The organism is Streptomyces sp. ADI96-02 (assembly GCF_003846185.1).
Lineage (GTDB): Bacteria > Actinomycetota > Actinomycetes > Streptomycetales > Streptomycetaceae > Streptomyces.
The window spans coordinates 3601314-3710789 of record NZ_ML123034.1 but is presented as its reverse complement, the minus strand read 5'-3'; the positions used below and the strand labels follow the sequence as shown (position 1 = coordinate 3710789).

The following is a 109476-nucleotide window of genomic DNA, read 5'->3' as shown; positions in this document are numbered from 1 at the left end:
AAGGCGACCACCCTGATCCTGGTCACCAACACCGTCTCCGCCCGGCAGTGGAAGCACGAGCTGGTGAAGCGGACCTCGCTGACCGAGGACGAGATCGGCGAGTACAGCGGGACGAAGAAGGAGATCCGGCCCGTCACCATCGCCACCTACCAGGTGCTCACGACACGGCGGAAGGGCGTCTACCCGCACCTGGAGCTGTTCGACTCGCGCGACTGGGGCCTGGTCGTCTACGACGAGGTCCACCTGCTGCCCGCGCCCGTCTTCAAGTTCACCGCCGACCTCCAGGCCCGCCGCCGGCTCGGGCTCACCGCCACGCTGGTACGCGAGGACGGCCGCGAGTCGGACGTCTTCTCGCTGATCGGGCCCAAGCGCTTCGACGCCCCGTGGAAGGAGATCGAGGCGCAGGGCTACATCGCGCCCGCCGACTGCGTGGAGGTGCGGGTCAACCTCACCGACGCCGAGCGGCTGGCCTACGCGACCGCCGAGGCGGAGGAGAAGTACCGGTTCTGCGCCACCACCGCGACGAAGCGGAAGGTGACGGAGGCGCTGGTGCGCAAGCACCAGGGCGAGCAGACCCTGGTCATCGGGCAGTACATCGACCAGCTCGACGAGCTCGGCGAGCACCTGGACGCCCCCGTGATCAAGGGCGAGACCAGCAACGCCCAGCGCGAGAAGCTGTTCGACGCGTTCCGTCGGGGCGAGATCAGCGTGCTCGTGGTCTCGAAGGTCGCGAACTTCTCCATCGACCTGCCCGAGGCCACCGTCGCCATCCAGGTCTCCGGGACCTTCGGGTCGCGGCAGGAGGAGGCCCAGCGGCTGGGCCGGGTGCTGCGGCCGAAGGCCGACGGGCACGAGGCGCGGTTCTACTCGGTGGTCGCCCGCGACACGATCGACCAGGACTTCGCGGCGCACCGCCAGCGGTTCCTGGCCGAGCAGGGATACGCGTACCGGATCGTCGACGCGGACGAACTGCTGGCCGGCAGCTGAGGGAGACGGGCCGACGGCCGGGGGGGGCGGGCCGGCAGCCGAGGGGCGCGGAAGGGGCGGGTGCGGACGGCGGCCGGACGCTCAGCGCGTGCGGCGGGCGACGACCGGCTCTCCCGCGTACTCCCCCATGACGACGACCCCGAAGGCGGTCGTCACGAAGACCTTCACGGCGCGCAGCGCGTCTCCGACGCGGTGGGGTCGGTGGTGACCGGTGACCGCGGTCGCGCCGTGCGCGGGGCCGGTCCTGCGTGGGTTCGCGGTGGCTGTGCTCATGTCTCCATGGTGCTCCGGTCACCCGAACGGACGCATCGGCCCGCGGAGGTAACCCGGGGGCGGGCCGCGTAGGCCTCCGGTGTCATGCCGGAGCCCGGCCGCGTGGGCCTCCGGTGTCAGCCAGGAGTCCGGCGTACCCCTCGGGTCCCTCCTACCGGAGAGGTGTCCCGTCGCCGCAGGCCGTCGGCGTATCCCCTTCGACCGGGCCGCCGGGCTGTGGCTAGAATCGCCGGTCTGCCCGCCTCCCGCACCGTGGTACCGGTCCGGAGGCGTCCGGCGGATCACGGCGGCGACGGCGATCGGGCGCTCCGGTCCCCGGGCGTCCTCGCGTACCGGCAGCCGGGGGAGCGCCGCCGACCGGACGGAAACCGGCCGACACCCACGCGATCATCCCGAGCGGACCGCGCCGGCCTCCTGCCGCCGGAGCACGCGGTCCGCCGCCCTGCGTTGAAGAGCCGGAGGCGACACCGTGCCCGCGCACGTAGCAGAGAGCGATTCCACCACCGACCCCCTGGCGCACGAACGCGCCCATCTCGCCGCGTCGCGCGCCGCCCTGCGCGCGATGCGGGAGGACGTACAGGCCCTCGACATCCGCGATGTCACCGCGAACTGGGTCAACGCCGCCGTGCTCCAGTCCCAGATCGACGACCGCGTCAAGGCGCTCGCCGACCTCTCGCACACCCCGCTGTTCTTCGGCCGCCTCGACTACCTGCACCGGGTCGGCGGCGATCTGGCCGAGGGCGCGGAGGGCGAGCGCTTCTACATCGGGCGGCGCCACGTGCACGACGCGGCCGGCGACCCGATGGTCATCGACTGGCGCGCACCGGTCTCCCAGCCGTACTACCAGGCGTCCCGGACCGACCCGAGGGACGTCGCTCTGCGCCGCCGCTTCGGTTACACCTCCGGCGAACTGACCGCCTACGAGGACGAGCACCTGACCGATCCGGCCGAGACGGCCCGCACCAGCCGGCTTCTCCAGACGGAGATCGAACGGCCGCGCGTCGGCCCGATGCGCGACATCGTCGCCACCATCCAGCCCGAGCAGGACGAGATCGTGCGCGGCGGGCTCGGCGGCACGGTCTGCGTGCAGGGCGGGCCCGGCACCGGCAAGACGGCGGTGGGCCTGCACCGCGTCGCCTTCCTCCTTTACGCGCACCGCGAGCGGCTGGCCCGCACCGGCACGCTCGTCATCGGGCCGAACCGTTCCTTCCTCCACTACATCGAGCAGGTTCTGCCCGCTCTCGGCGAGTTGGAGGTCAAGCAGGCCACCGTCGACGACCTGGTGACGGCCGATCTGGAGATCCGGGGCACGGACGGGCCCGCCGCGGCCGTGGTCAAGGGCGACGCCCGGATGGCCGAGGTGCTGCGCCGGGCGCTCCGCTCGCATGTGACGCCGCCGACCGAGCCCGTCGTCGTGGTGCGCGGCTCGCGCCGCTGGCGGGTGCCGGCGTACGAGATCGCGGAGATGGTCGAGGAGCTGCTGGCCCGCGACATGCGGTACGGGGCGGCGCATGAGGCGCTGCCGCAGCGGATCGCGCACGCCGTCCTCGTACGGATGGAGGAGGCGGGCGAGGCTCCGGACGACCGGGTGCAGAACGCGGTGGCCCGCGACCGGGCGGTGAAGGCGGCGGTGAAGGCGGTCTGGCCCGCCGTCGATCCGGCGAAGCTGGTGCTGCGGCTCCTGTCCGAACCGGAGTTCCTGGCCGAGCACGCCGGGGAACTGCTCACCGAGGATGAGCGGAAGGACGTCCTGTGGGACAGGCCGGCCCGGAGCGTGAGGTCGGCGAGGTGGTCGGCGGCGGACGCGGTGCTGATCGACGAGGCCCGCGATCTGGTCGCCCGGACGCACTCGCTCGGCCATGTGGTGCTCGACGAGGCGCAGGATCTGTCCCCGATGCAGTATCGGGCGGTGGGGCGGCGCTGCTCCACCGGTTCGGCGACCGTCCTCGGCGACCTCGCGCAGGGGACGACGCCGTGGTCGACGGAGAGCTGGGCCGAGGCCCTGCGCCACCTGGGCAAGGCGGACGCGGTGGTCGAAGAGCTGACGGCCGGTTTCCGCGTGCCGCGCGAGGTCATCGCGTACGCCTCGCGGCTACTGCCGGAGATCTCGCCGGGGCTGGCCGCCGTGGAGTCGGTCCGCGAGTCGCCCGGGTCGCTGGCCGTACGGGAGGTCGCGGGCGGGGCCGGAGCCCTGGACGCGGCCGTGGTGGCGGCCTGCGAGGAGTCGCTGCTGCGCGAGGGGTCGATCGGGTTGATCGCGGCCGACGCCCGGATTCCGGAGCTGGCGGAGGCGCTGACGGCGGCGGGCCGCGCGTACCTCTCCCCGGGCGAGGAGACCACCGCCGCGTCCCGGCTGACGCTGGTGCCCGCGTCGCTGGCCAAGGGCCTGGAGTACGACTACGTGGTGCTCGACGAGCCCGCGGCCGTGGTGGCGGGCGAGCCGGACGAGCGGACGGGGCTGCGCCGGCTGTACGTGGCGCTGACGCGTGCGGTGTCCGGGCTCGTCGTGCTGCACGCCGCCCCGCTGCCGAAGGCTCTGGGGTAGGGCGCGGGCTCCGAGGTGGGGCGCGGGCTCCGAGGTGGGGCGCGGGCTCCGAGGTGGGGCGCGGGGCGCCTCGCGAGGACCCCGGCCCCGCCCCTCCGGCGGCCGGGGTCAGGCGTCCAGGGCCTCGCGCCACTCCCGTACCGCCGCCGCGTCGACCGGGGCCGACCAGCCGGCCGGGCGGGCCGCGCCGCCGATGTGGAAGGCGTCGATGCCCGCCTCCCGCAGCCGCGGCAGATGGTGCAGGTGCAGGCCGCCGCCCACCAGCATCTGGGCCTCGTAGCCCGGTTCACGGCTGCGGGCGGCCTCGGCGAGGAGGGTGGGGATGCCGTCGTCGACACCGGCCGCCGAGCCCGCCGTGAGGTAGGTGTCGAGGCCGGGCAGGTCCGCGAGCCGTCTGCGCAGCGCCTCGCGGTCGGCGGCCCGGTCGATCGCGCGGTGGAACGTCCAGCGGCAGCCGTCCAGCTCCGCGACCAGCCGCTCGACGGCGGCGAGATCGGGGTGGGCGTCCCCGTCGAGGAAGCCGAGCACGAACTCGTCCGCGCCCTCCGCCCGCATCGCGCGGGCCTGGCCGGCGAGCACGTCGAGGTCGCCGGCGTCGAAACCGTCCGCCATCCTGAGCATGACGCGCAGCGGGATGTCCACGGCCGCCCGGATCGCCGCGAAGGTCTCCCGGGACGGCGTCAGGCCGTCCGCGGCCATGTCGGTGACCAGTTCGAGGCGGTCTGCGCCACCCGCCCGGGCAGCGACCGCGTCCTCCGCGTCGAGGGCGATCACCTCCAGGACTGCACGGTTGCTCATGGGTCCCCATTCCTCCAGAACGCGGCTATAGGTCTAGTCCAATGGCCAGCCTACGGGCCGGCCGGCGGGCGGCGCAGCACCCCCGCCCGATCCCATGATCGCGGCGACCCGCACCCGGGCCGCCGGCCCGATGGCGCCGGCCACCCGCGCGCCGGCCCCGGGACCGCCCGCGCCGACCGGGGAAGGCACTTGTGTTCGATAGGGGTGGGGGGTATACATGAAGAGAGAACGGGATACCCCCTAGGGGTATGATGGGGTATCCTGTCAGAGCTCCAGCTTCCCGGGAGGCCCCCGTGCCCGCGCAATCAGCCACCGCCCGCGCCGACGCCGGGACCGGTACCGGCGCACCCGCCGCCGGGGCTCCGGCCTCCGGCACGTCGGCGGTCGAGCTCGCGATCGGCGGGATGACCTGCGCCTCGTGCGCGGCCCGCGTCGAGAAGAAGCTCAACCGGATGGACGGCGTCGAGGCGACCGTCAACTACGCCACCGAGAAGGCCAAGGTCACCTACCGGGGCGAGGACGTCTCCGTCCAGGACCTGATCGCCACCGTCGAGGCCACCGGGTACACCGCCGAGGAGCCGCCCTCCCCCGAGGCGCGGCCCGACGCGGACGACGCGGACGACACGTCCGGCGGGAGCGCCCGGGACGCCCGGGACGCCGACGAGCTGACGCCGCTGCGGCAGCGGCTGGTCACGGCCGTCGTGCTGGCGGTGCCGGTCATCGCGATGGCGATGATCCCGGCGCTCCAGTTCGACAACTGGCAGTGGCTGAGCCTGACGCTGGCCGCGCCCGTCGTGACCTACGCGGCCTGGCCCTTCCACCGCGCCGCGTGGACCAACGCCCGGCACGGCGCGGCGACGATGGACACCCTGATCTCGCTCGGCACCTCGGCGGCGTTCCTGTGGTCGCTGTGGGCGCTGTTCTTCGGCACGGCCGGTATGACCGGCATGACGCACGCGTTCGAGCTGACGATCGCGCGCACCGACGGCGCGGGGAACATCTACCTGGAGGCCGCGGCCGGGGTGACGGCGTTCATCCTGGCCGGCCGCTACTTCGAGGCGCGCTCGAAGCGGAAGGCCGGAGCGGCGCTGAGGGCGCTGCTGGAGCTGGGCGCGAAGGAGGTCACCGTCCTGCGCGGCGGCGTCGGGACGACGGTCCCCACAGCCGAGTTGCGGGTCGGGGACCGGTTCCTGGTGCGGCCCGGGGAGAAGATCGCGACCGACGGTACGGTCGTCGAGGGCTCCTCCGCCGTGGACACCTCGCTGCTCACCGGCGAGTCCGTGCCCACCGAGGTCGCCGTCGGCGACACCGTCACCGGGGCCACGCTGAACGCTGGCGGCCGGCTCGTCGTCGAGGCCACCCGGATCGGGTCCGACACCCAGCTCGCCCGTATGGCCCGCATGGTCGAGGACGCCCAGAACGGCAAGGCGTCCGCCCAGCGCCTCGCGGACCGCGTCTCCGCCGTCTTCGTGCCCGTCGTGATCGCCCTGGCCGTCGCCACCCTGGCCTTCTGGCTCGGCACCGGGGCGGGCGCGACCGCCGCGTTCACCGCGGCCGTCGCCGTCCTCATCATCGCCTGCCCCTGCGCCCTCGGCCTCGCCACCCCGACCGCCCTCATGGTCGGTACCGGGCGCGGCGCGCAGCTCGGCGTCCTCATCAAGGGCCCCGAGGTCCTGGAGACCACCCGCCGCGTCGACACCGTCGTCCTCGACAAGACCGGCACCGTGACCACCGGCCGTATGACCCTGCACGCGGTGCACACCGCCGGGTCCGCAACCGAGGCGGAGGTGCTGCGCCTCGCGGGCGCGCTGGAGAACGCCTCCGAGCACCCCGTCGCGCGGGCCGTCGCCTCCGCCGCCGAGGCCGCCGGGCCGCTGCCGGTCCCCGAGGACTTCGCGAACGTGCCCGGCCTCGGCGTCCAGGGCGTCGTCGAGGGGCACGCGGTCCTGGTCGGGCGCGAACGGCTGCTGGCCCAGGGGGAGATCCGCCTCCCCGCCCGCCTCTCCGAGGCGAGGGACACCGCCGAGGCCGCAGGGCGCACCGCGATCGCCGTCGCCTGGGACGGCGAGGCGCGAGCGGTGCTGGAGGTCGCGGACGCGGTCAAGGACACCAGCGCCGAAGCCGTCCGCCGCCTGCGCGCCCTCGGCCTGACCCCGATCCTCCTCACCGGGGACAACCAGGCCGTCGCACGGACCGTCGCCGCCGAGGTCGACATCGACGAGATCCACGCGGAGGTCATGCCGCAGGACAAGGTCGACGTCGTCAAACGCCTCCAGGCCGAGGGCCGCTCGGTCGCCATGGTCGGGGACGGGGTCAACGACGCCGCCGCCCTCGCCCAGGCCGATCTCGGACTGGCCATGGGCACCGGTACGGACGCGGCGATCGAGGCGAGCGACCTCACGCTCGTCCGCGGCGACCTGAACGCCGCCCCCGACGCCATCCGCCTCGCCCGCCGCACCCTCTCCACGATCCGGGGCAACCTCTTCTGGGCCTTCGCCTACAACGTCGCCGCCCTCCCGCTGGCCGCCGCCGGACTCCTCAACCCGATGATCGCCGGAGCGGCCATGGCCTTCTCCTCCGTCTTCGTGGTCGGCAACTCGCTGCGGCTGCGCGGCTTCAAGGCCGGGTGAGCCGGACGGGCGTCGCCGGAGGGCGACGCCCGGGGCGGCGGTCGCGGGGTGGTCTCACGGCTCCCGGGGCCGCCGCTCAGGCGCGGACGAACCGCAGCGGGGTTCCCGGCACGGCCTGCGCCGCCGCCGCGAGCGCCGCCTGCGGCACGACGGCGACGACCGGGTATCCGCCGGTCGTCGGATGGTCGTTGAGGAAGACCACGGGCCGCCCGTCCGGCGGCACCTGGACCGCTCCCAGCACCATGCCCTCGCTGGGCAGTTCGCCGGTGCGGGCCCGCTCCAGCGACGGCCCCTCGGTGCGCAGGCCGATGCGGTTGCTGTGCTCGGAGACCTGGTAGCCGGCGGTGAGCAGCGTCCGCAGGGCGGCCTCGGTGAACCACGTGTGGCGGGGTCCGAGGTGGACCGGGAGCACCAGTTCGGCCGGGGCGGCGGGCCACGGCACGGTGTCGGGCGACGGGGGGCCGTCGCGGTGCGCCGGCGCGCCGAGCGGGAGCGTGTCGCCGTCGCGCAGCGGCGCGGGGCCGAGGCCCGAGAGGAGGTCGGCCGAGCGGCTGCCGAGCACCGGTCGGGGCTCCAGGCCGCCCCCGAACGCCAGGTAGCCGCGCAGGCCGCTGAGCGCCGGGCCCGCCTCCAGGACCGCGCCCGCCGGCACCCGGACCGGCAGGCCCCAGGCCGCCGGGCGGCCGTCGACCGTGACCCGGCAGACGGCCCCGCCGACGACGGCCACCACGGGCCGGGTGGCCCGGACCGCGCAGCCGGTGAGCGTGGTCTCCAGGACGGCGGCGTCCGGCCCGTTGCCCGCCAGCCGGTTGGCCAGCCGGGCGGCGGGCGCGTCCAGTGCCCCGGCCCGGCCGACCCCGAGATGCGCCCAGCCGGGGCGGCCCGCGTCCTGCACGGTGGTCAGCGCCCCGGCCCGGACGACGTGCAGGAGGGCGGGGGGCGGGGGCGTCATGCGCGCTCCCCGGCCGCCGCCGAAGAGCCGTGCGCGCCGTGCGCGCCGCCCGCGCCGCCCGCGACCGGTACGAACCGGACCTCGGCACCCGGCGTCAGCAGGGCGGCCGGCTCCCGGCCCGGGTTCCACAGGGCCGCCGGATCGACCGCCCGGCCGATGAGCCGCCAGCCGCCGGGCGACGGGCGCGGATAGACCCCGGTGTACGGCCCGGCCAGCGCCAGCGACCCGGCCGGGACCTTCGTACGCGGGGTCGTGCGCCGGGGCACGTGCAGGTGCGCGGGCAGCCCGGTGAGGTAGCCGAACCCGGGCGTGAACCCGCAGAAGGCCACCCGGAACGCCGTACCGGAGTGCAGCGCCGCCACCTCCTCGGCGCGGACTCCCCAGAGCGCGGCGACCTCGTCGAGGTCGGGTCCGTCGTACACGACGGCGATCTCCACCGCGTCGCCCGTCCCGCGCCGCAGCGGCGGCACCCGCCAGGAGGCCAGGTCGCGGGCGAGCCCGTCGCGGTCCCCGGCCTCGACGCCGTCGAGGAGGACCGTGCGGGCCCCGGGCACGATCTCGGTCACGGCGGGCAGCCGGCCGTCCTCGCGGCGGCGGAGGAGTTCGGCGTGGAACGCCTCGGCGTCCTCGCCTCCGGCCAGCTCGACCAGGAGCGCCCGGGGCCCGGCGGGCAGCACCCGTACGCCGTCCGCTTCCGGTGGCCGCCGGGCCGGAGCGGGGCCGCTCACGCGAACGCCCTCACGGTGACGCCCGCTTCCTCCAGCGCGCCCCGCACCCGGCGGGCCAGCGCCGCCGCGCCCGGTGTGTCGCCGTGGACGCAGAGCGAACGCGCCGCCACCGCGATCCGGCCGCCGTCGGCCCCGGTCACCGCACCCTCGACGGCCAGCCCGACGCTGCGGCGGACGACCTCGTCGGCGTCGTGCACGACCGCGCCCGGCTCGCCGCGCGGGACGAGCGTGCCCTGCGGGGTGTACGCGCGGTCGGCGAACGCCTCCTGGACGGCGGGCAGTCCGGCCTCGGCCGCGCGGGCGAGCAGCCGGGAGCCGGGGAGTCCGAGGACGGGCAGGCCACCGCCCGCGAGCCGGACGCCCTCGACGACGGCGGCGGCCTGGTCGTCGTCCCGGACGGCCCGGTTGTAGAGGGCGCCGTGCGGCTTGACGTACGAGACGGCGGAGCCGGCGGCCTCGGCGAACACCCGCAGGGCGCCGATCTGGTAGGCGATCTCGGCGGTCAGCTCGGCCGGCGGCACGTCCATCGAGCGGCGGCCGAATCCGGCGAGGTCGCGGTAGGAGACCTGGGCCCCGATCCGTACGCCGTTCGCCGCCGCCGCGTCGCAGACCCGCCGCATCACGGAAGGGTCGCCCGCGTGGAAGCCGCAGGCCACGTTGGCGCTGGTGACGCAGGCGAGCAGCGCCTCGTCGTCGGTCAGGGTCCAGCGTCCGAAGCCCTCGCCGAGGTCCGCGTTGAGATCGATCATCACGGGCGCGACGCTAGTGACTGTTCGGCGGGGGGACAAGGCCCGGTGGGTCCGGGGCCGGGCCCGTCAGCCGCTCGGCCCCGGCCGGACGGCCCGTAGAGTCGTCGTATGACGGACAGCCCGCACACCGGACCGCGCGAGGGCGACCCTCCGGCGGACGGCCCCGCCGGACCGCGTGCCGACGAGCGCGGGGCGGACCTGCGCGAGCGCTGGCGGGACACGCTCCTCGCCGCCCGCGCCGGGGCGGACGGCCCCGATCCGCTGCCGTACGCCGACCGCCTCCTCGCCCGGTGGGCCGAGCCGCAGCGCCGCTACCACACCACCGCCCATCTGGCGGCCGTACTGGACCGCGTCGACACGCTGGCCGCCCACGCCGCCGACGTGCACGCGGTGCGCCTCGCCGCCTGGTTCCACGACGCGGTGTACCGGCCCGACCGCTCGGAGAACGAGGAGCGCAGCGCGGCCCTCGCCGAGCGCGCGCTGGCCGAGGCGGGAGTGCCGGACGCGGTGACCGCCGAGACCGCCCGGCTGGTCCGGCTCACCGTCACGCACGAACCGGCCGAGGGCGACCGCAACGGCGAGGTGCTGTGCGACGCCGACCTCGCGGTCCTGGCGGGCAGCCCGCAGGAGTACGCGGCGTACGCGGCGCAGGTGCGCGAGGAGTACGGGTTCGTCCCTGACGACGCGTTCCGCGAGGGCCGGGCGGCGGTGCTGCGGCAACTCCTGGCGCTGCCCCGGCTCTTCCGCACCCCGCACGGGGCGGCCGAGTGGGAGCGGCCGGCCCGGCACAACCTCACGACGGAACTCGCGCTGCTGACATCGTGAGCGGCGGCGGGAGGAGGGCGGGGTGAGGAGCGGCTGAGCGGCGGCTGGAGGGACGGGTGAGGAGCGGGCTGAGCGGCGGCGGGAGACGGGGGCGGGAATGTCACGCTCGTGACCGCTGTTGGGTGCTGTCATGCCCGACTCCGCCTCACGCCGCGCCCCCATGCCCCTCGCCGTCTACATCCTCGGCCTCTCCGTCTTCGCCCTCGGCACCAGCGAGTTCATGCTGTCCGGCCTGCTGCCGCCCATCGCCGACGACATGGACGTCTCGATCCCGCAGGCCGGACTCCTCATATCCGCCTTCGCCATCGGCATGGTGGTCGGCGCGCCGCTGCTCGCGGTGGCCACGCTCCGGCTGCCGCGCCGCACCACGCTGATCGCCCTCATCTCCGTCTTCGGCCTCGGTCAGATCGCGGGCGCGCTGGCCCCGACGTATGAAGTGCTCTTCGCGTCCCGCGTGGTGAGCGCGCTCGCCTGCGCCGGTTTCTGGGCGGTCGGTGCGGCGGTCGCCATCGCGATGGCGCCGGTGGACTCGCGGGCGCGGGCGATGGCCGTGATGATCGGCGGGCTGTCGATCGCGAACGTGCTGGGCGTACCGCTGGGGGCGTTCCTGGGCGAGCACCTGGGGTGGCGCTCGGCGTTCTGGGCGGTGGGCGCGGCCTCGGCGGTGGCGCTGGTCGGCGTCCTCACCCGCATCCCGCACCTTCCGCTGCCGGAACGGAAGCCCGAGCTGCGGCGGGAACTGGCGATCTACCGGGACCGCCAGGTCTGGCTGTCCGTCGTGGTCACGGCGCTCGCCGCGGGCGGCGTGTTCTGCGCGTTCAGCTACCTGGCGCCGCTGCTGACGGACGTGGCGGGGCTGGACGCGGGCTGGGTGCCGTGGATCCTCGGCCTGTTCGGGATCGGCGCGCTGATCGGTACGACGATCGGCGGCCGGGTCGCGGATGCCCATCTCTTCGGGGTGCTGCTGTGCGGCATCGCCGCCTCGACGGTGTTCCTGACGGCCCTGGCGCTGCTCGCCTCCAGCCGGGCCGCCGTCGTCGTGCTCGCCTTCCTGCTCGGCCTCTCGGCGTTCTTCACCGCGCCGGCGCTCAACGCCCGGATGTTCAACGTGGCGGGGGCGGCCCCGACGCTGGCCGGCGCCACCACGACGGCGGCGTTCAACCTGGGGAACACCAGCGGCCCGTGGCTCGGCGGCACGGTGATCGACGCGGGCCTCGGCTTCGCGGCGACCGCGTGGGCGGGCGCGGCGATGACGGTCCTGGCGCTGGCGGCCGTCGCGGTGTCGCTGCGCCTCCAGCGCGGCGGGCCCGCGCCCTCCCGGCTGATCGCGCGGGGCGCGGCTACGGCACAGGCCGCCCCTTCGGCCGCCGGAGCCCGGCGGCCGTGAGGCGCCGCACCAGTTCCTTGGAGCCGATCTCCCGCGCCCCGGCCCGCACCGCGTCCGCGTAGCGGGCCTGCGGGATGTCGTAGTGGTCGCGTTCGAAGGCGCGCGGCGGGCAGCCGATGGCGGCGGCGAAGGCGTGCAGCTCCTCGAACGACACGTCGCTGACCAGGTGCGACCAGAGCCGGCCGTGTCCCGGCCAGGTGGGCGGGTCGATGTAGAGGGTCACCGGCCGAGGACCTGGCCGAGCGCGCCCACCGGCGCGACGGCTACGGCCGCCTTGGCGCACACCCAGCGCGGGTCCGGCCCCAGCTCGGGTTCGACGTCCAGCGCGTGCGGCTCGTCGCCGCCGCACGCGGGGCACAGCGGCCAGCGCCCGTACCGCTCCAGCAGGGCGTCCTGCACGTCCTGGGCGATCAGCCCGGTGACGAACTCCGCTCCCTCGGGCCACTGCTCCACCCACCAGCGCCGGTGCGTCACCGCGTCCTCGACGAGCGAGACGATGTCGGCCTGGGCCACGTCGCCCGCGACGAGATCGGCCATGACCAGCGCGCGGGCGGTGTGCAGTGACCGCTCCAGGGTGTTCGGCTCCATTGCCCCATTGTGCGCCCGCGCGCCCGGCCGCCGGAAAAAAGGGCGGGGGGCGGACCGGAGGGGAGGGGTTGACGGACCTCCGGGTTGAAAATAGGTTTCAGATGTGACCCATGACGTGAAGGAAAGTTTCAGCGACGCATCGCCGCCCGCCCCCGCGGCCCTCGCGGCCAAGGTCCGGACGCTCGCTCCCTCCATGACCCGCTCCATGCAACTGGTCGCCGAAGCCGTCGCGGGCGACCCGGCGGGATGCGCCGCCCTCACCGTCACAGGTCTCGCCGAGCTGACCGGCACCAGCGAGGCGACCGTCGTCCGCACCGCGCGGCTCCTCGGCTACCCGGGCTACCGCGACCTGCGGCTCGCGCTCGCCGGGCTCGCCGCGCACCAGGAGTCCGGGCGGGCCCCCGCCGTCACCGCCGACATCGCGGTGGACGACCCGATCGCCGACGTGGTCGCCAAGCTCGCGCACGACGAGCGGCAGACGCTCGCGGACACCGCGGCCGGGCTGGACACCGTCCAGCTGGGCGGCGCGGTCGCCGCCGCGTCGACCGCCCGCCGCATCGACATCTACGGCGTCGGGGCCTCCTCGCTCGTCGGCCAGGACCTGGCGCAGAAGCTCCTGCGGATCGGCCTCATCGCCCACGCCCACACGGATCCGCACCTCGCGGTGACCAACGCCGTGCAGTTGCGCGCCGGTGACGTGGCGATCGCCATCACGCACTCCGGCTCCACCGGCGACGTCATCGAACCGCTCCGGGTGGCGTTCGACCGCGGGGCGACGACCGTCGCGATCACCGGACGGCCCGACGGGCCCGTATCGCAGTACGCGGACCACGTCCTCACCACCTCCACCGCCCGCGAGAGCGAGCTGCGCCCCGCCGCCATGTCGAGCCGGACGAGCCAACTCCTCGTCGTGGACTGCCTGTTCATAGGCATCGCCCAGCGCACGTACGAGACGGCCGCCCCCGCCCTCGCCGCCTCCTACGAGGCCCTGGCCCACCGCCACAGCTCACGGCCCCGCTGACCGGCCGCCCGTGCGGTCCCCACGGCACACGATCGAGACGAAAGCAGAGCCGCTCCCATGCCCTCCACCACCGACGCGAACGCCGACGCCTCCTCCGGGAGCTACGGCGAACTCCGCGCCCAGCTCGCCTCCCTCACCACCGAGGCGTTCCGCCCCGAGCTGGCCGAGATCGACCGGCTGCCCACACCGGAGATCGCGCGGATCATGAACGGCGAGGACGCCACCGTGCCCGCCGCCGTCGCCGAACGCCTGCCGGAGATCGCCGCCGCGATCGACGCCGCCGCCGAGCGGATGGCCCGCGGCGGCCGGCTGGTCTACGCGGGCGCGGGCACCGCCGGCCGCCTCGGCGTGCTGGACGCCAGCGAGTGCCCGCCCACGTTCAACACCGACCCGGCCGAGGTCGTCGGCCTCATCGCGGGCGGCCCCTCCGCGATGGTGCGGGCGGTCGAGGGCGCCGAGGACAGCAAGGACCTGGCCGCCGCCGACCTCGACGCGCTGGAGCTGACGGCCGACGACACGGTGGTCGGGATCTCCGCCTCGGGCCGCACGCCGTACGCGATCGGCGCGGTCGAGCACGCCCGCGCGCGGGGCGCCCTGACCATCGGCCTCTCCTGCAACGCCGGCTCGGCGCTCGCCGCCGCCGCCGAACACGGCCTGGAGGTCGTCGTCGGACCCGAGCTGCTCACCGGCTCGACCCGGCTCAAGGCCGGCACGGCGCAGAAGCTCGTCCTCAACATGATCTCGACGATCACCATGATCCGGCTCGGCAAGACCTACGGGAACCTCATGGTCGACGTCCGCGCCTCCAACGAGAAGCTCCGGGCCCGCTCCCGGCACATCGTCGCGCTGGCCACCGGCGCGTCCGAGGCCGAGATCGAGGCCGCGCTCGCCGCCACCGACGGCGAGGTCAAGAACGCGATCCTGGTGATCCTCGGCCCGGTCGACGGCCCCACCGCCGCCGTCCGCCTCGCCGAGGCGGACGGCCACCTCCGCGCCGCCCTCGCGGCCGTGCGCACCACCTGATCATCCGTACACGTCACCCGCCCCGGTACGCACCACCTGACCCGCAGGCACCACCCGCCCTGTACGCACCACCCGACCCGTACGCATCGCCCGACCCGTACGCACCGCCCGACCCCACCCCGGGAGCACCACACCCCCCGCACAGCAAGGCACCGAGCACCATGGCCACAGAAGACAAGAACCGCGCCACCGCCGCCGCGATCCTGCCGCTCGTCGGCGGCCCCGCGAACGTCGGCTCCATCGCCCACTGCATGACCCGGCTCCGCCTCGGTCTGCACGACCGGACCCTCGTCGACGACGAGGCGCTGAAGGCCCTGCCCGCCGTCCTGGGCGTCGTCGAGGACGACACGTACCAGATCGTGCTCGGACCGGGCGCGGTCGCCCGGGTCACCCCGGAGTTCGAGCATCTGGTCGAGGAGGGCCGGGCCGCCGCGCCGCCGGCCGCCCCCGCGCCCGGTGCGGCGTCCGACGGCGCTCCGGCCTCGGCCGAGGAGCTGGCGGCCGAGGGCGCGGCGATCAGGGCGCGGCGGAAGGCGAGGAACGCCACCCCGTTCAAGCTCCTGCTGCGCAGGATCGCCGACATCTTCGTACCGCTGATCCCGGCCCTGATCGGCTGCGGCATCATCGCCGGACTGAACGGGCTGCTGGTGAACCTGGGGTGGCTGCCCGCCGTGACGCCCGCCCTGGCGGCGATGGCGTCCGGGTTCATGGCGCTGATCGCGGTCTTCGTGGGGTACAACACGGCGAAGGAGTTCGGCGGCACCCCGATCCTCGGCGGTGCGGTCGCGGCGATCATCGTCTTCCCGGGCGTCGCGGACGTCGACGCCTTCGGCCAGACCCTCTCGCCCGGCCGGGGCGGCGTGCTCGGCGCGCTGGGGGCCGCGGTCCTCGCGGTGTACGTGGAGAAGTGGTGCCGCCGGTGGGTGCCGGAGGCGCTGGACGTCCTGGTCACCCCGACCCTGACCGTGCTGATCGCGGGCCTGGTGACCCTCTTCGGCCTGATGTACGCGGCCGGCGAGGTCTCCTCCGCGATCGGCACGTTCGCCGACTGGCTGCTGTCCAACGGCGGCGCGGGCGCGGGCTTCGTGCTCGGCGGGCTGTTCCTGCCCCTCGTCATGCTCGGCCTGCACCAGGCGCTGATCCCGATCCACACCACGCTGATCGAACAGCAGGGCTACACGGTCCTCCTGCCGATCCTCGCCATGGCGGGCGCGGGCCAGGTCGGCGCCGCGGCGGCCGTCTACGTCCGGCTCCCGCGCAACGGGTCGATCCGGCGCACCATCAGATCCGCGCTCCCCGCCGGCCTGCTGGGCGTCGGCGAACCCCTGATCTACGGCGTCTCGCTCCCGCTGGGCCGCCCGTTCGTCACGGCCTGCGTCGGCGGCGCGTTCGGCGCCGGGTTCGTCGGTCTGTTCAACCAGCTCGGCGACACCGTCGGCTCGACCGCCATCGGCCCGTCCGGCTGGGCCCTGTTCCCGCTCCTGGACGGCAACCGCGGCCTGGGCGCGACGGTCGCGATCTACGGAGGCGGCCTGCTCGTCGGGTACGTCGCCGGCTTCCTCGCCACGTACTTCTTCGGGTTCGGCAAGGACCTGCTGGCCGAGTTCAACGTGTCCCGGGAAGCGGACCGGCCGACGGTCGCCGCCACCGGCGGGCGGCCGTCGCCGGAGGCTGCTGGACCGGGCGGCGACGACGGCCCCAACGCCGGGCCGGACCCCTCGGCGAAAGCGCCCGCGGGCGTCTGACCGACCCGGCGCGACGAGCGGGCGGCGGGGCCGCGGCGGAGGCGCAGCCGCCTCCGCGGGCCCGTCCCGGCAGTGATTCCGCCCACGGCATGAAATCCGGCCCGCCGGTCATACTGGCCCAGAACACGTGACGCGACGGCACCGGAGGGCGGGGACATGACGAACGACAAGTGGTCCGCTGCGCTGCACCGGCTCTGGCAGACAGCCACCCGGGCGGAGGACGTCGGCGCGCTGGCGGACGACGTCTACGCCCCGCTGCTGGCCACCGAAGGGGTCCACCGGGTCGTCGGCACACGCTGGGACGAGAACCGCGTCCTGCGCTACATGCGCGCCCTGAGCGCCGGGGGCGACGCCCCGGTGATCGTCGCGACCGCCCGGCCGGTGCCGGCGGCGGTCGTCCGCGAGCCGACCGGCGAACCCGTCGTGACGCGGTGCGCCGTGGCCGACCTCGACGACGCCGCGTGGCCGGAGGCGGAGTTCCTGCGGCGGTCGCCCGGCGCGTCCGTCGTGGCCTGCACGTTCCGCCTGGACCAGGGCGGCTGGGCGTCGCTGAGCCTCGCCGTCGACGCTACGGCCGACGCCCACTCCGTCGCGGACCGCCTCGGGCAGACCGTCGACGTCATCGTGGCCTGCCACACCGGCATCCTGGAGCGTGGCCGCGAGGCGCGCCGCCGGGCGGACGACGCGCTGCTCGCGGAGGCTTCCCTCCAGATGGACTCCTCCCTGGACGTGGAGGAGACGCTGCTGCGCGTCGCGCGGATCGCCGTCCCGGCCGTCGCCGACGGCTGCCTCGTCCATCTGCTGCGGGCGGACGGCCCGGAGTGCGTCGCCGCCACACACGTGGCGGTCCAGCAGCAGCGGGCGCTGGAGGAGGCCGGGCGCAGCGACCCCTGGCTGGCCGCCCTCCTCGCCGGGCGGGGCGAAGGGGCGGAGGCGGACGCGCTGATACTGAGCGGCGCCGAACTGGACGACTCCCCGTTCGCCGCCCCCGGACGCCACCCGGTCGTCACCGTCAACACTCTGCGGGCCCGGGGCCGGGTCGTCGGCAGCATCACCTTCGTCTACCAGCGGCCCGAGGTCAGGCTGCCGGACAGCGCCTTCCTCAGCAGCCTCGCCAACCGGGCCGCCCTCGCCATCGACAACGCCCTGCTCTACGAGCTGCGCCGCAACGCCGTCCTCTCGCTCCAGGAGCACCTGCTGCCCTCGCAGTTGCCGGTCTCCGAGCAGTGGGACATGTCCGCCAGCTACGAGGTCGGCGACCCCATGCTCGACGTGGGAGGCGACTTCTACGACGCGGTGCCGCAGCCCGACGGCAGCATTGCGCTGCTGATCGGCGACGTCTGCGGGCGCGGGGCCGAGGCCGCCGCCCTCACCGGCCTCGCCCGGCACACCCTGCGCACGCTGCTGGAGCAGGGCACCGACGCGGGAACGGCGCTGAGCCGGCTCAACCGGGCGCTGCGCCAGGAGAAGGCGAGCCGCTTCCTCACCGCCGTCGTCACGACCCTCACGCCCCAGCCCGACGGGACCGTGCTGGCCCGCACGTGCAGCGCCGGCCATCCGCCGCCCCTGGTGCTGCGGCGCGACGGGCGGGTCTCCTCCATCACCTCCGGCGGACTCCTCCTCGGCGTCCTGGACGAGGTCGCCTACGCGGTCCAGGAGGACCGGCTCGGCGCGGGGGACACCCTGGTGCTGTTCACCGACGGGCTGACGGAGTCCCGGGAGGAGGGCGGAACGTTCTTCGAGAGCGTCCTGCCCGACCGGCTCGCCGCGCTGCACGGCGCGGACGCCGCCGTGATCGCCGACGGCCTGGCCCACCAGGCGAAGGAGTTCCGCGCCAGCGGCCAGGACGACATAGCTCTGCTGGTGGCCCGGTGGAACGGCGTCACCTCGCCGGCCGCCGGCCTGCTCTCCCGTGGTCTCCTCTTCGAACAGGCGGCGGCACGATGACCGATGGACTGATCCTCGTGGTCGAGGACTCCGAGGAGGACACCGAAGCCATCCAGCGGGCGCTGGCGCGCTCCCACCCGTCCCTGGAGGTGGAGTTCGCCCCGCGCAGCGAGGACGTGCTGCCCCGCCTCCTGGACCGGGGCGCCCGCCCGCCGGACCTGGTCCTCCTCGATCTCAACATGCCGGGCCTGAACGGTCTGGCCCTCCTGTCGAAGCTGCGCGGGCTGCCGGAGTGCGCGTCGGTGACCGTCGTGGTCTTCACCTCGTCGACCGCCTCCGCCGAGGTCGACGCCTGCTACGCGGCGGGCGCGGACAGCTACATATACAAGCCGGTCAACTTCGAGCTGTTCCGGACGGTGCTCCAGGGCGCGGTCGACTTCTGGATGGCGCAGAAGCCCGCCGGGACGCCGCGCCGGACACCCGAGCCGCAGAGCTGAGCCCCGGGCGGTCACCACGACCGCCGGGCCGGGGCCCGTACCGCTCAGGCACCGTCTTCCAGCGCCGTCGCCGACGACGGCGACGGCCTCGGCCCCGACGGACGCGGCCCCGGCCCGTCCAGGGTGAACCACACCGCCGTGCCCGGTCCGCCGCCCGCCCCGTCGCCGGGTGCGGCGGCCGGGCTCTCCAGCCAGAGCCGGCCGCCGTGCCGCTCGACGATCCGCTTGACCACGGCGAGGCCCACGCCCGAACCGCCGCCGCGCTCGTCGCGCCGGTGCAGCCGCCGGAACAGCTGGAGGACGTCCTCGTGCTGCTCGGGCGGGATGCCGATGCCGTTGTCCCGTACGACGACCGCCGTCCGCGCCGGGCCCTGCTCGCCGGGTGGGGACGACCTCCGCCGCCGCCACGACGACCCGCCGCTCCCCCGGCCCGTCCGCCGCGTACTTGGCCGCGTTGACGAGCAGGTTCTCCAGCACCTCGCGCAGCCGTTCGCGGTCCGCCGGGAGCGTGGGCAGGGCGGCCGGGCGCACCAGGGTGACGTTCTGTTCGGCCAGCCGGCCCCCGGCGACGACCAGCGCGTCGTCCAGTACGTCGTCGAGCGCGAGGGGTCGCCGGTCGAGGCCCACCTGGCCGAGCCGGGAGAAGTGCAGGAGCGAGTCGAGCAGCCCGTCCATCCGCTCCGCCAGCCGCCGGACCGTGGTCAGCCGGCGCAGCGACGTCTCGTCCAGCGCGCCGCCCGCGTCCTCGACGATGAACGCCGCCGCGTTGGAGATGCCCCGCAGCGGCTCCTTCAGGTCGTGGGCCGCCGCGTGCGCGAAGGAGTCCAGGTCCTCGTTGGTCCGCGCCAGTTCGGCGTTGCGGGCCTCCAGCGCCACCACCTGACGGCTCAGCAGCCCCGACAGCTCGCGCCACAGCTCACCCGCGACGGCCCGCTGCGCCGTGCTCCACGGCTTGCTCCGGCCCCGTACGGTCGCCCGGTAGACGGCCGCCGAGCCGCGCGGGGTCAGCCGTTCGCCGCCCGGTCCCGTGTGCACCGGGCGGGCCGGGTCGGCGGCCCAGTCCCGGGGCGCGGGCAGTTCGCGCCGCCACCAGGCCAGCAGATCGCCCTGCCGGTTGAACGGGATCAGGAGCAGACCCGCGGGCAGTCCGCGCACCGCCTCGTCGGCGAACTCCAGCCCCAGCTCCTCCGGCACCCGGTCGCTGCTCCACACCTCGCCCACCGGGCCGCGATCCCCCAGCCGTTCCAGCAGGGCCCGCAGGTCCGCGGGCATCGGCGCGCCCGCCGTCAGCGTCTCGGAGCCGCGTACGAGGACGGCCCCGTCGGCGTCGAGCAGTTCGGCCACGCCCGCGTCGGCGTCCATCAGGGCGTCCGGCGCCTCGGAGGACAGCCGGGCCAGCAGGGTGGCGAGCGCCCGGCGGCCCGCGGACAGCTCGTCGGCCGCCTCGCGCTCGGCGACGGCCGCCAGTTGCAGGGACAGCGCGATCCCGAAGAACTCGCAGGCCGCCCGGACCTCGGGGCTCAGCCGCCTCGGCTCGTCGCCGTGGCAGGCGATCAGGCCCCACAGCCCGCCCTCCTGGAGGAGCGAGACGGACATGGAGGAGGCCACGCCGATGTTGCGCAGGTACTCCAGGTGGTAGCCGGAGACCGTCCGCAGGACGGAGCCGGACAGGTCCAGCGGTTCGCCCGTGGCCTCCCGCCGCTCGGGCAGCAGCCCCACCGTGCGGTCGGCCACGTCGCCGATGACCCGGATCCAGTTGCGGGCGTAGAGCCTGCGGGCCTGCGGCGGGATGTCGCTGGCGGGGAACCAGAGGCCGAGCCACGGCTCGCGGCCCTCGGCGCGCGCCTCCCCGATCACCTGGCCGGGGCCGTCGGGCCCGTCGAAGCGGTAGGCCACCACCCGGTCGTAGCCGGTGAGGGCCTGGATCTCGACGACGGCGGCGGCACAGCACTCGGTGACGTCGGCCGCGCCCTGGAGGCGCTGGAGCGCGCGGCGGACCCGGGGGTAGAAGTTCTGGAAGACGAACGGGCCCTGTCCGGTGCGGGGTTCGAACTCCAGCACCAGCAGGTCGCCGACCCGGTGGACCGTCACGTCGAACGCCTGCGAGCGGCCCTCGCCCGCCGGGGAGCCGTCGCCCGTCAGGGAGAGGTGCAGCACCCCGGAGGCGGGGCCGTTCGCCGCGCTCTCCGCGACCGCCTCGGTGCTCTCGCGGGCGAGCGCCCACTGGTCGGCCCCGATCAGTTCGGTGACCGGCCGCCCCACCAGGTCCTCGGCCGGCCGTCCGAGCACGTCGCGGGCGTTCCGGCTGACGGTGTCCACGACGGAGTCGTGCAGCCGGGCGGCGATCAGGGCCCCGTACGACTGGACGCCGCCGAGCAGGTGGATCGGCTCCCGCACGCACTGGGACAGGTCGAACTCCTCGCTGACGGAGGCTTCGGCCGCCACCGCCCGCGGCGACAGCCATTCCCGTACGTCCTCGGACACCGGCGTCCCTCCGTCCCGCGGTCGCCCGCCTCGTCGGGGCCTTCCTACCACCCGGGAAGGCGGCTACCGCGTGTCGCCCCCGACGTGGCGCAGGACCGCGCGCGGCATGGTCCGGGTGATCTCGTCGCCGAGGCGTTCGAACTCGCGGCGCAGGAACGGGTCGGCGAGCCGGGCGAGCCCCTTGAAGCGGATGTGGGCGTGGTACGTGATCCGGGTGGCGTCGCCCTCGGCCCGGAACGTGAGGTCGTCGGTGGACGTCGCCGTCCTGTTGGCGCCGACGAAGACCAGCCGGTCGGGCTCCTCGACCTTCAGCCGGTAGGTCAGTTCGGTGCGCCGCCCCCGGAACTCGGACACGTTGTGCCAGGTCGCGCCGACGGTGACCGGTGCCGAGGCCGGGGCGTCGGTGCGGGCGCACTCCCGGGTGCCGGGGTCCCACTCGGTCGCCCGGGAGAAGTCGCGGAGGTACGCGACGACCCGGTCCAGCGGGCACGCGACCGTGAACGAGCGCCTGACGTCAACCATGAGTACTCCCCATCCGCACCGAGAAGCGCCCCTACGGGCACATAACGCGACGAACCACACCTGCCCACAGCGGCGTCGACCACACCCGGGCGGAGAAGCAGAACAAAGGCATCCGGCGTGTGTGAAGAAAAAATAAGCGGGAACGCGGATTTCCGGAGGTTGATAACCATGGTTCCCCTGCTTCTCGTCCTTCTTCTCGCCCTGGTCCTCTTCGGCGCGGGATTCGCGCTGAAGGCTCTCTGGTGGATCGCCGTGATCGTGCTGGTGCTGTGGCTCGTGGGCTTCTTCGTCCGCCCCGCCGGAACCGGCGGCCGACGCGGCCGGTGGTACCGCTGGTAGACGGCCCGCGTGTAGGTCCACGACCCCCGGGCACACGACACCCCGACGGCGGGCGGCCCGGGTGAGGACAAGGCGGTCCGCCGCCGACAGAAAAAGATCAAAAAAAGATCAGAAAAAGACAGAGAAACACCGCACACGACAGCATCGACATCAATCCGCATCAGTAGTACATCACCACATCAGCGGAACACCACCAACAGAACATCGCCAACACACAACAGCGCGAGAACACAGCGAACGGGCCGTCGTGAAAGGAGCCACCATGAGCGACTCCCTGTGGGGCTATCAGCCGTCGAGCGGTCACGCGGCGGGCACCGATCTGACCGGCTACGCGGTCGAGGCGACCGACGGCGGCATCGGAAAGGTCGCCAAGCACTCCGACGAGGCCGGCTCGGCCTACCTGCTCGTCGACACCGGCGTCTGGATCTTCGGAAAGGACGTCCTGCTGCCCGCGGGCACGGTCTCCCACATCGACACGGAGAACCACAAGGTGTCGGTGGACCTCACCAAGGAACAGGTCAAGGACTCTCCGGAGTTCGACCGGCACCAGCAGGCGGGCGACCCGGCGTACCACGAGCAACTGTCCGCGTACTACCTGGCCTTCCGCGTCATGTGATCCGCGGACGCCCCCGAGCGGCGGCGGGCCCGGCCCTGAGGAAGGGCCGGCCCCGTCGCCTCACGCGTGCGCCCGGCCCTCGGACCACCGGCCCTCAGACCACCAGGTCCGACCAGAACGGCACCCCGCGCACCGGCTCACCGCCCGCCGCACCGGCGTCCCAGCCGACGAACTCCCGCTCCACGTAGTCCGCCAGGTCCCGCCCGTAGTGGATGACGTCCGCCCCGTACACCGAGAGCACCGGGCTCCCGTGGACGCCGTGCCCGGACGGCAGGTAGCGGTGCGAGTAGAGCGGGACCAGGCGCGGTACGGAGGCGAGCCGGTCCCGCGCCTCCTCGACGGCGCGCCCCGGCTCCGCCGGGCGCTCCCCCCAGCGGTCCCCCGGCCACCAGCCCTCCTCCACCGAGAACAGCAGCCCCTCCACCGGCCACGCCAGCCGCTCCCGGATCGCGGCCGGATCACCATCGCGCCAGTCGACCCACGGGTTCCGCGCCGAGGCGCTCCCGTCCGCCGACGGCACCCGGTCCACCGGGAGTCCGGCCGCCAGGAAGGCCCGGTGGTCCTCGGCGAACGCGATGCCGTACTCCGCCTCGATCCGGTCGAACTCCGCGCCGCTCAGCCCCGGCTCCAGCACACACACGCCGAGTTCCGCCAGACGGCGCGCGGCCCGCGCTCCCGCCTGCTGTCCCGCTCCACCGGTCATCCGGGCAGCCTACGGGCTGTCCCGTGACACACGCCCCGGACGCCTCCACCGGGGGAGGCGGCTTCGGCGGGGCGGCGCGCCCTTCACCGGGGGAGCTGGCCCTCCCGGTTGATCTCGGTGACCCGGGCCCGCAGCACCACGCCCGGCGTGGCCGCCCGCAGCGCCTCGGGCGGGCACTCCCACTCCGGGCCGCCGCCGGGCGGACGCAGCCGCACCAGCGGCCCGGACCGTCCCACCACCCGGCCGACCCGCCCGTCCCGGCCGTCCACCGCGAACGACCCCGGCTCGGGCGTACCCGGCTCGACTCCCTCACCTGTCATGACCGCTCTCCTTCTCCGCCAGGGCCCCGCACAGCCGCAGCGCGGTGTCGAGGTTGCAGCGGCCCAGGTCCACCAGGGGCGCCGGTTCGTTCCCCGCGCACGACACGGGATCGACCCGCAGCGAGGGCAGCTTCACACCGACCCCGGCCAGCCCTTCCCTGAGCCGTGCCACCACGTCCTCCGCCGTCCGCACCCTGTCCGCCGCCGCCCTGCGCCGCTCCGTCGCATCCATGCTGCACACCTTCCGCTCCGAGTGAGGGCAATGCCTACCCAGCGTGTCCAACGCGCAGCTCGCCCGTAAGAGGCGCGGTTCGGCAACCGCGCGATGACCAGGAGGAGTTACCTTTCCCGGTCCGAAAGAACTCGGTCCCACTTCGTCACGGAGAGCACTTTTGGGTGCAGAGTTACGCCATCGGGAGAACAGGGGGAGGAAGAGAGGGAAGAGGGCCGTGCGCCTCTCGACCGTGCGCGGCGCGACCCCGGAGCCGTCGTCGAGCGCCGCCGGGAGATGACGGGACCGCCCTCACGGGACAGCCCTTAGGCTGTAGCCGATCGTCGCGGCACTGTCCTGCACACTGTTCCCCACCACCCCGTGCCGCCGCCCCCGCCGACGAGGAGCGCCCGCCTTGCCCGAGCAGTCCCCCGTGTCCCGGCCCACCCTGGAAGCCGTCGCGGCCCGTGCCGGGGTGTCCCGGGCGACCGCGTCGCGGGTCGTCAACGGGGGCGAGGGCGTGCGCAAGCCACTGGTGGACAAGGTGCTCCAGGCGGTCGAGGAGCTGGGCTACGTCCCGAACCACGCCGCCAGGACCCTGGTCACCCGGCGCACCGGAGCGGTGGCCGTCGTCATCGCGGAGCCGGAGATACGCATCTTCTCCGACCCGTTCTTCTCCCAGCAGATCCGGGGCATCAGCAAGGAGCTGACCGCGCACGACACCCAGCTCGTCCTGCTGCTGGTGGAGGGCCCCGGCGACTTCGACCGGATCGCGCGGTACCTGTCGGGCGGACACGTGGACGGGGCGCTCGCCTTCTCGCTGCACACCCACGACCCGCTGCCCACGATCACCCGGCAGGCCGGCATCCCGGCCGTCTACGGCGGCCGGCCCAGCTGGACGGCCGCCCCCGGGGACCAGGCCGTGCCGTACGTGGACGCCGACAACCGGGGCGGGGCGCGGTTGGCCGTGCGGTATCTGCGGGACCTCGGCCGGGAGCGGATCGCGCACATCTGCGGGCCGCCCGACCAGACGTCCGCGGTGGACCGGTTCGACGGCTACCGGGACGTGCTGCTGGACGTGGACCCGACGCTGATCGCCGACGGCTCGTTCACCGTGGAGAGCGGGGCGCGGGCGATGGCCGAGCTGCTGGAGCGGCGGCCCGACCTGGACGCCGTCTTCGCCGCCAACGATCTGATGGCCTCGGGCGCGCTGCGGGTGCTGCGGGAGCGCGGGATCGCCGTGCCCGACCGGGTCGCGCTGGTCGGCTTCGACGACATGGACTCGGTGGCCGAGGAGACGGACCCGCCGCTGACCACGGTCAACCAGGACATCGAGGGCCAGGGCCGGCTGATGGCCCGGCTGCTGCTGCGCGGGCTGGACCGGGACCGTACGGGGGCCGAGGCCCCGCAGTCGGTCATCACCCCGACCACGCTGGTGCGACGGGCCTCCGCCTGAGGAACCGAAGCCCCGCCGCACCACCCACGACCGCACGGACCGCCCACCGTACGGACGACTCACCGCACAGACCGCGCACCGCACGGGCCGCCCACCGTACGGACGACTCACCGCACAGACCGCGCACCGCACGGGCCGCCCACCGTACGGACGGCTCACCGTACGAACCACGCGCCGCACGGACCGCCCGCCGTACGCACGACTCTCCGCACGGACCACTACTCGCCGTACGGGATCCTCAGCACCGCCGCGTCGGTGCCGGTCTGCACCTGGGAGGCGCCGTTGCCGAGCGCGTTCCAGATCTCCAGGCGGACCGTGCCGTTCCGCAGGTCGCCCAGGCTTCCGGCGGCCTCCCGGACGCCCACCGCCTGCGTGTACTCCTCCCACCCGGCGACCGGGTCGGTCGCGAAGTAGCGGAAGGTCTCGGTGCGGTCGAAGGAGCCGTCGCCGGTCAGGTCGTAGCCGACCCTGACCTGCGGCGCGAGCCCGACCGTCCGGCCCGCGTCCACCCGGAGGCGGAACGCCGTGGCCGCCCCCGGCGCGACCTTCCCGTCGACCTTCCTGATCTCGTAGACGGTCGGCCGGTACGGCGTGCCGTCCCGGTTGACGCCGTCGGCCGAGGCCAGCGTGTCGGTGCCCGCCGGGCCGTTCGTGGCCGTGGTGAGGACGCCGCCGGACGCGAGGCGGAAGGTGTTGCCGGTGGACGGACCCGGCTCCCCCGGATCGGGTCCGCCGCCCGCCCCGGTGCCGGTGGCCGTCGAACGGGCCGGAACGCTCAGCGTTTTACCGTCAGAGAAGGTCACCGTGCGGGCGGTCGAACCGTAGTTGTGGGCGGCGTACGTGCGGGTGCCGTTCTTCGCGAAGACGGCCGAGGTCGGCAGGTCGCCGCTGACCGTCGTGTCGGGCGCACCGAGCGAGTCCAGCGTGGCGAGCCAGTGGTAGGTGTGCGCCCGGGACTCGCCCTGCTCCGGGGTGTAGCCCGTGTTGCCCGCGTCCCACTTGGCCTTCGCCGCCGCCGGGTCGGCCAGCGACTCGAACTCCCACAGCAGGTCGCGCCACTCCTGCGCCGGTCCGCCGTTCTCGCGCTCCATCTCGGCGATGTTCCGCCTGATGGCCGCCTTCTCGCGGGCCAGGTGCAGTGAACCGCCGGTCACCGGGAGGACGTTGATGCCGTGGATCTCCTCCGGGTTCGCGGTCCACCAGGTGGAGTACGCGCCGCCGCTGCCCCAGACCATGCCGACCGTGTCGTGGCCGAAGGAGGCCGGGAAGACCTGCTGGTCCGCGTCGAACCAGTACTGCGTGATGGCCTCGGACTCCGTGGTCAGCAGATAGCTGCCGAGGTCGCGCAGCGAGGTGTCGCCGGTGGCCGAGCCCCATAGGACCAGGGCGGCGCTCAGGTTGACGGACTCCGACGAGGACTCCTGGTTGTTGCCCGCCGCGAAGCCCTGGTGGCCGGAGGCCCAGCTGTGGCCCGCGTACACGTCGAAGCCGCGCAGGAACGGGTAGGCCGCGTCGGTGCGGCTGGGGTTGGCCGTGTCGCGGACCAGGTGCCCGACCATCGCGCCCCAGGCGGAGTCCGCCGCCCAGGCCGGGTCGTACTGGGCGATGACCGCCGCCGCGTAGACGTAGTAGCCGTAGTGGAAGTGGTGGTCGTTGAGTTCGGTGTCGCTGCCGTACGAGGCCGGGTGGCCGGTGAGGGTCTTCCAGTCCTTGTCGTAGCTGAACCCGGACGCGCCGCCCGCCGTGAACCACTCCTGGAGCCGGCCCTTCATCAGGCCGAGGAGCTTGTCGCGCGTGGCGGTCCGGCCGATCTGATCGGCGACGGGCACCAGTTGGGCCAGGCGGCCGAGCGCCTTGCCGGTCCAGTAGGTGTCGCTCGCCCCGGAGAACGGGTCGGCGGCCCCGGCGACCTCGTCGAGATAGCCGGTCAGCCGCGCCCGGTCCACGCCTCCGGAGGCCGGGAGCGCGGGCAGGACGCCGTTGTTTTTCTGGCTGGTGGTGAAGGAGGCGGACTCGCGCACCTTCATGGTGCCGCGCGGCGAGACGTACGTGTACGGGGTCAGCGGGTCGGTGGTGTTGCGCCACTGGTGGCGGTAGAGGGCCTGGAGCGTTCCGCGCTCGGAGCCCTCCTTTGCCTCCGTGGTCAGGGTGTAGACGGCCCGTACGGTTCCGCCGGTCGTCTGCCACGCCACCCGGGAGCCGGTGACGAAGCTGAAGGCGTACTTCCGGTAGGTCGCGAGCGCGTCCGTGGAGGGCAGCACGGCGAGCGAGAAGTAGTCCTTGGAGCCGAGCCCGGCGGTGATCGTGGAGCCGGAGACGTTCCAGTCGCCGCCGGTCGGGGCGAAGAGGGCGTAGTGGTGGCCGGCGACGGTGATGCCGAGGACGTTGCCGTCGTCCGCGAAGACGGTGGGCGCGGACGCGGTCGTGACGCGGGCGTCGCCGCCGGAGCCCTTGGCGTACACGAACGGCATGCCGTGGCCGATGGTGGCCCGGAAGGTGCGGGAGCCGTCCGCCCAGTACGGGGTGACCGTCCAGTCGGACCAGGCGTCGGCCTTGGTGTCCGGTGAGTCGAGGCCGCTGAGACCGACGGTGAGGTCGGCCCGGTGGGCGTACTCGTACTGCCGGCCGTCGCCGGTGATCACGGGCGCGGTCGGGTAGCCGACCTCCAGGCCGGACGCCTTCGCCCGGTAGGTGAGCGGGTGGCCGTACATGGGGGTGGAGTACGGGTTGTCGCCGTAGCGCTGGTAGGCGAGCGAGGACCACCAGTCGTTGGTCGGGACCGGCTTGTCCCGGGCGGCGGCGGTGAGCTTGGGGGTGACCGGCGCGCCGGTGTCGGTGGTGGGGCCGGAGGCGCCGGCGGGCCGGGTGTCGGTGTAACTGCCGGACCCGGCGGGGATGGTGGCGGCGGCTGCGGGAGCGGCGGCGGGGCCCAGGCCCGCGGCGGCCACGGCGATGGCCAGGAGTGCCGCCGCGGCGGGTCGGGAGAGGGAGGCTCGCAAGAGGGAGGTTCGCACGGGCAGCACCTCGATCATGGGGGGCGTAGAGCGCGTCGAGAGCGCTCTCACGTGCCAAGGAACGTAAAACTCCTGAAACGTGAGTGTCAAGGGAGCGCGCACGGAGGGCAGTTGGGCTTCACCGAAGGAGTTGTGCGTTCGAGTCTTGACGGGGAAGAGGTAGTGCGGGACGCTCCGGACGCGGGTTTTTGAGAGCGCTCTCATCCCGCGCGCCCGGTTCCCGAAACCAAGGGAGGCTTCCCATGCCCATCGCCCGAGCCGCCAGGCGAGCCACCGTCCGCCTCGGCGCGGTCGCCGTCGCGGGGGCGCTCCTCGCCGCCTGTGGAACCGGCTCCTCGTCCGACTCCTCCGGCTCCTCCGACGGCGCCGGCGGCGAGGTCACGCTGACCGTCGACCTCTTCGGCTCGTTCGGCTACCAGGAGGCCGGGCTGTACGAGGAGTACGAGAAGCTCAACCCCGGGGTGACGATCAAGCAGAGCGACACCGAGGACGAGGCCGACTACTGGAAGTCGCTCCAGACCAGGCTGGCGGGCGGCGGCGGGCTGGCGGACGTGCAGGGCGTGGAGGTGGGCCGGATCGCCTCGGTCACACAGCAGCAGTCCGACAAGTTCCAGGACCTGAAGGAGTTCGGAGCCGACCGGCTCAAGGGCGAGTTCGCCGAGGCCAAGTGGTCGGCGGCGACGACCGAGGACGGCAGGATCCTCGGCCTCGGCACGGACGTCGGGCCCGAGGCGATGTGCTACCGCACGGACCTCTTCGAGCGGGCCGGGCTGCCCACCGACCGCGAGGAGCTGGCCCGGAAGTGGTCCACCTGGGACGGCTACCTGGAGCTGGGCAGGCAGTACAAGGAGAAGGCCCCCGCCGGAAGCGCCTGGCTGGACAGCGTCGCCGGCCTCTACGGGATCATGATCGGGCAGGAGGAGGAGCGGTACTACGACGCCTCCGGCGAGCTGATCTACGAGAAGAACCCGGCGGTCCGGGCAGCCTGGGACGCCTCCGTGGAGGCGGCCGAGGCCGGGCTCAGCGCCAAGCTCGACCAGTGGTCGCCGCAGTGGAACCAGGCGTTCTCCGCCGGTTCGTTCGCCACCATCCCGTGCCCCGCCTGGATGCTCGGTTACGTCAAGGGCCAGGCGGGCGACGCGGGCAAGGGCAAGTGGGACATCGCCGAGCTGCCCGGCGGAGCCGGCAACTGGGGCGGCTCGTACCTCGCGATCCCGCGTGCGGCGCAGCACAAGAAGGAGGCGTACGACCTGATCCGGTGGCTCACCGCCCCGGAGCAGCAGGCCGCGCTCTTCCAGAAGCAGGGCAACTTCCCGTCCTCGACGGGGGCCATCGAGAAGGTGGCCGACGCCAGGGACCCGTACTTCTCGAACGCCCCGATCGGCCGGATCTTCGGCGACGCGGCGAAGGAGTCCCCCGTGCAGGTGCTGGGCGTGCACGACCAGAACGTCATGGTGCAGCTGACGAACGCGCTGAGCGAGGTCGAGCGCAAGGGAACCTCGTCGCGGAAGGCGTGGGAGACGGCGAAGAAAGGCGTGGCGAACGTGATCGGCTGACGTACCCGCCCGTACCCGCCCGTACCCGCCCGCTCCCCGAGCCCGAAGGACAGCAGCGTGCCCCTCACCGCCACCGCGAAGGCCGCGCCCCGCGCGTCCGGAGCCGGTCCCGACGACGGCCGGACGGCCGCCCTCCGGCGCGCCTGGCGCACGGCGTCCCCGTACGCCTACATCGCCCCGTTCTTCACCCTGTTCCTCGCCTTCGGCCTCTTCCCGCTCCTCTACACGGCGTTCGTCTCGCTCTACCGGGTCGAGCTCCAGACGAGCGGCGAGATGGAGTGGCGGGGCCTCGCCAACTACACGGCGATCCTCGGCGACGCGTACTTCTGGACGTCGCTGCGCAACACGTTCACCATCGGCGTGCTGTCCACCGTCCCGCAGCTCGCGATGGCACTGGGCCTGGCGCACCTGCTCAACTACAAGCTGCGCGGGCGCACGTTCATCCGGACGGCGATCCTGCTGCCGTACGCCACCTCCGTCGCCGCCGCCACGCTCGTCTTCGCCCAGCTCTTCGGACGCGACTTCGGGCTGATCAACTACGTGCTGGGGCTGGTCGGTCTCGGTCCGGTGGACTGGCAGACCGGCACGGTCGCCTCGCAGATCGCCGTCTCCACCATCGTCGTCTGGCGCTGGACCGGCTACAACGCGCTCATCTACCTGGCGGGCATGCAGTCCATCCCGAGCGAGCTGTACGAGGCGGCGGAGATGGACGGGGCCTCGCGCCTGCGGCAGTTCACGCACGTCACGCTGCCGGGCCTGCGCCCCACGATCGTCTTCACCGTCATCGTGTCGACGATCGGCGCGACCCAGCTCTTCGGCGAACCGCTGCTCTTCGAGGGGTCGGTCTCCGGCGGTATCTCGCACCAGTACCAGACGCTCGGCCTGTACCTGTACGAACAGGGCTGGGGCTTCTTCCACCTGGGCCGGGCCGCCGCCATCGCCTGGGTGATGTTCGTCCTGATCGTGGTGCTCGTCGGGGCCAACGCCCTGATCGCGCGCCGCCGCGCACGCAAGGAGGCCGGCCGATGACCGCGCTCGCCGCACCGCCGACCGCGCCCGGAGCCGGTCCGGCCCGTCGGGAACCGCCCGGCGGGCGCGGCCCGCGCCGCGTCCGGCGCGGGGCGGGGCGCACGATGCACGGCGGCCTGCTCTCCTACCTGGTCCTGGGCCTCGCGCTGCTGGTCTCGGCGTTCCCGTTCTACTGGACGATCGTCGCGGCCAGCCGGTCCAACGCGGACCTGGCGAAGGTGCCGCCGACACTGCTGCCCGGTCCGAACCTGATCAGGAACTTCGAGGCGGTGCTCGAAGAGGCCGAGATCGGCAGGGCGCTGCTCAACTCGTTCATCGTGTCCGGATCCATCACGTTGGGCACGGTGCTGTGCTGCACGCTGGCCGGGTTCGCGTTCGCCAAGCTGAGGTTCCGGGGCCGGGGCGCGCTGCTGACGCTGACCGTCGGCACGATGATGATCCCGCCGCAGCTCGGCGTGATCCCGCTGTTCATGCTGATCGCCGAACTCCAGTGGGTGAACCAGCTCCAGGCGGTGATCCTGCCCGGACTGGTCTCCGCGTTCGGCGTGTTCTTCATGCGCCAGTACCTGGTGCAGTCGCTGCCCGACGAACTGATCGAGGCCGCCCGCGTGGACGGCGCGTCCACCGCCCGCGTCTTCTGGTCGATCGTGATCCCGATCGCCCGGCCCGGCATGGCGGTCCTCGGCATGCTCACCTTCATGACGGCGTGGAACGACTTCTTCTGGCCGGTCATCGCGCTCTCCTCGCAGGAGCCGACCGTGCAGGTCGCGCTGCGCCAGCTCGGCGGCGGATACGTCCACGACCAGTCGGTGATCATGGCCGGAACGCTGCTCGGCACGCTCCCGGTGCTGCTGGTCTTCGGCCTGCTGGGCCGACAGATCGTCGGCGGCATCATGCAGGGCGCCGTCAAGGGCTGACCCGCTCACCCGTCCGCTCGCCCACCCACTTCCTGGAGTGACAGTCCCATGACTGCTGTCGACGCCCGACCGGAGACCTCCGCGGGCCCCCGCCCCGAGTCCGCGCCGGGACTGCGGTTCCCCACCGGCTTCCGCTGGGGGACGGCCACCGCCGCCTATCAGATCGAGGGAGCGCACGCCGAGGACGGCCGAACGCCGTCCATCTGGGACACCTTCAGCCGGACAGCCGGCAAGGTCCGCAACGGCGACACCGGCGACATCGCCGCCGACCATCTGCACCGGATGCCGGACGACGTGGCGCTGATGAAGGACCTCGGCGTCACCGACTACCGCTTCTCCATCTCCTGGCCCCGGGTCCAGCCGACCGGCCGCGGCCCGGCCGCGGAGCGCGGACTCGACTTCTACCGGCGGCTGGTGGACGAACTGCTGGACGCCGGGATCCGGCCGGTCGCCACGCTCTACCACTGGGACCTGCCGCAGGAGCTGGAGGACGCGGGCGGCTGGCCCGAACGGGACACGGCCCACCGGTTCGCCGAGTACGCCGGGCTGGCGGCCGACGCGCTGGGCGACCGGGTGGCGACCTGGACGACGCTCAACGAGCCCTGGTGCGCGGCGTTCCTCGGCTACGGCAACGGGGTCCACGCCCCCGGCCGCACCAGCGACCTCGCGGCCCTGCGCGCCGCCCACCACCTCAACCTGGCGCACGGCGCGGGCGCCGCCGTCCTGCGCGGCCGACTGCCCTCCTCCGCCGAGATCTCCCTGACCCTGAACCTCCACGCGCTGCGCCCGCTCGCGGACACCGAGGCGGACCGGGACGCGGTGCGCCGGATCGACGCGGTGGCCAACCGGATCTTCCTCGACCCGGTCTTCCACGGCCGGCTGCCCGCGGACCTGGTGGCGGACACGGCGGCGGTCACGGACTGGGCGTTCGTCCGGGACGGCGACCTGGAGGTGACGTCCGCCCCGATCGACTCGCTGGGCGTCAACTACTACGCGCCCAGCGTCGTCTCGGCGGGCGCGTCCCCGTCCCCGTCCCCCTGGGCGGGAGCCGAGCGGCACGTGGCGTTCACTCCGGCGGACGGCCCGCGCACCGCGATGGACTGGCCGGTGGACGCGAACGGCCTCCACGAACTGCTGACCCGACTCCGCGACGAACTGCCCTCCCTGCCACTGCTGGTGACGGAGAACGGGGCGGCGTACGACGACTACGCCGACCCGTCGGGCCAGGTCCACGACCCCGAGCGGGTGGCGTACCTGGACGCGCACCTGACCGCCGTGCACCGGGCGATCGCGGACGGGGCGGACGTGCGCGGGTACTTCGTGTGGTCGCTACTGGACAACTTCGAGTGGTCCTACGGCTACAGCAAGCGGTTCGGCATCGTGCACGTCGACTTCGCGACCCAGCGCCGCACGCGAAAGGACAGCGCCCGCTGGTACGCGTCCGTCATCGCCCGCGGCGGCCTGGAACACCCGTGACCCGCCGCCCGGTACGGGGCGGGGCGGTGCGCCCGGCGGCCCCGGCGAGGCGACCGGAGCGCCGCCGGGCGGGAGTTCACGGTCCGTCACCCTGGTCTGATTGCTACGCCCCGCGTACTACGCAGCGCGTATCATCGCGGAAACCGGCCGGAGAAGGAGCATCAGATGACCCTGCGAACCCACGACGCCCAGACCCTCGTCCTGTGCGCGCTCGCCGACGGGCCGCTGCACGGTTACGCGATCAACGCCGCCGTCGAGGAGCTGGCGGGCCGGCGGCTCGGGCCCGGGAGTCTGTACGGGGCCGTGGCGCGGCTGAAGGCCAAGGGGCTCGTGGAGCCGGTGGAGGCCGCAGGGCGGCAGCGGCCGGTCCGGCTCACCGAGGAGGGCCGGGCGGCGCTCGCGCGGGAGGCGGAGTCGATGGTCCGTGTGACCGGACACCTCTTCGAGGCCGCCACCCCCGACGAGGTCGCCTACCTCGACCGGGTGGCCGCGACCGACGTGGCGCACGCCTACAAGCGCGTCATGCTCGACGCCCTCGGCGCGCGCCCCGGCGAGCGCGCCCTCGACCTCGGCTGCGGGCCCGGTACGGATCTCGGCCTGCTGGCCGACGCCGTCACCCCGGCCGGTTCGGTCATCGGGCTCGACGTCAGCCCCGACATGGCCGAGCGGGCGCGCCGCCGCACCGCCGACCGCCCGGCGGTCGCCGTGCTGACCGGCGACGTCCACGCGCTGCCCCTGGCGGACGGCAGCGTCGACCGCGCCTGGACCGACCGCGTCCTCCAGCACGCCGTCGATCCGGCGCGGGCGCTCGCGGAGGCCCGTCGCGTCCTGCGGCCCGGGGGCCGGCTCGTGATGGCCGAGCCCGACTGGGACTCGCTGGCCGTCGACCACCCGGACCTGGAGACGTCCCGCGCCTACACACGGCACATCACGGACCGGATCGTGCGCAACGGCGTACTGGGGCGCCAACTGCCCCGACTCGCCGAGGAGTCGGGCTTCGACGTGCCCGCGGTCACGCCCATGGCCTCCGTCTTCCGCGACGCCCGCGCGGCCGACCGGGTCCTCGGATTCCAGCGCAACACCGAACGGGCCGTCGCCGCGGGCTATCTGAGCGCCGACGCGGCGCGGCCGTGGCTGGACCACCTGGCGTCCGGCCCGTTCCTCGCGACGCTGACGCTGTACGTCGTCGTGGCCGAGGTACCGGGCGGACGCACGGCGGACGGCGACGCGGGGCGGTCGAACGCCGAGAGCGGCGCTCAGTCCGCGCGGGCGTCGTAGAGCGGCCCCCAGTCGATGTGGCCGCCCTCCGTGCCGGGCGCCACGACCTCGAAGGTCCGGTCCAGGAAGCGCAGCAGCGGGGTGCGCTCGACCAGGACCAGGGCGTAGTTCCCGACGGCGCCCAGGCGCAGCAGCGTCCGGTTGTAGGGGGCGGGCCGGATGCGGATGTCCCCGCCGCCGGCCGGCGCCTCCGTTCCGAAGCGGAGCATGTCGCGCTCCAGGTCCCAGACCACCGCCTCCTCGGGCAGCTGGAAGGCGAACCGGACGGCGAAGGGATCGTGCGAGCGGTAGCTCACCTCGGTGGCGAGCGGGAAGCGCAGGTCGTCGACGAGCTGGTGGGTGGTGGTCCTCCACGTGAGCTCTCGGCAAGGGGGCAGCGAGACGGAACCGGGGTGGGGCACGGACGATCCTCGGTAGGGCGTCCTCCTGGATGTGGACGCGTCGCCTCTCCCATCACCCCGTTCCCGGCCCTCACACCTGGCTCACGTGCGAAGGGGGTGAGGCATATGTCGGCTTGCGGAGGAGATCGTCAATCGGTCACCTATGTTTCACCTATCCGAGTGAAACAAGGCGCGCCATGCGGACCGTAGGGTTCCGGATGGCGCGTGCGGGTCGGGGCGGGTCGTGTGACCACCGTCACCTCCTTCTTTCGCTCCCCGTGTCGACCGGATGACCGGTGGCGGGCGTATGCCCGGTGAAGCGAGAGATCCGGGAGCCGTTGTTGACCGTCGAGGAGTACGAAGAGTTCTACGCCCAGAGCGCCGCGCGCCTCACCGGGCAGTTGTACGTGATGCTCGGCGACCTGCACGAGGCGCAGGACGTCGTGCAGGAGGCGTTCGTCAAGGCGTGGAACCGTCGGCGGCAACTGGACCGCGACGGGCAGCCGGAGGCGTGGATCCGCACGGTCGCGTGGCGGCTGGCGGTGAGCCGGTGGCGCGTACGGCGGCGGGCGGCGGACGCGTGGACGCGCAGCGGCGCGCCGCCGGACGCCGACGGGCCCGGCCCGGAGCGGGTGGCGCTGGTCGAGGCACTGCGCGGGCTGCCGGCCCAGCAGCGCCGCACGCTGACCCTCCACTACCTCTGCGACCTGAGCGTCGATCAGATCGCCCGGGAGACCGGCCTGTCCACCAGCACCGTCAAGACGCACCTGGTCCGGGGACGGGCCGCACTGTCCGGCCGCCTCCAGGACCCGCGCGCCGAGGAGGGAACCGATGACTGAGCCCCACGACCCGCTGCGCTCCCTGTTCCAGCAGGCCGCCGCGTCCGGACAGGCCCGTGCCGCCACCGCGCCGATGGCACGCATCGCCGAACGCGGACAGCGGGCCCGCCGACGCCGCCTCGCCGTGCTCGCCGCTACCGCGTGCGCCGTCCTGACCTGCGGCAGCGTGGCCGCCGCGGCACTCATGGCGGGCAACCCGCAGCCCCCCGTACCGGCCACGAGCCCGTCGCCCAGCCCCTCCCCGACCACGCCCCCGCCACCCGGCGCGACCCAGCCGCCCACGCCACCGGGCCCCACGCCGACCACACGGCAGAGCGGAAACCCGCCCGAGGGCCCGCCCGCCACGGGCCGCACGTCGCTGGGCCCGTCGCCCTCCGAGACCTCCACCACCTCCCGTACGTCCACCACCTCACGCGCCTCCACCACCGCCGCGCCCTGACCCCTGACCTCGACACCCTGACCGCCGCACCCACCCGGGAGAACCCGCCATGTCCGCTGCGCCGTCGCGGCTGCGCCCGAGCGCGCCGACGCCCGTACACCGCTCCGCCCTGCGGGAGCGACCGGCCGCGGGCCTCCGCGCCGGGAGCCGCCGCGCCGACCGCGACGTGCTCTGGCTCTACCTGCTCTCGCGCGCGGGCGTCTGGGCCACCGCGTACTGCGCCCGGTGGCTGTTCCCCGCCGACCGCGACGCCCGCCGCCCCGCCCCCGTGCTGAGCACGTTCGAGCAATGGGACTGGGGTCACTACCTGCGCATAGCGCGCGAGGGTTACTTCCCCGGAAGCGCGGGCCCCTGGCAGAGCGGATGGGACAACCGCGAGGCGTTCTTCCCCGGCTTCCCGCTCACCCTGCGGGCGGTCCACGCCGTGGTGCCGAGCTGGACCGCGGCCGGGCTGCTGATCTCGTTCGCGGCCGGGGCGGTCGCCGTGCTGGCACTGGCCCGGATCGCCCGGCTCCATCTGCCGGAGACGATCGCGGACCGGCGCGCCGTGCTCCTGCTGCTGTGCTCGCCGTGCGCGGTCTTCCTCGCCGTCGGCTACACCGAAGCCCTCTTCCTCGCCCTGGCGCTGCCCGCCTGGCTCGCCGCCCAGCGGGGCGACTGGCGGCTCGCCGCGATCCTGACCGCCCTGGCCACCACCGTCCGGGTCAGCGGCCTCTTCCTCGCCGCCGCCGTGGCCCTCCACTTCCTGCTCACCGCGCGCGCCGACCGGCCGTGGCGCGCGTGGCCCTGGCTCGCGCTGCCCGCCCTGCCGGTCGCGGCCTTCACCGGTTTCCTGCACGCCCGCACCGGCGACTGGATGGCGTGGCAGCACGCCCAGGAGCGGGGCTGGTACCGCGCGTTCCACCCGCCGTGGGAGACCTGGGCCAACACCTGGCGCGACGCCTTCGACCGCACCCGGACCACCGACTACGCCTTCATGTTCCAGGCCGAACTGGCCGCGCTGGCCGTCGGCGTGCTGCTGTGCGGACTGCTCCTGCTACGCCGCCGCTGGCCGGAGGCCCTGTACGTCGGGCTCAGCCTCTGCGCGCTGGGAACGTCGTACTGGTACACGTCCATCCCCCGCGCCACGCTCCTGTGGTGGCCGCTGTGGATCGCGCTGGCCGGGTGGTCGCTGCGCGGCCCGCGGTTCCTCGTGGCCCACCTCTGCCTCGCCGCGCCGGTCACGACCGTCTTCGCCCTGGCCTTCTTCACCGGGCGCTGGGCGGGCTGACGCCCGGGGCCCGGCCGGGCCCCGGGCACGCCACAGGGGCGGCGCCTCCGGTGAAGGAGGCACCGCCCCTGTGGGACGTGCGCAGGACGTCGATCGTCAGGAGACCGGGGTCTCCGCGGCGATCAGAAGTCCATGTCACCGCCCGGCATGCCGCCCGGGGCAGCCGCGCCGGCCTTCTCGGGCTTGTCGGCGATGACGGCCTCGGTGGTGAGGAAGAGCGCGGCGATGGACGCGGCGTTCTGCAGAGCGGAGCGCGTGACCTTCGCCGGGTCGAGAATGCCCTCGGCGATCATGTCGACGTACTCGCCGGTCGCGGCGTTGAGGCCGTGACCGATCGGCAGGTTGCGGACCTTCTCCACGACGACGCCGCCCTCAAGGCCACCGTTGACGGCGATCTGCTTGAGCGGGGCCTCCAGCGCGAGCTTCACGGCGTTGGCGCCGGTCGCCTCGTCGCCCGTGAGGTCGAGCTTGTCGAAGACGGCGGCGGCCTGGAGCAGAGCCACGCCGCCACCGGCGACGATGCCCTCCTCGACGGCGGCCTTGGCGTTGCGCACCGCGTCCTCGATGCGGTGCTTGCGCTCCTTGAGCTCCACCTCGGTGGCGGCGCCGGCCTTGATGACGGCCACGCCGCCGGCCAGCTTCGCCAGACGCTCCTGGAGCTTCTCGCGGTCGTAGTCCGAGTCGGAGTTCTCGATCTCGGCACGGATCTGGTTGACGCGACCCTGGACCTGGTCGCTGTCACCGGCGCCGTCGACGATCGTCGTCTCGTCCTTGGTGATGACGACCTTGCGGGCACGGCCGAGCAGGTCCAGGCCGGCGTTCTCCAGCTTGAGACCGACCTCCTCGGAGATCACGGTGCCACCGGTGAGGATGGCGATGTCCGCGAGCATGGCCTTGCGGCGGTCGCCGAAGCCCGGGGCCTTGACGGCGACGGACTTGAAGGTGCCCTTGATCTTGTTGACGACCAGGGTGGAGAGCGCCTCGCCCTCGACGTCCTCGGCGATGATCAGCAGCGGCTTGCCCGACTGCATGACCTTCTCCAGCAGCGGGATCAGGTCCTTGACGCTGCCGACCTTCGAGTTGACGATCAGGATGTACGGGTCGTCGAGCGACGCCTCCATACGCTCCATGTCGGTGGCGAAGTACGCCGAGATGTAGCCCTTGTCGAAGCGCATACCCTCGGTGAGCTCCAGCTCCAGACCGAAGGTCTGGGACTCCTCGACGGTGATGACGCCTTCCTTGCCGACCTTGTCCATCGCCTCGGCGATCTTGGCGCCGATCTCGGTGTCGGCGGCGGAGATGGAGGCGGTCGAAGCGATCTGCTCCTTGGTCTCCACGTCCTTGGCCTGCTCCAGCAGCGCGGCGGAGACGGCCTCGACGGCCTTCTCGATGCCCCGCTTGAGCGCCATCGGGTTGGCTCCGGCGGCGACGTTGCGCAGACCCTCGCGGACGAGCGCCTGGGCGAGAACGGTGGCGGTGGTCGTACCGTCGCCGGCGACGTCGTCCGTCTTCTTGGCGACCTCCTTGACCAGCTCCGCACCGATCTTCTCGTACGGGTCCTCGAGCTCGATCTCCTTGGCGATGGAAACACCATCGTTGGTGATCGTGGGCGCGCCCCACTTCTTCTCGAGGACGACGTTGCGGCCCTTGGGGCCGAGGGTGACCTTGACGGCGTCGGCGAGCTGGTTCATCCCGCGCTCGAGACCGCGCCGTGCCTCCTCGTCGAACGCGATGATCTTGGCCATGTGAAGTGGTCCTCCCGGACAGGGGTGGATTGCTCCGGACCGAGTGGCGCCCGCGACGGACGGCCTGCTGCCCGGTGGTTCCTTGCCCCACCGCGCCTGCGGGCCTCACCGGCCCGGTCCAAGTTCTGTCACTCTCACCTGGAGAGTGCTAACGCCAATGATTAGCACTCGACCCCTGCGAGTGCAAGCGCCTTCGAGGAAGGCTCGCTGACGGAGGACAGCCGGATGGCGGGCGCGCGGGGACGCACGAAGGGCCCGCGCCCTGGTGATCCGGGGTTCGGGCCCTTCGTGCGTGAGTAGTGTCGTGGAACGACCGCGCCGAGCTCAGCCGACGGCGAGCTTGACCATGTCGGCCTGGGGCCCCTTCTGGCCCTGCGAGATCTCGAATTCAACTCGCTGACCCTCTTCGAGGGTGCGGTACCCGTCCATCTGGATCGCGCTGTAGTGGACGAAAACATCCGCACCACCGTCGACCGCGATGAAGCCGTACCCCTTCTCCGCGTTGAACCACTTGACGGTGCCCTGAGCCATGCCTAACTCCCCTATTACTGGCCCTTGCACAGGACCGCACTTCGCGGGCCCGGGTCTCCGCCCACCCTCCGACAGGAGAGGGTGCGCGGCGCCGGAGCGCTTCGACCGCGGCCGAATGTATCTGCCCAACTGCCCTCCGCAACAGGTCAATCGGACGAGAAATCCGGGCACGGGAGAACGCACGAACATGCGGAATTACAGAGATTCCTGGGCAAGTCGGGCCAGGCAAAGGCCGCTTATGTCGCAAAGGGGGTGAGCACTTTGGCTGTTTCTTATCGGGTCCGGGCGCATTCTGATATGCGGGCGGCGCGATCAGCGCGGGGCGCTTCCCCAACTGTACCGCGCTCAACCCTACAGAATTGCCCCCTCCGCTTCCGTGGCGGAGGGGGCAATCACGGTGGGGCGCGAGGTCGCGGACGCGGTCAGCAGCCGCCCGCGACCGCCGGGATGATCGAGACGCCGGCGCCGTCCGGCGTCGCCGCCTCCAGGCCGCCCTCGAAGCGCACGTCGTCGTCGTTGACGTAGACGTTCACGAACCGCCGCAGCCGGCCCTCGTCGTCCAGGACGCGGGCGGCGATGCCCGGGTGGTTCTCCTCCAGGGACGCGATGACCTCGGAGAGCTTCGCGCCCTCCGCCGGGACCTCGGCCTGACCGCCGGTGTACGTGCGGAGGATGGTGGGGATGCGGACCTTGACGCTCATGGTGGTGCCCTTCTTCGGTCTCGGGTGGACGGGCGGACGGCTCAGACGGAGGCGAGGCCCGCGTCGCGGAACGCGTCCAGGCTCGGCTTGATGGTCGCCGTCGCCTGCGAGGTCGCGGCGACCGCGTCGAGCGTCTTGAGCCCGTCGCCGGTGTTCAGCACGACGGTGGTGAGCGACGGGTCGATCAGCCCGGCCTCGATCAGCTTCTTCGTCACGCCGACCGTCACCCCGCCCGCCGTCTCGCCGAAGATGCCCTCGGTGCGCGCCAGCAGCTTGATCGCGTCGACGACCTGCTCGTCGGTCACGTCCTCCACCGCGCCGCCGGTGCGCCGGGCGATGTCCAGCACGTACGGGCCGTCGGCCGGGTTGCCGATCGCCAGGGACTTGGCGATCGTGTTCGGCTTCTGCGGGCGCACCACGTCGTGCCCGGCCTTGAAGGCGGTGGCGACCGGGGAGCAGCCCTCGGCCTGGGCGCCGAAGATCTTGTAGGGCCGGTCCTCGACCAGGCCCAGCTTGATCAGTTCCTGGAGCCCCTTGTCGATCTTGGTGAGCTGGGAGCCGGAGGCGATCGGGATGACGATCTGATCGGGCAGCCTCCAGCCGAGCTGCTCGCAGATCTCGTACGCCAGGGTCTTGGAGCCCTCGCCGTAGTAGGGCCGCAGGTTGACGTTGACGAAGCCCCAGCCCTCGCCGAGCGGGTCGCCGATGAGCTCCGAGCAGAAGCGGTTCACATCGTCGTAGTTGCCCTCGATGCCGACCAGTTCGCCGCCGTACACCGCGGCCATGACGACCTTGCCCTGCTCCAGGTCGTGCGGGATGAACACGCAGGAGCGCAGTCCGGCGCGGGCGGCGGCGGCGCCGACCGCTCCGGCCAGGTTGCCCGTGGAGGAGCAGGAGAGGGTGGTGAAGCCGAAGGCGCGGGCGGCCTCGACGGCGATCGCGACGACGCGGTCCTTGAAGGAGTGCGTCGGGTTGCCGGAGTCGTCCTTCACGTACAGGCCGCCGGTGACGCCCAGCTCGCGGGCCAGGTTGTCGGCCTTGACGAGCTTGGTGAACCCGGGGTTGATGTTGGGCTTCTCGGCGACGTCGGCCGGGACGGGCAGCAGCGGCGCGTACCGCCAGATGTTGTCCGGGCCGGCCTCGATGCGCTTGCGCAGCTCTTCGGGCGAGCCGGTGGGCAGGTCGTACGCCACTTCCAGCGGCCCGAAACAGGAGGCGCAGGCGAAGAGCGGGCCGAGGGCGAAGCGCTCGCCGCACTCGCGGCAGGAAAGCGCCGCCGCGGGACCGAGGTCCACGGAAGAGGCGGTGTCTGCTGCGACGGTCTGAACAGCCATGATGGCGGAGGCCCTTTCTCCTCATCTTCCTCACGGCGCGTTTCGCCGCAAGACGGAATTGGCACCTTCCCCACCGTGACCTCGCGGTCGGCAGGAGGGTTGCCGGGACTTCAACGGGCCGTTCCCTCAGTCCCTCTGGATGAGCTCTATGGCACTGGATCTTCGATCCAGGCGTTTATCCGCGGTCCGACCCCGACATGCGACGGCCATCCGCGTTGTTCAAGACTGTAACCGAAGCATCGGACCGTTGAGATAGTCGTCCGAACCGCGAGATGGATCACACGCAGGGAGTTCAGACCGTGCTCGAAGAGGTGGAACGCTGGCTGACCAGGCGTTCCTGGTCGGCCGCCGACCGCCCGCTGAACCGGCTCACCGAGGCCCGGGAGGCCGACCCGCGCCGCTCGACGGTGAGCGTGGTGCTGCCCGCGCTGAACGAGGAGGCCACCGTCGGCGCGATCGTGGCGACGATCCGGCGCGAGCTGATGGAGAAGGTCCGGCTCGTCGACGAACTGGTGGTGATCGACTCCGGTTCCACGGACGCCACAGCCGCCGTCGCGCGCGCGGCCGGCGCCCGGGTGGTGCACCGGGACGCGATCCTCCCCCGGATACCGGCCCTGCCCGGCAAGGGCGAGGTGCTGTGGCGGTCGCTGCTGGTGACCGGCGGCGAGATCGTCTGCTTCGTCGACGCCGACCTCCAGGACTTCTCCGCCGACTTCGTCTCCGGCACCGTCGGCCCGCTGCTGACCGATCCGGCGGTCCAGTTCGTCAAGGCGATGTACGACCGCCCGCTCGGCGACAGCGCCGGCCAGGGCGGTCGCGTCACCGAACTGGTGGCACGCCCGCTGCTGAACCTGCACTGGCCGCAGCTGGCCGGATTCGTGCAGCCGCTCGGCGGCGAGTACGCGGTGCGGCGCTCGCTGCTGGAGCGGCTGCCGTTCCCCGTCGGGTACGGCGTGGAGCTGGGGCTGCTGGTGGACGCGCTGCACACGGTGGGCCTGGACGCGCTGGGCCAGGTGGACGTCGGCGTACGGCGCCACCGCCACCAGGACGGGCAGGCGCTGGGCCGGATGGCGGCGGCCATCTACCGCACCGCGCAGCTCCGGCTCTCCCGCGGCCATCTGGTGCGGCCCTCGCTGACCCAGTTCGAGCGGGGCGAGGACGGCTTCGTGCCGCGCACCCACGCGGTGGACACGGAGGAGCGCCCGCCGATGCGGGAGATCGCGGAGTACGCGGAGCGCCGCGCGGCGTGAGGCCCCGGGGTTCGGGCTCCGGGTTCGGCCTCGGGGCTCCGGGCTCCGGGATTCGGGTTCGGGCTGAGCCGAGGAGCCACGGACCCGGGCTTCCTCGGCGGACTTCGCGTTTGGGGGCTTCCCCGACGGGCTAGGTTCCGCTACATGGTCTCCGAGCCCACAGCCCCAGCGACTGCCCAGGTCCTCGTCGCGTCCAACCGCGGCCCCGTCTCGTACACGCTCGGCGAGGACGGGTCGCTCGACGCCAGGCGCGGCGGCGGCGGCCTGGTCTCCGGGCTGAGCGCCGTCGAGGACAAGCTGTGGGTCTGCGCGGCCCTCGGCGACGGCGACCGCGAGGCGGTGCGGCGCGGCGTCGGCGAGCCGGGCGTACGCATGCTGGACATCGACGCCGACGTGCACGCCGACGCGTACAACGGCATCGCCAACTCGGTGCTGTGGTTCATCCACCACCTGCTCTACCAGACCCCCGTCGAGCCGGTCTTCGACCAGGAGTTCCGGCGGCAGTGGGCCTCCTTCGAGACCTACAACCGGGCCTTCGCCGCCGCGCTCGCCGAGGAGGCGGGCCCCGGGGCGGCGGTCCTGGTGCAGGACTACCACCTCTCCCTCGTCCCCGGGATGCTCCGCGAGCTGCGCCCGGACCTCAGGATCGGCCACTTCTCGCACACCCCGTGGGCGCCCGTGGACTACTTCCGGCTGCTCCCCGACGACATCGCCGAGCAACTGCTGCACGGCATCCTCGGCGCGGACCGGGCGGCGTTCCTGACCCGCCGCTGGGCGGACGCGTTCATGAGCTGCTGCACGGAGCTGCTGGGCGGCACGGGCCGTACCAGGATCGGGGTGCACGGGCTGGGCGCCGACGCGGACTTCCTGCTCCGGCGCTCGCGGGAGCAGGACGTGGAGGAGCGGATGGCCGCACTCCGCGAGCAGGTCGGCGAGGGGCGCAGGACCGTCGTCCGGGTGGACCGCACCGAGCTGTCGAAGAACATCGTGCGCGGCCTGCACGCCTACCGCACCCTGCTCGACACCCGCCCCGAGTGGCGCGAGCGCGTCGTCCACGTCGCCTTCGCCTACCCCTCCCGGCAGGACCTCGCGGTCTACCGCGACTACACGGCCGCCGTGCAGACCCTGGCCGACGAGATCAACACGGCGTACGGAACGCCCGGCTGGACGCCCGTGGTGCTGCACGTGAAGGACGACTTCGCCCGCTCGCTGGCCGCGTACCGGCTGGCGGACGTGGCCCTGGTCAACCCGATCCGCGACGGCATGAACCTGGTGGCCAAGGAAGTGCCCGTCGTCTCCGACCACGGCTGCGCGCTGGTGCTGTCGCGGGAGGCCGGGGCGTACGAGGAGCTGGGCGAGGACGCGATCGTGGTCAACCCGTACGACGTGACGGGCACGGCCGAGGCCCTGCACCGGGCGCTGTCGATGGACGGCGACGAGCGGGCCGGACGCACCGAGCGCCTGGCCGCGGCGGCGACGGCGCTGCCGCCGCAGCAGTGGTTCCTGGACCAGTTGGAGGCGCTCCGCCGGGACTGAGCGGGCGGCGCGGCGCGGGCTCCCTTCAGATGCTCCGGGCGAGCGCCGCGAGCAGGCCGACGACGGCCGCCGGTCCGGGCACCAGGAGGTCGGCCCGCGCGGCCAGTTCCGGCGCCTCGGCACTGCCGCTGCACACCAGCAGTCCGGGGACGCCGTCCGCGCCGCCGCCGCGCAGCCGCTCCACCGCGGCGAAGGCGGCGAGGTCCCCGAGGTCGTCGCCCGCGTACAGCACGGACTCGGCGTCGGCCTCCCGGACGTACTCGGCCAGCGCGACGCCCTTGTCCATGCCCGGCGGACGCAACTCCAGCACCAGACGCCCCGGTTCCACGATGAGTCCGTGGCGCGCGGCCAGTTCGCCCAGCGGGCCGCGCAGCGTCTCGAAGGTCGCCTGCGGGTCCTCGGCGCGGCGGGTGTGGACCGCGACGGCGTGCCCCTTGTCCTCCACCCAGGTGCCGGTGCGCGCGCCCAACCCGTCGAGCAGCGACGGGAGCTGGGCCCGCACGGGCGCGATGCCGGGGTGCGGGGCGGGGGTCTGCACGGTGCCGGTCACGGCGTCCCAGCGCTCCGCGCCGTAGTGGCCGAGGACGACGAGCCGTTCGAGGCCGGGGACGCCCGCGAAACCGCCGTGGTGCACGGCGACCGCCGCCGGCCGCCCGGTGATCACGGCGACCGATGCGACCTTCGGGGCGAGCGCGGCGAGCGCGGGCACGGCGCCGGGGTGGGCGCGGGCCTGTTCGGGGTCCGGGACGATGTCGGCGAGCGTGCCGTCGAAGTCGAGCGCGACGACGGCGCGGTCGGGGCGGGCGAGGATGGCGTTCAGGCCCTCGCGGCCGGCCGGGGTGGTCGGGGTCGGCAGGGTTTCCGGGTGACTGCCCATACGGCGACCCTACCCGGGTACGCCCGGAACACCGGCGTCCTCGCGAGCACGGAACGCCTTCGCCGTACGCCCTCGCCGTACTCGCCCGGCGGAAGGGTACGGGCACGGGCGGCGAACGGGTACGGCGGACGGACGGGGGCGGCGGACGGGGGCGGCGGACGGGCGTCCCGTCAGCGGCGTCCTCGCCTGGCGGCCCGGACGCGCCGCAGCCGGTTCACCGTCACCGGGTCCTCCCGCAGGGCGCGCTCGTCCTCGATCAGCGCGTTCAGCAGTTGGTAGTAGCGGACCGGCGAGAGGCCCAGCTCCTCCCGGATCGCGCGCTCCTTCGCGCCGGGCCCGGCCCACGACCGCCGCTCCAGCGCGAGCATGGCCAGCTCCCGGGCGGACAGCGCGCGGACCTCGGACCCGGGGTCGGCCCCGGGCGCGGGGTCATCGGCCCGGTCGGAGGGGTCACCGGCCCGGTCGGCGGGATCGTGGTCGGAAGCGGTCATATCACCCAACCTAACCTCCGACACGGACACCGACACCGCTCCCGGTACCGGCCCCGCGCCCGCCCCGGCTCCCCGCCCCGGCCCTGCCTCCACCGCTACTCGGCGTTCTCCGCCTGCGTCGCCTCGGCCGCTATCGCGCCCAGCACGCTCTCCGGGCTGCCGCCCGGCGCGACCGCGTCGCCGATGTTCTTCTTGATCGACTCGCTCGCCGTGGCCCAGGACGTCTTGCCGAACGGGTAGAGCTGCGAGTTCGGCAGCGCCGCCAGGAAGTCGCGCAGCGGCTTGTGCTTGGTGTCGGTCTCCATCGCGGCGGACGCGCTGCCGGTCACCGGGAGCAGGTCGTACTGGTCGGCGAAGGTCAGGACGTTCTCGTCGGAGTAGGCGTAGTCGAAGAACTTGCCGACGGCTTCGCGGTTGCCGTTCTGCTTGAAGCCCATCATCCAGTCGGCGACGCCCATCGAGCCCTCGCTCGGGCCGTCGACGCCGGGCAGCGGCACCATGCCGACGTCGACGCCCTCGGCCTCGGCGTCCTCCATCAGCGTGGGGTGGCCGTTGAGCATGCCGACCTGGCCCTTGGTGAACGCCTCGAACGCCTTCGCCCGGTCGAGTTCGCCCGGCTCGACGGGGCCGGTGAGGCCCTTGCCGACCAGGTTGTCCCGGAGCCAGCGGAAGGTCGCGATGTTCTCCGCCGAGTCGATGTCGTACGCGCCGACGTCGTCGGTGTACCCGCCGCCGCCGCTGAGCAGCCACATCAGCGTCTCGGCCTGGGACTCCTCCGGGCCGAGCGGCAGGGCGAACGGGTACTCGACGCCGCGCTGCTTCAGGGCGGCGGCGTCGCTCTGGATGTCGTCCCAGGTCTCCGGGGCGTCGAGGCCGGCCTGGTCGAAGAGCTTCTCGTTGAAGAAGAGCAGCCGGGTGCTGGCGACGAACGGGAGGCCGTACAGCGAGCCGTCGACCTTGCCCGCGTCGGTGAGCGAGGGAAGGAAGTTCGCCTGGGTGCGGATGGCGAGCATCTGGTCGGCGGAGTAGAGCTTCCCGGCCTTGGCGTAGTCGGCGTACGCGCCGATCTGGGCGATGTCGGGGGCCTTGCCCGCCTTCACCATCTCGGCGACCTCGCGGTCGACGTCCTTCCAGGAGTAGACGTTGACGTCGACCTTGATGTCGGGGTTCTCCTTCTCGAACCCCGCGGCGACCGCGTTCCAGTACTTCTCGGAGCTGTTGGCCGAACCGGTGCCGTAGTCGGCGGCGACCAGTTCGAGCGTCACCTTGCCCGAGCCCGTCTCACCGCCGCAACCCGACAACGTTGCCGTCATACCCAGCGCGGCCACCACCGCGGTCAGACCCATCAAGCGCCGCTGCACAGCCTCGCCCATCCTCGTCGATCACCCGGTTCGCGGACGGCGGACGACAGGGTCGCCGTACGGTCCGGGCATCGGCCTCGGCGGCGCCACCCGCGCCGTCGCCGTCCGGATGAACTGCGATTTTCCCCTACGCCGCGGCGAAGGTCTACACCACCGGCGTATCGCTTCGGCAACACCCGAGGGCCCCGCAGGCCCCCAACTGCCGTACGCCCCCTGGCAGTCGGAGACCGCAGACCGTATCTTGGTCCAGACCATCGTGTGCACCCCCGGGCGGTTCGGGACGCTATGTCAGCGCTTTCCCGTCGGAAACGACCACCCTTCACTCGTTCATCATTTTGTATGGATGCGCAACAAACCGCGCTAGTGGACTAGACCTTTTTGGGGTCGGCGGGCGAAACTGTCTCCTGTGAGACATGTCATCGCCCTCGATGTGGGCGGCACCGGAATGAAGGCCGCCCTGGTCGGGACCGACGGCACGCTCCTCCACGAGGCGCGGCGGGCCACGGGCCGGGAGCGCGGCCCCGACGCGGTCGTCGAGACCATCCTCGCGTTCGCCGCGGACCTGCGCGCCCACGGGCAGGAGCACTTCGGCGAGAGCGCGGTCGCGGCCGGGGTCGCCGTGCCCGGCATCGTCGACGCCGGGAAGGGGATCGCGGTGTACGCGGCGAACCTGGGCTGGCGCGACGTACCGCTGCGCACCCTCCTCGGCGAACGCCTCGGCGGCATCCCGGTCGCCCTCGGCCACGACGTGCGCACCGGCGGCCTCGCCGAGGGCCGCATCGGGGCCGGCCGCGGCGCCGACCGCTTCCTCTTCGTGCCGCTCGGCACCGGGATCGCCGGGGCCATCGGCATCGCGGGCGCCATCGAGGCGGGCGCGCACGGATACGCGGGCGAGATCGGCCACATCGTGGTGCGGCCGGACGGCCCGGACTGCGGCTGCGGCCAGCGCGGCTGTCTGGAGACCCTGGCCTCCGCCTCCGCCGTGACCCGGGCCTGGGCCGCCGCCTGCGGCGACCCCGGGGCCGACGCCGCCGACTGCGCCAAGGCCGTCGAGTCCGGCGACCCGGCGGCGATCGGCGTCTGGCGGAACGCGGTCGACGCGCTCGCCGTCGGCCTGGTCACCGCGCTCACCCTGCTGGACCCCCGCACGCTCATCATCGGTGGCGGTCTCGCCGAGGCGGGGGAAACCTTGTTCACACCACTGCGTGCGGCCGTCGAGGAACGCGTCACGTTCCAGAAGCTGCCCCACATCGTCCCGGCGGCCCTCGGGGACACCGCCGGATGCCTGGGCGCAGGGCTGCTCGCCTGGGATCTACTCGCCACGGAGGTATCCGCCTGATGGCCCCACGCGCAGAAAGAACCGTTCTCGCCGGCGCCCGGGTGGTGCTCCCCACCGGCACCGTCGAGGACGGCAGAGTGGCCGTGGAGGGCGCCCGGATCTCCGGCAGCGCGCCGGAGAGCGCCCGGACCGTCGACCTCACCGGCCACTGGGTGGTCCCCGGCTTCGTCGACCTGCACAACCACGGCGGCGGCGGCGCGTCCTTCACCTCCGGCACCGTGGAGGAGGTCCTCACCGGCGTCCGTACGCACCGCGAGCACGGCACCACCACCCTGGTCGCCTCCACCGTCACCGGCGAGCTGGACTTCCTGGCCCACCGCGCCGGCGTCCTGTCCGAACTGGTCGAGCAGGGCGACCTGGCCGGCATCCACTTCGAGGGCCCGTTCATCTCGCCGTGCCGCAAGGGCGCCCACAGCGAGAGGCTGCTGCGCCACCCGGACCCGGCCGAGGTCCGCAAGCTGCTGGACGCCGCCCGCGGCACCGCCCGGATGGTCACGCTCGCCACCGAACTGCCCGGCGGCATCGACTCGGTGCGGCTGCTCGCCGAGCACGGGGTGATCGCCGCGATCGGCCACACCGACGCCACGTACGAGCAGACCGTCGCGGCGATCGACGCCGGCGCCACCGTCGCCACGCACCTCTTCAACGCGATGCCTCCGCTGGCGCACCGCGATCCGGGCCCGATCGCCGCCCTCCTGGAGGACGAGCGGATCACCGTCGAGCTGATCAACGACGGCACCCACCTGCACCCGGCCACCCTGGGGCTGGCCTACCACCACAAGGGCGCGGACCGGGTGGCGCTGATCACCGACGCCATGGACGCGGCCGGCTTCGGCGACGGGCGCTACCAGCTCGGGCCGCTCGCCGTCGAGGTCACCGACGGCGTCGCCCGGCTGGTGGAGGGCGGCTCCATCGCGGGCTCCACCCTCACCCTGGACACCGCGTTCCGCCGGGCCGTGACCGTCGACCGGCTCCCGGTCGAGGACGTCGTCCGCTCCATCTCCGCCACCCCCGCCCGGCTGCTCGGCGTCGACGACCGGGTGGGCTCGCTGGAGCCGGGCAAGGACGCCGACCTGGTCGTCCTCGACGAGGACTTCGTCCTCAAGGGCGTCATGCGCCGCGGCGAGTGGATCATCGAGCCCAAGACGGCGTGAGCACGGCCGCCCGGGACCGCGCCCCGAGGCGCGGTCGCGGCGCGCGGTCCCGGCGCGCGCGCACGTAACGAAGAGATGGCGGTCGGTCCCCGGGGCTGGGCCGTCCGCCGTCTCTTTGACATGATCACCAGGCTCGCGCTCACCGGAGGCGGGCTCGTACCGCCGGGGGCCACGGATCGAAGGAGGGGTCGGTACAGGTGATCCTGACCGTCACTCTGAACACCGCGCTCGACGTCACCTACACCGTCGACGCACTCGTCCCGCACAGCAGCCACCGGGTCGGCGAGGTGTCCGAGCGCCCCGGCGGCAAGGGGCTCAACGTCGCCCGGGTGCTCGCCGAGCTGGGCCACGAGAGCGTGGTCACCGGCTTCGCCGGCGGCACCACCGGGGCCGTCCTGCGCGACCTCCTCGCGCCGCTCGCGCCCCGCGACGCGCTCGTCCCGGTCGCCGGGAACACCCGCCGCACGCTCGCGATCACCGACCGCTCCAGCGGCGACACCACCCAGCTCAACGAGCCGGGACCGCAGGTCAGCACCGAGGAGTGGGCCGCCTTCCTCACGGCCTACACCGAACTGGCCGCCGAGGCCGACGCGATCGCCCTCTGCGGCAGCCTGCCGCCCGGCATCCACGTCGGCGCGTACGCCGAGCTGGTCCGGATCGCCCGCGCCGCCCGCGTCCCGGTCCTGCTCGACACCAGCGGCGAACCGCTGCGCCGCGGCATCGCCGCCCGCCCCGACCTGGTGAAGCCGAACGCGGACGAACTGGCCCAGCTGACCGGGGCCCGCGAGCCGCTGCGCGCGGCGAACGACGCCCGGCGGCGCGGCGCGCACGCCGTCGTCGCCTCCCTGGGGCCGGACGGCGTGCTCGCCATCACCCCGGAGGGCGGCTGGCGGGCCGCCCCGCCCGCCGCCGTGCGGGGCAATCCGACCGGCGCGGGCGATTCGGCGGTGGCCGGACTGCTCTCCGCGCTGGTCGAGAAGCTGGCCTGGCCGGACCGGCTGGCCCGGGCCGTGGCCCTCTCGGCGGCCACCGTCCTCGCCCCGGCCGCCGGGGAGTTCGACTCCGCCGCCTACGCGGAGCTCCTGGAACGCGTCACGGTCGAGCCGTACCCGCCCACGCCCTGAAACGCCGCGTCCGGCGACGCCTCGGGGGCGCCGCCGGACGGCAGGACGGCTGGGTGGTGACGGAGTGGGATCAGGACGTGCCGTGCCCCGACTTCAGCTCCAACTGGTCGAGGTTGGCGTCGCACTGGTCGCCGGTCTCGCAGGACAGCTTGAGCGTGTTGGAGCCCTTGTCGAGCTGGACGTACGCGTACGTGTTGGTCCAGCCCTTCGCCAGATCGCCCTCCGGGGCGTTCGCGAAGTTCTTCATGTTGATGGAGCGGGGATCCTGCGCGTTGACCGTCAGGGTCGTCTTCGCGTCCTTGCCGGGCACGCCGTACGTCACGTACAGGGTGTACGCGCCGGCCTCCGGCACCTCGACCGTCCAGGTGGCCGACCGGCCGACCTCGTTCAGGTTGATGTAGTTGCCGTTCGCGCCCTTGGCGCCCTTGACCGTGCTGTCCAGGGACGCCGTGCCGCCGAGCGTCAGCGTCGCCGCGTCCTGCTTGGGCAGCTCGACCGGCTTGGGCGGCTCCTCGGCCTTCGGCGGCTTCTTGGACTCCTCGACCTCACCGGCGGGCCCGGCCGACGATCCGGTCTCCTCCCGCGCCGTGTTCTCGTCGCCGTCCTCGCCGGTCAGCAGCGCCGCGCCGATCCCGATGAGGACGACCGCGACCACGGCGACCGCCGCGATGAGCAGTGCCTTGGTGTTCGGGCCGCCGCGGCCCGTGCCGCCGCCCCGGCCGCCCTGCCCGGCGGGCGCGCCGCCGGGGTGGGTCTCGGGCGCGGCGTACTGGGCGTTCGGCCGGGTGTACTGCGGTGCGGACTGCTGGCCGTACTGCTGCTGGGGCGGGTAGCCGTAGCCCTGCTGGGGCGGGACCTGCTGCTGCCCGTACTGGCGCTCGCCGACGGTCCGCACCTGGTTGTACGACGTCCTGGGCACGCCCGGCTGCGCGGCCGGACCCGGGTAGCCGTAGCCGCCCTGGCCGGGCGGCTGGGCGCCTGCCGCCTGTCCGTCCGCGTACAGGTAGCCGAACGGATCGTCGTCCTCGGGCTTGCTCGCGCCGTTGTTTCCGGCCGTCATCCCTGGGTCACTCCTCACCATCTCGCCAGCCGTCGCCGACCGGCCGAGCCTACCTCGAACGGAGCACCGTCCGGATGGCGCGTCCGCCCGCGCACCGGTCCGCGCGAACGGGCACGGGGCCCGGGACGAAGGCCCGGCGAACGTCACCCGGCCCTGCGGTGAACCTTCGAGCGGGACCGCTTCTCGACGTACATCCGCTGGTCGGCGGAGCGCAGCACCTCTTCCGCCGTCATCCCGCACTCGGCCCAGCCGATGCCGAAGCTCGCCCCGACGCGGACGGCCCGGCCATCGACCCGAATGGGCGGAATGATGGCATTGCGCAGGCGTACGGCCAGGTCAGCGGCGTCCGCCGCGCCGAGGCCGTCGGCGAGGACGACGAATTCGTCACCTCCGAGCCGCGCGACGGTGTCACCGTCGCGTACACAGGTGCTCAGCCGCCGCGCCACCTCGATGAGCACGGCGTCACCCGTGTGGTGCCCGAAGCGGTCGTTGATGGACTTGAAGCCGTCGAGGTCGCAGAAGAGCACCGCGAGCCCCTTCGTCCCGTCGCCGTGCTCCGGGTAGGGGGCGACGGCGTGCACATGGTGGTCGAAGGGCCCGTCGCCGGGCATCGTGTCCCCGTCGTAGCCGTCGTAGCCCTCGTACCCGTCGGGCTGGTAGCCGTGGGCCGGGGCCGAGTCGACGCCTCCGTACGCCGCGTCCAGCGCCTCGACGGCCGACGCGGTGGGCGAGTGGGGCCGCTCGCACAGCCGGGCGGCGAGGCGCGAGCGCAGCTCGGCGCTGTTGGGCAGACCGGTGAGCGCGTCGTGCGAGGCGCGGTGGGCGAGGTTCAGCTCGTGGCGCTTGCGTTCCTCGATGTCCTCGACGTGGGTGAGCAGGAAGCGCGGCCCGTCGGCGGTGTCGGCGACGACCGAGTTCCGCAGGGAGACCCAGAGGTAGGTGCCGTCCCGGCGGGCGAGCCGCAGCTCCGCCCGGCCGCCCTCGGCCGAGGTGCGCAGGAGGGTGCCGACGTCCTCGGGGTGGACCAGGTCGGCGAAGGAGTAGCGGCGCAGGACGGAGGCGGGCCGGCCGAGCAGCCGGCACAGCGCGTCGTTGGTGCGCAGCAGCCTGCCGTGCTGGTCGCCGCCCATCTCCGCGACGGCCATGCCGCTCGGCGCGTACTCGAACGCCTGGCGGAAGGACTCCTCGCTGGCCCGCAGCGCCTGCTGCTCGCGCTCCAGCCGGACCAGGGCGCGCTGCATGTTCGCCCGCAGACGGGCGTTGCTGATCGCGATGGCCGCCTGGGACGCGTACATCTGGAGCGCCTCGCGGCCCCACGCGCCGGGGCGCCGCCCGTTGCGCGGCCGGTCCACGGATATGACGCCGAGGAGGTCCCGGCCACCGCCGGAGGCGTACATCGGGGCGTACAGCCGGTCCAGCGGATGCCACTCGTCCTCGAACCGCGGCTCGGGCCCCTCGGTGTGCCACTGCGGTACGTCGTCGTCGAGCAGGACCCAGCCCTCGGTGTGCGGGATGAACCGCAGCTGGTCCCACGCCTCGCCCATGCTCAGCCGGCGCTCCCACGAGGCGCGGGAGCCGACGCGGCCGGTGATCAGGGCTTCGGCGGCGGCGTTGCCCGCGAAGGCGGCGATGACGAGGTCGCCGTCGGGGCGGACCAGGTTGACGCAGCCCAGCTCGTAGCCGAGACCGGTGACGATGCCGTCGGCCACGGTCTGCAGCGTATCCGCGAGACTCCGCGCCGTGTTGAGATCAGCGACGGCCTGGTGCAGCTGCCGCATGGTCGCAAGGCGGACGTAGGGCTCCGACTCGGCCTCCATTGCTCGCACTCCCCGAGACCTCGACAGCAACTCCAGGTTTCATATCGACGTACTTGTTGCAGTGTCACGGTCACTGAATCACAGTGAGCTGTGCACCCGGTACACAGGGTCAGCGGAAAATGGACTCTGTGACTCAAGTCACAACAGATGGTCAAGATATCGCGCGGCCCCTTGACACGGCCCGCTGTTTCCCTGGAGCAGATCCGGCGGCGGCACGCCCGCCGCCCGGTGATCGCCCGCCTGACGCCACTGCGGACGGGACCCCGGTCCTAGGACCGGCCTCGTCCCGTGGCCCGATGCGGCGGCGGCGCACCCGCGGCTAGCGTGCAGTTGTGTTGCAGACGAAGACCTCCTCCGGTTCCGAGCCCGTCCCCCATGCTGAGGGGGTGAGCAACGACGAGTTCCGTTCAGCACTCGCGCGGCTGGCCGCGGGGGTGGTGCTGGTCACCGCCCAGGAGCCGCCGCTCGACGAGCACGGCCGCGGGGAGGACGTCGGGATGACGGCGACCGCCTTCATGTCGGTGTCCCTGGACCCGCCGCTGGTGACGGTGAGCCTGCGCAACGACTCCCGGATGGACGACCTGCTCTCCGAGCAGCCGCTGTGGGCCGTGTCCGTCCTCGCCGCGAGCCAGCGGCACATCGCCGGACGGTTCGCCATGAAGGGCCGCATCAGCGACCGGCTGCTGTTCGAGGACGTCGCGTACGTCCGGGGCGAGGTGACGCACGCGCCGCTGATCGGCGGAGCGCTGGCGACGCTGGAGTGCCGCACGGAGCAGCGGGTGGTGGCCGGGGACCACACGCTGGTGATCGGCCGCGTCCTCACGGCCCGGCTGCCCAGCGCGGACGGCGACCCGCTGGCGTACTTCAAGGGCCGCTACCGGCAGCTGGGCTGAGGCGTAGGGGCCGGTAGCGGGCAGCTCGGCCGAGGCGTCCGGCGGGAACCCGCTCGCGCGCCGGCTCCCCCGCCGCGCCGCCCCCGGTTCGCGGCCGGCTGCTACCAGTCGCGGCCGGAGCGGCCCCGCTTGGTGTCGCCGCGCTGCTTCTTCTCGCGCAGCCTGCGCTCGTTGATCCCGCGCGGGACCTTCCGCTTGATCCGCGGCTTCGGCGGCGGCGCCGTGGCCTCGGCCAGCAGGGCGGCCAGGCGGACGGCGGCCGTCTCGCGGTTGCGCCACTGGGAGCGGTGCTCGGAGGCCCGTACGGACACCACCCCGCCCACCAGGCGGCCCGCCAGCCGCTCCAGCGCCCGCGCCTTCCAGACGTCGGGCAGCGCGTCCGTCGCCGCGAGGTCGAAGCGCAGCTCCACCTGGGAGTCGCTGGTGTTGACGTGCTGGCCGCCCGGTCCGGAGGAGCGCGAGAAACGCCACATCAGCTCGGCCTCCGGCAGGGAGACCGAACCGCGGATGACATAGGGCCCGGACATGACACCCATGGTCCCTGCCGCGCACCGCGTTCGTCACCTTCTTTTGCCCGGTCGCGTGATTCGTTCCCGCACAGCCGTGCGGGCCGCCAGCCCGGAGGTTCGGCAAACAAAGTAAAGAACCAGGAACCTCGTGGTCTGCTCCTTGCGTTAGGACGGGTGACGGTAGCTTTCGTGAACAGCACGAAATCCCGCACACGACGAGGAAAGGGACTTCCCATGGCAGTAAGCCTGTCCAAGGGCGGCAACGTCTCGCTCACCAAGGAGGCCCCGGGCCTGACCGCCGTCACGGTCGGCCTCGGCTGGGACGTCCGCACCACCACCGGCACCGACTTCGACCTCGACGCCTCGGCGATCGCGGTCACCGCGGCGGGCAAGGTCGTCTCCGACGGCCACTTCGTCTTCTTCAACAACAAGTCGACGCCGGACCAGACCATCGTGCACACCGGTGACAACGTCACGGGTGAGGGCGAGGGCGACGACGAGCAGATCAACGTCAACCTGGCGGGTCTGCCGGCCGACGTCGACAAGATCGTCTTCCCGGTCTCCATCTACGACGCCGAGGCCCGCAGCCAGAACTTCGGCCAGGTCCGCAACGCGTTCATCCGCATCCTCAACCAGGCCGGCGGCGGCGAGATCGCCCGCTACGACCTGAGCGAGGACGCCGCCACCGAGACCGCCATGGTCTTCGGCGAGCTCTACCGCAACGGCGCCGAGTGGAAGTTCCGCGCGGTCGGCCAGGGCTACGCCTCGGGCCTGCGCGGCATCGCCCAGGACTTCGGCGTCAACCTCTGACCCGAGCCCTCCTGTCGGAGCCCCCGGTCGCGTCGGCGGCCGGGGGCTCCGGCGTGCCACGCCCGTCGGCCCGGGGCTCCCGCATGCCACGCCCCGTCATATCGCCGCCGTCGCCGCCGTCCTGTTCGCCAATCACACCAGTTCACCGAATAGCGGACAGAAAGCGGCCCCAGTCGTACAAGAGCTGGTCAAAAACTTGTGAGGCAATTGTCGCGACCCCGTCAACACCCGTCATTCGGTGGCACGCTCTCCGCTCGTAGTCCCCCCACAGGACGACCGACGGAGAAGACGAATGAACCTCCACACCACCCCCCACCGCACCACCCGCCGGCTCGCGGCACTCGCCGCCACCGCCGCGATGGTGGTCGCCGGCCTCCAGGCGGGAGCGGCCGTCGCCGCCCCCGCAGCCGACCCCTCCACGCCCGCCCCCGCCGCCTCCACGGCCGCGGCGCTCGGCGTGAACCCCTCCGCACAGCGCACCGCCGCGATCAAGTCGGCACAGACGCGAACCGCTTCGGCGGCGAAGGCCCTCGGCCTCGGCGGCCGGGAGAAGCTGATCGTCCGCGACGTGATCAAGGACGCCCGGGGCGCGGTGCACACCCGCTACGAGCGCACCTACGACGGACTGCCCGTCCTCGGCGGCGACCTGGTCACGCACACCGCCGCCGACGGCGACCTCACGGGCGTGGACAAGGCGACGAAGGCCGAGATATCCGTGCCCTCGACCACGCCGGAGCTGAAGAGCGCGGCCGGCGCCCGCAAGGTGATCTGGGCGGGCGGCGGCAAGCCCGTCCTCGCCTTCGAGTCGGTCGCCTCCGGCGTGCGGAAGGACGGCACGCCCAGCCGCGTCCACACCATCACCGACGCCGCCACGGGCAAGAAGCTGCACCGCTACGAGGCGGTGGAGACCGGCGTCGGCAACAGCCAGTACAGCGGCGAGGTCGAGCTGACCACCGCCAAGGGCGGCTCGGGCTTCGAGCTGACCGACGGCGACCGCGGCGGCCACAAGACGTACGACCTGAAGCAGGGCACCTCCGGCACCGGCGACCTGATCACGGACGCCGACGACACCTGGGGCAACGGCGCGGGCGACGACCGGCAGACCGCCGCCGTCGACGCGCACTACGGCGCCGCGAAGACCTGGGACTTCTACAAGACCGCCCTCGGCCGCGACGGCATCGCGGGCGACGGCAAGGCCGCGTACTCCCGGGTCCACTACGGCGACGCCTACGTGAACGCGTTCTGGGACGACAGCTGCTTCTGCATGACGTACGGGGACGGCGCGGACAACAAGAGCGCGCTGACCGCCATCGACGTCGCGGGCCACGAGATGACGCACGGCCTCACCTCGGCCACGGCCAAGCTGGACTACGCCGGCGAGTCCGGCGGGCTCAACGAGGCGACCAGCGACATCCTCGGCACCTCGGTGGAGTTCTTCGCCGACAACACCACGGACGCCGGCGACTACCTCATCGGCGAGAAGATCGACATCAACGGCGACGGCACCCCGCTGCGCTACATGGACAAGCCCAGCAAGGACGGCAGCTCGGCGGACTTCTGGGACGAGAAGCTCGGCGACCTCGACGTCCACCACTCCTCCGGCGTCGCCAACCACTTCTTCTACCTGCTCGCCGAGGGCAGCGGAAAGAAGACCGTCAACGGCGTCGACTACGACTCGGCGACCTCCGACGGCTCCGAGCTCACCGGCATCGGCCGCGAGAAGGCGTACCAGATCTGGTACAAGGCGCTCTCCGTCTACATGACCTCCACCACCGACTACGCGGGCGCCCGCGTGGCGACCGAGAAGGCGGCCACCGACCTGTTCGGCGCGGACAGCGCCGAGCTGAAGGCGGTCTCGGCCACCTGGACCGGGGTCAACGTGAAGTAGCGCACGACGCTCGGCACACCGGCACACCGGCACACCGGAGACGGAACGCCGGCCGCGAACGCGCGGGGGAGCGGAAGCAGAGGCGGAAGCGGAAGCGGGACACGGCAGCGGGACACGGTAGCGGGAACGGGAGCCGGTCAGCCCTCGGGCGGCCGGCTCCCGCCGTACAGCCAGGAGTCCCACAGCGCGGTGAGGTCCCGGCCGGTCTCCTCCTCCACGTACGCGACGAAGTCGTCCGTCGAGGCGTTGCCGTGGCGGTGGGCCTTCGTCCACCCGGCGACCAGGGCGAAGAACGCCGCGTCGTCGTCCACGGCCAGCCGGACGCGGTGGATCACCATCGCCCCGCGCCCGTACACCGGCGGCTCGGAGATATCGGCGGCGGACGGCGGATCGGCGGGCGGGAACGCCCAGTTCGCATCGTCCGCGTACGCCTCCTCGAAGCTCTCCCGCACCGGGACGCCGTCGTGCTCGGCGGCCCACAGCCACTCCGCGTACGTCGCGAAGCCCTCGTTGAGCCACATGTCCTGCCAGGTGGCCGGGGTGACGGAGTTGCCGAACCACTGGTGGGCCAGCTCGTGCACCAGGAGGCCGGTGTCGGGCGGACCGGGGAAGAGCGGCCGGTTCTGGGTCTCCAGCGCGTACGCGGAGTCGCCGCGCCGCTCCACGATCGCTCCGGCGGAGCGGAACGGGTACGGGCCGAACTTCCGCGCCGCCCACCTCAGCACCGCCGGAATCCGGTCCAGTACGGCCTTGCTGCCCTTCGCCGACTCCGGGTCGACGGCGCTCAGCACGCGGATGCCGTCCGGCGTCACCGACTCGGCCGTACGGAACCGGCCGACGGCCACGGTCGCCAGGTAGCTCGCCATCGGCTCGGCGGTCCGCCACCGGAACGCGGTGCGGCCGTCGACGGTGCGCCGGTCCACCAGCTCCCCGTTGGAGACGGCCGTCAGCCCCTCGGGCACGGTGACGCGCACGTCGTAGACGGCCTTGTCGCTCGGGTGGTGGTTGCCGGGGAACCAGGCCATGGAGCCCACCGGTTCGCCGAGGGCCACCGAGCCGTCCGCCGTCCTCAGCCAGCCCTCCTCGCTGCCGTCGGCGTCCGTCAGGGTCTGCGGGGAGCCGGAGTAGCGCACGGTCGCGGTGAACGTGGCGCCCTCGCGCAGCCGGTCCTCGACCCCGGCGTCCGGGCGCAGCGTCAGCTCCCGGCCCGCCCGGTTCACCGCGGCCGGTCGGCCCTCGACGGTGGCGCTCTCCACGTCGAGCCCGGCCAGGTCGAGGCGGAAGGCGCTCAGGTCCTGGTCGGCGCGGGCGGTGATCCGGGCCGTGCCGCGCAGCCGTCCGGCGTCCGGGTCGACGTCGAGCGAGAGGGCGTAGTGCGTGACGTCGTAGCCGCCGTTGCCCAGCTTCGGGAAGTACGGGTCGCGCGCTCCGGCCGCGCCCGGAACGCCCTCGACGCCGCCCGTGCAGCCCGTGCCGAGGACGGCGAGGGAGGTCAGCAGGGCGGCGGCGGAGGCGGTACGGCGGCGGGCCGGGCTCGGGTGGTGCACACCGTCGATCGTAGGCGGTGCCGGCGGACCTCCCCGGACCGGCGGACCTCCCCGGACCGGCGGCGGGCGGCCGACGGGCCGAGGCCGTCGGGACCGCCCGGACCGCCCGGACCTGCCGGACCTGCCGGCCCTGCCGGACCTGCCGGACTGCCGGTCAGAGGACGGCGATGCCCAGCGGGCGGCTGCCCGCCTGGAACCGGACCGGATCCGCGTCCCCTTCGAGGTCGACGACGGTGATCCCGTTCCAGTAGCCGTCACGGGTGAACCCGCCCGTGACGTACGCCCACCGGCCGTCGGACGACACGGTGACGTCCTCGTGCGGGCCCTGGAGCGGCACCACCCGCTCCTCGCCGTCGGGGCTGCGGACGGTGAGCGAGGCGTCCTCGTCGTCCGTGCCGATGGGGCCGGTGCCGACGGCGAGGAGGGTGCCGTCGGGGGTGAGGGCCGCACCGTGCTGGTGGGTGTTCGCGGTCATCCGCTCGATCTCCACCTTCCCGGTGCGCGGGTCCAGCACGGCCAGCCGCTCGCCCTCGAACGGCAGCAGCAGCCTGCCGTCCTCGGGCCGCACGGCGGCGTAGTGCGGCTTCAGCCAGGAGCCGAGCCCGCCCTCGGTACCGTACGGGGCGACCTCCATGCGGCGCGTCTTCAGCGTCCCGGCGTCCACCGCCGTCACGTCGAACGAGTCGTGGTCGGTGGCGTACACCTCGTCTCCGTCCGGCGAGACGTCCACGTCGAACGGCCGGCGGCCGACCGGCGCGGTGCCGGTGACCTCGCGGGTCGCGGTGTCGATGACCTCGACCGTGCCGTCGCCGCCGGGCACGTTGACGCCGACGTAGACGTGGCGCCCGTCGGGCGCCAGGGCGATGCCCATGCCGCCGCCCCGGTACTCGCCGGTGGTCGCCGGTCCGCTCTCCGTCTCGTACGGGATGAGGGCGAGCCGGGTGCGCCGGGCCGTGTCGACGACGGCGACGCCCTCGGCGGTCGCGACCCAGGCCCGCCCGTCCTCCCCGACGACCAGGCCGTACGGCGCGGTGCCGACCCGCACGGAGGCCAGGGGCTGCCCGCCGGTGCCGGAGCCGTTCCTCCCCGGGTCGACGAAGGTGACGGTGTCGGCCCCGAAGTCGGCGACGAGCAGGGTGCCCTCGGGGGTACGGCCCCGGGGGGCGTCCTTCGGGTCGGGCTTCGCCGTGCCCGTGGCGGCGGGTTCCCGCGCAGCCCCGGAGGAGTCAGGCACCGTCGCGGCGGCGCACCCGGCGAGCACCGCCGCGGCGACGAGACCGAGCGTGAGGCGGCGGGCGTTGCGGGCGCGGCGGGCGTTGCGGGCGCGGCGACCGCGCACCGCGTTCACGCGGCGTCCCGCAGCAGCGCGGCGAGTTCGGCGAAGCCGCGCCGTTCGGCGTGGGCCAGGGCCGTGACCCCGTCGCCGTCGGCCAACCCCGGCGTCGCGCCGGCCGCCAACAGGGCCGCCACGACCTCCTGGTGCGCCCGGCCGCCGGCGCCGAGGATCACCGCCTCCAGCAGGGCGGTCCAGCCGAGCCGGTTGACGTGGTCGACGTCGATGTCGGTGACCCGCAGCGCCTCCCGTACGTACGCGACGTGGCCGCGCTCGGCGGCGGGGATCAGGGAGACGCCGCCGAACCGGTTGCGCAGGGTCAGGTCCGGTCCGGCCGGCAGCAGGACGTGCAGCATCGCGACGCTGCCGGTGACCCCGGTGGCCAGCCACGGGCTCTCCTCGCGGAGGTCCTGGGCGTCGGGGTCGGCGCCGGCCGCCACCAGCAGCCGGGCCGCCTCCACGTGGTCGCCGCCGACGGCGAGGAGCAGCGCGGTGCGCCGTTCCCCGTCGCGGGCGTCGACCCGCGCACCGCCCTCGACGGCGGCCCGCACCCCCTCGGCGTCGCCGGTACGGGCGGCGGTGAGCAGATCGTGATCGAGGACGTTCATGGTTGCTCCGTTCTGCGCGTTGTGCGCGTACTTCAAGCACTGCGCGTACTGCGTGCGGGGGACTGCCCCACTACCGGGCGAGGGCCGCGACACCGGCCCGGGCGAACTTCTCGTCGAGGTCGCCGCCGGGTGCGCCGGCCACGCCGATGCCCGCCACCGGCGCGCCCTTGACCTGGACCGGGGCTCCGCCGGCGAGGAACAGCGTGCCGGGGATGTCCTTCAGGTTCGGGGCCTGCTCCAGGCGCTTGACCAGTTCGGACGTGGGCGCGTTCCAGGAGACGGCGGTGTACGCCTTCTCGACGGCCGACTCGGGGGACTGCGGGCCGGCGCCGTCGCCGCGGAGCGTGACGAGCGTGTTGCCGCTGCGGTCGACGACCGCGACGGAGACGCGCTGGTTCTCCTTCCTCGCGGCGTCCAGGGCGGCCTGCGCGGCCTTGGTCGCGGCGGCGGCGGTGAGGTGGGTGGTCTGCTGGAGGTCGCGGTTGTTCGCGTCGGCCTTGGCGGCGGCCGGGACTACGGCCGGGCCGGCGGCCGGGGCGGACGCGCTCGCGGACATGGCGCCGAAGGCGCCGGCCCCGAGGGCGGCGACGACGACGCCACCGGTCACGGCACGGGCACGCGGCGACAGCTTCTTCACGGTGGGCTCCTTGGTGGTGCGATACGGGCGGTGCGCTTGCGGATGTCCCGCCGGCGGATGTTCCGCTTCCGGGCGGTGCGCTTCCGGGTGTTCGGCTCTGTCATCGATCCTCCCGGCGGATCCGGCCCCGTACGGTCGGCGTACCGGCTGCGTCCGGGGGCCGGGTCGGCTGACGGCCCCGTCAGCCGATCGGTTGATGCGGGCGGGACCGGAGAGGTTCACGATGGAGGGGTCCGCGCGGATACGTGCAGGTCGTCGCGGGTCCGCGAGCGTCGCCACAGGGAACGGAACGCGAGGTACGAGGTGCAGCACGGGAGCGGTCCGCGGGAGCCGGGCGCCCGCACCGGGGCGGACGGGAGCGCGCAGCCGTACGCCGCCCGGCGCGCGGAGCCGCCCGCTCACGCGGAAGCCGACGCGGACGCGAACGCGAACGCCGATGCCGACGCCCGCTGGCTCGCGCTCCTCATGCACGCCGCGTTCTTCCTGCTGCTCGGCGCCTCGCTCGCCCGGTTCCTCATGCGGCACCCCGGCGAGGACCGCACGCCGTGGATCATCGCCCTGTCGATCGGCCTGGCCGGGCTCTACCTCCTCGGTCCCGTGCTCGGCTCACGGCCCACGCCGCGCCGGCTGGCCTGGCTGGCGGGGCTCGTGGCGGTCTGGATGGTGCTGGTCGTCCTCGCGCCGAGCTTCGCGTGGTGCGCGGTGCCGCTGTTCTACACCGGGCTGCGCATCCTGCCGCCGCGGCCCGCTCTCGTCCTCGTCGCGCTGCTCACCGTGTTCGTCGTGGCCGCGCAGTTGCGCCTGGCCGCGGGCTTCGACCCGAACCTGCTGCTCGCCCCGCCCGCCGTCGCGGCCGTGGCGACCACCGCCTTCGTCCACATGCAGCGCCAGGCCGCCCGCCAGCGGGAGCTGATCGACGACCTGCTGCGCACCCGGCGCGAACTGGCCGCCACCGAACGGCGCGAGGGAACCCTCGCCGAGCGGCAGCGGCTCTCCATGGAGATCCACGACACCCTGGCCCAGGGCCTGTCCAGTCAGCAGATGCTGCTCCAGGCGGCCGACCGCACCTGGACCGCCGACCCGGCCACCGCCCGACGCCACGTCCGTACGGCCACCGGCATCGCCGAACGCAACCTCGCCGAGGCCCGCCGCTTCGTCCACGACCTGGCCCCGGCCGATCTCGCGGAGGGCGGCGGCCTGGAGGCGGCCCTGTCCGCACTCGCGGCCCGCGAGACGGCTCAGACGCAGGGCGCGACGACCGTCCGCTGCCATGTGGAGGGCGCGGCGCAGTCCCCGCTGCCGGTCCTGGTGCAGTCCGCCCTGCTGCGCATCGCCCAGGGGGCGCTGGCCAACGTACGGGAGCACGCGGGGGCGACGGCCGCCGCGCTGACCCTGACGCACCTCGACGACCGGGTCGTCCTCGACGTCGGCGACGACGGCCGCGGCTTCACCGTGCCCGAGGGCGGTCCCGTCCCGGCGGACGGCGTACGGGGCCACGGCCTGCCGGCGATGCGGGCGCGGGCGCGTCAGCTCGGCGGAACCCTGACGATCGAGTCGGCGCCGGGCGAGGGCACCGTGCTCTCCGCCTCGATCCCCCTCGCCCCGGCCTCCCCCGCCCCGGCCCCCGCCGACACCAGCCCGGAGGAACCCGCATGACCGAGGCCGCGCAGGCTCCCGCCCCCGTCCGCATCCTGCTCTGCGACGACCACGCGGTCGTCCGCGCCGGCCTGCTCGCCCTCCTCGGCAGCGAACCGGACATCGAGGTGGTCGGCGAGGCGGGCAGCGGCGAGGAAGCCGTGGTGCTCGCCACCCGCCTCAGCCCGGACGTCGTGCTGATGGACCTCCAGCTGGGCGAGGGCATCGACGGCGTCGAGGCCACCCGCCGCATCGCGGCCGGGAACGCCGTCCACGTCCTCGTCCTGACCACGTACGACACGGACGCCGACATCACCCGCGCCATCGAGGCCGGCGCGACCGGCTACCTGCTGAAGGCCGAGCGCCCGGAGGAGCTCTTCGCCGCCATCCGCTCCGCCGCCCAGGGCCGCACGACGCTGTCGGCACCGGTGGCCGGCCGGGTGATGGCCCGCATGCGCAGCCCCCGCCCCGCCCTCACCGACCGGGAACGCGACATCCTGGCCCAGCTCTCCCAGGGCCTGGGCAACCGCGACATCGCCCGCGCCCTGTTCATCAGCGAGGCCACGGTCAAGACGCACCTGGGCCGGATCTACGACAAGCTCGGCGTCGACACCCGCGCGGGTGCCGTGGCCGTGGCGAAGGAGCAGCGACTGCTGCCGTGATCCCGCGCGGGACGGAGGCAGGGGTAACGGGAGGCGCGGCGTCTCAGTGCTCGTCGAACAGAGCGTCGGCGGTCTCGGCCGTGACGGCACGCTCGAACCACACGTCGAGCACCTGAAGGTCCGCGCACGCCGAAATGCGCTGCCGCGCCGACTCGGGCACCGCGACGCCACGGACCGCGAGAATCCGCAGGATGTCCTCGACACGCCCCTCGACTCGCCCCTCGTCGCGGAAGGTCTCGGCGACGATGCCGCGGAAGTGACTGAGACCAGTGCCCATCAGGTTCCTCCAGATCTCGCGGGCCGGGGTGGCTCCCAGACCCGCCTCGGTGAATTCGGCGAAGACCGCCGCAGCGTCGGCGTCCGTGGTCTTGAGGGCCACGGCGAGGGCCTCCAGTATGGCAGCGATGTCGTGATCGTTACCATGTGTGATCGCTGAGAAGACGGCCATCGGAATGTCCTCGGCCGCGCGCGCCGCATCCGTCACCGCCGGAACGTTGTGCGGGCCCAGCACCAGCGGATACACGGCCAGGCTCGGATGCTTCTCCAGCCCGATACGGATGGGCTCGGCCGCCCATTCCGCCGTCCCCTTGTCCCGGCAGACGACCAGCAGCACGGGTGGGTACCGGAACTTCGCGTAGAGGTGAGCCAGGTAGTACGCCCAACTGCTCTTCTTGTCCGGGTCCTTCTTGCCCTGAGCCTCGATCGCCAGCAGAAAGCAGTCCCCACCCGCGATGTCGACGCGCAACAGCGTGTCCACATGGCGTTCGAGGGGTCTGATCTCCGTGAGATCCGTATCCATGAGTGACACGGCGACCGGGTCGGGGAACGGAATGCCGAGAGCGCGGAAGGCACTCGTGAACAGCCCGGGGTTCTCCTGGAAAATCCGATGATGAGCTTCGTGCGGCGAACTGACCATGGAACGGACGCTAAACGCCGGTCGCCGGCCTCATCCGGCGGACGGCCTCCCTCTCACCCGATCGGGTAAGGCCACCGTGACCGGGCATGACACCATCGACCCGTGCTCGACATCGGCTACTCCCTCTCCCGGCGCTTCCCCGATCCCCCGCAGACCGACTACCGCCGCGCGGACGTCCGCGCGCTGCGGCACGATCTGTTCTCCGGTGACGTCTATCTGGCGGACACCAAGGCGGACCGCGAGGTGTCCACAGCCTGGGGATGGGTGCCGGTGCTCGACTTCGCCTGGGCGCTCTGCGACATCGTCGAGCAGATCGACCAGGACCCGCGCGGCAACCGCTCGCACCGGCAGCAGTACGCGGAACTGGACTTCACCGAATCCAGCGACCGGATGCTGTTCGAGCGGCGCTTCGGCTGGGTCGACGTCGAGGCCGACTGGATGCCCGGAGACGAGCCTCCGCTCACCTTCAGCCACTCCCTGCTGCGCCGCGAGGCCCGCGACTTCCTGCACGACCTGATCGCCGACCTGGCCGACATGCACGAGGGCCTGGCCGACAACCCCGTCATCTGGGACCTCCAGGCGCGCTTCCCCCGCATGTGAGACCCCGACCCCTCACGCCTCCACCCGCACCCCGATCTGCGCGGCGAACGCCGGAGCCAGCTCCATCAGCTGGACCGGGCTGATCACCGCCCCCGCCAGCCGCTCCACGCCCCGCGCGATGTCCAGCTCCGTCACCGCGCGCAGGTCCACCGAGTCCATGCTCGCCCCGCTGAAGTCGGCCCGCTTCAGCACGCAGTCCCGGAACTCCACCCGCACCAGGTGCGCGTCCCCGAAATCCGGCTCGGACAGCACACATCCCTCGAAGACGACGTCCTTCAACCGGGCCCTGCGGAGATTCAGATAGTCGATCTTCCCGCCCCGCACCACCACGCGCTCCAGCACCGCCCCGTGCAACTGGACCCCGCCCAGCCGTGCGTCCACCACCTCCACATCGCGCAGCGACGCCTCGGCCAGATCCGTGCCCACGCCCCGTACGCCCGTCAGCACCGCGTCGATGAAGCGGGCCCGCACCAGCTCCGTGCGGTCCAGCACGCAACCGTCCAGCGCGCAGTCCATGAACCGGGCGCCCGGCCCCGCGCCCTCCGTCAGATCGACCCCGTCGAACCGCACCCCGTCGTAGTCCCCGTCGGGCTCCAGGCCCCCGCCCTCGTACGGCACGAGCGGCGGCAGCCGCACCTCCGGCCGGCGCGCCGCCGCCACCGCCCCCTTCCTCTCCCCGCTCCGCCCCGTCCTGCCCGCACGCGTCACCATGCCCCCATCGTGACGCACCCCACTGACAACGCCCCCGCCCGATGTCACGAACGGCCCTCCCCGGTCCGTCCCTGGAACAGCGACCGAAGGAGATCCAGCCATGCACCGCATCCACGTCGTCGGCGGCGGCTTCGCCGGACTGACCGCCGCGATCACCGCCGCCGAATCCGGCGCCCCGGTCACCCTGTACGAGGCCCACCGCACGCTCGGCGGCCGGGCCAGGACCGCGGGCGGCCCCTACCTGACGAACGAGGGCCCGCACGCCCTGTACCGCCACGGGCCGCACTGGGCGTGGCTGGCCCGGCGCGGACTTCTCGGGCAGGTCGTCTCCGTGCCGCTCCTCGAAGGCGCCCGCTTCCGCTTCCGCCGCGCCGGCGTCCTCCGCCGCACCCCGCCCGCCGCCCTGCTGCGCCTCGCCCGCCACCGCGCGGGGGCCGCTCCGGTGGACGCCGACTTCCACGGCTGGGCCGCCGGGCTGATCGGCGAGGACCACGCCCGTGCCGCCGCGCACTTCGTCGGCGCCGGCCTCTTCCACCACGACCCCGGCGCGCTGTCCGCCGCGTTCGTCCAGGAGCGGTTCCGCCGCCTCGCCTCGCTGCCGCCCGAGGCCCGCTATCCGGTCGGCGGCTGGGCCCGGCTCGTCGAGCGGATGGCCGGGCACGCGCGCGGCCTCGGCGTACGCGTGGAGACGTCCGCCCGCGTCGACGGGGGCACGCTCGCCGGGCTGGCCCGTAACGGTCCGCTGATCGTCGCCACCTCCCTCGACGCCGCCCGTACGCTCCTCGACGACGCGGCCCTGACCTGGGACAGCGGCCGGAGCGCCCTCGTCGACATCGCGGTGCGCGAACGGCGCGGCGACGCCTTCGTCGTCTCCGACCTGGACGCCCCGGGCTGGATCGAACGGTTCACCGCCCAGGACCCGACCCTCGCTCCGGCCGGCGAACAGCTGATCCAGGGCCAGTTCCCGATCGCCCCGGGCGCGCCCCGCGCCGACGGCGTCGCCCGCGCCGAGCAGCTGCTCGACCTCGGCTTCCCGGGCTGGCGCGGGCGCACGACCTGGCGCGGCGAGGCGCTGGCCACCGGCCGTACGGGGGCCGTGGACCGCCCCGGCACCACCTGGCGGGACCGGCCCTCGGTCGTCCGCGGGGACGGCGTCTTCCTCGCCGGTGACCAGGTGGCGGCCCCGGGGCTCCTGAGCGAGGTCTCCTTCACCAGCGGCCTCGAAGCCGCGACGCTCGCCCTACGGGCGGCCGGACCCCGGACGCGAACCCCACCCGCCCCCGGAACGCGGCTGACGCCAAGACGGCGAGACGGCGAGACGCCGAGACGCCAAGAAGCCGAGACGCCAGCACGCCAGGGACGGGGAGGAGGCGACGCCCGCTGAACGTGACCGCTGACCCGAGCGCCCGCCGCCACCTCCGCCCCTCCCCCTCATCGCCCCAGCAACTGCCGCGCGATCCCCGCCTGGTCGGCGGACGGCCGCTCCCCGTCCCCGACCGCCCCCAGCGCGTTCTGCAACACCCGCCCCAGCGTCCACGCCCGCGCCCGCGCCCGGTCGCCGGCCATCCCCAGCGCGTCCGTCAACGCGTCGAACCGCCACAGCACCTCCCCGGCGTCGAACAGGTTCACCAGCGCCGGGAACAACTCGAATCCGGGGTCGCCCACCAGCGGCTTCGGGTCGATCGCCACCCATTGCCCGGACCGCTCCGAACCCGCCCGGCCGGACAGGACGTTGTCGTAGTGCAGGTCCCAGTGCAGCAGCCGGTCCCCCGGCTCGCCCGCGACCTCCCGTACAGCCGCCGCGCAGTCCGCGAGCAGCCGCCGGTCCGACGCGTCGGCGAGCGTCCGGGCCGCCTCCGGGGCGGCGACCAGCATCCGTTCGGCCTCCGCGCCCAGGGTGCGCAGGCCCTCCGGCGCGGGCACCGCCGCCAGTCGGGCCAGCACCTCGCCGAGCACACCCACCGCCGCCCGCACGTCGGCCGTCCGCGACAACGGGCGTTGCTCGTCCAGCCGTTCGAGCAACAGGGCGCCGGTGTCCGGGTCGTGGTCGAGCAGCCCGACGGCCCCGACGCCCGCCGCGCCCCAGGCGCGCAGCGCGACCGGTTCGCCGACGGTCTCCTCGTCGAGCGCCTGGAGTTTCAGCACGGTCGGCAGCCCGTCCGCGACGCGCACCACCGGCAGCACCAGGGCGCACATGCCGTGCATCGCCGCGCCGTCCAACCGCAGCCCCCACTGCGCCAGATACCGCTCGGCGAGGCCCGGCAGCCCGGCCACGAAGGCGCGCCCCGCCTCGCCGTTGAACGAGGACTGCGCAGCGACGAGCCCGTCCGGAATGTCGATCACGCGGCCGATCCCAAGCTCGTGCGTCAATCGGGCCATGCCCCGAAAACTACCGGGAAGTCCTGGAAGTCCGGGAGGAATCCCCGGAAGAAGTCCCGGACGCCGACCCGGACGACGACGTGCCGGCCGCCGTACCGTCACCGCTGCCCTCCTGGCCGTACGTCGCTGGATCGCCGCTGCCCTCCTGGCCGCACGCCGCTGGATCACCGGCGCGCCGGGCACGTACGTCTGGCTGGCGGTCCTCTTCGTCACCGCCTTCCTCCTGCACCGGATGTCCCCCGCGTTCGAGGAGGAATTCCTCCGCCGGCACTCCACCAACATCCACGAGCTCTCGCAGGACCCGCTGCGCGTCCTCGTCTCCAGCGCCCTGTGGATCGACGGCGGGAACTGGCTGCCGTACGCGGTCCTGTTCACCGTCTTCCACGCCACCGCCGAGCACTGGCTGGGAACCCTGCGCTGGTTCGCCATCGTGGTCGCCGCGCACGTGCTGGCCACCCTCCTCAGCGAAGGCGTGCTGGCCTGGGCGATCCGGCACGGCCACGCCCCGCAGTCCGCCGTCAACTCGCTCGACGTCGGCGTCAGTTACGCACTCGCCGGAGTGATCGCGGTCCTCGTCTACCGCGTCCCGCATCCCTGGCGTCACGTCTACGCGTTCGCCGTCCTCGTCGTCTTCGGCATCCCGCTGGCCACCGGCCGCACCTTCACGGACCTGGGCCACTTCACCGCCGTACTGATCGGGTTCGCCTGCTACCCGCTCACGCGCACCGCCCGGGGCGGAACGGGGACGGAACACCCCGCCGCGCAGTAACGTCCGGCCACACGTACGCTCGGCATCACACCGGACAGCAGGGGCATCATGAGCACCGTCACCACCGTCAACGGCGGCATATCGTTCTGGTACGCGCGGGAGGGCACCCCGGCCCCGCGCGAGCCCCTGCCCGGCGACGCGACGGCCGACGTCGTCATCGTCGGCGGCGGCTACACCGGGCTCTGGACCGCGTACTACCTCAAGAAGGCCGTCCCCTTTCTCAACATCACCGTGCTGGAGGCGAAGTTCTGCGGTTACGGGGCCTCCGGCCGCAACGGCGGGTGGCTCTACAACGGCATCGCGGGCCGCGACCGGTACGCCGAGCTGCACGGCCACGACGCCGCCGTACGGCTCCAGAAGGCGATGAACGAGACCGTGGACGAGGTCGTCCGGGCCGCCGCCGAGGAGCGGATCGACGCCGACATCCACCGGGGCGGCGTCCTGGAGGTGGCCCGCACCCCCTCCCAGCTCGCCCGCCTCAAGGACTTCCACAGCGTCGAGATCGCGTTCGGCGAGACCGACCGGGTGCTGCGCGGCGCCCGCGAGACGGCGGAGCGGATCAAGGTCACCGGGGCCGTCGGCTCCACCTGGACCCCGCACGGAGCCCGGCTGCACCCGGCCAAGCTGGTCAAGGGCCTCGCCGACACCGTGGAAGCCCTCGGCGTCACCATCCACGAGTCGACGCCGGTCACCGAGATCAAGCCCAAGCACGCCGTCACCCCGTACGGCACGGTCCGCGCCCCGTACGTCCTGCGCTGCACCGAGGGCTTCACCGCGAGCCTCAAGGGCCAGAAACGCACCTGGCTGCCGATGAACTCCTCCATGATCGCCACCGAGCCGCTGTCCGCCCGCGTCTGGGAGACCATCGGCTGGGACGGCCGCGAGACGGTCGGCGACATGGCCCACGCCTACCTCTACGCCCAGCGCACGGCGGACGACCGCATCGCCCTCGGCGGACGCGGCTACCCCTACCGCTACGGCTCCGCCACCGACAACGACGGCCGCACGCAGCCCGCCACCGTCGAGGCGCTGCGCGATCTGCTGGTCCGCCTCTTCCCGACCACGGCGGGCGTCCGCGTCGACCACGCCTGGTCCGGCGTCCTCGGCGTCCCGCGCGACTGGTGCGCGACCGTCACCCTGGACCGCTCCACCGGCCTGGGCTGGGCCGGCGGTTACGTCGGCTCGGGCGTCGCCACGGCGAACCTCGCCGCCCGCACCCTGCGCGACCTGATCCAGCAGGACTCCGGCCAGGCGGGCCCCACCGATCTGACCGCGCTGCCGTGGGTCAACCACAAGGTGCGGCGCTGGGAACCGGAACCCTTCCGCTGGCTCGGCGTCCACGGCATGTACGCGGCCTACCGCGCCGCCGACCGCCGCGAGACCGCCTCGCCCCGCCCCGGCACCGACCCCATCGCCCGTGCGGCGGACCGTATCGCCGGCCGTCACTGATCCCGCGCGGCACTCCCGGCGGAGACCCCGCGGCGGGACCACAGCGGTGCCGCCCCGGCGCACACGGCCGGGGCGGCACCGCCGCCGGCGGTCGGGGCGGGCAGCCGGCGATCAGTCCACCTCAGAGGCGCCATCCACCTCAGAGGCGTCTTCCACCTCGGAGGCCCGCCTTCCACCTGGGAGGCGTCGGTTCACCTCAGAGGCATCAGTTCACCTCGGAGGTGAAGGAGTTCACCTTGAGGCCCGCACCGCCCTGCCACGGCTCGAAGCCGGCCTGGACGCTCGTCAGGTACCAGGAGGGGTCACCGAATCCCCGGTCGTTGGCCTGCTTCACGAAGTCCTTGACGTCGAAACTGAGGTTGGACATGGCGGACGGGGCCACGAAGGAGATGACCTTGTGGCCGCCGTCGCGCTGCTCCCACACGTCCCAGGTGGTGCCCGCCACGGTGGCGGTGCCGCTCGGGGAGCCGATGGGGTTGATGGGGCCGACCTTGTTGGCCCAGATCATGATCTCCAGCGCGTGCACGCCGTCCGTCTTGGGCGTCGGGTCGAGCCAGATGTCGTAGGACGCGTTGTAGACGCCGTCGGCGGTGTAGCCGTAGGACACACTGGTCGGAGCGCTGTTGATGGAGCTGACCCGCGCGGGCAGCTTGGTGCCGGGCGAACACTCCTTGTAGTGGCAGCCGTTCACCATGGACGGGTAGCCCTTGGGCGGACCGTTGAAGGCGACCTGGCCGTCGGCCTTCGTCACCTCGAAGCCGGCGGCCGTGGTGTTGATGCACTGCTCGCCGGCGGGGTTCCACAGGTTGTTCTGCACCATGTACGTGCCGACGGTCGACTTGTCGTACTGGCCGCAGATCTCCGCCGCTTGGGCGGGAGCGCTGAAGGCCATCATTCCGGCCGACGCCGAGAGGACCGGCAGCAGTATCAGGGCGGCGGTTCGCTTGGACAGCTTCATGGACTCTTCCAGTCTGTGGGGGATGACGGGAAACACCCGCGCGAGCGGGCTTCCAGGGGAGGGGCTTCCAGGGAGGTCGCTGCTCGGGACGAGCAGGGGACGGGTGGGGGGTGGTGGAGCTTCCGGAGCGCCGTGGGAGCGCTCCCGCACACTGTAGGAGCGGCTTTCCCGCGCCCACAAGGCTCACAGCGGAACGACGGCGACCGCCGGTTTCCTCGGTTACCGAGCGCGAAGGCGCGACGGAAGGGCAGCGCCGCACACGCACGGTTTCACCCGATCCTCCCGCGACGCCCCATGACGCTCCGTCATGAAGAACGCGGACTCCCGACCCAATGCGCAGGCGGGATGAGCGGAGCGGCGCTCCCCGGATCGGGATCGACGCCCATAGTGATTCACGCTTGTACACAAGGCGAATAAACCTTACTTATCCGTTCTGAGTTGTTTGTTGTGATCAGCTGCAACCCATGGCTTTTGGTAGGCCCTTCAGGTGATGCGTCCGTGACGGAGTATCGCGACGGGCGCAGAAACGTTGACGCATACGTGGAGCCACGTGAAATTTGGGAACGCAACACTCTCCTCGCCGAAGCGTTCTGCAGCACGGACGATCGGGTGCGGGAGGCTCAGGCGGTGATGGACGAGGCACTGGCCAGCAGAACGAGAGCCCTGGCCGCGTTCGCCGTGACGGTGGGCAGTGACTCCGCCGTGGCCGACCTGATGGGTCTGAACGAGCGCGAGGTGCGCGTCGCGCGCCGTACCGTCGGCAAGGATGACGCCCGTGTCGTCGCCGACCAGTTGCTCAAGGCTCCTGCCGAGACGCCTCCCCAGGCGGCTCCGTCGGTCGACTTCCCCGCCGAAGCACCCCCGCAACCGCCGTCACACGCCCCGGACCCCGGAGGGGAACCGCAGGCGGAGGCCGCCGCCTGGGCCGCCCAGCCGTCCATGGTGGAGAGCGCCGCGTCGATCGCCGCGGTGACCTGGACGGAAGGCATGGACTCCGTACTCCAGTGGAGTTGGCAATCCGGCCTCGACCTCCAGACCGTCGCGGAAGAACTCGGCCTGAACTCGAAGGACCTCCTCCTGCGAGCCCAGATGCTCGCCGCCGAGGGACGACTGGCCCCCAAGTCGCCGGCGTACGAGACGAGCCAGTCAGGCCGCCACCGACGGCACGCCTCCCTCTCGTACAGCGCCGTGCCCGACAGCCCGGAGACCCTGTACAGCTCGCCGAGCCCCTACAACTGAACCCGCCGCCGCATCAGCGTCCACCCGGTCCCGCCGGGGCCAGTTCGGCCCGGACCAGCGCAGCCGCCAGCCTCGGCAGGTCATCGTCGTCGACGAGCCGGGCCAGTCGCTCGGGCGTTCCGGGCAGCCCGAGCCCGGCGGCGCCGCGACGGGCCCGGGCGTCGAACGCCGGACGCAGCTCGGGCCACACGCCCTGCGCCTCGCGGCAGTAGATGTCCGCTCCCACCGCCCCGATACGGGGGAACTGCCGCAACAGCCGGTGAATTCGCGCCGGGTCCCCGCCGGCCTCGTCGCGCAGCCGCCGCAAGTCGCCCCGGTACCGTTCGCGTACGAGTTCCGCCCCCGCTCCCAGCGCGGTGGCCGTGCTCTCGTCGTAGCGGCGGTAGTGAGCCCGGACGAGCGCGTCGACCCGGCCCTGCCACGACGCCCTCTCCATGGCCCGGGGTGTGCGCATTCCGGCCGCGAACAGTTCACGAGCTGCCGCTACCGCCATATCGGCTCTGATGGGCGCCGAGAACAGCACACAGAGCACGAGCAACTCGTACAGCGGCATGGGGGTGTCCCGGAGCCGGATCCCCGCCTCCTCCGCATACGTCGTCCCCCGCTCCTCGAGCAGGCGCTTCGCGGTCCGTTCCACGGGCATGGTGGTCCTCCGATGCCGATGCCACAGCCCCCCGTCGCGGGTTCGCGGCCACGCCGCACCACCACGCGCCGCCCCCACCGAACGCTTCCTCATTTTACGCGTCCGGGCGCACCCCGCCCGGCGGACCACGGGCGGGGCGGCCGGGCGGTCACAGCCGCGTGAAGTCCGTACGGGCGACCTGCCGGAAGCCTCGGCGAGTTCCGCGACGGCCTCGCCGAAGCTCTAGAGACCGGGTGCCGGAGAGGACATGGATCCGTCCGGCGTGGCCCTGCCGCGTGAGCACGACGGCCGCGACCTCGGCGAGGTCTTCCAGGTCGATGAAGGCTTCCCGCCCGTTGCCGGTGGGCCTCTGGCGGCGTGGGCGATGTCGCGATCGAGGCCACCGCCAAAGTCGTCCGCCTCCAGCGCAAGGCCGAAGCCGAGCAGGCCGCCCGCAAAGGCGAGAAGGCCGCCAGGAAGGCGAAGACCAGCGCGAAAGCCCAGGCCAAGATCAAGAAGAAGGCCGAGGCCAGGCGGCCCGAGAAGCAGGTCCCCGAGCCGCTCCGCTCACGCAGGCAATCCCACGGCACCCCGGCCGTGTGACCCACCCTGCCCCGAGCAACAGAAAACCCCAGTTCACGAGCTATGTGACCGCCGTTGTGATCAACGCCCGCCGCTGCGACGGGCCTCTTTCCCGAAGTAACGGACGAAGGCCATGCAACCCCACACGATCAGGACGTTGACCAGCGCTCCGGCACCGTGGAACAGGGGGTTGAGGAGGTTGAACCCGGCCTCCCCGCCGATCGAGTCGTCGCCGACCAGCAGGGCCAGCGGATACAGCACGAAGACCAGCACCACGACAGCGCCGGGGAAGGAGATGGTGTTCATCAGCGGGTCGGCGGCCCCGGGCCGCCCGGAGAACTCATAGGCCAGGGCAGTGACCATGGCCAGACCTATGTAGCCGACGGCTATGAGGCGGGCCTTGCTCCAGGCTCCGGGCTCGATCCAGGGTCTGGGCTTGTTCGGGGAACTGGGCTTGCTCATGAGGGTTTGTCCTCCGTGGTTCGGGGCGGAGGGCCCGCGTCCCTGGAGCGGGGACGCGGGCCCTCCCCCGCTCACTATCGACAGGTTCGGTCTTCCGCGTGGCGCGCGGTCCGGAACCGCGGCCCCAGAACTTGGTGCGGACCATCTTGCGCAGGTTGGAACGTGCTTGTCCCAGTACTTCTTGTCCATCAGTACGAGAACACCTTCTTGTCGGAGGCACCGGTCTTGCCGAGGTCGCAGTACAGGCAGTAGCTCGCCAGACCGCTGGTGTCGCGGCACCCCACGAGGTCGCCCCCGCAGTACACGTAGGGGTTCGAGCCGCCCGCGTACCCCTGGTCGACCTGGAGGAAGCGGCCGGCTTCCGGCTCGTGGGCGCGCGCGTCGGTGAGCACGAGGCCGCTCAGGGTGTCACTGGAGACCTGTGAGGCGCCCATCCAGCCGTAACAACGGGCGGGCTCGGTCGCGGTGAGCGGGACCCCGAACTCGTCGTACCGCTGCACGACCGAGCGCGAGAGGTCGGCCAGGTCCAGGGGGACCGAGATGTCCCCGCGCAGGTTCGACAGCTGGAGCACCACGTCGTCACCGAAGGTGGCGGTGCCGAGCGTGCCCGCGATGTCGTTGACGAAGCGGGCCCGAGTGCCGTCGCCGCGCTCCTCCCAGTCCCAGGGTCTCGGTGGCGGCGGCGGCCGGACGGCCGACGCCGTCGAGTGGCGATCATGGTGCCCCGGAAAGAGTGCTCCACTGACGCCGATCGATCTTGAGAAGAACAAAGGCCCAGGTCAGACGATGTCTGACCTGGGCCATCCCTGAGCCCCCTGTCGGATTCGAACCGACGACCTACGCATTACAAGTGCGTTGCTCTGGCCAGCTGAGCTAAGGAGGCGTGCCGGAGCAGTCTAACCAACCCCGGGCCCTGGTCGTCCGCGATTTCCTGTGCTCCGGACTACTGACAGATCGGGAAACGCCAGGTAGCGTCACGGCAGGTTCGCTCAAGTGGACCAGACCACTCCCTACTCGGATCGTCCGGCACGTTCCTGCCGGTTGAGGAGAAGATCCATCATGGCCAGTGTCACGTTCGACAAGGCGTCCCGCGTCTACCCCGGCTCCACCAAGCCGGCCGTGGACCAGCTGGAGATCGACATCGCGGACGGCGAGTTCCTCGTCCTCGTCGGTCCTTCCGGCTGCGGCAAGTCGACCTCCCTGCGCATGCTCGCGGGTCTTGAGGACGTCAACGGCGGCGCGATCCGCATCGGTGACCGCGACGTCACGCACCTGCCGCCCAAGGACCGGGACATCGCCATGGTGTTCCAGAACTACGCGCTCTACCCGCACATGTCCGTCGCGGACAACATGGGCTTCGCCCTCAAGATCGCCGGTGTGAACAAGACCGACATCCGGGCGAAGGTCGAAGAGGCCGCCAAGATGCTGGACCTCACCGACTACCTGGACCGCAAGCCCAAGGCCCTCTCCGGCGGTCAGCGCCAGCGTGTGGCGATGGGCCGGGCCATCGTGCGCGAGCCGCAGGTCTTCCTCATGGACGAGCCGCTGTCGAACCTCGACGCCAAGCTCCGCGTCTCCACCCGTACGCAGATCGCGTCGCTCCAGCGCCGCCTCGGCATCACCACCGTCTACGTCACCCACGACCAGGTCGAGGCCCTCACCATGGGCGACCGGGTCGCGGTGCTCAAGGACGGGCTGCTCCAGCAGGTCGACTCGCCGCGCAACATGTACGACCGCCCGGCGAACCTCTTCGTGGCCGGCTTCATCGGCTCCCCCGCCATGAACCTGGTCGAGGTCCCGATCACCGACGGCGGCGTGAAGTTCGGCAACAGCGTCGTCCCGGTCTCGCGCGAGGCCCTGACCGCCGCGGCCGACCGCGGTGACACCACCGTCACCGTCGGCATCCGCCCCGAGCACTTCGACATCGTCGAGCACGGCGGCGCCGCCGCCAAGTCGCTGTCCAAGGACTCCGCGGACGCGCCCGCCGGTCTCGCCGTCTCCGTCAACGTGGTCGAGGAGTTGGGCGCCGACGGCTTCGTCTACGGCGCCGCGCAGGTCGGCGGAGAGCACAAGGACCTCGTCGTCCGCGTCGGCGGCCGGGCCGTGCCGGAGAAGGGCACCGAGCTGCACGTCGTCCCGCGCCCGGACGAGCTGCACGTCTTCGCGACGTCGACCGGCGAGCGCCTCACCGACTGATCGCCTCACCGACTGGCCGACCGGTTGACCGACGGCTGACCGACCGACCCGGCTGACCGACCCGGCCGACCGGCCGGCGACTCAACGCCCCACCGCCCGGCCGTCGCACCGGCTGACTCCGCTCCGCCGCACGCTCGGCCCCGTGCTCTCCGCGAGAGGGCGCGGGGCCGTTTGCGTGGCCCGGAACGCGTGAGGGTTTCGACGCCCGACGCCGCCAAATACCCCGGCACACTGGGCATTTCGCCACGATGCGTCAACCCCGTATTCGAAAGGGCGCGTCGAACCGTCCCCCGCGAGGGTGACGAAATGTCGCCGATTCATCACTGCCCGCTACGCTCGCTGCGTGACCCACACCGCGCGCCGCATCGGCCGATCTCTCGCTCTCGTCCTGCCCGTCGTCATGGTTCTCTCCGGGACCCTTGCGGTCACCAGCGTTCCGTGGGCGGCAACGGACAACGACTCCCCGCTGCTCGCCGCCTCCTCGGAGACGGTCTCCAAGCCCGCGAAGCCGCGCGCCGCCCAGGACGTGCTGCGCGACAAGCTCCTCGTGGAACTCCAGGAGAAGGACCCGGGCACCGCCCTGACCGGCCTCCAGCGCGCCGTCGAGCAGCGCCCGTCGCTGGCCCGGCACTGCATGTCGATCGCCAGGGCCCTCGGCAAGGCCGCCGTCGAGCAGTACGGCCCGACGCGCGCCCACCGCTTCTCCCGCCCCGTCTGCGACACCTCGTTCGCCTCAGGAGTGGCGCAGTTCAGCTGAGCCGGTCCGGTCCGGGCGGGCTCGGGCGGCAGCGCCCGCCGGGTGCGGCCGGGCACCGCATATCGTGCCTGCCATGCATACGTATCCGACGCAGGCCGTGATCCTCGCCGGCGGCCAGGGGTCGCGGCTGCGCCCGTACACCGATGACCGCCCCAAGCCGATGGTCGAGATCCCCGGGACCGGGACTCCGATCATCGGCCACCAGCTTTCCTGGCTGGCCGACGAGGGCGTCACCGACGCCGTGGTCTCGTGCGGCCACCTCGCCGAGGTGCTCCAGGAGTGGCTGGAGTCCGCCGTCCTGCCGCTGCGCGTCACCACCGTGGTCGAGACCGAACCGCTGGGCCGCGGCGGCGGGTTGAAGTACGCCGCCCAGCGCCTGCCCGAGCCGGACGAACCCTGGTACGCCACCAACGGCGACATCTGGACGCGTTTCTCGCTGCGCGAGATGGCCGCCTTCCACGCGGAGCGCGACGCCACCGCGACGCTCGCGCTGGCCCGGCCCCGGATTCCCTGGGGCGCGGTGGAGACGGACGCCTTCGGACACATCACGGACTTCATCGAGTCGCCGCCCTCGCCGTACCTGATCAACGCGGGTGTGTACGTGTTCTCGCCGGAGTTCACGAAGTTGCTGCCGGACCGGGGCGACCACGAGCGCACGACCTTCCCGCGCTTGGCCCGCGAGCGGCGGCTGGCCGGCTTCCCGCTGCCCCACGGGGCCTACTGGCGGGCGATCGACACGGCCAAGGACCTGACCGAGGCGGCACGCGAACTGGGCGCGCACACGGCCTGACAGCCCCTCCCGCGCCCCTCGCGCGGCAGCCGCCTCCCCCGACACCCGTACCGCCCCGCACGGAGCCCGACGCGGTACGCACCACACCACCGTGCCGTACAAGCCGCGCCCGGCCGTACGAGCCGGATAGGCCCCCCACGCACGCGAGGGCGGTCCCGCCCCCGAACCGGGGTGGCGGGACCGCCCTTGGCGCGTTTCCTTCCGTGCGGGTCAGCCGAGGAGGCCGCCGATGGGGTTGCGGCCACCGCCGGACGAGCCGCCCGACGTGCCGCCCTCGCCGCCGCCGGTGGAACCGCCGCCGGCCGGCTCCGAGCCGCCGCCCGCGGAGCCCGCGCCGCCCATGGAGCCGGACGAGGAGGGACCGGCGCTGGTGGCTGCCGGCGGCTGCTGCGGGGCGGTCTGCTGCGGAGGCTGCTGACCCGTGCCCTGCGTCTGGCTGGGCTGGGTGCCCGCGCCCGTGGACTGCCCGCCGGCGGACTCGCGTACCGCTCCGGGGGTGGGGCGGTCGGTGGCCGGGGCGGTGGCGGTGCCGGAGCGGGTGGGCTCCGGGGCCCGCCGGTCCGGGGTGCGGGAGGTCTGGCGCTCGCCGCTGGATTCGCGGGGCAGCGGCATGCCGGGGAGCTGGTTGGTCGGGTTGTCGTTCGGACCGGGGACGGTGACGACCTCGGTGGAGCGGACGGCGCCGCCGAGGATGGAGCCGATCAGCAGGGTGAGGCCGACGACGACGGTGGCGATGACCGAACCGCGGCGCAGCACGCGGCGGCGCAGGTCCCAGATCTCCGACCGCGGGCCGAGCTTGCGCCAGGCCTCTCCGGCGAGGCGTCCGTCGACGGAGTAGACGGGCGCGCCCGCGATGATCAGCGGGCTCCAGGCGGCCAGGAAGATGATGTCGGGCGCGTCGTACACGGCTACGGTGCGCCAACTGACCGTGACCAGCAGGGCCGCGGAGAGCAGGGCCCCGACGGAGGCGGCGACGCGCTGCCACAGGCCGAGAACGGTCAGGACGCCGACGACGACCTGGAGGAAGGCGACGGTCAGTCCGGCCCCGACCGGGTGCGAGAGGGCGAAGTCGCGCAGCGGCTCGGCCAGCGCCCACGGGTTCAGCGAGGTCAGCCACTTGACCATGGAGCCGCGCTCGCCGCCGTCGAAGTAGACGGGGTCGCACAGCTTGCCCATGCCGGCGTAGATCGAGATGAAGCCGAGGAAGACCCGCATCGGGAGCAGGACGACCCCGAGGTTCATCCGGTGCCCGGGGTAGTAGGCGTGCCGGACCGGGTCGTTGCCGTGCCGCCGGGCGCGGTCCTCGGCGGCTTCGTCGTAGGTGTCGTCGTCGCCGGGGCCGTCCGGCGACTCGTCGGCGAGGTCGTCGTCGTAGGCGCCGACGGCCCGGCGCATCGGCGGCAGCAGCGGGCCGGTGCGTCCCGGCTGCTGCGGAGCGGTCAGTACGGGGTTGGGCTGCGTCTCCTCCAGGAACGGGATGACCTGGGTGGCGCCCGCCGCGCGGCCGTCCCCGGAACCCGCGCCGAGAGCGGCGTCGAGAGTCCCGGCGGTGGAGTTGCGCACGGCCTGGAGGAGGCCGGTCGCGCCCGGGTCGCCGGGGGCGGATCTGCCGCTCCAGACGACGGGTGCCCGCCTGCGGACCCCGGCGCCGCTCATGGCGGGGATGCGGGCCGTGTCCGCGGGGGCACCGCGCAGCCGCGCGCGCTGGCCCGGGGCGAGCTGCACCCGGAAGCTGGCGTGGTTGACGATGACCTGCGCGGGGTCGCTGTCCACCTTGGTCATGCTCAGGGCGGGTTGCTCGTCGAACCGAGGCGTTCTGGTGTCCACACTCATCTAACCGAGTGATGTGTCGTTAGGACACTGCCTTGACGCCGCCGATGTGTCCGAGACCCGTCAAGATCCAGCCAAACTCGGGCAAGCTGGAAGTCTGTTCGGCACTCGCGCGTCAACTCGCCCGGAGGGCGTGCCCGTTGGCGCGCGAGCGCCGTACGCCACCGCGCGCCGTCACGCGCGCCGGCGCGCCACCTCGTAGAGCACGATGCCCGCCGCGACGCCGGCGTTGAGCGACTCGGCGCCGCCCGGCATGGAGATCCGCACCCGGTAGTCGCACGTCTCGCCGACGAGTCGGCCCAGGCCCTTGCCCTCGCTGCCGATCACGATGACGACCGGGCCCGCCAGCTGCTCCAGGTCCTCCACCGTGTGCTCGCCGTCGGCGGCCAGGCCGACGACCGTGAGGCCCGCCTTCTGGTAGCCCTCCAGCGCGCGGGTGAGGTTGGTGACCCGGGAGACCGGCGTACGGGCCGCCGTGCCGGCCGAGGACTTCCACGCACCGGCGGTCATGCCGGCCGCGCGCCGCTCCGGGACGACCACGCCGTGGCCGCCGAAGGCGGAGACCGAGCGGACGATCGCGCCGAGGTTGCGCGGGTCGGTCACTCCGTCCAGGGCCACGATCAGCGGGTCCTCGCCGTTGTCGTAGGCGGCGGCGGTGAGGTCCTCCGGGTGCGCGTACTCGTACGGCGGGACCTGGAGGACGAGGCCCTGGTGGTTCAGGCCGTTCGTCATCCGGTCCAGCTCCGGGCGCGGGGCCTCCATCAGGTTGATGTTGCCGCGCTCGCCCGCGAGCTTGAGGGCGTCGCGGACCCGCTCGTCGTTGTCGATGTACTGCTGGACGTACAGGGTGACGGCGGGCACGCCGTCACGCAGCGCCTCGTAGACCGGGTTGCGGCCGACGACCATCTCCGAGGCGCCCTTCACGCCGCCGCGCCGGGGGGCGGGACGGCGCGCCGCGGCCTGCTTGGCCTGGGCGCCGGCGATCCGGTTCTTCTTGTGTCCCTTGCGGGCGGAGGCGGGCGGCGTGGGTCCCTTGCCTTCGAGACCACGGCGTCGCTGGCCACCGCTGCCGACCTGCATGCCCTTCTTGTTGGACGTGCGGCGGTTCCTGCGCTGGCTGTTCCCGGCCATGACCTACCTGTTTCGTTGCTTCAGACGTACGTACGTAACGAGTGTGCCGCCCGGAGAGCCGGGCGGCACATCTGCGCCGGTCGGACCGGCGCCGAGAGTCGTGCTCAGCGCGGTCCGAGCGTCCACCGGGGGCCGCTGGGGCTGTCCTCGATGACGAGACCGGACTGGTTGAGCTGGTCGCGGATGGCGTCGGCGGCGGCCCAGTCCTTGCGGGCGCGGGCCGACTGCCGCTGGTCGAGGACCAGGCGTACGAGAGTGTCGACGACGCCGTGCAGGTCCTCACCCCGGTCGTTCTCCCCGGCCCAGTGCGGGTCGAGCGGATCGAGGCCGAGCACGCCGAGCATCGCACGGACCTCGGCCAGCCGGGCGACCGCCGCCTCCTTGTCGTCCGCCGCGAGCGCGCTGTTGCCCTGGCGGACGGTGGTGTGGACGATCGCGAGGGCCTGCGGGACGCCCAGGTCCTCGTCCATCGCCTCGGCGAAGGCGGGCGGCACCTCGGCGGCGGGGGCGACGGTCTCCCCGGCCTTCTCGGTGACGCGCTGGACGAAGCCCTCGATCCGGGCGAACGCCGACTCCGCCTCGCGCAGCGACTCCTCGCTGTACTCGATCATCGACCGGTAGTGCGGGGTGCCGAGGTAGTAGCGCAGGACGATCGGACGCCAGTTCTTGACCATCTCGCTGACGAGCACGGAGTTGCCGAGCGACTTCGACATCTTCTCGCCGGACATGGTGACCCAGCCGTTGTGCACCCAGTACCGCGCGAACTCGTCGCCGTACGCCTTGGCCTGGGCGATCTCGTTCTCGTGGTGCGGGAAGATCAGGTCGATGCCGCCGCCGTGGATGTCGAAGGCGGAGCCGAGGTACTTGTGCGCCATCGCGGAGCACTCCAGGTGCCAGCCGGGCCGGCCCCGGCCCCACGGCGTCTCCCAGCTGGGCTCGCCGGGCTTGACCGCCTTCCACATGGCGAAGTCGCGCTGGTCGCGCTTGCCGGTCTCGCCCTCGCCGGATGGCTGGCGCAGGTCGTCCAGCTCCTGGTTGGACAGTTCCAGGTAGCCGGGCAGCGACCGCACGTCGAAGTAGACGTTGCCGTCCGCCTCGTAGGCGTGGCCGCGCTCGATGAGGCCGCGCATCATCTCGATCATCTCGGTGATGTGGCCGGTGGCGCGGGGCTCGTACGTCGGCGGCAGGCAGCCGAGCGCGTCGTACCCGGCGTTGAACGCGCGCTCGTTCTCGTAGCCGATCGACCACCACGGGCGGCCCTGCTCGGCGGACTTCGCGATGATCTTGTCGTCGATGTCGGTGACGTTCCGGACGAACGTGACGTCGTAGCCGCGGTAGGCGAACCAGCGGCGCATGATGTCGAAGTTCAGCCCCGAGCGGATGTGCCCGATGTGCGGTGCCGCCTGGACCGTGGCGCCACAGAGGTAGATCGAGACGCAGCCCGCTGTGAGCGGGACGAAGTCACGGATCTGCCGGGCGCTGGTGTCGTGCAGGCGAATAGTCACCCCTCAAGGGTAGTAGGCCCGCACCAGTGCCCCGCGACCCCTCGGGGAATCGCGGGGCGGCTTCTCCGGTGCGGGCCGGGCCCGGACGGTGAGCGAGGCGGCCGGAAAGCCCTCCGGGCGGGCCCGGCCACGCCCTCAGAGGCTTCCGACGACCTTGCGCGGCGTGATCCGCACGACCACTCGGTCGCCGTCCTGGCCGGCGCTCGGGTTGAACTCGGCGTACGACTTGCCGGTGTACTTCACGGAGAGCCGGTCGATCAGCTCCTGCCCGCCCTCGGTGGTCAGCCGCGCCTCGCCGCGGATCTCGGCGTACGTGTACGGCTGGTCGAAGGGCTGGACGACGACGGTGACGCGCGGGTCGCGGCGGAGGTTCTTCTCCTTGCGGCGGCCGACCGTGGTGGAGATGAGCACGTCCTCGCCGTCGCGTGCCACCCAGACCGGGGAGACCTGCGGGCTGCCGTCGGGCTGGATGGTGGCGATGTTGACGAAGACCGGGGTGTCGAGCAGGTTCTTCAGCTCGTTGGAGAGTGCGGCGGTCATGACGTACGTCCTCCTGGTGACTGCGGGTGGTTCTGATCTTCTACCCCGTAACCGCGCGATCCCCGTTCTGCTTCCCGGTACGTGCCGCCGGGAGGGTGACCGGCCCCGCCGCGTACGCCGGCCTGTCCCACGCGTGGTGGAGGCGGGTTCGGCGAGGCGGGGCGCGGTGGAGACGACGTCAGCGGGGCGCGGTGAGGCGAGGTGGAGACGACTTCAGCGGGGCGCGGCGCGGTGGAGGCGGTTCAGCGGGCGCGGTAGACGAGAGCGGTCGCGATGCCGGCGACGCCCTCGCCGCGGCCGGTGAAGCCGAGCCCGTCGGAGGTGGCGGCCGAGAGCGAGACCGGTGCGCCCACCGCGGCGGACAGCACCTTCTGCGCCTCGTCGCGCCGCTTGCCGATCTTCGGCCGCGCTCCGACCACCTGGACCGCGACGTTCCCGATCTCGTACCCGGCGGAGCGGACGATCCGGGCGGCCTCGGTGAGCAGGGTGATCCCGGCGGCGCCGGACCACTCGGGCCGGCCGGTGCCGAAGTGCTGCCCGAGGTCGCCGAGGCCGGCGGCGGAGAAGAGCGCGTTGCACGCGGCGTGCGCCACGACGTCGGCGTCCGAGTGCCCGGCCAGCCCGGGACCCTCGCCCTCCCACTTCAGGCCCGCGCACCACAGCTCGCGGCCCTCCTCGAACGCGTGGATGTCGGTGCCGATGCCGACGAGCGGGATGACGGGGGCGGGCGGGACGGCGGGGGCGGCGGCGGAGGCCGCGGGGTTCTCAGAAGCCATCGTGGGCCCTCCTGCGGGCGAGTACCGCCTCGGCCAGCACCAGGTCGAGCGGCCGGGTCACCTTGAACGCCTCCTCGTGGCCTGGGACGACGACGACCGGCGTCCCGAGCCGTTCCACCATGCCGGCGTCGTCCGTGGCGCCCTCGCCGTCGAGCGCCACCTCGGCGTGCGCCCGCACCAGCGTGTCCCGGTCGAACCCCTGCGGCGTCTGCACCGCGCGCAGCCGGGCCCGTACGGGCGTGGCGCGCACCGGCTCCGGCTCGCCGGGCACGGCGGCGGGCTCGACCTCCTTGACGGTGTCCGCGAGCGGCAGCGCGGGTACGACGGCCGGAGCCCCGTCCCGTACGGCCCCGATGACCGCGTCCACCGTGTCGACCGGCACCAGCGGCCGGGCGGCGTCGTGGACCAGCACCACGGAGACGTCCGCGGGCAGCGCGTCCAGGCCGAGGCCCACCGACTCCTGCCGCGTGTCGCCGCCGGGGACCACCAGGTAGTCGGTGCGCTCGGGCAGCGCGTGCGCGTCCAGGAGGTTCTTCACCTCGGGCGCGCCGTCCGGCGGGGCGACCACCACGACGAGCGAGACGGCCCGGGAGGCGGCCATGGCGCGCACGGCGTGGATCAGCATGGGTGTGCCGCCGAGCGCTCTCAGGGCCTTGGGCGCTCCCGGCCCCAGGCGCACGCCCCGGCCGGCCGCGGGAATCACCGCGGCGGTACGGAGGGGGCCCGGTCGACCGGACGGTGGTGGCATCGATGACATCGGTCGCACTCCGAAGGTTCGGCGGGGTTTGTTTCCACGGCGGACATGGGTAGGGGCCCAGCGAGTCGGGCTGACGCCTTGGCTCGATCCGGGCCCCCTTCCGTGACACCCGGGTCGGGCAGAGGCGCGCTGACCCGTTCACAGCGGCACCGGGATCGCGAGGAGCGACCACCGGGGACCGCGCAGAGCAGCCGGACGACAGAGGACCGGACAACAGAAGAAGCGAAGGCGCGTGGCAGAACCACACCCGTGATCAGGGGCCCTACCCGCGAGCAGCACCCGTGATCAGGGGGCCTTATCCGCGAGCAGCGGCGACCGGAGACCGGACGCCGCGGTTCGAGCTGCTCGGCACCTGGTCCGAACATGCCGCAGCGCCCGACGACGCAGCGTGGAAACGGCTGGTCAGCGGGCACCGCGGCACATTCTTGCGACCGGTGCGATCCGGCTCAGGACGCGAGGACCTCGTCGAGCAGAGCCTCGGCCTTGTCCTCGTTCGTGTTCTCCGCGAGGGCGAGCTCGCTCACCAGGATCTGGCGGGCCTTGGCGAGCATGCGCTTCTCTCCGGCGGAGAGACCGCGCTCGCGCTCACGACGCCACAGGTCACGCACGACTTCAGCGACCTTGATGACATCGCCGGAGGCGAGCTTCTCGAGATTTGCCTTGTAGCGACGGGACCAGTTCGTCGGCTCTTCGGCGTACGGCGCGCGCAGCACCTCGAAGACCCGGTCCAGCCCGTCCTGCCCGACCACGTCGCGCACGCCCACGAACTCCGCATTGTCCGCCGGCACACGAACCGTCAAGTCGCCCTGGGCGACCTTGAGCACCAAGTAGGTCTTGTCCACGCCTTTGATCTGGCGAGTTTCGATAGCCTCGATCAGCGCGGCCCCGTGATGGGGATAGACCACGGTGTCGCCAACCTTGAACGTCATGTGACAGGTACCCCTTCCGTGGCTATCCAGAGTAACACGAGAACCGCATCTCCTGAATGGCGTTTTCGCAGGTCAGGGCATATCTCGGGGCTTGACAACAGCGATACGAACGTGCTGCGGAAGGCTTCCGGAAGACGGTATTCGCAGGTCGGAGCCGCTGTACGACCGGAGCGAAACGCCCTCGTCACACAGTCCGGAAGCCTCACAGAAGAGGCTGAAAGTCCCGTTTTGTCGGGTTCCAGATGGTGAACTTTCTGTACTCCGTTCGGAGATCGATCACCCGTACGAGGTAAGTGGCCGCCCAATGAAATTGATCAAGACGGCCCCGTCGCACCGGCCTTTCCGCAGATAATGCGCCACGGCCGAAAGAATTGATCACACCGATTATGTGAACGGGACAGGGCGGGCTCCGCCCCGGCGGGGGCACGAGCCCGCCGACATCGTCCGTCACCCCGGCGCGTCGCACACGGCGGACCCCCGGGACGGCCCGGACACCCCTGAGGGGCGGGTCGGGTGCGGGGCGGGACTCGCGGCTCGGTAGCCTAAGGCCGCTGACACACCCTTAGGGCGGCTTTACGTCGCTCCTTCCCACCGGACCCGCCCCGGGGTGACCCAGCACGACGTAACAGAGCAACCAGCCCCACCGCTGAATGCCCGACGCCCGAAGTCCGAAGTCCGATCGTTCAAGGAGTTGCCGCCGCCGTGAGCCGCAGCCTTCGACACGGCGCCCTCGCCGCCACCGCCACCGCGTTCTCGATCGTCTCGCTGTCCGCCTGCGCCGCGGGCAACAACGCGGAGACGCTCCAGATCAGGCCGGACAACGCGGCCACCTCGGTCGGCACCATCAAGGTCCAGAACGTCAACGTCATCACGCAGCCCGAGCAGGACGCCCCGGGCCCCGCCGTGGTCTCCGCGATGCTGTTCAACGACGGCACCGAGCGCGAGGTGCTGGAGGCCGTCACGCTGCCCGGCACGGACCTCCGGGTGAAGCTGCGGGCCGCCGAGGGCAACGGGCCCGTCGTGGTCCCGGCCGGCGGCCAGGTCCTCATCGGCGGCAAGGGCAACGCGTCCGCCGTCATCGAGAACGGCAGCGAGGCCGCGCGCGACGGCGACGTCCAGCAGGTCGTCTTCAAGCTGAGCCGCACCGGTGACGTGGGCCTCGGCGCCGCCGTCGTCCCGGCGAGCAGCTTCTTCAAGGACTTCGGCCCCAGCGCGCTGCCCGTCGCTCCCGCGCCGCAGCCGAGCGTGACGCCGTCGGCGTCCGCCTCCGGCGACGCGACGGGTACGCCGGGCGAGACGGGCGAGACCGCGGGCGAGACGTCCTCCGGCGCCTCGGGCGAGGGCACGGACCCGGCCGCCGGGACGGACCCGGTGAACGGCACGACGGAGGGCGCCACCACGGACCCCGCCGCCGGCTGACGCCGTACGCGCGCACGCGACGCGCGAAGGGGCGCCTCCCCGGGCTGGTCCCGGGGGGCGCCCCTTCGCGCGTTCCGCTTCACCGGCCCGCCGCGACCGCCGTCGCGCGGGACGGCCTACCGCTGGACCGGGGCCCGGCCTACGGCTCGAACTTGTACCCCAGACCGCGCACGGTGACGAGGTAGCGCGGCGCGCCGGGATCGGGCTCGATCTTGGCCCGCAGCCGCTTGACGTGGACGTCGAGGGTCTTGGTGTCGCCCACGTAGTCCGCGCCCCAGACCCGGTCGATGAGCTGCATCCGGGTCAGCACGCGGCCCGCGTTGCGCAGCAGCATCTCCAGCAGGTCGAACTCCTTGAGCGGGAGGTCGACCTTGCCCCCGGAGACCGTGACGACGTGCCGGTCCACGTCCATCCGGACCGGGCCCGCCTCCAGGGCGGCCGGAGTGACCTCCTCCGGTTCGCCGCGGCGGCGCAGGACGGCACGGATACGGGCCACCAGCTCGCGGGACGAGAAGGGCTTGGTCACGTAGTCGTCGGCTCCTATTTCCAGTCCGACGACCTTGTCGATCTCACTGTCCTTGGCGGTGACCATGATCACCGGAACGTTGGAGCGGTTGCGCAGCTGCCGGCAGACCTCCGTGCCGGGCAGGCCCGGGAGCATCAGGTCGAGCAGCACGAGATCGGCGCCGTTGCGCTCGAACTCGTCCAGACCGTCGGGGCCGGTCGCCGCGATGGCGACCTCGAACCCCTCCTTGCGCAGCATGTAGGACAGGGCGTCGCTGAAGGATTCCTCATCCTCGACGACAAGCACTCGGGTCACGGAAGAGCCTCCGGGGCGGGAAAGTGGTCATAGGTGTCGGTCTCGTACGGTCCCGCGTCGTCGCCGTTGACGATAAGCGGTCCGCCGGTGGTGCGCTCCCTCGCGACGCCCGACTCGGGCAGCCGCAGGGTGAAGGTGGAGCCCTGACCCTCGGAGCTCCAGACCGTGACCTCCCCGCCGTGCGAGGCGGCCACGTGCTTGACGATGGCGAGGCCGAGACCGGTGCCACCGGTGGCCCGTGAGCGGGCCGGGTCGACGCGGTAGAACCGTTCGAAGACCCGTTCGCGGTCCTTCTCCGAGATGCCGATGCCCTGGTCGGTCACGGCGATCTCGATCAGGTCCCCGCCGGGGGCGGCGGTGCGGCGGGCCGCGATGCCGACGCGGGTACGGGGAGGGCTGTAGTTGACGGCGTTCTCGACGAGGTTGCCCAGCGCCCCGACGAGCTGGCCACGGTTCCCCCAGACCGTGAGTTCCTCGGCGCCGCCGGAGGCCATGGTGATCTGCTTCGCGGTCGCCTGCTGGCGGCAACGGTCGATCGCCTCGGCGACCAGCACCTCCACCTTGACGGGCTCGGCGTCCTCCAGCGGGTCGTCGTTCTGCACCCGGGAGAGGTCGATCAGCTCCTGTACGAGGTTGGTCAGCCGGGTCGCCTCGATCTGCATCCGTCCGGCGAACCGCTCCACGGCCTCCGGGTCGTCGGAGGCGTCCATGACCGCCTCGGAGAGCAGCGAGAGCGCTCCGGTGGGGGTCTTGAGCTCGTGGCTGACGTTGGCGACGAAGTCGCGCCGTACCGCCTCTATGCGGCGGGCCTCGGTCAGGTCCTCGACCAGCAGCAGCACCAGGCGCGAGCCCAGCGGCGCGACCCGGGCGGAGACCGCCAGCGCCTCGCCCCGGCCCGTGCCCCGGCGGGGCAGGTCCAGCTCGACCTGCCGTATCTCGCCGTCCCGCCGGGTGTCCCTGGCCATGTTCATCATCGGCTCGACGGACAGCCGGCCGCCCCTGATCAGGCCCAGGGCGTAGGCGGCGGAGCTGGCCTTCACGACGCTGTCGCTCTCGTCGAGGACGACGGCGGAGGAGCTGAGGACGGAGAGGACCGTGTCCACCCCGGGGGGCAGTGCCGCGTTGCCGTCCGGCCGCAGGGACGTACGCGTGGGCCGTTTCAGGTCGCGCTCGCTCCAGCGGAACGCCAGCATGGCGATCACGCCGGTGCAGAGCCCGGCGATCGCTGCAGCTGCGGCGACCGCCGCGTTCACGTCCATGCTTCAAGGTTATGCGGGTCCGTCGGCACTCTCCCAGACGTCCGAGTGCCATCTCGAACACTCGTCGCCCAGAGTTCACCGAGGGGACGGAGCCGGTTCACTTAGGGGGACGGATCCGGACGCGTTGCCCCCGCACCGTGGCACCGTGGGGGTCGGTCCGAGACCCCGGCCTCACTTGGAATTGGAGAGGGACTTCCATGCGCGACGCTTACCACGAGGAACTCGACTCGATCGGAGAAGGCCTGGTCGAGATGGCCCGGCTCGTCGGCTCGGCGATCGGACGGGCCACCACGTCCATGCTCGACGCCGATCTGAAGCTCGCGGAGAGCGTGATCGCCGCGGACCAGAAGGTCGACGACCTCCAGCACGACCTGGAGGCACGGGCCATCGCGCTCCTCGCCCGCCAGCAGCCGGTGGCGACCGACCTGCGCATCGTGGTGACCTCACTGCGGATGAGCGCCGACCTGGAGCGCTCCGGCGACCTCGCCCAGCACGTGGCGAAGCTGGCCCGGCTGCGCTTCCCGCAGTCGGCGGTGCCGCACGACCTGCACGCCACCATCCTGGAGATGGGCCAGCTCGCCCAGCGCCTGATGGCCAAGGCCGCCGAGGTCATCATCACCAAGGACGTCGACCTGGCGCTCCAGTTGGAGCAGGACGACGACGAGATGGACCTGCTGCACCGCACGCTGTTCCAGCACCTGATGGACGACCGCTGGAAGCACGGCATCGAGACCGCTGTCGACGTGACGCTCCTCGGCCGTTACTACGAGCGCTTCGCCGACCACGCGGTGTCGGTCGCCAAGCGCGTCGTCTACCTGGTGACAGGCGAACACGCGGACGAGCTCCAGGCGGCGGCCTCGGTGGAGGGCGCGTAACCGTCCCCGGCCGCCCGGCTCCGGCACTGGGACGCCACGTGCACATGGTGCCCTTGGTGCCCTTGGAGCCCTTGGTGCCCTTGGGCTTTCGCGCGGGGCCCCGCCGCCCGCCGTGGACGCGGGCGTTCGCGCCGAGCCGCCGCGTGCACGCGCGCCGGAGCACCGGAGCCGGGGCCGCCGTGCGCGCGGCGCACTCGCTCGTCACCGGCAAGGCGGTCACCACCGACGCCAGGCCGCCGTGCGCGCGCGGCGCACCCGGGCGTACGCGGGTCGCACACGGGTCCCTGCGCGCGTGCGCCGTTGATGCGCCCGCCCGGACGGGCATGCAATGGGGCGGGGACGACCGCCATCGCCGTACGTCCCCGGCGTACGGACCCTTCGTACGTCGCCCAGGCGGCGGCGCACCAGGCGCCCGCCGCCCTGCCGTACGCCCTGAGGAGGAACCATGGCCGATTCCCCCACGACCGAACCCCAGCGGGAGACCTCGACCGAGGCGGCGCACCTGACCGTGCTCGGCGTCTGCGGATGCGGCTCGGGCTGCAGTTGCGGCTGCCAGTCCGGCGGCCCGTGCCAGTGCGGCGGCTGCTCGAGCTGACCGCACCGCGCGCACGGCCGACGGCGCCCGCCCGGAGAAACGATTCCGGACGGGCGCCGTCCACGCGGAACTCGTCAGAGGGTCTGCTCGGGCACCGCGCGGGCCGGCTCCGGCCTGACGACGGCCGTCGATCCCCGCCCCGCCCGACCCCGGTCCCGCACCCCTGCCCGTCCCTTGTCCGCCCTGCGGGCGGGCGCGCCGACGCCGTACGGGTTCGATTACGCTCGGACCCATGGCCGACGCACCGTACAAGCTGATCCTCCTCCGCCACGGCGAGAGCGAATGGAACGCGAAGAACCTGTTCACCGGCTGGGTGGACGTCAACCTCACCGAAAAGGGCGAGAAGGAAGCAGTCCGCGGCGGTGAGCTGCTCAAGGACGCCGGTCTGCTCCCCGACGTCCTGCACACCTCCCTCCAGCGCCGCGCGATCCGCACCGCGCAGCTGGCCCTGGAGTCCGCGGACCGCCTGTGGATCCCGGTCCGCCGCTCGTGGCGTCTGAACGAGCGCCACTACGGTGCGCTCCAGGGCAAGGACAAGGCCCAGACGCTCGCGGAGTTCGGCGAGGAGCAGTTCATGCTCTGGCGCCGCTCGTACGACACCCCGCCGCCGGCGCTTGACCGCGACGCGGAGTTCTCACAGTTCGACGACCCGCGCTACGCGACCCTCCCGCCGGAGCTGCGCCCGGCCACGGAGTGCCTGAAGGACGTCGTCGTCCGCATGCTGCCGTACTGGTTCGACGCCATCGTCCCGGACCTCCTGACCGGCCGCACGGTCCTGGTCGCCGCGCACGGCAACAGCCTGCGCGGTCTGGTGAAGCACCTGGACGGCATCTCGGACGAGGACATCTCGGGCCTCAACATCCCGACGGGCATCCCGCTGTCGTACGAACTCGACGCGGACTTCAAGCCGCTGAAGCCGGGCGGCACGTACCTCGACCCGGACGCGGCGAAGGCGGCCATCGAGGCCGTGAAGAACCAGGGCAAGAAGAAGTAGGCAGAGCCGAAGAAGCCCCTCACCTGCGGGTTCGCCGCGTGGTGGGGGGCTTTTCGGTGCACTGGGCCGTCTGTGGGCCTTCACCTGCCCAACGGGCCGTCAGGCGCGTCGGCTCCAGCGGCGGATGCGGATGTCGAGGACGATCAGCAGTGCCACGGGGACGACGATCCCTGTGGGAGCGTCGGCCCAGAGGGCGAGTGCGCCGCCGGCCGTGCCGATGAGCGCGAGCGGCAAGTCACGAGGACAGATGTCGACGGTGACACCTGCGCGTGGGAGCATGGGCCTCCTCCTGAGGATGCGTTGCTACATCGATGGAGACAGGGCCGTTCCCGGGCGAGGGGAACGGCCCTGAATTTCGTTTGAACCCTATTCAGGTGGAAGCGCTCCGGCAAGTTGCCAGGTGAGGGGCGTGAGAATTGAATGCAAGGCGTTTGGAAAGTAGTTTGCAGGCACCCTTCGCGGACCCGACGCCCCTTCGCCAGACCAAGCCGACCTTGCGTGCACGCATGCACGCACGTCGGGCTTGCATGCACGCACGCTCAGCAGGAAGTTGACGACGACAGAGGGCCCAGCCCCACTGATACCAGCTGAGCGGAAGGTTGGCGCTCAGTCCGCCACTGCCACTAATGGCGACTCCTCAATCCTGAGTTCTTATCGCGATAGCCAATCGCCCTCTTATCGAGTCCTTCAGTCCCTCCGCTATTCGCCTCTTTACACATCCCCGTGTCCATCCTTACCAAAGATCTGTGCAACAGCCTTACGCGCGCGCTCCTGACTCGACGACATCAGGTGCGCGTACACGCGCAACGTCAGGCCAGGGTCGGAGTGCCGAGGTGCTCGGCGAGCGCCTTGATGTTCTCCCCGGCGTCCAGCAGCACCGACGCGTAGAAGTGCCGCATCGCGTGCACGCCGTTCTCGCGTGACTCGGCGTGCGAAGCGCCGGCCCCGCCGGGGTCGGGATGACTCCAGCCGAGGCACGTGCTGGTTTCCGGACCGACGCGAAAGTGCCGGCGCCGGCGGAGATCGCGACGCGGCTCGGGATCGCCGAGGGCGAGCTGTGCGTGCGTAGGACGTACGAGTTCCTTGCGGACGGGAAGCCGGTCCAGCTGTCGACGAGTTGGGAACCGTACGCCGTCACTGGCGGCACCCTCGTCGTTCTCCCTGAGGGAGGGCAACACGGGGGAGCTGGGGTCGTGAACCGCATGGCCGCGATCGGAGTCACCGTCACCCACGCGGTGGTACAGCCCGAACCGCGGCACGCGACCGCCAAGGAGGCATCGCTCCTCGGCATCCAGAAAGCCGCACTCGTGACGCACATCCGGCGGACGTACTACAGCGACCAGGGCCGTCCCGTGGAGACAGCGGACATTGTGGTGCCCGCAGCGCACTGCGAGATCGTCTGCGAGATCCCGATCAGCCGCTGCCAAGCTGACCCCCGGCAGCTCCAAAACCCTGCTCCAGCCGTCCCCCCGCGTGCCCCTTCCGTGCCCGCCAGAGCGCAAAAACCAGGGCCCTGAGCTTGGGAATCACCGATCGACATGGGGAGGCACGGATACCGAGGAGCGACGACACCACGCCGGGAGGCCGTTGCGATACAGGCCCGCGGCATCGCATTGACCGCTGCCTCACGCGCGTACCGGCCCACGTCTCGTGCGGAGGGCGGGTCTCTCACACAGTGAGCTGCCTTCGGCCCTCGGCGGCGAACTGATCGACCAGGAGGAAGGCTCGACCCAGCCCGTTGAGTGTCAGTTCCAACCGGTAGAAGTCGACCTCGTTGGCGGAGTTCATGTATGGATGCAAGTCGCCCCAGTCGTGACGCTCGAAGGGATAGTCGTCGTAGTCTGCGTCGTCGTAGGTCTCTGCGTGCAGACTCACATCTGCCAACGCGAACAGCTTGGGGACTACGTCGACGTAACTCAACAGCCCCAGGAAAACAGTCCAGCTGGCAAGTTGCTCCGGATCCTCACCGTCTTCGTGGTCCACACCCAGGGAGATCGCACCTCGACCTGAGGACTTATTGACCCACTCCTCGATATCGATTACTAGGCGCGTGCCCTCGGCCAGTCTTTCCATCCATGGTCGAGCAAGCCGTAGCTCGCGAATTCGGAGTGTGTACGGATCACCTTCGGCGGCTTGACTCAACGGGGTCCTGGCACCCGCGTCGAGCACTTGAGTCTCGGGAACCAGTACCTTCCACCCCCCGCGAGAGGTTTCAACCAGTGTCCCGCGATTGATCAACTGCCAATAGCAGCACTGCCTTTCTGGATGGTAGAGGACTACCGCGACTGGCAACGAGTGGTTCATCCAGTACTGCACATGTTCTTTGTCTGGCCTGAACCACCACCCGTCTGGGCTCTGCTCTCTGAACCAACTGGAGCCGCTCTTGATCTGCAGGGCGAGCAGCCTGCCTCTGACCTGCTCTGCGTCGACAACCTCAGCGTGCGCGTCGATGCCGTAGTCCTCAGTTGGTTGCTCACGAAAAAGCCAGCCAAGCTCGGCCTCGACTGCGAGCTGTGTCCGGGTCACTCCAATGCTGCCGATCCTGGCGCTGTGCTGACGATGCATCATGTGCTTATCCTGGCCGACGATTTCGGCGAATGTCCGCCGGATGGGAGTGGTCGGCCATCCGGGACCTCGTCGCGGCCGGTATGGCTGTCGTTGGCCGATCCGGCTGGAGCTGCGGATCAGAAGGCAGCCGTGCCCGTTCGGATCTCCTCGTCAGTGGCGTCCACTACGGTCCGAGCGGGTGAGCCGGTCAGATACGTCCGTGCAGGACTCCACGGTCGTGGATGGTGGGAACTAGCCAGGCTCCCCGGCAGTCGGCTCGGGATCCAACTGATGGAACCACCACCCCCCTCTCCACACCCACCCGGCGCAGGCCCGGACAGCGATGGACAATCGCGCCCCGATCCGCCCACCCGTCACCACGGCGGTGACGTGGAGCCGTCCGCCGCGAGGCCGAAGCGGAGCAGGTGTTCTCCGTCGGGCTCCCCCTGGTGCAGGTCGGCCAGGTGGATCAGGGCGTCGCGCAGGCCCGCGTCGGCGGCCGACCGGTACAGCCGGTCGGCATCCTCCAGGTGTCCTGATGCGAGGCGCAGGTTCGCGAGCGTGGCCAGGGCGTCCGCGTGGCCGGCCCTGGCGGCGTCGCGGGCGAAGGCGTCGGCCGCCTCGTGCTCGCCCGCCTCCTCCTTCAGGCGTGCCAACTCGCCCAGTACGCGGGACTCGCCCTGGTCGACCGCGAGACGGTAGAGCCGCTCGGCCTCCGCCGCCGAACCCGCCTCCTCCCGTAACCGCGCGAGCCGGGCCAGCACCCGCCCGCCGCCGGCCAGCGCCAGGCGCTCGGCGCCCTCGCCGTCGCCGCCGGTCTCCCTGCGCCGGACGAAGTCGTCGAGGGCGGAGTGGCGCCCTGCCCCGGCGGCGCGCAGGATGAGGCGGTCGGCCTCGGCGCAGTCCCCTTCCTCCTCCCGCAACCGGGCGAGCAGCACCAGCGCACCGGTGTTCCCCGCGCGCTGTGCCGTATCGGCCAGGCGCTCCGCGCCTCCGTGGTCCCGGGTCTTCTCCCGCCGCCACACCAGTTCCAGAAGGGCGAACGTACTTCCGGCGTCCGCCGCTTCGCAGGCCATGCGTTCCGCCTCCTCGCCCGCCCCGGCCTGCTCCCGCAGCAGGGCCAGCGCGCCCAGCGCGTCGGCGCTGCCCTTGCGAGCCGCGGCGCGGAAGAGCCGAAGGCTCCCGGCCGGGTCACCGGCCTTCTCGCGCAGGCGGGCGAGTTCCATCAGGGCCACCGTGCTTCCCCGGTCCACCGCTGTCCGCAGCCGGGCCTCCGCCCCCGCGGGGTCTTTGGCCCGCCGTCTCAGCCGAGCGTGTTCCAGCAGGGCGAACACACTGCCCGAGCGGGCGGCCAGGTCCAACAGCCTTTCGGCGCCGGGGACATCGCCGGCACGCTCGCGGGATCGCGCCAGCATGAGAGCGGGACGGATCTGCCCCATCCCGGCTGCGGCGGAGACCAGGTGCTCCGCGGGCTGCCCGGACTTCTCACGGGCCCGGACCAGTTCCGACAGGGCGTACGTGCTTCCCGTCCGCCTCAGTACCGCGAAGGCGAACCCCTCGGCGCTCTCCCGGTCCCCGGCCGCCTCCTTCGTACGGACCAGTTCAGCGAAGGTGCTGTACCCGCCGCGGGCGGCGGCAGTCCGCTCCATGCGGTCGGCGCCCTGCACGTCCCCCGCCTCCCGGCGCAGCTGGGACAGTTTGATCAGCGAGTTGGTGTCTCCCTGCTGGGCCGCCAGGACGGCCAGGTCCTCCGCCTTCGCGGGCTCGCCCGCCACGCTGCGCAGCCGCACCAGGTCCCAGCGGGCCAGTCCGTCGTTGCGCAGAGCCGCTTCGTACAGCTTCCTGGCCTCGCCGGCGGCTCCGGTGCCCTCCCGCAGCCGCGCCAGGTAGGGCAGGACGTCGGTGTTGCCCGCTTCGGCGGCCCGCTGGTAGAGGGCCGCGGCGGCTCTCAGCCGCCCGCGCGACTCAGCCGCCCGGCCCAGTTCGGCCCAGTCCTCGGAGCTCTGGCCGTGCCGCACCGCCGCCTCCCAGAACGCGGAGGGCGGACAGCTCAGCCGCCGGTCCACCCGGCCCTGCTGCTCCAGGTAGTCGGCAAGCCGGTACACGGGCTCCGCGGCCTCCCCCGCCCGGGGCGGAATCCGCGTCAGCGGGCCCAGTACGCCGTGGCAGGGCGTGGCGCAGTAGGCCAGGGCATCGGCCATCCAGCCGGGACCGAGGCCGGTCAGCTCCCGGTCCGCGAGGTAGCCTTCGGCGGCCCGCTCCAGAAGGTCGTGCGAGAGGGCCGGTCCGTGTCCCAGCCGACGGAAGTCCATGGCCGCGTGGATCAGCGCCGACGCCCCCAGGGGTGCGGCACGGTAGCGCGTCATGAGCCGCGGGACGCCGGCGAGGTACTGGGTGATCTCGCCGTCCGCCGCCGCCGTCAGCGCGCTCTCCAGGCGCGGGTCGCCGTCCGCCTTCCGCCACGCCCGCCGGATGTCGTGGTCCGTGAACGCCTTGGGCACGACGATGTGCCGGCCCATCCCCGTCAGAAGCTTGCGCTGCTGCTCGTACCGGTCCTCGCAGCCGGTGGCGGACGGGGCGGTGAGCGGGTCCCAGAACCGCGGCCAGATCGTCGCGAGCACCAGCACGGGACCGCGCCGCCGGTCGCTGAGCGCCGTCCGCAGCGCGGACGTGATGCTTTCGGCGGTCTTCGGATCCTGGGCGAGGAGGTAGTACTGCGCCTCGTTGAGCCAGATGACCGTCCGAGGGGCCACTTCCTCGATGTGGACGAGCGCCGCGTCCGGACGCGTCGGATCGTACGGGTGCCACACCCGCCATCCGTCGGGCAGCCGCCGCAGCACCTCCCAGCAGGCGCGGGTCTTGCCGGTCGAGGACTCTCCGATCAGCGTGACCAGGGTGCTCTCGCCGCAGGCCGCCCGCTCCACGGCCTCGTTCAACTCGACGTCGTGCTCCCGTTCGACGTAGGGAGGCAGGACGGGCAGCTCGTCCTGGCCCGGGACGGTGATGGCGGGGTGGACTTCGAGGGCGAACGGATCCAGCTCCTTCACCGGGACTCCGAGAGGAACCGCCAGGCGGGCCGCGACCCACATCGCCTTGACCCGCCGTCCCACCGCGCGGACGTCACCGCCGCCCATGCCCGCCAGCAGCAGGGCGACCGAGACCACGTCCTCCTGCCCCGCGGCCAGTTCCTCCGAGCCGATGATCCTGTGCACGGTGGCCTTCGACGGGCTGCCCGGGAAGGAGTCGTCGTGCTCGATCGCGCTCGCCATGGACTTGACGGGAGGGGTGCCCGCCTCCACGTAGAGCCGGTACAGGTAGTCCTTCAACTCCCTCACCTCGGAGGGCCCTACGGCCAGAGGGCGCGGGACGCACCGCTGGCTCCCCAGCCGTTGAGTACTCCTGTGACCCGTCATCGGAACATCCTTGCGCATCGGAACAGACGTCACACACAAAGTGACGGATCGGGGCGGTCGTCGGGTCCTACCGGGCGGGCGCCGTCGCCGGGCGGGCGCCCGGGACTGCCCGGTACCGCCCTGGAGTATCCGGAACTGCCCCTGGCTGCCCGGTCCGCCGCCGGTGAGCCGCCGATGAACCTCCGGTCCGCCGGCCTTCAGGCGGTCATGACGACAGCAGCCTGAAGAATCCCTCGGCCATCGCGTCCACGACCGCCGTGACGGCGCTTCCGGCGAGGATTCCCCACAAGGCCAGACGTTCGCGGCGGCTCAGTTTCCGTCGAGGCATGACAGCTCTTCCCTCCCGGTGGACGGCCGGCGCGTCACCGGCTCCACCGACCAGGTTTCCCGACGCGGGCCCCTCCTGGACGAGTTGAGACGAGGATGCCGTGTCCCGCCCGGCCTCCCGCGGCCCCGCACGCACTACGGTGACCTCATGCCGCCGTTCGGCCGCGTCCCGCGCCCGGCACGGTCGGCCGGACGCCTCTCGGGGCCGCGCGGTCCCAAGGAACTGTGGCTCAACGGAAGAGGAGTTGGGGGAGAGCGATCATGGGCGAGTCTCTGAAGACCTTCGTCGGCGGCACCGAGGTCGAGGTGCCCAACAGCATCCCGGACATCCGTGCCGCGCTGCCCGAGGAGAGACGCGAGGAGTTCGACCGCGCCATCAACGGGGCCGGGGTGCATGAGATCCAGGCCGTCATGCGGCACTGGATGCTGGAGGCCGTTCCCGATCCCGAGGCGGAACAGATCCTGGACCGGCTGGCGCAGGACGAGGCCGAGAGGCGGAGCGTCGCTTGAGCTTCCGCATCTCCTACGCACCGCCCGCCGACGACACCCTGGCCAAGATGCGCGACGGCGAGTCGTTCCGGGACGAGATGGCCCGCACCCTGGGCAGCGCCCCGTACGGGCACGCCTCGTCCGCCGTGAAGAGCGAGCAGGACCGGCGCGAGGCGACGATCTGCGGGGCCATCGTCCTCTACTACGTCTCCCGGTCCGTGCTGACCGTCACCGTCGTCCGGCTCGTCCCGCTGCCCTGACCTCCTCGGCGGTCAGGGCAGGGGCTGCGCGGACCGCGCGATCCACGCGGACCGTGCGTCAGCCGAGCTTCTTCGCCTGCGCCGCCACGACCTCCGTCGGCGCGGCGAAGTCCTTACCGCCGGTGGCTGCCGCCAGGTTGAAGGAGAAGAACGTCGCCACGGTGCCCTCCGCGCGCAGGGCCGTCAGCTTGTACGGAACGCTGTCGCCGTCGGCCTCGGAGATGACCGTCCAGGCAGCGGACTCGTCGCCACCGGTGGCCTTCTCCTCCTTGACCGAGACGAACACGTTCTTCGAGCCCGCCACCGTGGCGGTGAAACCGCCCGCGCAGTCGGCCGCGGCCTTCTTCAGGGCGGCGAAAGCGTCGGGGCCCGCCGTCTTCTCGTACGAGGTGAGCGCCACGAACGTGGACGTCAGGTCGAGGGCGGCCTCGAAGGGGTTCTCGTCGCCCTTCGCCAGCTCCTTCGCCAGTTCCTCCGCCGACTTCTTGGCGGCCTTGTCCGGCTCGCTGACCACCTTGCGCTTGGCGGTGGCCACCGCGCCCTTCTGCGCCACGCCGAACATGGCGTGGGCAACCGGCAAGCAGTCCTTCTTGTCGATCGTGACGCCGCTCTCCGTAACCTCGTCGGCCGGACCGGTCTTGGCGATCCGGAAGCCCTTGACGTCACCCTCGACCAGGGCGGCCTTCTCCACTTCGGCGGCGGTGAGCACCTTCGCCGGGGCCTTCGCGGCCGAGCCGCCGCCGGTCCCGGCCGTGCCCTTGCCGGTCGTTCCTCCGTCGGCGTCCGACGACCCTCCGCAGGCGGTGGCGAACAAGGTCAGGGACACCGCGCAGGCGGCGAGGGCTGTACGGCGTACGACAGTGGTGTGCATGGATCTTCTCTCCGTCTCGGGGAGCAACCGCCCTCCCCCGTACGGCAGTTCAGCGCCCCTCTGGGACGGACCGTCGCAGTGATCCACACCTTACGATCGAACCTCCGCTCGACGCGCGGGCCGAGGCCCCGCCGCGCCGATCGTGATTCCGCTGTGATCGGCCTGTGAACACACTGTGCGCTTCCGTCGCGCAACCCTCGTACAACCCCCGTCCCACAGCGTGCGGTTGTACGGAGCCGCGTCGTCGATCACGAGCCGGTGAGGGTGACCCGGATGCGGATGCCGGATGCGGATGCCGGATGCCGGATGCCGGATGTCAGACGTTCAGACGTCACGCGTCAGCCGTCAGCCGTCAGCCGTCAGCCGTCCGAAGGGCGCTGGGTCAGATGGCTGAACGCGTCGAGGTTCCGAGTCGACTCTCCACGCGACACCCGCCACGCGTACTCCTTGCGGATCGCGCTCGCGAAGCCCAGTTCGAGCAGGGTGTTGAACGAGTCGTCGGCCGCCTCCAGGACCGTGCCGAGCAGCCGGTCCAGCTCCTCGGGGGTGACCACGGACACCGGCAGCTTGCCGACCAGGTAGACGTCGCCGAGCCGGTCGACGGCGTACCCGACGCCGAAGAGGCGCAGATTGTGCTCCAGCAGCCAGCGGTGCACCTCGGCGTCGTTCTCGTCCGGGCGGCGGACGACGAAGGCGTTGAGGGAGAGGGAGTGCTTCCCGACGATCAGGGAGCAGGTGGTGGACAACTTGCGGGTGCCCGGGAGCTTGACCACGTAGTTGCCGCGCGCGGGACTCTCCCAGTCGAGCCCGGCCTCGTTCAGCGTCGCCTCGATGACCTGGGCCGCTGCGGTTTCGTCGGGTACGTCAGCCATGGAGCGAGCGTACGACAGGGGCGCGCCCGGCACGCACCGGCGGGTTCCCCGCTTCGGGGCGAGGGGCGGCGGTACGCATGTCAGCCGCGGTGGTCGCGGGCCCGGCGGCGGTGGTCGGACAGTGCGGCCGTGTACACGTCCGCCGTGGCCGAGGCCGCCGTGTCCCACCCGAAGGACTGCGCGTGCGCCGCGGCGGCGGCCCCCATGCGCTCCACGAGCTCCGGCGCGTCGGCGAATCGTTCGAGCGCCCCGGCGTACGCCTGCGGGTCGTGTCCGGGTATCAGGAAGCCGCTGACGCCGTCGCGCACCGCCACGGGCAGCCCGCCCACGGCCGCCGCGACCACCGGCGTGCCGGCCGCCTGGGCCTCGATGGCCACCAGGCCGAACGACTCGCTGTAGGACGGCATGACCAGCACCGACGCGGCCCGGAACCAGTCCGCCAGCCGGTCCTGGCCCACCGGCGGGTGGAACCGTACGACGTCGGCGATGCCGAGCCTGGCCGCCAGCTTCTGCAGGCCCTCCGGCTTCGCCAGCCCGCTGCCGCTCGGACCGCCGACGACGGGCACCACGATCCGGGACCGCAGCGAGGGATCGCGGTCCAGCAGTGCGCCGACCGCGCGCAGCAGCACGTCGGGCGCCTTGAGCGGCTGGATGCGGCCCGCGAAGAGCGGGATCAGCGCGTGCTGCGGCAGGCCGAGGCGGGCCCGCGCGGCGGCGCGCCCGTCGGCGGGGCGGAAGCGGTCCAGGTTGACGCCCGGGTGCACGACGGCGACGGCGGCGGGGTCGGCGTCGTAGAAGCGGACCAGTTCGTCCGCCTCCTCCGCCGTGTTGGCGATCAGCCGGTCGGAAGCGTTGACGATCTGGGTCTCGCCGATGACGCGGGCGGCGGGCTCGAGGGTGTCGCCCACGGCGAGCGCGGCGTTCTTGACCTTCGCCATGGTGTGCATGGCGTGGACGAGCGGCACGCCCCAGCGCTGGGCGGCGAGCCAGCCGACCTGGCCGGAGAGCCAGTAGTGGGAGTGGACGAGGTCGTAGTAGCCGGCCCGCTGCCCGGCCCACGCCTGCATGACGCCGTGCGTGAAGGCGCAGAGCTGGGCGGGCAGGTCCTCCTTGGCGAGTCCTTCGTACGGCCCGGCGTCGACGTGCCGGACCAGGACGCCGGGCGCCAGCTCGACCGCCGCGGGCAGCGAGCCAGTGGTGGCCCGGGTGAAGATCTCGACCTCGATGTTGATCGCGGCGAGGCGTTTGGCCAGCTCCACGATGTAGACGTTCATCCCGCCCGCGTCGCCCGTGCCGGGCTGGTGGAGCGGCGAGGTGTGCACGGAGAGCATGGCGACCCGGCGCGGCCTGCGCGACGCCCCGGGAAAGCCTCCGGGGAATCTGATGCGGGCCGCGGGCCGCGGGGAACCGGGCCGGGAGACGTACTGGCTCACGTCGTCGGTCCTCCTCGCTCAGGGCATGACGCGGAGGGCGGGCACGGAACCCTCCGAAGGGCGTGAACAGCGGAATCCCACCTTTCATTTCCGCTTTGCCAAATCATTACGGATTCCTACGGCCCCGAGCGCTCCGCGCCGCTGCACCCCTGGGCCTCCGCAGCTCTGCACTCCGGGCCTATGTGCCGCCTGCGCCCTACCGCCCCGCCGCCCGCAGGTGGCCTCTCCCGCAGGACGGCCCCGGGCGACCGGAGGCCCGCCCCCCGCGGTCGCATACGCTCACCGCATGCGCCAGCGCCCCATCGGCACCGCCACCCGCGGGACCACCAACCCCAACCGGCTGCGCCGCATGGACCGCTGGATCGCCGCCGTGCACGGCCCGGCCCTGCGCCGCTGCGACGACGCCCCGGCGGCCGTCGACCTCGGCTACGGGGCCGCGCCCTGGACCGCCGTCGAACTGCTCACCCGCCTGCGCACCGCCGACCCGCGCACCACCGTCGCGGGCGTCGAGATCGACCCGGCGCGGGTCGCGGCGGCCCGGCCGTACGAGCGCGCGGGGCTCACGTTCGTACACGGCGGTTTCGAGGTCCCGATGGAGACGCGGCCCCTGCTGATCCGGGCCGCGAACGTGCTGCGGCAGTACGACGAGGACCGCGTCGCCGAGGTGTGGGCGCGGCTGCGGTCCCGCCTCGCCCCGGACGGGCTCCTGGTGGAGGGCACCTGCGACGAGATCGGCCGCCGGCACGTGTGGGTGGCGCTGGGCCCCGAGGGTCCGCGCACGGTCACCTTCGCGACGCGCCTCGGTTCGCTGGAGCGCCCGTCCGACCTCGCCGAGCGGCTGCCGAAGGCACTGATCCACCGCAATGTGCCCGGCGAGCCGGTCCACGCGTTCCTGCGCGACTTCGACCGGGCCTGGGCGGCGGCCTCCCCGTACGCGTCGCTCGGCGCCCGGCAGCGCTGGATCGCGGCGGTGCGGGCGCTGTCGGCCGACTGGCCGACGACGGACGGGGTACGGCGCTGGCGGCAGGGCGAGGTCACCGTGGCGTGGGAGGCCCTGCGCCCCCGCCACGCCTGAATCGACGGGCGCGGGCGGCCTGCCGGGATACCGAACCCCGGCCCGGCCGCCGGGGGAACGCGGCAGGGGCCCCACTCGTCCCAGAGGTGGGAGTCGGAAACGGGCGCGGGCGCGGACGGGCGCGGGCGCGGACGGGGCAGGAACAGGGCGGAAGCGGGAGAGGAGCGGGGCAGGAGCGGGGGAAGTCGCCCGGCCGGCCCGGTATGTGACGCGGCAGCCGCTGTCGGCCTCTGTTGCTTTGCGGGACGACATGGCACGATCGCGACGTCGCCAGAAAGTTACTGACGGTAAGTCAGATGCATACTATCCGGCTTCTCTTGCATTTTTCGTTTTCGTCACGAATATCGGCTGTATCGGCTGTATTGCTTGTGCCGCCATCGTTCGGACCGACCCGGGGATCCGGCCCGGAGGGGGAGCCCGTGAACCGACGCCACTGTGCCGCCGCGGCCATCACACTCGTCTGCGCACTGACCCTGCTGACCGCACCGGCCCAGGCGATCGCCGCCCCGGTTCCGGACCCGTCCCCTTCGTCCTCCTCGCGTTCGTCCGCCTCTCTTCCGCCGTCCTCCGAGAAGGACCTGGAGAAGGTCCGCGAGCAGATCGACACGCTCTACCGGAAGGCCGGAGCGGCGACGGACGCGTACAACCTGGCCGAGGAGCAGACGGAGAAGCAGTCCGGCGAGATCGTGAAGCTGGCCAAGGCGATCGTCGACGGCCAGGCCCGCATCGCCGCCCTGAAGGACCGGGCCGGCGCGCAGGCCCGCGAGCAGTACCGCAACGGCGGTCTGCCGCCCGGTGCGCAGCTCGTCCTCAGCGACGACCCGCAGCTCTTCCTGGACGGGATCAACCGGTTCCGGCAGAGCCAGCAGGCGTCCAAGTCGGTCCTGGCCGAGCTGAACCGCACCCAGGAGGACCTGCGGACCTACACCCAGGACGCCAGCGCCAACTGGGCGAAGCTGGAGAAGAACCGGCTGAAGCAGGCCCAGGCCAAGAAGAAGATCAACGCCCAGATCGCGGCGGCGGAGAAGATCGAGTCGCAGCTGGCCGAGAAGGAGCGGGAGCGCCTGCGCAGGCTGGAGGAGCAGGCCGAGTCCCAGGCGCAGTCCGCCTGGCTCTCCTCCGAAGCGGTCAAGGACATCGGCGGCGAGGCGAGCGCCGGCGGCCGGGCCGCCATCGCCTTCGCGACCGCGCAGATCGGCAAGCCGTACGTCTGGGGCGCCGAGGGCCCCGACTCGTACGACTGCTCCGGGCTGACCTCCAAGGCGTGGGCGGCGGGCGACCGGACCATCCCGCGCACCTCGCAGGAGCAGTGGCGGCTGCTGCCGCGCATCGACATCCGCGACATGCGCCCCGGCGATCTGATCATCTACCACCGCGATGCCAGCCATGTCGGGATCTACGTCGGCGACGGCGCGATCATCCACTCCCCGCGCCCCGGCCGCAACGTCACCCTGGCGGGCGCGGGCTCGATGGAGATCCTCGGCGTGGTGCGCCCGGACAAGTAGCCCGATCCGCCCGCCCAGGTGGGACGGGCGGGGTACGGCGGACGGGGCCGACGGGCTCCGAGCCGACGGGCTCCGAGCCGCTGGGCGGCGGACGAGAGCGGGGAGCGGAGGCCGGACCGCGCGAACCGGGCCACGGACCGGACCGCGCGAACCGGGCCACAGCCGGGATCGCGTGAGCCGCGCAAGGGGCCGGACCCGCGTGAGCCGCGCCACGTGAGCCGCCCCCGGCGCGTGATGTTCGTCATGGCCCCGCCCCCGCCCGCCCGGCGGCGCATCTCGCCGGATCCGCGGCAGGAGGCGGCTCATGACGGCGCACCGGGCGGGAGCCGTTCCGCGTACGCCATTCCGTTCGGCCGCGTCGGACCGCTATCGTCCCCGACTGGCAGGTCGTCGATCGTCGTCCCGCCGCGCCCTCGGGGGGAGGGAAGGAAACCCGAACCGATGCCCGTACCCGTACCGCAGCAGCGCGCCGCACCCGCTGCGGAGACCACCCATGGGACCGACCTCACCCTTCTGGTGATCGAGGACGACCCGGCGGGCACCATCACCGTCCCGGAGCTCTCGGCGGCGGCCGGGACCCGGGTCCGCATCCGTACCGCCCGCAACCTCACCGAGGCCGAGCGGCTGCTCACCGACGACGTCGACTGCATCCTGCTCGACCTCGCGCTGCCCGTCGCGGGCGCCGACCCGCGGCCGGCCGTCGGCGGGTCCGGGGCGGAGCAGCCGGGTCCGGCCGGAGACGGCGCGGCGGGCGGCACGGGCCCCGCCACGGGCCGGGCCCGCGAGCTGGCGGCCCTCACGCGCGTCCTGCGGATCGCTCCGCTCCACGCGGTCCTCGCGCTCACCGCGCAGGACGACACGGAACTGGCGGCCGAGGCGGTACGCGTCGGGGCCCAGGACTACCTGTTCCGGGGCGAGCTGGACGCCCGGGTGCTGAGCCGCGCGATCCGGTACGCCGTGGAGCGCAAGCGCGCCGACGTCGCCCAGCACCAGCTGACCGAGTCCCGGCTGCGCGCCCAGGAGAACGCCCGCCTGGAACGCGGCCTGCTGCCCACCCCGCTCCTGGAGGGCTCCGACCTCAGCTTCGCCGCCCGCTACCGGCCGGGCCGCAGCCGCGCCCTGCTCGGCGGCGACTTCTACGACACCGTCCGTACGCCGGACGGCACCGTGCACGCGATGATCGGCGACGTCTGCGGGCACGGCCCGGACGAGGCGGCGCTCGGCGTCGAGCTGCGGATCGCCTGGCGGGCGCTGACGCTGGCCGGACTCTGCGGCGACGAGCTGCTGTCCACGCTCCAGCAGGTGCTGGAGCACGAACGGCAGAGCGAGGAGATCTTCGCGACGCTCTGCACCGTGGACATCGCCCCCGACGGCCGCCGCGCCGGGCTCTGCCTGGCCGGCCACCCGGCGCCGCTGCTCACCCGGCACGGACAACCTGCGCGGCTGCTGCCGTACGAGGACGGCGGCCCGGCGCTCGGACTGCTGCCGCGCGCCCGGTGGCCCCGGCGGCAGGTCGAGCTGGGCGGCGCGTGGAGCCTGATGATGTACACGGACGGGCTGATCGAGGGGCGCGTCGGAACGGGCGACAGCCGGCGGCTCGGGCAGGACGGCATGGTCGAGATGGTCAACGGCCAGCTCGACCGGGGCCTGGCCGGCGAGGACCTGCTGGAGGCCGCGGTCACCGAGGTGCGCGAGCTGAACGGCGGTGAGCTGACCGACGACGTGGCCGTACTGCTGCTGGGACGCGATCCGGAGCGGATACGGCGGCGGGGCCGGAGCGCCCTGCGCTCCCGCCCCGCGTCCACCGCCTCGCCCGCCGTGGGCGGCGGCGCTCAGCGCCCGCCGTTGTAGGGGCCGTAGGGCCCGTCGCTGCTGGAACCGCCCCTGCGGCCACCGCCGCCCGAGACCGCCTTGATCGCGGGCCGGACGTCGACCATGAACACGATCGACGCGACGGCACCCGCGAGCTGGAGGAAGAGCATGGGGATGAAGAGGTTCACCGCGACGGCGACACCGAGAAGGATCAGCCAGAAGGACTTCTTCTTCTTGTCGGCGGCACGGTAGGCGTCCTCCCGGGCGATCGCCGCGAAGACGAAGGCGACCACGGCCAGCACCAGCATCGCCAGATAGAGCAGCTGGAGGAGTGAGCCGAACGCTGAGAGCAACATGGTGTACCGCCTAGTGAGTGGATGAGCGCCCTGCGGCCAAGGTACCGGGACAACGAACCGGCCCCCGGTAAAGGTGCCCGCCCCGCGCCCCGGTCACGCGCGGGACGCGCCGGGGCCGGGAGCCGGAGTCGTCACTTCCCGGCGGGCGGCGTGGTCTTCTTCGCCGCGGGCTTGCGCGCGGCCGGGGCCTTCTTGGCAGGCGCGGGCTTCGCCTCGGCGGGCGCGGCCTTGCCTTCGGCGGGCGCGGCCTTCGACGCCGCGGGCTTCGCGGCGGGTCCGGCCGGGGCAGCGGGCTTCGCGGCGGCCTTGGGCTCGCTCGTCGCGGCCTTGGGCTCGCTCTTCGAGGCGGTCCCCGCAGCGGGCTCAACGGCCGGCTTCGCGGCGGGCTTCACGGCGGGCTTCGTGACCGGCGCGGGGTCGGCCTCCACGACGGCGGCGATCTCGACGATCTCGTCGGCCGTCTCACCGCGCCAGGTCCGCACGGTCTGCTCGCCGTGCTCGGCGACCTTCTCGTACGTCTCGCGGGCCCGGATCGCGTATTCGGCGGCCACGCCCACGCTGCGCATCGCCAGGTCCTGAGCGCTCTCGCCCAGCTTCTTCAGATCGGCGGCGTCGAACGAGCCGAACACCTCGGTGACCTTCGCCTGCACGGTGGCCTGGGCCTCCTTGGCCTGCGTGGTCACCTTCTCCTGTACGGCCCTGGGGTCGGTGTTGCGCACGGCCTCGATCCGCTCGGGCGCCTCGGCCCGCAGGTGCTCGATGAGCGCCGGGACCTTGCGCGCCTGCTGCACGGCCAGATCGGCGGTGCCGGCGGCGAAGTAGAGGGGGGTCGGGTCGGTGAGGGTCTTGCGCAGGTCATCGGTGATGGCCATGACTGTGGTCCTCCCGGATCATCGAACAGCTGCTAGCTGTGAGGGTCGCTGTCTTTCGTGGTGTCCGTGACGGCATCGGCGCCACCGTCGGCTCCGGCCCCGGACACGTCGTCGTCCGCACCGGTCTCGGGCACGAACCCGTTCTCGCGGCGGAAGGAGTCGTAGATCTGCAGCAGAACGCTCTTCTGCCGCTCGTTGATCGACGGGTCGGCCAGGATGACCGCCCGCGTCTCCAGCTCGTCCCGCTCCCGCTCGTCGAGGATCCCCGCACGCACGTAGAGGGTCTCGGCCGAGATGCGCAACGCCTTGGCGACCTGCTGGAGCACTTCCGCACTGGGCTTGCGCAGGCCGCGTTCGATCTGGCTGAGATACGGGTTCGACACCCCGGCGGCGTCGGCGAGCTGCCGCAGCGAGAGCTGCGCGGCGCGGCGCTGCTCCCGCAGGTAGTCACCGAGATTGCCGACGTTGAGCGATGCCATGACTCGATGGTGCGACACCGCGCTAACTATTGCAAGCACATGCTTGCAATAGTGTCGCGCGCCACGCCGAGGCCGCCGTCCGTCGGCGTCTGTCCGTGTCCGTTCCCGGTCTATCTGCGATTTCCCACCGGGTCTGCGGTGTGAAGTGAACGGGTCCCGGCTGATCTGGGCAGCAACCAGCCCACCAGAGCCACCTGCCCGCGAGGGCAGTGCCCACCGCTCCGGCTGCCGGACGACCTGGGAGATCACGGCGGCCAACGGACGGACGCCCCACCTTGCCCGAATTGCCTGGAAGGTGGGGCGCCAGGCGCGCCCATTGGTTCGTCGTTTCAGCAGGCGTATCCGTCCGCCCGTAGTTACCGAGGCTGGTAGGAGGTGGCCAGCACGGAGACGGTCACCCGACTGGGCAGGGAGCCGTGGCCGCTCAGGTCCGCGGGGGTCAGGTGGCGTGCGCTCGGTGTCATTCCCAGCAGGTCGATGGCTTCTTGCCTGGTCAGGGGCGTGGTGTATACGACGTGCTGGGTACCGGCGGCCAGGAAGTAGGGGTCCAACGCCTGTTGCAGGCGCTGTTCCTTGTCCGGGTCGATCGTGACGATCGCGGGGATCTGGCCCCGTAGCTCGGCCAGGTGCCGCTCGATGGGCCGCACCACGATCAACCGGCCGGTCGGACGGAGCACTCGGTGGAACTCGGACGGGTTGCGCGGGGCGAACACGTCCAGCACGACGTCGACCCCCTGGTCAACCAAGGGGAAGGGACGGAAGACGTCCCAGCTCGCCGCAGCACCTCGCGGATGGGCTCGAGCTGCTGAGCGCAGGGCGCGTGCTGACGTGTCCAGCCCAAGGCCGCGGATGCCGGGCAGTTGATCGAGTACGCCGGCCAGGTTGTAGCCGGTGCCGCATCCGACGTCTACGACCGTGCCTTGACCAGGCAGGGCGTCGACTGTCATACGAGTCAGGGTCTGGTGGACAGGGGCGTACC

At 72.7% G+C, this 109476-nt stretch carries 104 protein-coding genes, 1 tRNA gene, 3 pseudogenes and 1 riboswitch; of the genes and pseudogenes, 50 read left to right on the top strand and 58 right to left on the bottom strand.

Features of this window, described 5'->3' with window-relative positions:
* Window positions 1–987, top strand: a 987-nt coding sequence (locus EES43_RS31390; protein ID WP_241192452.1) for a DEAD/DEAH box helicase, incomplete at its 5' end; no start/stop codon positions are given.
* Window positions 988–1068: 81 nt separating this feature from the next.
* Here the strand turns inward: EES43_RS31390 and EES43_RS16315 are convergent.
* Window positions 1069–1260, bottom strand: coding sequence for a hypothetical protein (locus tag EES43_RS16315; RefSeq protein ID WP_124269395.1), 192 nt, complete (start codon window positions 1258–1260; stop codon window positions 1069–1071).
* Between the two features lie 469 nt (window positions 1261–1729).
* On the opposite strand from EES43_RS16315, the gene EES43_RS16310 reads away from it, so the two are divergent.
* On the top strand, window positions 1730–3805 hold the full coding sequence (locus EES43_RS16310; RefSeq protein ID WP_124269394.1) for a HelD family protein: 2076 nt from the start codon (window positions 1730–1732) through the stop codon (window positions 3803–3805).
* A gap of 108 nt (window positions 3806–3913) precedes the next feature.
* Here the strand turns inward: EES43_RS16310 and EES43_RS16305 are convergent, their stop codons facing one another.
* Window positions 3914–4603, bottom strand: coding sequence for a copper homeostasis protein CutC (locus EES43_RS16305; protein WP_124269393.1), 690 nt, complete (start codon window positions 4601–4603; stop codon window positions 3914–3916).
* A 395-nt stretch (window positions 4604–4998) separates the two neighbouring features.
* Here EES43_RS16305 and EES43_RS16300 point away from each other — a divergent pair, with 395 nt between their 5' ends.
* Entirely contained in the window at window positions 4999–7233 is a 2235-nt protein-coding gene (locus tag EES43_RS16300; protein ID WP_277426087.1) for a heavy metal translocating P-type ATPase, read from the top strand.
* Window positions 7234–7309: 76 nt separating this feature from the next.
* Here the strand turns inward: EES43_RS16300 and EES43_RS16295 are convergent, their stop codons facing one another.
* From EES43_RS16295 to EES43_RS16285, 3 genes are read right to left on the bottom strand one after another with little or no spacing between them, the layout of a single operon-like run.
* Complete coding sequence (locus EES43_RS16295; RefSeq protein WP_124269392.1) at window positions 7310–8185, bottom strand: 5-oxoprolinase subunit C family protein; 876 nt, start codon at window positions 8183–8185, stop codon at window positions 7310–7312.
* Window positions 8182–8913, bottom strand: a complete 732-nt coding sequence (locus EES43_RS16290; RefSeq protein ID WP_124269391.1) for a 5-oxoprolinase subunit B family protein — start codon at window positions 8911–8913, stop codon at window positions 8182–8184. The genes EES43_RS16295 and EES43_RS16290 overlap by 4 nt, the downstream gene beginning before the upstream one ends.
* Complete coding sequence (locus tag EES43_RS16285) at window positions 8910–9662, bottom strand: LamB/YcsF family protein (protein ID WP_206430190.1); 753 nt, start codon at window positions 9660–9662, stop codon at window positions 8910–8912. The genes EES43_RS16290 and EES43_RS16285 overlap by 4 nt, the downstream gene beginning before the upstream one ends.
* A gap of 108 nt (window positions 9663–9770) precedes the next feature.
* On the opposite strand from EES43_RS16285, the gene EES43_RS16280 reads away from it, so the two are divergent.
* Window positions 9771–10487, top strand: a complete 717-nt coding sequence (locus EES43_RS16280) for an HD domain-containing protein (protein WP_124269390.1) — start codon at window positions 9771–9773, stop codon at window positions 10485–10487.
* A gap of 160 nt (window positions 10488–10647) precedes the next feature.
* The gene (locus EES43_RS16275; protein WP_164493341.1) at window positions 10648–11874 is read left to right on the top strand and encodes a Cmx/CmrA family chloramphenicol efflux MFS transporter; all 1227 of its coding nucleotides are present in this window, start codon (window positions 10648–10650) and stop codon (window positions 11872–11874) included.
* On the opposite strand, the gene EES43_RS16270 is transcribed toward EES43_RS16275, so the two are convergent.
* Both EES43_RS16270 and EES43_RS16265 read right to left on the bottom strand, forming a co-directional pair.
* A complete protein-coding gene (locus tag EES43_RS16270) occupies window positions 11828–12097 on the bottom strand; it encodes a DUF4031 domain-containing protein (RefSeq protein ID WP_124269388.1) in 270 nt (89 codons plus the stop codon). The two genes, EES43_RS16275 and EES43_RS16270, sit on opposite strands and share 47 nt — an antisense overlap.
* Window positions 12094–12462, bottom strand: a complete 369-nt coding sequence (locus EES43_RS16265; protein WP_124269387.1) for a hypothetical protein — start codon at window positions 12460–12462, stop codon at window positions 12094–12096. The genes EES43_RS16270 and EES43_RS16265 overlap by 4 nt, the downstream gene beginning before the upstream one ends.
* Window positions 12463–12565: 103 nt before the next feature.
* On the opposite strand from EES43_RS16265, the gene EES43_RS16260 reads away from it, so the two are divergent.
* The 5 genes from EES43_RS16260 to EES43_RS16240 all read left to right on the top strand — a co-directional run bounded on the left by EES43_RS16260 (window position 12566) and on the right by EES43_RS16240 (window position 18635).
* A complete protein-coding gene (locus EES43_RS16260; RefSeq protein ID WP_124269386.1) occupies window positions 12566–13483 on the top strand; it encodes a MurR/RpiR family transcriptional regulator in 918 nt (305 codons plus the stop codon).
* Between the two features lie 57 nt (window positions 13484–13540).
* Complete coding sequence (gene murQ, locus EES43_RS16255) at window positions 13541–14506, top strand: N-acetylmuramic acid 6-phosphate etherase (RefSeq protein WP_124269385.1); 966 nt, start codon at window positions 13541–13543, stop codon at window positions 14504–14506.
* A gap of 161 nt (window positions 14507–14667) precedes the next feature.
* Window positions 14668–16251, top strand: coding sequence for a PTS transporter subunit EIIC (locus EES43_RS16250; RefSeq protein WP_124269384.1), 1584 nt, complete (start codon window positions 14668–14670; stop codon window positions 16249–16251).
* A gap of 156 nt (window positions 16252–16407) precedes the next feature.
* Window positions 16408–18198, top strand: a complete 1791-nt coding sequence (locus EES43_RS16245) for a PP2C family protein-serine/threonine phosphatase (RefSeq protein WP_124269383.1) — start codon at window positions 16408–16410, stop codon at window positions 18196–18198.
* Complete coding sequence (locus tag EES43_RS16240) at window positions 18195–18635, top strand: response regulator (RefSeq protein ID WP_124269382.1); 441 nt, start codon at window positions 18195–18197, stop codon at window positions 18633–18635. The genes EES43_RS16245 and EES43_RS16240 overlap by 4 nt, the downstream gene beginning before the upstream one ends.
* Before the next feature lie 44 nt (window positions 18636–18679).
* Here EES43_RS16240 and EES43_RS31385 read toward each other — a convergent pair whose 3' ends face one another.
* The 3 genes and pseudogenes from EES43_RS31385 to EES43_RS16230 form a co-directional block, all read right to left on the bottom strand.
* Entirely contained in the window at window positions 18680–18961 is a 282-nt protein-coding gene (locus EES43_RS31385) for an ATP-binding protein (RefSeq protein ID WP_241192657.1), read from the bottom strand.
* Window positions 18962–19325: 364 nt separating this feature from the next.
* Window positions 19326–21032: pseudogene (locus tag EES43_RS16235) on the bottom strand (GAF domain-containing protein); the annotation flags it as partial.
* A 150-nt stretch (window positions 21033–21182) separates the two neighbouring features.
* Entirely contained in the window at window positions 21183–21641 is a 459-nt protein-coding gene (locus EES43_RS16230) for an SRPBCC family protein (protein WP_124269381.1), read from the bottom strand.
* A gap of 168 nt (window positions 21642–21809) precedes the next feature.
* Between EES43_RS16230 and EES43_RS16225 the strand changes: the two genes are divergently transcribed.
* Complete coding sequence (locus EES43_RS16225) at window positions 21810–21980, top strand: DUF5670 family protein (RefSeq protein WP_124269380.1); 171 nt, start codon at window positions 21810–21812, stop codon at window positions 21978–21980.
* A gap of 262 nt (window positions 21981–22242) precedes the next feature.
* Entirely contained in the window at window positions 22243–22596 is a 354-nt protein-coding gene (locus tag EES43_RS16220; protein ID WP_124269379.1) for a PRC-barrel domain-containing protein, read from the top strand.
* Window positions 22597–22690: 94 nt separating this feature from the next.
* Here the strand turns inward: EES43_RS16220 and EES43_RS16215 are convergent, their stop codons facing one another.
* The 3 genes from EES43_RS16215 to EES43_RS16205 form a co-directional block, all read right to left on the bottom strand.
* Window positions 22691–23299: a hypothetical protein gene (locus tag EES43_RS16215; protein ID WP_124269378.1), complete on the bottom strand. Its 609-nt coding sequence runs from the start codon at window positions 23297–23299 to the stop codon at window positions 22691–22693.
* A gap of 83 nt (window positions 23300–23382) precedes the next feature.
* The gene (locus EES43_RS16210) at window positions 23383–23619 is read right to left on the bottom strand and encodes a hypothetical protein (protein WP_124269377.1); all 237 of its coding nucleotides are present in this window, start codon (window positions 23617–23619) and stop codon (window positions 23383–23385) included.
* Window positions 23609–23851 (bottom strand): hypothetical protein, encoded by a 243-nt coding sequence (locus EES43_RS16205; protein ID WP_124269376.1) that lies wholly within the window; start codon window positions 23849–23851, stop codon window positions 23609–23611. Before EES43_RS16205 ends, EES43_RS16210 begins: the two co-directional genes overlap by 11 nt.
* Before the next feature lie 394 nt (window positions 23852–24245).
* On the opposite strand from EES43_RS16205, the gene EES43_RS16200 reads away from it, so the two are divergent.
* Window positions 24246–25286 carry a LacI family DNA-binding transcriptional regulator gene (locus tag EES43_RS16200; protein ID WP_124269375.1) on the top strand — a complete coding sequence of 347 codons (1041 nt, stop codon included), beginning with the start codon at window positions 24246–24248 and terminating at the stop codon, window positions 25284–25286.
* Between the two features lie 218 nt (window positions 25287–25504).
* Here EES43_RS16200 and EES43_RS16195 read toward each other — a convergent pair whose 3' ends face one another.
* Window positions 25505–28318: a glycosyl hydrolase gene (locus EES43_RS16195; RefSeq protein ID WP_206430064.1), complete on the bottom strand. Its 2814-nt coding sequence runs from the start codon at window positions 28316–28318 to the stop codon at window positions 25505–25507.
* Window positions 28319–28542: 224 nt separating this feature from the next.
* On the opposite strand from EES43_RS16195, the gene EES43_RS16190 reads away from it, so the two are divergent.
* From EES43_RS16190 to EES43_RS16170, 5 genes are all read left to right on the top strand, one after another.
* Complete coding sequence (locus tag EES43_RS16190) at window positions 28543–29856, top strand: ABC transporter substrate-binding protein (protein WP_124269374.1); 1314 nt, start codon at window positions 28543–28545, stop codon at window positions 29854–29856.
* Window positions 29857–29913: 57 nt separating this feature from the next.
* Window positions 29914–30885, top strand: coding sequence for a carbohydrate ABC transporter permease (locus EES43_RS16185; protein WP_124269373.1), 972 nt, complete (start codon window positions 29914–29916; stop codon window positions 30883–30885).
* Window positions 30882–31802: a carbohydrate ABC transporter permease gene (locus tag EES43_RS16180; protein ID WP_124269372.1), complete on the top strand. Its 921-nt coding sequence runs from the start codon at window positions 30882–30884 to the stop codon at window positions 31800–31802. The genes EES43_RS16185 and EES43_RS16180 overlap by 4 nt, the downstream gene beginning before the upstream one ends.
* A gap of 48 nt (window positions 31803–31850) precedes the next feature.
* Window positions 31851–33278: a GH1 family beta-glucosidase gene (locus EES43_RS16175; RefSeq protein ID WP_124269371.1), complete on the top strand. Its 1428-nt coding sequence runs from the start codon at window positions 31851–31853 to the stop codon at window positions 33276–33278.
* 171 nt (window positions 33279–33449) lie between these two features.
* Window positions 33450–34556, top strand: coding sequence for a methyltransferase domain-containing protein (locus EES43_RS16170; RefSeq protein WP_124272013.1), 1107 nt, complete (start codon window positions 33450–33452; stop codon window positions 34554–34556).
* Here the strand turns inward: EES43_RS16170 and EES43_RS16165 are convergent.
* A complete protein-coding gene (locus EES43_RS16165; RefSeq protein WP_124269370.1) occupies window positions 34535–34957 on the bottom strand; it encodes an SsgA family sporulation/cell division regulator in 423 nt (140 codons plus the stop codon). The two genes, EES43_RS16170 and EES43_RS16165, sit on opposite strands and share 22 nt — an antisense overlap.
* A gap of 320 nt (window positions 34958–35277) precedes the next feature.
* On the opposite strand from EES43_RS16165, the gene EES43_RS16160 reads away from it, so the two are divergent.
* The 3 genes from EES43_RS16160 to EES43_RS16150 are packed head-to-tail and all read left to right on the top strand — an operon-like array spanning window position 35278 to window position 37484.
* Window positions 35278–35775, top strand: coding sequence for a SigE family RNA polymerase sigma factor (locus EES43_RS16160; protein ID WP_124272012.1), 498 nt, complete (start codon window positions 35278–35280; stop codon window positions 35773–35775).
* The gene (locus EES43_RS31010; RefSeq protein WP_206430063.1) at window positions 35768–36214 is read left to right on the top strand and encodes a hypothetical protein; all 447 of its coding nucleotides are present in this window, start codon (window positions 35768–35770) and stop codon (window positions 36212–36214) included. The genes EES43_RS16160 and EES43_RS31010 overlap by 8 nt, the downstream gene beginning before the upstream one ends.
* Before the next feature lie 49 nt (window positions 36215–36263).
* Window positions 36264–37484 (top strand): mannosyltransferase family protein, encoded by a 1221-nt coding sequence (locus EES43_RS16150; RefSeq protein ID WP_124269369.1) that lies wholly within the window; start codon window positions 36264–36266, stop codon window positions 37482–37484.
* Window positions 37485–37606: 122 nt separating this feature from the next.
* On the opposite strand, the gene groL is transcribed toward EES43_RS16150, so the two are convergent.
* The 4 genes from groL to thrC all read right to left on the bottom strand — a co-directional run bounded on the left by groL (window position 37607) and on the right by thrC (window position 41795).
* Window positions 37607–39229: a chaperonin GroEL gene (gene groL / locus EES43_RS16145; RefSeq protein WP_124269368.1), complete on the bottom strand. Its 1623-nt coding sequence runs from the start codon at window positions 39227–39229 to the stop codon at window positions 37607–37609.
* 324 nt (window positions 39230–39553) lie between these two features.
* Window positions 39554–39760: a cold-shock protein gene (locus tag EES43_RS16140; protein ID WP_003967346.1), complete on the bottom strand. Its 207-nt coding sequence runs from the start codon at window positions 39758–39760 to the stop codon at window positions 39554–39556.
* 422 nt (window positions 39761–40182) lie between these two features.
* A complete protein-coding gene (locus tag EES43_RS16135) occupies window positions 40183–40461 on the bottom strand; it encodes a MoaD/ThiS family protein (protein ID WP_124269367.1) in 279 nt (92 codons plus the stop codon).
* A gap of 41 nt (window positions 40462–40502) precedes the next feature.
* The gene (gene thrC, locus EES43_RS16130; RefSeq protein WP_124269366.1) at window positions 40503–41795 is read right to left on the bottom strand and encodes a threonine synthase; all 1293 of its coding nucleotides are present in this window, start codon (window positions 41793–41795) and stop codon (window positions 40503–40505) included.
* An 18-nt stretch (window positions 41796–41813) separates the two neighbouring features.
* Window positions 41814–41941: riboswitch (SAM riboswitch) on the bottom strand.
* A gap of 153 nt (window positions 41942–42094) precedes the next feature.
* Between thrC and EES43_RS16125 the strand changes: the two genes are divergently transcribed.
* A complete protein-coding gene (locus EES43_RS16125; protein ID WP_124269365.1) occupies window positions 42095–43045 on the top strand; it encodes a glucosyl-3-phosphoglycerate synthase in 951 nt (316 codons plus the stop codon).
* Between the two features lie 144 nt (window positions 43046–43189).
* Window positions 43190–44581: an alpha,alpha-trehalose-phosphate synthase (UDP-forming) gene (locus EES43_RS16120; protein WP_124269364.1), complete on the top strand. Its 1392-nt coding sequence runs from the start codon at window positions 43190–43192 to the stop codon at window positions 44579–44581.
* A gap of 25 nt (window positions 44582–44606) precedes the next feature.
* On the opposite strand, the gene otsB is transcribed toward EES43_RS16120, so the two are convergent.
* The 3 genes from otsB to EES43_RS16105 form a co-directional block, all read right to left on the bottom strand.
* On the bottom strand, window positions 44607–45458 hold the full coding sequence (otsB, locus tag EES43_RS16115; RefSeq protein WP_124269363.1) for a trehalose-phosphatase: 852 nt from the start codon (window positions 45456–45458) through the stop codon (window positions 44607–44609).
* 170 nt (window positions 45459–45628) lie between these two features.
* Window positions 45629–45949, bottom strand: coding sequence for a DUF3263 domain-containing protein (locus EES43_RS16110; protein ID WP_124269362.1), 321 nt, complete (start codon window positions 45947–45949; stop codon window positions 45629–45631).
* A gap of 95 nt (window positions 45950–46044) precedes the next feature.
* On the bottom strand, window positions 46045–47295 hold the full coding sequence (locus EES43_RS16105; protein ID WP_241192656.1) for an ABC transporter substrate-binding protein: 1251 nt from the start codon (window positions 47293–47295) through the stop codon (window positions 46045–46047).
* A gap of 421 nt (window positions 47296–47716) precedes the next feature.
* On the opposite strand from EES43_RS16105, the gene EES43_RS16100 reads away from it, so the two are divergent.
* The 3 genes from EES43_RS16100 to EES43_RS16090 all read left to right on the top strand — a co-directional run bounded on the left by EES43_RS16100 (window position 47717) and on the right by EES43_RS16090 (window position 50927).
* A complete protein-coding gene (locus EES43_RS16100; RefSeq protein WP_124269360.1) occupies window positions 47717–48649 on the top strand; it encodes an ROK family protein in 933 nt (310 codons plus the stop codon).
* Window positions 48649–49803, top strand: coding sequence for an N-acetylglucosamine-6-phosphate deacetylase (gene nagA / locus EES43_RS16095; RefSeq protein ID WP_124269359.1), 1155 nt, complete (start codon window positions 48649–48651; stop codon window positions 49801–49803). The genes EES43_RS16100 and nagA overlap by 1 nt, the downstream gene beginning before the upstream one ends.
* A 197-nt stretch (window positions 49804–50000) precedes the next feature.
* Window positions 50001–50927: a 1-phosphofructokinase family hexose kinase gene (locus EES43_RS16090; protein WP_124269358.1), complete on the top strand. Its 927-nt coding sequence runs from the start codon at window positions 50001–50003 to the stop codon at window positions 50925–50927.
* Between the two features lie 70 nt (window positions 50928–50997).
* Here EES43_RS16090 and EES43_RS16085 read toward each other — a convergent pair whose 3' ends face one another.
* Window positions 50998–51987, bottom strand: a complete 990-nt coding sequence (locus EES43_RS16085) for a carbohydrate-binding protein (RefSeq protein ID WP_124269357.1) — start codon at window positions 51985–51987, stop codon at window positions 50998–51000.
* A gap of 143 nt (window positions 51988–52130) precedes the next feature.
* On the bottom strand, window positions 52131–53804 hold the full coding sequence (gene cdgB, locus EES43_RS16080) for a diguanylate cyclase CdgB (RefSeq protein WP_124269356.1): 1674 nt from the start codon (window positions 53802–53804) through the stop codon (window positions 52131–52133).
* A gap of 386 nt (window positions 53805–54190) precedes the next feature.
* Between cdgB and EES43_RS16075 the strand changes: the two genes are divergently transcribed.
* Window positions 54191–54697, top strand: coding sequence for a flavin reductase family protein (locus EES43_RS16075; RefSeq protein ID WP_124269355.1), 507 nt, complete (start codon window positions 54191–54193; stop codon window positions 54695–54697).
* Window positions 54698–54798: 101 nt separating this feature from the next.
* On the opposite strand, the gene arfB is transcribed toward EES43_RS16075, so the two are convergent.
* Entirely contained in the window at window positions 54799–55233 is a 435-nt protein-coding gene (arfB, locus tag EES43_RS16070) for an alternative ribosome rescue aminoacyl-tRNA hydrolase ArfB (RefSeq protein WP_124269354.1), read from the bottom strand.
* A 207-nt stretch (window positions 55234–55440) separates the two neighbouring features.
* Between arfB and EES43_RS16065 the strand changes: the two genes are divergently transcribed.
* Window positions 55441–56016 carry a TerD family protein gene (locus EES43_RS16065; RefSeq protein ID WP_124269353.1) on the top strand — a complete coding sequence of 192 codons (576 nt, stop codon included), beginning with the start codon at window positions 55441–55443 and terminating at the stop codon, window positions 56014–56016.
* 292 nt (window positions 56017–56308) lie between these two features.
* Window positions 56309–57904: a M4 family metallopeptidase gene (locus EES43_RS16060; RefSeq protein ID WP_124269352.1), complete on the top strand. Its 1596-nt coding sequence runs from the start codon at window positions 56309–56311 to the stop codon at window positions 57902–57904.
* 137 nt (window positions 57905–58041) lie between these two features.
* On the opposite strand, the gene EES43_RS16055 is transcribed toward EES43_RS16060, so the two are convergent.
* From EES43_RS16055 to EES43_RS16040, 4 genes are all read right to left on the bottom strand, one after another.
* Window positions 58042–59451 carry a M1 family metallopeptidase gene (locus EES43_RS16055; protein WP_124269351.1) on the bottom strand — a complete coding sequence of 470 codons (1410 nt, stop codon included), beginning with the start codon at window positions 59449–59451 and terminating at the stop codon, window positions 58042–58044.
* Between the two features lie 154 nt (window positions 59452–59605).
* Complete coding sequence (locus EES43_RS16050; RefSeq protein WP_206430062.1) at window positions 59606–60799, bottom strand: YncE family protein; 1194 nt, start codon at window positions 60797–60799, stop codon at window positions 59606–59608.
* Window positions 60796–61392, bottom strand: coding sequence for an ankyrin repeat domain-containing protein (locus EES43_RS16045; protein ID WP_124269350.1), 597 nt, complete (start codon window positions 61390–61392; stop codon window positions 60796–60798). Before EES43_RS16045 ends, EES43_RS16050 begins: the two co-directional genes overlap by 4 nt.
* Before the next feature lie 70 nt (window positions 61393–61462).
* Complete coding sequence (locus EES43_RS16040; RefSeq protein WP_124269349.1) at window positions 61463–62029, bottom strand: GlcG/HbpS family heme-binding protein; 567 nt, start codon at window positions 62027–62029, stop codon at window positions 61463–61465.
* A gap of 303 nt (window positions 62030–62332) precedes the next feature.
* Here EES43_RS16040 and EES43_RS16035 point away from each other — a divergent pair, with 303 nt between their 5' ends.
* The gene (locus EES43_RS16035; RefSeq protein WP_241192451.1) at window positions 62333–63685 is read left to right on the top strand and encodes a sensor histidine kinase; all 1353 of its coding nucleotides are present in this window, start codon (window positions 62333–62335) and stop codon (window positions 63683–63685) included.
* The gene (locus tag EES43_RS16030) at window positions 63682–64326 is read left to right on the top strand and encodes a response regulator (protein WP_124269348.1); all 645 of its coding nucleotides are present in this window, start codon (window positions 63682–63684) and stop codon (window positions 64324–64326) included. Before EES43_RS16035 ends, EES43_RS16030 begins: the two co-directional genes overlap by 4 nt.
* Before the next feature lie 43 nt (window positions 64327–64369).
* Here the strand turns inward: EES43_RS16030 and EES43_RS16025 are convergent, their stop codons facing one another.
* Window positions 64370–65242, bottom strand: coding sequence for a hypothetical protein (locus EES43_RS16025; protein ID WP_124269347.1), 873 nt, complete (start codon window positions 65240–65242; stop codon window positions 64370–64372).
* 102 nt (window positions 65243–65344) lie between these two features.
* Between EES43_RS16025 and EES43_RS16020 the strand changes: the two genes are divergently transcribed.
* Window positions 65345–65842 (top strand): hypothetical protein, encoded by a 498-nt coding sequence (locus EES43_RS16020; protein ID WP_124269346.1) that lies wholly within the window; start codon window positions 65345–65347, stop codon window positions 65840–65842.
* Window positions 65843–65854: 12 nt separating this feature from the next.
* Here the strand turns inward: EES43_RS16020 and EES43_RS16015 are convergent, their stop codons facing one another.
* On the bottom strand, window positions 65855–66553 hold the full coding sequence (locus EES43_RS16015) for a pentapeptide repeat-containing protein (RefSeq protein WP_241192450.1): 699 nt from the start codon (window positions 66551–66553) through the stop codon (window positions 65855–65857).
* A 100-nt stretch (window positions 66554–66653) separates the two neighbouring features.
* Between EES43_RS16015 and EES43_RS16010 the strand changes: the two genes are divergently transcribed.
* A complete protein-coding gene (locus EES43_RS16010) occupies window positions 66654–67937 on the top strand; it encodes an NAD(P)-binding protein (RefSeq protein ID WP_124269345.1) in 1284 nt (427 codons plus the stop codon).
* Window positions 67938–67984: 47 nt separating this feature from the next.
* On the opposite strand, the gene EES43_RS16005 is transcribed toward EES43_RS16010, so the two are convergent.
* On the bottom strand, window positions 67985–68896 hold the full coding sequence (locus tag EES43_RS16005) for an aminoglycoside phosphotransferase family protein (RefSeq protein WP_124269344.1): 912 nt from the start codon (window positions 68894–68896) through the stop codon (window positions 67985–67987).
* A gap of 34 nt (window positions 68897–68930) precedes the next feature.
* Here EES43_RS16005 and EES43_RS16000 point away from each other — a divergent pair, with 34 nt between their 5' ends.
* Window positions 68931–69701 (top strand): rhomboid-like protein, encoded by a 771-nt coding sequence (locus EES43_RS16000; RefSeq protein WP_241192449.1) that lies wholly within the window; start codon window positions 68931–68933, stop codon window positions 69699–69701.
* Window positions 69702–69749: 48 nt separating this feature from the next.
* Window positions 69750–71150 carry an NAD(P)/FAD-dependent oxidoreductase gene (locus tag EES43_RS15995; protein WP_124269343.1) on the top strand — a complete coding sequence of 467 codons (1401 nt, stop codon included), beginning with the start codon at window positions 69750–69752 and terminating at the stop codon, window positions 71148–71150.
* Between the two features lie 205 nt (window positions 71151–71355).
* Here the strand turns inward: EES43_RS15995 and EES43_RS15990 are convergent, their stop codons facing one another.
* The gene (locus EES43_RS15990) at window positions 71356–72108 is read right to left on the bottom strand and encodes a GH12 family glycosyl hydrolase domain-containing protein (RefSeq protein WP_124269342.1); all 753 of its coding nucleotides are present in this window, start codon (window positions 72106–72108) and stop codon (window positions 71356–71358) included.
* Window positions 72109–72738: 630 nt separating this feature from the next.
* On the opposite strand from EES43_RS15990, the gene EES43_RS15985 reads away from it, so the two are divergent.
* The gene (locus EES43_RS15985) at window positions 72739–73347 is read left to right on the top strand and encodes a hypothetical protein (RefSeq protein ID WP_124272007.1); all 609 of its coding nucleotides are present in this window, start codon (window positions 72739–72741) and stop codon (window positions 73345–73347) included.
* A 13-nt stretch (window positions 73348–73360) separates the two neighbouring features.
* Here the strand turns inward: EES43_RS15985 and EES43_RS15980 are convergent, their stop codons facing one another.
* Window positions 73361–73990: an endonuclease gene (locus tag EES43_RS15980; RefSeq protein WP_124269341.1), complete on the bottom strand. Its 630-nt coding sequence runs from the start codon at window positions 73988–73990 to the stop codon at window positions 73361–73363.
* Window positions 73991–74347: 357 nt separating this feature from the next.
* On the opposite strand from EES43_RS15980, the gene EES43_RS15975 reads away from it, so the two are divergent.
* Entirely contained in the window at window positions 74348–74572 is a 225-nt protein-coding gene (locus EES43_RS15975; RefSeq protein WP_124269340.1) for a hypothetical protein, read from the top strand.
* 60 nt (window positions 74573–74632) lie between these two features.
* Here EES43_RS15975 and EES43_RS15970 read toward each other — a convergent pair whose 3' ends face one another.
* The 3 genes from EES43_RS15970 to EES43_RS15960 form a co-directional block, all read right to left on the bottom strand.
* Complete coding sequence (locus tag EES43_RS15970) at window positions 74633–75013, bottom strand: hypothetical protein (protein ID WP_124269339.1); 381 nt, start codon at window positions 75011–75013, stop codon at window positions 74633–74635.
* A gap of 188 nt (window positions 75014–75201) precedes the next feature.
* A complete protein-coding gene (locus tag EES43_RS15965; protein ID WP_124269338.1) occupies window positions 75202–75783 on the bottom strand; it encodes an RHS repeat-associated core domain-containing protein in 582 nt (193 codons plus the stop codon).
* A 39-nt stretch (window positions 75784–75822) separates the two neighbouring features.
* Window positions 75823–75896, bottom strand: a tRNA-Thr gene (locus tag EES43_RS15960).
* A gap of 176 nt (window positions 75897–76072) precedes the next feature.
* On the opposite strand from EES43_RS15960, the gene ugpC reads away from it, so the two are divergent.
* The 3 genes from ugpC (at window position 76073) to EES43_RS15945 (ending at window position 78756) form a co-directional block, all read left to right on the top strand.
* The gene (gene ugpC / locus EES43_RS15955) at window positions 76073–77209 is read left to right on the top strand and encodes an ABC transporter ATP-binding protein (protein WP_124269337.1); all 1137 of its coding nucleotides are present in this window, start codon (window positions 76073–76075) and stop codon (window positions 77207–77209) included.
* Between the two features lie 343 nt (window positions 77210–77552).
* Window positions 77553–77966, top strand: coding sequence for a hypothetical protein (locus tag EES43_RS15950; RefSeq protein WP_124269336.1), 414 nt, complete (start codon window positions 77553–77555; stop codon window positions 77964–77966).
* A gap of 73 nt (window positions 77967–78039) precedes the next feature.
* Complete coding sequence (locus EES43_RS15945; RefSeq protein WP_124269335.1) at window positions 78040–78756, top strand: nucleotidyltransferase family protein; 717 nt, start codon at window positions 78040–78042, stop codon at window positions 78754–78756.
* Window positions 78757–78966: 210 nt separating this feature from the next.
* Here EES43_RS15945 and EES43_RS15940 read toward each other — a convergent pair whose 3' ends face one another.
* The 7 genes from EES43_RS15940 to EES43_RS15910 form a co-directional block, all read right to left on the bottom strand.
* Complete coding sequence (locus tag EES43_RS15940; protein WP_241192448.1) at window positions 78967–80589, bottom strand: DoxX family membrane protein; 1623 nt, start codon at window positions 80587–80589, stop codon at window positions 78967–78969.
* Window positions 80590–80760: 171 nt separating this feature from the next.
* Window positions 80761–81717, bottom strand: coding sequence for a 23S rRNA (guanosine(2251)-2'-O)-methyltransferase RlmB (gene rlmB, locus EES43_RS15935; RefSeq protein ID WP_124269334.1), 957 nt, complete (start codon window positions 81715–81717; stop codon window positions 80761–80763).
* Window positions 81718–81821: 104 nt separating this feature from the next.
* Entirely contained in the window at window positions 81822–83222 is a 1401-nt protein-coding gene (gene cysS / locus EES43_RS15930; protein ID WP_124269333.1) for a cysteine--tRNA ligase, read from the bottom strand.
* A 135-nt stretch (window positions 83223–83357) separates the two neighbouring features.
* Window positions 83358–83762, bottom strand: coding sequence for a PPOX class F420-dependent oxidoreductase (locus tag EES43_RS15925; protein WP_124269332.1), 405 nt, complete (start codon window positions 83760–83762; stop codon window positions 83358–83360).
* A 242-nt stretch (window positions 83763–84004) separates the two neighbouring features.
* Window positions 84005–84538: a 2-C-methyl-D-erythritol 2,4-cyclodiphosphate synthase gene (gene ispF / locus EES43_RS15920; RefSeq protein ID WP_124269331.1), complete on the bottom strand. Its 534-nt coding sequence runs from the start codon at window positions 84536–84538 to the stop codon at window positions 84005–84007.
* Window positions 84528–85286, bottom strand: a complete 759-nt coding sequence (gene ispD, locus EES43_RS15915) for a 2-C-methyl-D-erythritol 4-phosphate cytidylyltransferase (RefSeq protein WP_124272005.1) — start codon at window positions 85284–85286, stop codon at window positions 84528–84530. Before ispD ends, ispF begins: the two co-directional genes overlap by 11 nt.
* Before the next feature lie 455 nt (window positions 85287–85741).
* Window positions 85742–86224 carry a CarD family transcriptional regulator gene (locus tag EES43_RS15910; RefSeq protein WP_003953493.1) on the bottom strand — a complete coding sequence of 161 codons (483 nt, stop codon included), beginning with the start codon at window positions 86222–86224 and terminating at the stop codon, window positions 85742–85744.
* A gap of 702 nt (window positions 86225–86926) precedes the next feature.
* Between EES43_RS15910 and EES43_RS15900 the strand changes: the two genes are divergently transcribed.
* Complete coding sequence (locus EES43_RS15900) at window positions 86927–87643, top strand: DUF461 domain-containing protein (protein ID WP_124269329.1); 717 nt, start codon at window positions 86927–86929, stop codon at window positions 87641–87643.
* Between the two features lie 139 nt (window positions 87644–87782).
* On the opposite strand, the gene EES43_RS15895 is transcribed toward EES43_RS15900, so the two are convergent.
* Both EES43_RS15895 and EES43_RS15890 read right to left on the bottom strand, forming a co-directional pair.
* Complete coding sequence (locus tag EES43_RS15895; protein WP_124269328.1) at window positions 87783–88463, bottom strand: response regulator transcription factor; 681 nt, start codon at window positions 88461–88463, stop codon at window positions 87783–87785.
* A complete protein-coding gene (locus EES43_RS15890; RefSeq protein ID WP_124269327.1) occupies window positions 88460–89722 on the bottom strand; it encodes a sensor histidine kinase in 1263 nt (420 codons plus the stop codon). The genes EES43_RS15895 and EES43_RS15890 overlap by 4 nt, the downstream gene beginning before the upstream one ends.
* Before the next feature lie 197 nt (window positions 89723–89919).
* Between EES43_RS15890 and phoU the strand changes: the two genes are divergently transcribed.
* The 3 genes from phoU to EES43_RS15880 all read left to right on the top strand — a co-directional run bounded on the left by phoU (window position 89920) and on the right by EES43_RS15880 (window position 92186).
* A complete protein-coding gene (gene phoU / locus EES43_RS15885; protein ID WP_124269326.1) occupies window positions 89920–90597 on the top strand; it encodes a phosphate signaling complex protein PhoU in 678 nt (225 codons plus the stop codon).
* A gap of 445 nt (window positions 90598–91042) precedes the next feature.
* Window positions 91043–91192, top strand: a complete 150-nt coding sequence (locus EES43_RS30655) for a hypothetical protein (RefSeq protein ID WP_164493184.1) — start codon at window positions 91043–91045, stop codon at window positions 91190–91192.
* Window positions 91193–91424: 232 nt separating this feature from the next.
* Complete coding sequence (locus tag EES43_RS15880; protein ID WP_124269325.1) at window positions 91425–92186, top strand: phosphoglyceromutase; 762 nt, start codon at window positions 91425–91427, stop codon at window positions 92184–92186.
* Between the two features lie 99 nt (window positions 92187–92285).
* Here the strand turns inward: EES43_RS15880 and EES43_RS15875 are convergent, their stop codons facing one another.
* Window positions 92286–92465 (bottom strand): hypothetical protein, encoded by a 180-nt coding sequence (locus EES43_RS15875; protein ID WP_124269324.1) that lies wholly within the window; start codon window positions 92463–92465, stop codon window positions 92286–92288.
* 432 nt (window positions 92466–92897) lie between these two features.
* Window positions 92898–93174: pseudogene (locus EES43_RS15870) on the bottom strand (site-specific integrase); the annotation flags it as partial.
* A gap of 1 nt (window position 93175) precedes the next feature.
* Here EES43_RS15870 and EES43_RS15865 point away from each other — a divergent pair.
* Window positions 93176–93703, top strand: a pseudogene (locus EES43_RS15865) (UTRA domain-containing protein); the annotation flags it as partial.
* 151 nt (window positions 93704–93854) lie between these two features.
* Here EES43_RS15865 and EES43_RS15860 read toward each other — a convergent pair.
* The 3 genes from EES43_RS15860 to EES43_RS31720 form a co-directional block, all read right to left on the bottom strand.
* The gene (locus tag EES43_RS15860; RefSeq protein ID WP_241192447.1) at window positions 93855–94754 is read right to left on the bottom strand and encodes a DUF4365 domain-containing protein; all 900 of its coding nucleotides are present in this window, start codon (window positions 94752–94754) and stop codon (window positions 93855–93857) included.
* A 353-nt stretch (window positions 94755–95107) separates the two neighbouring features.
* Window positions 95108–98059: a P-loop NTPase family protein gene (locus tag EES43_RS15855; RefSeq protein WP_124269323.1), complete on the bottom strand. Its 2952-nt coding sequence runs from the start codon at window positions 98057–98059 to the stop codon at window positions 95108–95110.
* Between the two features lie 292 nt (window positions 98060–98351).
* Window positions 98352–98474: a hypothetical protein gene (locus EES43_RS31720; protein WP_277426072.1), complete on the bottom strand. Its 123-nt coding sequence runs from the start codon at window positions 98472–98474 to the stop codon at window positions 98352–98354.
* Window positions 98475–98734: 260 nt separating this feature from the next.
* Between EES43_RS31720 and EES43_RS15850 the strand changes: the two genes are divergently transcribed.
* Together EES43_RS15850 and EES43_RS15845 are read left to right on the top strand one after the other, a co-directional pair.
* Window positions 98735–98983, top strand: a complete 249-nt coding sequence (locus EES43_RS15850; RefSeq protein ID WP_124269322.1) for a hypothetical protein — start codon at window positions 98735–98737, stop codon at window positions 98981–98983.
* Window positions 98980–99222 (top strand): hypothetical protein, encoded by a 243-nt coding sequence (locus tag EES43_RS15845; RefSeq protein ID WP_124269321.1) that lies wholly within the window; start codon window positions 98980–98982, stop codon window positions 99220–99222. Before EES43_RS15850 ends, EES43_RS15845 begins: the two co-directional genes overlap by 4 nt.
* 58 nt (window positions 99223–99280) lie before the next feature.
* Here the strand turns inward: EES43_RS15845 and EES43_RS15840 are convergent, their stop codons facing one another.
* The 3 genes from EES43_RS15840 to mshA form a co-directional block, all read right to left on the bottom strand.
* Entirely contained in the window at window positions 99281–100093 is an 813-nt protein-coding gene (locus EES43_RS15840) for a hypothetical protein (protein ID WP_124269320.1), read from the bottom strand.
* A 359-nt stretch (window positions 100094–100452) separates the two neighbouring features.
* Window positions 100453–100965 (bottom strand): type III secretion system chaperone family protein, encoded by a 513-nt coding sequence (locus EES43_RS15835; protein WP_124269319.1) that lies wholly within the window; start codon window positions 100963–100965, stop codon window positions 100453–100455.
* Between the two features lie 80 nt (window positions 100966–101045).
* Window positions 101046–102398, bottom strand: a complete 1353-nt coding sequence (gene mshA / locus EES43_RS15830) for a D-inositol-3-phosphate glycosyltransferase (RefSeq protein WP_124269318.1) — start codon at window positions 102396–102398, stop codon at window positions 101046–101048.
* Between the two features lie 286 nt (window positions 102399–102684).
* Between mshA and EES43_RS15825 the strand changes: the two genes are divergently transcribed.
* The 3 genes from EES43_RS15825 (at window position 102685) to EES43_RS15815 (ending at window position 106829) form a co-directional block, all read left to right on the top strand.
* Window positions 102685–103473 carry a class I SAM-dependent methyltransferase gene (locus EES43_RS15825; RefSeq protein WP_124269317.1) on the top strand — a complete coding sequence of 263 codons (789 nt, stop codon included), beginning with the start codon at window positions 102685–102687 and terminating at the stop codon, window positions 103471–103473.
* A gap of 419 nt (window positions 103474–103892) precedes the next feature.
* A complete protein-coding gene (locus EES43_RS15820) occupies window positions 103893–104978 on the top strand; it encodes a C40 family peptidase (protein ID WP_124269316.1) in 1086 nt (361 codons plus the stop codon).
* Between the two features lie 441 nt (window positions 104979–105419).
* A complete protein-coding gene (locus EES43_RS15815; protein WP_124269315.1) occupies window positions 105420–106829 on the top strand; it encodes a PP2C family protein-serine/threonine phosphatase in 1410 nt (469 codons plus the stop codon).
* Here the strand turns inward: EES43_RS15815 and EES43_RS15810 are convergent.
* The 4 genes from EES43_RS15810 to EES43_RS15795 all read right to left on the bottom strand — a co-directional run.
* Window positions 106811–107146: a DUF2516 family protein gene (locus EES43_RS15810; protein WP_124269314.1), complete on the bottom strand. Its 336-nt coding sequence runs from the start codon at window positions 107144–107146 to the stop codon at window positions 106811–106813. The two genes, EES43_RS15815 and EES43_RS15810, sit on opposite strands and share 19 nt — an antisense overlap.
* Window positions 107147–107277: 131 nt before the next feature.
* Window positions 107278–108018, bottom strand: a complete 741-nt coding sequence (locus tag EES43_RS15805) for a hypothetical protein (protein ID WP_124269313.1) — start codon at window positions 108016–108018, stop codon at window positions 107278–107280.
* 32 nt (window positions 108019–108050) lie between these two features.
* Window positions 108051–108497, bottom strand: coding sequence for a helix-turn-helix domain-containing protein (locus tag EES43_RS15800; protein ID WP_124269312.1), 447 nt, complete (start codon window positions 108495–108497; stop codon window positions 108051–108053).
* A 356-nt stretch (window positions 108498–108853) separates the two neighbouring features.
* On the bottom strand, window positions 108854–109476 hold a 623-nt coding region (locus EES43_RS15795; RefSeq protein ID WP_124272002.1), incomplete at its 5' end, for a methyltransferase.

What these genes read in the sequence shown, in the direction of transcription:
- EES43_RS16015 (WP_241192450.1), bottom strand. Translation starts at nt 66,553, where the DNA reads ATGGTGACGCGTGCGGGCAGGACGGGGCGGAGCGGGGAGAGGAAGGGG.
- EES43_RS16250 (WP_124269384.1), top strand. Translation starts at nt 14,668, where the DNA reads ATGGCCACAGAAGACAAGAACCGCGCCACCGCCGCCGCGATCCTGCCG.
- EES43_RS16305 (WP_124269393.1), bottom strand. Translation starts at nt 4,603, where the DNA reads ATGAGCAACCGTGCAGTCCTGGAGGTGATCGCCCTCGACGCGGAGGAC.
- EES43_RS16045 (WP_124269350.1), bottom strand. Translation starts at nt 61,392, where the DNA reads ATGAACGTCCTCGATCACGATCTGCTCACCGCCGCCCGTACCGGCGAC.
- nagA (WP_124269359.1), top strand. Translation starts at nt 48,649, where the DNA reads ATGGCCCCACGCGCAGAAAGAACCGTTCTCGCCGGCGCCCGGGTGGTG.
- EES43_RS15810 (WP_124269314.1), bottom strand. Translation starts at nt 107,146, where the DNA reads ATGTTGCTCTCAGCGTTCGGCTCACTCCTCCAGCTGCTCTATCTGGCG.
- EES43_RS16180 (WP_124269372.1), top strand. Translation starts at nt 30,882, where the DNA reads ATGACCGCGCTCGCCGCACCGCCGACCGCGCCCGGAGCCGGTCCGGCC.
- murQ (WP_124269385.1), top strand. Translation starts at nt 13,541, where the DNA reads ATGCCCTCCACCACCGACGCGAACGCCGACGCCTCCTCCGGGAGCTAC.
- EES43_RS16175 (WP_124269371.1), top strand. Translation starts at nt 31,851, where the DNA reads ATGACTGCTGTCGACGCCCGACCGGAGACCTCCGCGGGCCCCCGCCCC.
- thrC (WP_124269366.1), bottom strand. Translation starts at nt 41,795, where the DNA reads ATGGCTGTTCAGACCGTCGCAGCAGACACCGCCTCTTCCGTGGACCTC.
- EES43_RS16150 (WP_124269369.1), top strand. Translation starts at nt 36,264, where the DNA reads ATGTCCGCTGCGCCGTCGCGGCTGCGCCCGAGCGCGCCGACGCCCGTA.
- EES43_RS15990 (WP_124269342.1), bottom strand. Translation starts at nt 72,108, where the DNA reads ATGAAGCTGTCCAAGCGAACCGCCGCCCTGATACTGCTGCCGGTCCTC.
- EES43_RS16000 (WP_241192449.1), top strand. Translation starts at nt 68,931, where the DNA reads ATGCCCCGAAAACTACCGGGAAGTCCTGGAAGTCCGGGAGGAATCCCC.
- EES43_RS16135 (WP_124269367.1), bottom strand. Translation starts at nt 40,461, where the DNA reads ATGAGCGTCAAGGTCCGCATCCCCACCATCCTCCGCACGTACACCGGC.
- EES43_RS16240 (WP_124269382.1), top strand. Translation starts at nt 18,195, where the DNA reads ATGACCGATGGACTGATCCTCGTGGTCGAGGACTCCGAGGAGGACACC.
- EES43_RS15850 (WP_124269322.1), top strand. Translation starts at nt 98,735, where the DNA reads ATGGGCGAGTCTCTGAAGACCTTCGTCGGCGGCACCGAGGTCGAGGTG.
- EES43_RS15860 (WP_241192447.1), bottom strand. Translation starts at nt 94,754, where the DNA reads ATGATGCATCGTCAGCACAGCGCCAGGATCGGCAGCATTGGAGTGACC.
- EES43_RS16195 (WP_206430064.1), bottom strand. Translation starts at nt 28,318, where the DNA reads ATGATCGAGGTGCTGCCCGTGCGAACCTCCCTCTTGCGAGCCTCCCTC.
- otsB (WP_124269363.1), bottom strand. Translation starts at nt 45,458, where the DNA reads ATGGGCAGTCACCCGGAAACCCTGCCGACCCCGACCACCCCGGCCGGC.
- EES43_RS15805 (WP_124269313.1), bottom strand. Translation starts at nt 108,018, where the DNA reads ATGGCCATCACCGATGACCTGCGCAAGACCCTCACCGACCCGACCCCC.
- EES43_RS15840 (WP_124269320.1), bottom strand. Translation starts at nt 100,093, where the DNA reads ATGCACACCACTGTCGTACGCCGTACAGCCCTCGCCGCCTGCGCGGTG.
- EES43_RS15985 (WP_124272007.1), top strand. Translation starts at nt 72,739, where the DNA reads ATGGACGAGGCACTGGCCAGCAGAACGAGAGCCCTGGCCGCGTTCGCC.
- EES43_RS16275 (WP_164493341.1), top strand. Translation starts at nt 10,648, where the DNA reads ATGCCCCTCGCCGTCTACATCCTCGGCCTCTCCGTCTTCGCCCTCGGC.
- EES43_RS16085 (WP_124269357.1), bottom strand. Translation starts at nt 51,987, where the DNA reads ATGACGGCCGGAAACAACGGCGCGAGCAAGCCCGAGGACGACGATCCG.
- EES43_RS31010 (WP_206430063.1), top strand. Translation starts at nt 35,768, where the DNA reads ATGACTGAGCCCCACGACCCGCTGCGCTCCCTGTTCCAGCAGGCCGCC.
- EES43_RS16065 (WP_124269353.1), top strand. Translation starts at nt 55,441, where the DNA reads ATGGCAGTAAGCCTGTCCAAGGGCGGCAACGTCTCGCTCACCAAGGAG.
- EES43_RS16205 (WP_124269376.1), bottom strand. Translation starts at nt 23,851, where the DNA reads ATGGATGCGACGGAGCGGCGCAGGGCGGCGGCGGACAGGGTGCGGACG.
- EES43_RS16105 (WP_241192656.1), bottom strand. Translation starts at nt 47,295, where the DNA reads ATGGGTCTGACCGCGGTGGTGGCCGCGCTGGGTATGACGGCAACGTTG.
- EES43_RS16230 (WP_124269381.1), bottom strand. Translation starts at nt 21,641, where the DNA reads ATGGTTGACGTCAGGCGCTCGTTCACGGTCGCGTGCCCGCTGGACCGG.
- EES43_RS16285 (WP_206430190.1), bottom strand. Translation starts at nt 9,662, where the DNA reads ATGATCGATCTCAACGCGGACCTCGGCGAGGGCTTCGGACGCTGGACC.
- EES43_RS16215 (WP_124269378.1), bottom strand. Translation starts at nt 23,299, where the DNA reads ATGACCGGTGGAGCGGGACAGCAGGCGGGAGCGCGGGCCGCGCGCCGT.
- EES43_RS15800 (WP_124269312.1), bottom strand. Translation starts at nt 108,497, where the DNA reads ATGGCATCGCTCAACGTCGGCAATCTCGGTGACTACCTGCGGGAGCAG.
- EES43_RS15980 (WP_124269341.1), bottom strand. Translation starts at nt 73,990, where the DNA reads ATGCCCGTGGAACGGACCGCGAAGCGCCTGCTCGAGGAGCGGGGGACG.
- ispD (WP_124272005.1), bottom strand. Translation starts at nt 85,286, where the DNA reads ATGCCACCACCGTCCGGTCGACCGGGCCCCCTCCGTACCGCCGCGGTG.
- EES43_RS16025 (WP_124269347.1), bottom strand. Translation starts at nt 65,242, where the DNA reads ATGGTCAGTTCGCCGCACGAAGCTCATCATCGGATTTTCCAGGAGAAC.
- EES43_RS15910 (WP_003953493.1), bottom strand. Translation starts at nt 86,224, where the DNA reads ATGACGTTCAAGGTTGGCGACACCGTGGTCTATCCCCATCACGGGGCC.
- EES43_RS15945 (WP_124269335.1), top strand. Translation starts at nt 78,040, where the DNA reads ATGCATACGTATCCGACGCAGGCCGTGATCCTCGCCGGCGGCCAGGGG.
- EES43_RS16315 (WP_124269395.1), bottom strand. Translation starts at nt 1,260, where the DNA reads ATGAGCACAGCCACCGCGAACCCACGCAGGACCGGCCCCGCGCACGGC.
- cdgB (WP_124269356.1), bottom strand. Translation starts at nt 53,804, where the DNA reads ATGGAGGCCGAGTCGGAGCCCTACGTCCGCCTTGCGACCATGCGGCAG.
- EES43_RS30655 (WP_164493184.1), top strand. Translation starts at nt 91,043, where the DNA reads ATGGCCGATTCCCCCACGACCGAACCCCAGCGGGAGACCTCGACCGAG.
- EES43_RS16030 (WP_124269348.1), top strand. Translation starts at nt 63,682, where the DNA reads ATGACCGAGGCCGCGCAGGCTCCCGCCCCCGTCCGCATCCTGCTCTGC.
- EES43_RS16010 (WP_124269345.1), top strand. Translation starts at nt 66,654, where the DNA reads ATGCACCGCATCCACGTCGTCGGCGGCGGCTTCGCCGGACTGACCGCC.
- ugpC (WP_124269337.1), top strand. Translation starts at nt 76,073, where the DNA reads ATGGCCAGTGTCACGTTCGACAAGGCGTCCCGCGTCTACCCCGGCTCC.
- EES43_RS16120 (WP_124269364.1), top strand. Translation starts at nt 43,190, where the DNA reads ATGGTCTCCGAGCCCACAGCCCCAGCGACTGCCCAGGTCCTCGTCGCG.
- EES43_RS15925 (WP_124269332.1), bottom strand. Translation starts at nt 83,762, where the DNA reads ATGACCGCCGCACTCTCCAACGAGCTGAAGAACCTGCTCGACACCCCG.
- EES43_RS16220 (WP_124269379.1), top strand. Translation starts at nt 22,243, where the DNA reads ATGAGCGACTCCCTGTGGGGCTATCAGCCGTCGAGCGGTCACGCGGCG.
- phoU (WP_124269326.1), top strand. Translation starts at nt 89,920, where the DNA reads ATGCGCGACGCTTACCACGAGGAACTCGACTCGATCGGAGAAGGCCTG.
- EES43_RS15815 (WP_124269315.1), top strand. Translation starts at nt 105,420, where the DNA reads ATGCCCGTACCCGTACCGCAGCAGCGCGCCGCACCCGCTGCGGAGACC.
- ispF (WP_124269331.1), bottom strand. Translation starts at nt 84,538, where the DNA reads ATGGCTTCTGAGAACCCCGCGGCCTCCGCCGCCGCCCCCGCCGTCCCG.
- EES43_RS31720 (WP_277426072.1), bottom strand. Translation starts at nt 98,474, where the DNA reads ATGCCTCGACGGAAACTGAGCCGCCGCGAACGTCTGGCCTTGTGGGGA.
- rlmB (WP_124269334.1), bottom strand. Translation starts at nt 81,717, where the DNA reads ATGGCCGGGAACAGCCAGCGCAGGAACCGCCGCACGTCCAACAAGAAG.
- EES43_RS15875 (WP_124269324.1), bottom strand. Translation starts at nt 92,465, where the DNA reads ATGCTCCCACGCGCAGGTGTCACCGTCGACATCTGTCCTCGTGACTTG.
- EES43_RS15890 (WP_124269327.1), bottom strand. Translation starts at nt 89,722, where the DNA reads ATGGACGTGAACGCGGCGGTCGCCGCAGCTGCAGCGATCGCCGGGCTC.
- EES43_RS15880 (WP_124269325.1), top strand. Translation starts at nt 91,425, where the DNA reads ATGGCCGACGCACCGTACAAGCTGATCCTCCTCCGCCACGGCGAGAGC.
- EES43_RS16295 (WP_124269392.1), bottom strand. Translation starts at nt 8,185, where the DNA reads ATGACGCCCCCGCCCCCCGCCCTCCTGCACGTCGTCCGGGCCGGGGCG.
- EES43_RS15995 (WP_124269343.1), top strand. Translation starts at nt 69,750, where the DNA reads ATGAGCACCGTCACCACCGTCAACGGCGGCATATCGTTCTGGTACGCG.
- EES43_RS16060 (WP_124269352.1), top strand. Translation starts at nt 56,309, where the DNA reads ATGAACCTCCACACCACCCCCCACCGCACCACCCGCCGGCTCGCGGCA.
- EES43_RS16210 (WP_124269377.1), bottom strand. Translation starts at nt 23,619, where the DNA reads ATGACAGGTGAGGGAGTCGAGCCGGGTACGCCCGAGCCGGGGTCGTTC.
- EES43_RS16190 (WP_124269374.1), top strand. Translation starts at nt 28,543, where the DNA reads ATGCCCATCGCCCGAGCCGCCAGGCGAGCCACCGTCCGCCTCGGCGCG.
- EES43_RS16225 (WP_124269380.1), top strand. Translation starts at nt 21,810, where the DNA reads ATGGTTCCCCTGCTTCTCGTCCTTCTTCTCGCCCTGGTCCTCTTCGGC.
- EES43_RS15835 (WP_124269319.1), bottom strand. Translation starts at nt 100,965, where the DNA reads ATGGCTGACGTACCCGACGAAACCGCAGCGGCCCAGGTCATCGAGGCG.
- EES43_RS16140 (WP_003967346.1), bottom strand. Translation starts at nt 39,760, where the DNA reads ATGGCTCAGGGCACCGTCAAGTGGTTCAACGCGGAGAAGGGGTACGGC.
- groL (WP_124269368.1), bottom strand. Translation starts at nt 39,229, where the DNA reads ATGGCCAAGATCATCGCGTTCGACGAGGAGGCACGGCGCGGTCTCGAG.
- EES43_RS16265 (WP_124269387.1), bottom strand. Translation starts at nt 12,462, where the DNA reads ATGGAGCCGAACACCCTGGAGCGGTCACTGCACACCGCCCGCGCGCTG.
- EES43_RS15970 (WP_124269339.1), bottom strand. Translation starts at nt 75,013, where the DNA reads ATGAGCAAGCCCAGTTCCCCGAACAAGCCCAGACCCTGGATCGAGCCC.
- EES43_RS16280 (WP_124269390.1), top strand. Translation starts at nt 9,771, where the DNA reads ATGACGGACAGCCCGCACACCGGACCGCGCGAGGGCGACCCTCCGGCG.
- EES43_RS15940 (WP_241192448.1), bottom strand. Translation starts at nt 80,589, where the DNA reads ATGAGTGTGGACACCAGAACGCCTCGGTTCGACGAGCAACCCGCCCTG.
- arfB (WP_124269354.1), bottom strand. Translation starts at nt 55,233, where the DNA reads ATGGGTGTCATGTCCGGGCCCTATGTCATCCGCGGTTCGGTCTCCCTG.
- EES43_RS15825 (WP_124269317.1), top strand. Translation starts at nt 102,685, where the DNA reads ATGCGCCAGCGCCCCATCGGCACCGCCACCCGCGGGACCACCAACCCC.
- EES43_RS16245 (WP_124269383.1), top strand. Translation starts at nt 16,408, where the DNA reads ATGACGAACGACAAGTGGTCCGCTGCGCTGCACCGGCTCTGGCAGACA.
- EES43_RS16110 (WP_124269362.1), bottom strand. Translation starts at nt 45,949, where the DNA reads ATGACCGCTTCCGACCACGATCCCGCCGACCGGGCCGGTGACCCCTCC.